This window comes from Nitrososphaera sp. (assembly GCA_039938515.1).
GTDB lineage: Archaea > Thermoproteota > Nitrososphaeria > Nitrososphaerales > Nitrososphaeraceae > Nitrososphaera.
In genome coordinates this window covers 113,504-228,846 of the sequence record JBDUUL010000010.1, presented here as the reverse complement: position 1 = coordinate 228,846, position 115,343 = coordinate 113,504, and the positions used below count along the sequence as shown (strand labels likewise).

Genomic DNA, 115,343 nt, shown 5'->3' with positions numbered 1-115,343 from the left:
ATCGCACGGAGGAGGGATTGTACTCGCAATATTGAGATTCCTCTCAATCTATCATCCACTTTCATTCTATGGCTTGCCAGGTATTGGTTTCTTGAGCGTAGCTGGATATTTTGCTGTTCAGGCACTCGATATTTTTTCTGCAACACGCTATGTTTCGACTCCGATGATCATAATTTCCGTTGGCACCGCGGTCATAGGGTCTATGTTGCTTGTAACGGCGATTATACTGTATTCTCTGTCTGCACTGATTCGAGAAAGGATTCGCATATAACAGCCCTAATTGAACAGTTGCAGAGATGTAGCCTCGTAACAGTCGGGCTTATAATTTAGTGAGATTCAAGCTTCAAAAGCGGCGCGTTTCTTTCGGATCAGACACTAATGAGTTTACCAATAGATGCCAATCACCGTTGCCGCATAATCAGATCTGTTCGATTCAGGTTTGATTTCATCTACGCCTCGCATAGTATACTAGATAGCAGAAAACGTCACAAGTTCCAGATAACATAATCTGCCATTGGTGGACTGGCTATCTGAACGTGCAATTGCGACGAGCTGCAGGACCCTAAGGCCCTAGTATACCGGCCTAGTATGGCTGTCAGATTGCCAGGCCAGTTTTCCACACAGTTTTGCGGCCTTGACAGCCTGCCATGCGCCAAGCCCATAGCACTATTACCCGTGGTCCTATCGAAAATACAGCGTGTTCTCTAGCAGAAGAAGTGGTCTGCTACCCTGCCGTATTGAGCACGGGGGGCGGGGCAATATGCCGCAAAGCCGCAGTTTGTGTGGAAAACCCTAGGTATATGGTGATAGAATCACCCTTTCTCAATCTCCTTGTATATATACTAGCCATTAAAGTGAGGCGAGGCTTTGACCGCTAAGGCCTGTCTGTGGACAAGACTGTAGGCTTTGGTGATAAAGTAGCCATGCCAGCAGCTGAAAGTCTAAGGGAGGCCTAGGGCGTCGGCAGTCTGCAAAGTGCCAGCAAAGTGCCAAGTGACACTTTGGTCGCCTTGGAAGGCCTAGGGCCTCAGGCATAGGGCCATAGCCAGCTCTTCAAGGCCTAGGCCTTAGGGTACACTAGCAGGCTCGTCAGCTAACGGGCAAAGCGGAGCCACAAAGGCTATTCGTAATAGGCATTTCAGATATTGCTATGTGTTCTTATGTTCTGAAAGCGCGAAGCAGCTGATTTTGTTCAGACCTGCATGCCATGGGAATACACCATAGCCGATCTATTGACTAAAGTAGACGTAGTGGGTGTAGTATCATGTACTCATTTTGTCCGGAGATGGCGGCATCGTGAAAAAATCAGTATACATAGAACAAGAATTTGAACTGACAGAAACAAAGTTCAAATTTAATCGCAAACGGCTTCGAGGCCCATATTTGTTCAGTTAAAATCCTATAATAAAGACTGTCTAGATTGGTAAAATTGGTTGTTTGGCGAGAATTGTAATGCCTGAAGTAATTATGCAGGTGAAATACCTAGGTGTTTGTTTTCACGATGGTAACGCCATATTTGTTGTCTTCAAGTCGGTTAATTCATCGCCTTTAATACAAATAGAAAGAAAGCTGCAGTTCTCATCTGATCTCAGAAAAAACTGAAAACATATACGAATCCCAATCCAATGCAAATACGTCATTAACTTCATCTGATTTATAGAATCTTATGCGCTTGCTCCTTTGTTCTGGAGTCTCCGAAAGGAGTTCCACTAATTGCACATTCGAATTCCTACCAACGAACGCGTCTATTACCAGAGTTCTCAATTTGCGTTTGTATTCTTCCCTTGTAGACTCGCCGGGATTATCTATGTGGCTTATTATTTTTTCTACCTCGTGTCTATGCTTCTTCAATATCTCCAATTCATCATTCGTAAAGAATGATCTCAATCCCATGACCGCTTTTTCAAGCAGTTCGAGTATCACATAAGCGTCTTTATCAAGGGATTCTTTCTTCTTTCTGAATTGCTCGAGTTTGCGGCAAATTATTGCCGCAAATTCTGGCTGCTTCGTTCGAGCCATTTTCTTATTCTTCAAGCTGCTTGGAAGGTAGAATCGGATACTTCTATCCTTAAGGCCATTCGCTCGTAAGTTTGATACTATAATTTGTCGAGCTTGTTTTGCAGTGATTCCGTGCTTCTCGCACTCTTGAACGAATGTCTCGATAGCCTTCTTGCTTTTGTCAGCTGAACGAACAAAGTCTACACACGATTTGACTGCATCATCAAGTAAAACCTGAAGCTCAGGTGGCAGGTGCTCGACTGATCTAATCTTGACGGGTAGAGATTTTTGAGTCATATCTCAACAGGCGAGCGCAACTCCCATCAATTTAAAATGCTAGACCTACTTCTTTTGCCAGAATATTTAAAAAGTTATATCCCTCGTCTCATTAAAGTATACTTATCAGATTCGATCTGCGAATGCTGCATCTCATTCACCCTAGGGCATTAGAAACGGCTCGTCGAGAGTGGTATACTGGGGTGCAATGAGGTAAAAGTTCGCCATGGCGCGCAGGGCATAAACCGTCATCGATAAGGCGGCAGCTGCTACTACGATTCCAAAAGTGGTTTTATCTGTTCGCTTCAACAAGCCCAGCGATAAGGCTGCAGGAATAAACAACGGAACGACATAAATGATTCTCGCTTGTATGACATTACTGCCAAAGAGGAGAGGAACAGTAAGCACGAAAATCATTGATAGGATAAATCGATCAAGGCCTCTAAAATAATTTGATTGAAGTAACCATAGCAAGCAAAGTATCAAGATAACGGGACTTAGCAGAAACCCACCAAGGTACGAGGTTGATGTGAAATTAATTGTGTCCCATCTCGAAAAGAAATTTCCAAGATCTACTGAATTAGTTGTCAAAATCGCGTCTCGCGATAGACCTGAGCGGACAGAGAAGTACGACGACTTTGCAAAGTCAGAGACAACCGTTGCACCAATGACGATGGCAACAAACGTTACAACGACCAGGATGTCTTTTGCATTTTCACGATGAGATCGCAGGAGCGTAAAGGTCGTAATTAAGGTGAAAACTATTGAAGTGATAACCAGAAAACCCCATGTATAGACGTGAAGCAACATGGTGAGTGACAATGTTCCAAATAGCCCCAAAGAATAGAGTGCAATGCGTATCCAGTCAATTTGCCTAGCCTTGGATTTTATGGAAAGATCTAGGGTCTTTATAATAAGCACGATAGAAAGAGTGGCAGGAATTAGAGCAAGCCAATTTGCGAAAATACCTGCGTAAATTCCAACGACCAGCTGCGGAGACACGGCCGCCAGGATTGCGGCTATGGAAGCAAATTTTCTTGATTCCAGCTTGCTTTCCCGTGCGTCGGAACCCTGAAAGGTGTAGCGTACCAGCAAATACACGCTAGCGACTGATGCTGGAGCAAGGATTAGTGGCAAATACCTTATCACAAGAGGGTCGGGGACCTTTGTGATGTCCCCAAGCCACATCATAAAAGCCAGGCTTAGTGGTCTGTCGCCACCACTAATCTTGAATAACTGTTTAACTTGATCTTGGCCATTAAGGTTCCTCAATTGCTTCAGAGAGTCGACATAATATTTCTCGTCTGTGCTCACGCCTGAACCCACGGGGTTGACTCCCGGCAAATGCGGATAGATAGTCATCAGCGGAGCCACAATTAACGCACACAACAATATTGGCCAATATTGTTTTCTTGAACCAAATGGGAGTTCAAACTTTTTTTCAATTACAGTTCTGGCCTGCAATTGATACGGGTTTGAGCCGATTCTGGCAGGCAGATTCTCATCATTATTAGGACCTTCTGCGCCGCCATTACTAACGACGGATTTATTTCCGTTCAATGACTTAGAATGATGAATGCCTTTTATTCGTGCAGGTATATCCTGAATTTGATTTCTGAAGAGGAAAGAGAATGCTAAAAGGACGATAATGAATGAAGATAATAATCCAAAAGAGTGATAGAGAGCAGATTCAATATTTGCAAACTTCCATGATGGGTCAGAGTACATCTCTGTCGGGAAGATAGGATATGTCAACCATCTTGCTAAAGCGCCAATTTCAATTACGATCATCACTAATAGAAATGCGATAGCGACAGTGCGTGCATCCGGCAATCTCATGCAAAACGCACTCTGACCTCGGATCCCAGAGTATTGCCGAAGATTTTCTGACCCGAATTGACGTAGCTTTTCCGTTGGTGCAATCCCACGCTGATCATTCCACTTGCCTTTTGTCCACGATAGGGTTGCAAGTACAAGTATTGCGGGCAAAGTTGCCAGAGCAGCAAATGTTATTCCAGTGGCTGCATCGACAAATACACCAGCAATCAATATTGTTGCATAGACAGCAATTGTTGAAACAATGACTTTCCTCTTGTTAAAGGCCAAGTTGACAAACAAAAGGAATAGTCCTATTGCTATCACAGAATCAGTAGAAGAGGAACCAAAAAGGTCTTGCTTGAAAACCTTGTCGATAGATATCCGGTGAACGGTATCAAGGTAATGTACCTGAGCTATTGATAGCGCTAGCAGCAGATAAAGAAGAGATAGCAGGGCGAGGCACGCCGCCATTATGTTTTGGGCAGTAAGGAAATACGAAATGGCTCCTTTGGCCATCTAAGTCACCACAGCATATACAATCGAACGATCCATGAGCAGAAAAAGGCATTGGATAGAGTTAGTCGTTCTCACAACTGTGCAGGAGGTGAATTAAGGGACTCGACTATTTTGCTTTTTTTGTGTTTTTTTATCAACTGTAACTTTAGCGAAGGTGGGCCATTTTCAAAGCGTTGGACCCGTCAGCCAAGTTGCCGACGGGGTTAGGTTGTCTCAGCAGTCGAGCTCAGGACATCATCTAGGATATCCAACGCTCTGTTAACGTAATCCGGAGTAATAAGCGACGGTATCTCGAGCCTCTTTCTGGTAGGAAGCCCTGCATTTAATTCCTTTAGCTTTTTTATTCGCTCTTCAAGATAAGGTTCGGACCTGCATTTGTAAATCAATGCCAATAGCAAGTCTGCATTCTCAACAACCATATCGGCATGGATAGACCGTTCGTCACAATAAATCCATGTTAGCGTCCATCCCAACAAACATGATTATCCAAGAAAACTGACAACCCCACGGTTCAAGGACGATAAATTGGCCTGGGACCATTCCTAATTCCTTGTTTGAGGGACTGCCCCCACGCATGAAGACTTGTTCATAGAGAGATTCTCTGTTGTATGGACTTCCCCCGACCTAGTTGTTAATAGCTGTGGATCATTTACAGAGGACGAAATGGCTACTAATGAAACAGGCCATAAGCACTACCACAGAAAATACGCAATCGTCGCAGCGCTCGCGCTGGTAATCGCGGCATCAACGTTTACTTACCTGCCGGCGGCCAGTGCGTCTTCAGCGGCCATTTCGGCCAATCCGAAGGTGTCACAGCACGACTCAGGAAAGAGTATTTTCCTGTTCGTGAGGTTCATGTCGGATACTGCAAACCCAGTCCAGACAATCTCTGTTGACGTACAGAACGACACATCGCAGCACCTGGTCCTACAGTTCACTCCAGACGGACACATAATCAGTGGTGACCCGTCAGTCTTCCTGTCAGTCCAAGGCAACACCAAGTTTGTTGACAAGGATGGCTATGGAGGACATGGTAAAGTCATTGGCAACTTCCACATCCGTGTTGCCAAGAAGCCATTGAGCTATGGTGACCACCCAACTTCGCTTAATGTAGCACTGCAAGGCGCTCCGTCGCTTACTGCAGACACTACATTTACCCTGAAGGGTCATCCAAAGACACCAGCTGACATCGTCGCCAACTATGTCTTTGCCAGCGAAAACATAGGCAAGAATCACAAGGTCCACGCAGTTGCCATACTGAGCAACACTGGTGGTTCAGCGACAGGTCCATTCCAGACAACACTGTACCTCTCGACAGATGCTACGCTTGGTGGCTCTGATACTGCAATCGGAATGAAGAACGTCGGCAGCATGACTGCAGGCTCGTTCAGAATAGTAGAACTTGAGGGAACCATTCCGTCAGGAACCCACGGTCCATACTACCTGATTGCAAACGGAGACAGCGGAAACGTAGTACCAGAGAGCAACGAGAACAACAACTGGGTTGCGACAACAGGCGCAATCACGGTTCCATAATGGACAACGCTCCTTCCCCCTTTTTTGGAGAAATGAAAAATGAAAAAAGAACCCTCTGACATTCCGCCAAAAGACTTTGACAATGATTCTGATGTTTCCGTTTCTGAAAAATCAACTGAATCCAATTTGCCAGCCAAGCCGCGGTCCGGTTCCAAAAAGGCAACGCAGATTGCGGCTATTGTAGGCGCTGTGGCGCTCCTTGCAATCGTCATGTATCCCGGCTCGATAATTCCCCAAAAGGCCGCATCGCAAGCAGCTGCAAATAACACTTCCGACGTAGCTTCCATCAAGTCATATCCCCCGCTTACTTCTGAGCAACAGACAATGTGCAGCTCTGTCCACGACGACCTTGTAACGGTAGTTGCAGCAGCCGGCTCCAACAGCAGCCAGGACGCGGCAGTCGACATGCTTGACGGAGTATACTGCAACAGGGCGGAGCTTGTCAATGCAATAGGCCCTACCAGCTATCCTGCGACTGGGCTGGCAGCATACGCCTGTGAAGTGTCGCAGGGAAGCATCCAAGACCAGGACGCGGCAGACGCGCTTCAGCCTTATGGTGCGCTCTATTGCGGTGGCTCGACAACCTCTCTCAAATCCGAAATAACCGACTTACAGTCTGCGGTAGGCGCAATCAGCAGCGATCCAAAGTACGCGGATTCAGCAAAGCAGATCTCGCAAGATATCGCACAGGCACAGAGCTTGGCAGGAGAAAAACCGTATGCAGCGTACCAGCATCTTGAACTTGCATCAAAGGCGTTTACCAACCTGCCAGCAGGTTAATCCGTAATGGCTACCAGTAGGTGGCCTTTATCTTTTCAATTACCCGCTCGTGCTCTGACCCTTTCTTCCTTGCATACTTTTCCATCGCGCCAAGCGGTACGCCGCCCAAGGTGCTTGCAAGTGTCGTGAAGAAGAAGTTCTTTATCGGGTTTTCCCTGCCTATCTTGCCCATGAACTTTTGGATGCCGTATTTGAAGTTGTGCTGCCAGGTCTTGTACATGACACCCAGCTTAGCAGGGTCCATTGTGTTGCCAATGTCGTAAAAGTCAGACTTTTCCAAAAGGCCAATTGGCACAAACGTCAGAGGAGTTGCAGTGAACATCGAGTCCGGCTGCTCCTGCTCTATTTCATGAATGAGCCTGATTGTCTCCCAGCTGTCCTCGGGAGTCTCGTCATTGTCAAGGCCCATGATAAGCGTAAACGCCGGCACCCAGTGATGCTCGTTAAGAACCCTGATGCCGTTCTTGACCACCCAGTGCCATTCCTCCGGTTTGTATGGAGCCAGCTTGCGGTCTGCATACTTGCCAATCAGCCGGATGCTTCCTGTCTCAAAGCCGCATTGGATGCCAATGTGGTTGTTCGGCCCCGACTTGATTATCTTGGAGAGGTTTGGAATCAGCCTCTCGTCGGCAATTGCGCCGGCCAGCGTTCCATGTGTCGGGTTGGTGTGCTCGATGCCTGTAGCCATGATGCCCTTGAACAGTTCTTCGATGGCCTCGCGGTTTGGCTGCATGTTCTTGGTTGTCCTCGGATTCAGGCCGTAAACGAAAATGTCGTCGCTGTGTATCCAGGCATTTTTCAGCCCGCCGTACTTCATGTTTACCTCTATTTCCTTCTGCACTTTCTCTATAGGATAATAACGCAATGGCCTCAGCGTGACATCGCAGAACTTGCAGCCGCGGCCGCAGCCCCGCATCACTTCAACCATGCCGTGCATGCTGGGGTTGATGATGTTTGGAATTTCGTCTACAGGAGGCTCGTTCCAGTAGTGGATGAACCTGCCATGCAATTTCTTGCCGTTCCGGGCAAACTCCTTTATCTCTACTTTGAACTGGCTCTTTTTGAACGGGTTTGCAGTCTCCATCTCGCCTCCTATCAGGGCGTCAAAGAACTGGCCAGCGGCGCCGTCGATTTCCGGGCCGATGCCTCCGAGCTCGCCCTCGAGGATGCCATATAGTCCGTATTCCTCTATCTTGGCCGGATCATAGTTGTATTGCCAGGTGCCGGATGCCCCTACTACCACCTTGGCCTTGCTGCCGGTGCGCTCCTTTGCAGCGTTGATTCTGTGATGAAGGTCGCGATTGTAAAGTTCGTCATAAGACATGTGCTTGCGGCCATAGGTAAATGTCATGGTCACAGGGCCCATGCCGAGCGGGTCCATTTCATAAGTCCCGACGACCTCGGTGCCGGGGCCGATGAACTGCTCGATGTGGTCAGGGTGCGCGACTACAACGTCCTCTCGCGCATAGCCGTCGCGGATAAGGGCCGCCTCCACTTTTCGCAGGCCATACGGTGCGTAATTTGCATACCCGTTGGTGTGCTCTATCGGGTTGCAGATAAAGTCGAAAAGCACGCGCGGGGTGACCTGGTTGCCAAGCACGCGATACCAGAAAGAGTTGTGATCACGGTTAAAGTCAAGCGCTGGTGCGCATCCAAAGAATGAAGCGAGCGAGATTCCCCGATATGGGGACATCAACGTTCGATCCGCGGTAAGCACTACCTTAGGATACCTTGCCAATCGAGTCCCTTTTCGTAAGCAATACTTGTGGATGGATTAAAAGGTTTCCTGATTCAAGTTCCATGATTTGGTGGCATTGACTTTTTTGTCAAAATTTCGGTTCTACTTGCGTTTGTGAAGAAATTCCTGCAATGTCTTGCCGCCCAGCTTACGCCTTATACCATCCTGAATTTCCCTGACTGCACCAAAGCCATTGAATGTCAGGGCCGTGTAAAGTTCCACGCAGGACGCCCCAGCTTCAAGAGCCTTCCAGGCATCTTCCGCATTAAAGATTCCGCCGCAAGCAATTATGGGAAGCTCCGGAAACTTTTCGTGGACATCGCGGACGAGTCGGAGCATGTAGGGAAACAGTGGCCTGCCGCTCTCGCCGGCCACTGGCCTTGAAAAGGTGCGAGATTTTTTGTTGGAGCTGGTAGGAATAGGCCGGGTGTTTCCGATCGTTACTGCGTCGCCCCCGTTCTCGTAAAAGACCTTGATTGATTTTATCTTCTCTTCCATTTCGGCAGTGCCGGGTTCAAGGCTGCTGTACGGTGAGACCTTGGATACTTTTAGCAATCCGGAGGGAATATGCGAATTCATAAGGTCTATTATTTTTCTAGTAAACTCGGCTGACTGCAGCACCTTGTTAAAATCGGTGTTCGGTGAAGTTCTATTTTCCTCAAATCCAAGGTCCACGTATGGCGATGTACGGGAAATGATTTCCTTGCAGGCGTCAAGTACCGCGTCCTCGGTATAGTCTTCGGTGATGCCCGAGAAATTGAGGAGAACCTTGGCCTTACCGCGGTTGCTGTCGGTCGCAAATGTGCGCAAATTCGCAAGCGAGTACTCCAGGCCCTTGTGTGGATACCCCTGCGCGTTGATAATGGCCTGCCTCTCGTCGTCAATCGCAAGGCGGGTGGTCCCGCCGGACTTGGGGGACTGAGGATTTCCTGCGCGGGGCTTCAAAAGTACGCTTCCGGGCGTGACAAATCCAAAGACGTGTGAAGTGGGCAGCAATAGATCGCAGTTCTTGTCAAAGCCGGCAGCCAATCCCACCGGGCTTGCAAGCAGGTGCCCGCCAATTCTGACGGCAAGTTCCGGCCCGCCGTCGAACATTCCTGAGTGCTCCCTGAACATTGGGGCCATTGAGACAAGTTTCTCTTTGGCCTTCTCGTGCACGACCTCTCCCTGCGAGAGCTCGTCTGTTTGCTTGTAGCGCGAGTACAGATATCTCCTGTAGAGCCGGAATACCGAAGGGTCAAGACTTGCCTTGAATGTATCAACTATCAAGCGAAGCTACCGGGCCTGCCCTCGGCAAACTGAAAATGTCTGGCAGTATATAGTCAGTGCTGCCTGTCCTTGACAAACTCCCAGATGTTCGCCCACAGCTCGTCAAAGCCTGCCTTGTCGAGAGCATAGGTGACAGAATTGCCGTACTCGTTTGTTAATTCCATCTTTGCGGCCTTGGCCTTGTCCTCCTTTATGACGATGATCTTCTTGCCCTCGGAGACAGAGAAGCCCCTGCCTTCCTTTGCCGCCTTTACGTCAACCATGGACGCAGCTGCTATGGCCAGCTATATCAAAGTACTAGGCGGCATCGCTGTGAGCAAGCGCGGAACTTGCCAGCGGGTTGAGAGCAGGAGTGAGCCTGCTGTAATCGTCTTCTACGCGCACGATGTCGCTTTCGCTGAACCTGCCGTAGGCAATTTCCATGACGATGCACGGTTCAGTGCCAGCCGAGAGCCTGTGCCGGGCTAGTTTTGGAATCGAGACCATCTCACCCCTCTTCAAACTGAATTTCTTGCCGTCAAGCTCCACAATGGCCGTTCCGTCTATTACCTTCCAGAACTCGGATCTTTCCTTGTGAAACTGGAGGCTGAGTCTCGAATTGGCGTTTACATAGATTAGCTTGACCGTGCAAGGCTTGTTCTCGTGGAACTTTTCAAACCTTCCCCACGGGCGGTCCTCGCAATATATCATGAAAAAATTAGCCAAAACAACGATTTAATGATTTCACCTCATTGTACTATTCACAAGTAGACTTCCCGTTTCATCCTGCCTAAATCCTCCGAAAGCTGTCATGGGATCCTTTCAGGAGACTTTCTAACATCCACTCCGTCAAAAGTTCCACGTCGAATACTGGACGTTTAACATGTCACTTTATGATGTGCTTTGTTTGCAATAAGGTGGCCCCATAATTTCAGCCCAGGCACTCGGTGAATACTTTAAGACACCGGCCTGTCAGGTTGGGAGAGCAGTACTGACTGCAATAAGAGAAAGATGGATCTACTATTGCTGCCACCCAAATGCTTTGCATGTACTACTAGGCGATTGACACCTTGTCTGGTCCTCGCGTAAATGGCAGTTGCTGTAAGACAGCCGGCCCTGATTGAAACACTATCCCTTCTTTCGCAGATTTTCTAAAATGCCGGTTGCCTCTTCTTCACCTCTCACTAACAGTGACTTTACCAGCGCCCTCTGCACATTTAGGTCCAACCGGTGGTGCCAAAGACTCGACGGTGAACTATTGTGTTTGGATTAAAATCGATGGTACTTGTACAGAAAGCACCAAGACGAGGGTTCATAGCACCATTTCTAGAACTTTTGGGATACATTTCCTTTGCAAACACAATGGCACTGGTTTTGGAAAACATTGGGGCGGCGATTGTAGCTTATGAGGAAAGCATGGGAATACCGCCTGGCGTGGCCAAGATTGGAATAACGTGATGCTCTCCTGGCTGATGCATGTGTCAGAAGGATTTAACCAAAAGGTCGTCTAGTGAAAGTCTCGTCAGCACGAAGCGGTTCAAGAGTGAGCGATATAAGGATCTGAGGGACAGCGTTAGGCGAGGGCAACTCAATCATAAATGAATGTCGAACAAGAAGGATAATCAAATTGGATTAGCCGAAAAAGAGTCTCAGGTTGATTTACGCGGTGTGAGTAAGCATTAGTTTGCTGTCGGGCCCGTCCTTGGTGATGGCTTGTCAAATTTGCGATGTATTTCGTTCGTAACCCGTCGATAAATTGTTAAATAGCCGCCCGATTGACGAGATTGTGTATATGATGAACCGAACGTCGACGTTGGCCATAATCGCCACGGTACTTGCAATCGGCTTTCCAGTAGTTGGCGCGTATGCGCAGGCGCCACCCGGAATGCAGCAGATAAGCGGAAAATATCAAGACGTGTCTAATGGACTTGAAATAACGCTGCCGGACGGCTGGACGGGATTTGCAATTCCGTCACCATCTGGAGTTTCAACGGCCGTGGCTGGACCAAACGGACCCAGCATGAATGGCGATTTGAGTAACCCCATGATGATCATTTCCGTCAGTGATAAACAGCCGATTAATGCAACTAGATTCCAACCACCGTCTACGGGGTCAAATAACCAACAGTCAGAATGCAGTGTTGCCTCGTCACAAAAGACCACCGTAAATGGCATGAGTGCGTTTACAGTATCAGGTGAGTGTACTAAACCCACCGCAATAAAGGCCAAGGGATACACCTTCCAGACAGATACCAAGAATATTTCCATCCTGTACGCATCAAGTTCCAGCGCCAACTTTGACAAGTACGTAAGCCAGTTTGACGGTGCCGTGGGGACCCTGAAAATCTCCAATGCCGTTGATGTAAACGTGGTACCAGAGTTCCCAGTTGCTGCGATAGCAGGAATTGCCTCTGTGATCGGAGTAATCGCAGTTCTTGGCAGGACCAAGTTCATTCGCTCGCCATAGGCCGAGCGTACTAGTGCGGTAAGCGGGAGAGGGCGGCCATGCAGGGAGTGCGATAATCTCCCCTTCCCGACTTGCATTTTACCAGCAGAGTCACCTTGATCTCTGATTAACATGTCCATGGGAGGCAGGCCATAAGGCAAGCAAGTGCGGGCTTGTCAGTGATTGGGCGCCTGATTTGCACGCATCATAGGATAAGGAATTTTGGAAAGAACATGTCGGGGCCGGACAAGAAAACATCTCGTTAATGCAGCTACAACGTCTATGTTTGCTGTCCTCACAGGCAAGGAGAGCCGGAGTATGGTTCCTTGTATGTTCAGCTAGAATAGATTGCTGCTTTCTCACAACTTAGATTGTTTATTGTGAGCTTACATGATTTTTGGCTCTTTACATATAGAGCAGTATTGGCCGAACAATTATGATGCTCAATAAATCCGCTAATTTGCAGCGTCTCTCTCCACTTTTCGCGTTGCCAGTACATCCATCGATCGTTTGGCATGATCTATAGTTTTCTGCAAATTTGCTCTTTGGATTGCATCTGTTGATTTTTCTATGCGTGCTTCGAGCATTGCAATGGTTTTGGACAGTGTGCTCATTTCATGCATGTCGTCTTTCCAATCCATCCTTTTTCGTGGCACTATTCAGAATGTAACTCAATGAGGGCTATAAAGAATAGCTAGTTGAATTTGAGCATGGGGTGGTTATTAGGCTGATCTGCGGCAGGGTCGGCCAGCGAGCAAGCGCGTATATGCAAGTAATTTGCGACACTGGCTTTGAACCAGTCGATATGGTGCAATTAATGGTCAAAGACATTCGGTTTGACGAAACATCGGTTCGAATGGCCAATATCGAGCGTGAAAAACTGGTTGCATGCTTGAAGGGTTTCTTAACGCCGAAACCGTTGATATTCTAAAAACCGTTATTCGCACGCATAACTTGCAGCCTAGCAGTTACATTTTCGTTGACCAAGTTCAACAATGGCAGCACCGAACGACTAAGAAGACGTTACAATATCGCACTTGCAAAGGCTGGCTTTGGCGAAAATGTGACCAAGCACCACAACCACTATTATGCAAGGGTAAGCCACATTCACAGTCACAAGTTGGGCAAGTTTCACCTTAAAGTTTACGAAAAGCGATTTTACTCGCTGGCTATTGGCTCGGGCGTGCCTGATGAAATAGTGCAAGCAATGTTAGGTCGCAAGCAATACCTTGACCAATACTTGCGAATGCCAGTTGTAAAAAAGCAAGAATTTGCAGCTAAAATATTGCGTGCTGTTAGCATTTACCGCGACAAAGCAAACAAAGTCGAAATGAAAGACAAGGTTAAAGAAATACTTGGCATGACCGACTTGGCCGACGAACAATTCGAAAAGGTTATGCAAACTTTGAGGTTTCAAGATTTGACCCTTGATGTCAATCGCAACTGGTAAATTAAATTCGTAAATAATTGATAGAACGTGCACCAGACTTGAGGGTTTGCACTTACTAGAAACTTTATTTGAAATCGTGTGTGGCTATTTTGCATTTGCATGTCCAGGATAAGCTGGTGTGACCATGTGCCTTTGCGCAATGTCAAACCTATCAGTTAATGCGGGCGGGCTATGCGATCACAAATCAGTTGATGAGTTCAGTTGCTCCCTTTCAGAGTTTTACCGCCCAGAATAATTGTATTTTGGCATTGACAATGTGTCTTTGATTATTGAACTAGCCTTGGACGCGGTATTACTTTCATCATTGCTGTAATTACCAGCGGTTGTATTGGAATCCGTGATATTGGCCACCAACTTTCCAATAGAACCTCCCCCACCTTGATGCGAATCAGCGGTGCTATTATACAAGTTGGGATGTGCTTCAGTAGCATTTGAATCTGCACTAATTGATGTGTTTGAATAAAGACCATTCACAGCAGCAGGCAAACTTGACTTGCTACTATGCATGCTTACTAGGCCAAATATTACCATGCCGGCAATCCACAAAATAACACCGCCCAAAGCATAATTTATCCCGCTGGTCAACTCCATTCCTCCTGTTAAACTATACTCTCGCCAAGCGGTCTCCGCATCTTGCATCCATCTTGATGCCCATCTTTGCTAATTCAGTACACTGGAATTGGAATCTTGACGTATGCTCATTTACTCCCATCCGATGTTCCAAGGCAAATGTCGATAACAAAAGATTTGCTTAAGGACTAGCCAGTAAGTTTGACTACAAAACATAGAGGTATTCTGGGCATCATGACAAAAAGCAGGTGTTCTATGTACCGAGTTGTACTGCCAAGCATTTACTTGCTGATTACTTGAACCTGCTGTACTGCTATTGCCTGGCCTGACAGGACCTGCAACGAGTAGGTATTGCCAGCATCGATTGTGCCGATGTTGCCTGCGCCGGTCATGTATACAATCTGTGCCTGACCCTGTGTCAGAGATACTGGGCCGGTCTGCATTGCATAGTTTACGCTGTTAATGGGCACGCCTGTCGATGGATGGTACTGGGTTGGCAGATCAGTGTTAATGTTGGTCGATGTCGCACATGCTGTCGGGTTTACGCATGAATACCAATTTGTCTGCGGAATTGGCAGACCCCTAAGCGAGATAGAGTTGATGGCGCTAGCCTTGCTGCCAGTATTCTGGACTGCAAATGCCGTTACTGTTGTGCCGTTGACATTTACCCAAGTGTGCACGTTTGACACCTTGATGGATTCAGTCTGCGTGTTGGTCTGGAACATGCTGCCACCAAAGAATATCACACCTGCGCCCAGGACGACTGAGGCGATGAGAATAATCAGGGTCGTAATTACGTTGCCAATGCCCCTTCTTGCCTTAACTGTCATCTGCTGCATTGCCGCAGAAGTTTGGATAATAGCAAGTGGATGTTTTTTTGGCTACACGCCTGCACTGATTCTATTTAAAGTCGGGCAATAACGCCTCGATTTGGTAGGACTCAGGGAAAACCTCCACTTTTTATTGAGAAGCGAATCGAAGATCCATGTAGAAATCTATCTTTCATTGCATCTTTGCCCTCATGTGTCATAAGGGCTGGGGCTCGCGGGTTGGCACAAGGTAGTCAAGAACATGAGAGACTGAGGGATTTGTGGCTCGCAACTTGCTTTGGATTGGGATGCAGAGAATTTCGCAAAATGATGTATCGGAAAGACCAGCAACCTTCGCATTGGAACCGCCTAAGTGAGTGGGCAATCTTTTCTCGAAGGGCGGGTGATGATGCAACGGTGAACTATTGCTCCAGTGCAAGAATGAAGTGGCTGTATAACATCCTGTGGCCGTAGAATGTTTTCGTCAGAGCTAAAAGGCTGCTTAGCATGATAGCGTCTCGCTCCTCAAGGTTAGAGCCCACTCGATTATTCGGTCCTGCAGCCCCTCCATCTGGTTCATCGCGTCAGGTTGAAACACCTTGAATCCGTAAGCAGAGGCGAGTTTCGAAGCATTATTGCTCAAGCCTTTGCTGGATATTATCATCATGCGCCTGATCTTTGTGTCCATGCATTTTGCAAACAGAGACAGGATGCGAGTCTCGTCGGAGTCTGTCTGGTCAATAAAATCGCCTGCTGCAAGTGGCCGGGTCTGATCGCCGCTCCCGTAAATGACTATTGAGAATTTCTGTGGAATGCCGCATTCTCCCACGACCGGGCATGGGCAGACAGCCTTCAAACCCTTGTCCGCAAGTGCAGAAGGCAGTGATTGAAAAATGTCGATGCTAGTCTGAGCATATTTGTCAATCATTTCGGCATTGATAGAATAGATGGGAAGTCGCAGAACTGCAAGCCGGTCTTCCAGAGACTCCTTGCCGCAGCCAAGACATGCGTAAACTTTGGTAGCAGTCGGCAAAAGCGCTTTGCAGGTTAGGCATCGATAAAACGCGCCGGGTCTAGCGTAGTCAACTCCGAGCGAATTAAGGCGCTTATTGCATTTCCTGCATACAAATCGACCAGAGTCATCAAGATACCGCTCGTCAAAGTCTGTGTTGCCGCATGGAATATGCTCAATGACGCTTCCTTTATCCAGATCGCCGGACTTGCAGGACTGGCATCTGAGCTTGAATGACAGAGCATACGACAAACAGTCAGGACACTTTAGTGCGATGACCGAACCCTCTTGGGATGCTACGCCAAAATGCTTCAAGTGCTCCAGCACCTCCCGCTGACTCTCAAAGCTGGCTATACCTAGATCAGGATAAGAATAGCCATATCTTGGCTGCAAAACTGGCTGGAGCTTTCTAATCCCCTGGCGCTTTATATGCTGAATAATTAAATCAAGAGATCTTGCCTGTGGGCTTGATTCTGGTAAGACTGTAATGTCTGACCCGGCCACCAGTTTCCCAGTGTCCCTTTGTTCAGTCATGCGACTATATTCGTTTAGCAAGCATCCACTGCCAAAGGTAACTGAGCATTGCAAATTGATGAAAGACATGGTGTGACGTATATGACATACATGGTGCTTTGGAACGATGGCATTGGTAAATCATGCGATTAATGTCAGCCAAGCGGAAGAGTTTGAATTACCTTGCCTTTAGCAGGCTCGTGGTCATTTCTGTCTGTCTATAAACGCGGCGCGACCTAGTTCATTATTTGAGACGTTAGAAATAGTGATGCTCAAGTTGGTCGCATCTTCTTACCATTGTCTTCATAGACGTAAGCAATCCCCTTTACACCCGGAAGAAACGTTTTGCGCCTGCGAATATCTGAGAGGATTAGTCCGTATCGGTCCGAATTTACCCTGTAGGATTATGTATTTTGGCCTAGTCCAACAACATCTCATTTGCCAACCGCCATTAGCTTGCAGCGTACCGTCAAATTCCGTCAGAGATCGGTGAAAAAATTATTAATGACAATCTTCAAGAACTTCTATCCAAGCATTCAAGCCTGCGGCAATTGCATTACCGATTATTACCATCCTTAGCCTTTTCTCTGTTCTTGTTGCTATCCCTTCGGCTACAAAAGCTCTCGCGGACGTCGGTGGCAGCACGGTAGCTGGTCAAGGCGTCCAGTGCACGAGAGACAACATGGGCATGTCAAGCGATTCCGGCCCAATGTCGTCGCATAATGGTTACAGGCTTGACTACAAGGCAGGATCGGGACCGCAGTCGGGCAGCTTGGCCTTGAGGCTGTCACTTGTTACTTCCGACGCTGGGACGAACCAGAGCATCAGATCCACCTCCTATCTTGTCAAAATTGACAGGGTAAACCAAACCGCACAGTCAAATGCTACGGGCACTGACCACCCGCAGGTCAAAGTCGTTGATACTGTCTTTGGAGACAACGTGTTCCTGACAAATAACGGCAACCTGACCTTGAACTTGAGGTCATCTCCCTCTGCACAGCCTGGCTCGCAACCGGTTATCCATGCTGACGTCGATCCTATACTGAACGCCTGGTTGACTGACCCCAGCAACACGATAGCTATTGACAACCTGCGCATGGTTCCTGGCTCTTATCATGCAAGCGTCCAGCTCTATGGTGTGGACACTCCCCAGTGTCAGTTCTCAAACGCTGACTCGCCAAAATACGACGTTTACTGGAATGTTGACTCGAATGGTTCGGTCAGTGCGCTGAGCTCAACGGCCGTCCCCGAGTTTGGAATGAGCCAGATTATTCTCGTGCTATCGTTGTCCGGAGTCATTGGCTTGGTAGCTTTGCTGCGCACGCGGCTCTTGGCAAGATAAATCTAGAAGCTAACCGCGATGGATGATTGTTTGCTTTTAACGGTTAATACCAGTATTTGTACACCAGTTGCCAATTAAAGCCGTGCCAAAGCCTGCAAAGGTAATTCCCATAAAGCCCGACCCCAGGCGGCCTTCAAGCTCTTGTTGTCTGTGTGGAGAGTATGCGACAATAGAAGCATATTATGAAATAGATGGAGTGACTGTAGCAAGAAAGTATTGTAATGCCTGTTCAAAGGCTGTTGGCAAAAGCGACTAGGCCGGGTCGCTGTTAGGATGTAAGGCCGGTCGCACCAGCCGACGCAAGGATCACTGGAGCGTCAGGTTAGCCCGATATTCAATTGTTATCTAACGGTTATAGCCTATGCGCTGCACTTGTAGCCAAGAAAGGCATTGAGCAAAATGACTGACGATGGCCAGAACAAGCCTTTAACACCCCTGCAAGAAAGCAGTAAAGATTCTGAGTATCAGTTTGATAAGAGCATCCCGGTGATGGGTGAGAGCTATTCGATATCTAAAAAGACAACGCGGCAGGAATTTGTTATCGAGAAGAGGTGGGTCACCGCAGTAAAGACCGTGCAGATCCCAATAAGATATGAAGAAATCTATGTCAACGGGAAGAAATTTGGTGAAAAAGGCGGGCTCGACTCGATACTTTCGTTTATTGACAAGGCAACAAAATCAGCTGACAAGAGTGATAGGAATGCACGGCAGGACGCACAAGCCCTAGACGACAGGCAACTAGTTCCACTTGTCGAGGAGGATACTGCACTGCAAAAGATAATCCCCCTCTATAGCGAACAGGTCAGGATAAGCAAGAGGATGGTGAAATACAAGGACGCAGTAATTACAAAAGCAAAGGTTACCGAGAATCAAAAGATTTCAATCGAGCTAGCCGGCGAGAAAATCAAAATACGGTATCCCGATGGGACAGAGCGAACGCTCGAGTCAACTGTCACTGCACCGGCAGAGTCCACGCGTTCAGATCTGCACACAACGGCAGCCTGATAGACCGGCAACAGCAGCAGGCCGGGAGACCGACTTTAGATCATATTTTGTTCTGCAATCACTAAATAGAAATAGCAACCCCGAAGGCATATTGTGCTATTGTTGAAGCCACTATCCGTCGATTTATTTCAGCTAATTCTTTAGTGTCTTGTGTTTAGAATCTCCTTATCGAGAGCTGTACGACAGATACTAAATATCATTTGGTGCGCGGGGAGGCATGGCATCTAATACAAACTCGATTGCATGGGAAGATGTAATCAAGAAGGAAGCACGAGGAACCGACGACTCCGACTTTGGAGAAGTGCAGGAAGTTGGCAGAAATTATGTCTTGACAAAGAGAGGCCTGATCAGCAAAGACAAGTTCTATGTCCCAAAATACCTGGTAGAAGGATTTGACGGCCACACACTATGGTTCAACTCATCAGGAAACCAGCTGGAATCATTCAGACGAGATTCTGCGCCAGATTACACCGAGTATACCCGGTATAGAGAGACGAACGCCCCTGCAGACATTGAAACCAGGATTCCGGTCATTGAAGAGCGGTTGAACGTCTCAAAGAGAGTATCAACTAGCGAGGCAACGATTACCAAAGAACCGGTGACAGAAACAAAGACAGTCGAAGTGCCTGTCACGCATGAAGAGATAAGCGTAGAGAGGAGGCCTCCATCAAGTTCGACTACCGCTTCAAGGCCGGTACAGGAAAAGACAGAAATCAATATTCCAGTCAGCAGCGAAGAAGTATCCGTAACCAAAGAGCCCTATGTCAAGGAAGAGGTAGCAATAAAGAAGGAGCCCGTAACTGAGACTAAAACCGTCAGCGACACGGTGACCAAAGAGAAGGTCAGTGTAAAGCGCTCAGGTGACTGAGGGAGCAAGTATGTCGTATACACCACAACCAACTGGCGAAAGTGGGATGCAGAATATTTCTTCTGCTTCTCCCGTAGCGGACTGGGAAAGGATTATTCACAAAAACGTCAGGACAAGCGATAATGTAGCCCACGGCAAGATTATCGCGATACCAGATAATACCGACACTGTGATTATCACAAGCCAAGGCTCGAGAGGAGAATACGAGATACCAAAGTCCGCAGTAACGGGATTTAATGGAGCAGAAGTATTTTTGAATATGAATACAGAGGAGCTTCGCAACTGCAGGATAAGGGGCGCAGACGCTTACGAGGCAGCGCACGACGAAGTTATTGAAGACACGGCTTCAGGTCCGCAAAAAGCAAAAACTACCGAAGTTGTGGGTGCTCCGGCAACGACTATTCCTGTGGTGGAAGAGCGGCTTAAAGTGTCAAAGCAAACGCGCCAAGACGAGGCAGCTATCATAAAAGAGCCGGTAGTTGAAACCAGGACAGTTGAAGTGCCAGTCACACATGAGGAACTCCGAATTGAGAAAAGGCCATCGACTGACGTCAGCACAGAATCGGCCCCTGTCAGTGACACGACACGGTACAAAGTACATGTCAGCAGGGAAGACGTCGAGGTCCGCAAGGAGCCATACGTGAAGGAAGAAGTCGTGGTAAAGAAAAAGCCAGTCACCGAAACAAGAACCGTGACGGATACTGTCACCAAGGAAAAGGTCGGAATTTCCGGTTCTGAGAAACTGTAGCAGCAAAAATTCAAACCGTAATTGTTTTTTTCGGGGCTCGTCCACGAGCCCGCAATTGCGGACAGGAATAACGATGACAACGACTTGAAGGAAACTGCAAAAGGTCAAAAGACGTGGTGTCTGCAGATCTCGAAAGACAGGCTAGTAATGACTACAACAGTTGAAATAGGCACCAAGCAATTACAAGAGTATGCGCAAATCGGACAACTGCCTGCAGAATAACCACGGCACATGCGAAGGAATTGTCAGGTGGACTGCGCAGGATGATACCATGACTGCAATGTGCTCTTGTGAATGTCACAACAGCATGTACCAGCTTATCAAAAACACCGTTGCCGTGGCAAACCAGAATCAGCGCAACAACCCCTACGCGTTCACGCACGACGGCGAACTCTAGACTGACGTCTTTTTTTGCTGTATCCTGCAGTACGAGAACTTTAGGTAAAGGAGCGTCGTGTTAAAGCCGCTTGACACCGCGTTTGCCGCTATTATGACTGGGTCGGCCTTGAAGACGCCATAGAGCATCCAGAGAAAGGTGCCGGAAGCGAACATGACCATCAGGTAGCTAGAGAGGTCCCCCAAGCTCTTTGTCCTGTAGGCTTTGATTAGTTGTGGAACAAAACTAGAGGTCGTAAGTATTGCCGCTGCAACTCCGAGAATCGTCAGGAAGGTGCCTGAAGAAAAGTCTGCACCGAGAGTCGTGGCGTTCAACTGTATGAAAAAATGTCAGGCAGGATTAAAATGTGCTGTAGAAAGTTTTTAAACGCCCTTTCAGGCCTTGTGTGCTTTGAGATCCGCAAGGTACATGCCTATCTTTTCGACCAGTTCCTCGTGGACGTAGCCGTGCTTTGCAAATACTGCTAGCCGGAACTGCCTGCCGTTAAGAATGACTGAGAACATCATCACATCTGCGCTGTTGTAGTGCACTACTAGGTGCTGCATGACGCCAAACAGGGCTTCGCTCTCGCGGAAAAATGCAGACCCGCGCCAGAACTGGGCCATTATTGTGTCAAGCCTCTGTTGTTCTAGTTGCTCGCCTGATCTAATTCGGATCGCTCGAATTACCCCTTCCTCAAGCAACGCGGAAGCAAAGATTGACTCGTGAAGGCCTACTATTCGTTGGCAAACCTCATAAAAGTCCATCAAGACTGGCTCCCATAATTAGCAATAATTCTTGAATTCTTCCAGAAGCCATGCACCGTGAAGTAATGAGCGCAATGGTAGTTAAGCTGTGCGGCTAATCTTCAGACAATAGAGAGTTATATTGTTCCCATGCAGATCCGCGGCGTGCAGTTAAAGGATCTCGTTGATGGCATTGTCGTAGGCTCGGGGTCAGACTTTATCGTGATACAGAAGGGCAAGAAGCGGCTACTTGTTGACTTCGCCTCATGGAGCATCAAGGAACTAAAGCACGCAGGTACTCCTTATGGCTCACAGATCGACTAGACGCTCCTTGTCGCTAAAGATTCTGCTCGGCTCAGAGCCATTCTGACTGTACTGGATGGTACACCTTCTTGCGCGCGTCGTCGAGGCTCGTCCGCTCAATTATCAAGCCCTGGTCGCGCAGCTCGTCAATAGCGTTCTGAACTGTGCGCCTTGGCAGGTGCGTCATCTGTATAAGTTCAGCCTGCTCAATGGGATTTCGGGTGCGGATGATAAAGTAAACGAATTTGGTCGCGGGCCCGCCCTCGGGATCCCGCCTTGTATACGACGCGGTAAACGACGATTTCGCCAAAAAGCCGCGCCTCTGCGATTCGATTGAAGTCACCGCGTCGAGCCTCACCTCGGCAAGGTTAACCCTCTGCCCAAACTCGGCAATCAGGGCCGATTGCTGGAACTCCATCGGCGCCTCAAAGATAAACGTGCTAGGCGGGAACTTTGAGGTCAGCGCGCCGAGCATCGCCCATCTGACAAAACCCTTCTCGTCGTATATGCCGACGTTTACGCCTTCGTTTGCCTCCAAGACTATCTTGTCAGAGCCCAGCTTTATTCCCTCCTCGACTTTCTGAAGCAACTTGTCGGCGTCCAGCTGATGCCTCGGGTCTTTCTTGCCCACCTTCCACTGGACCTCAAGGTTCTTTGCACTTGCAGTGTCAGTCACCTTGCGCTTTTGCTCAAAATTCAGATCCGAGGTGTTCTCGGCGATCTCTACCATGTCAAACCCCACGCGGCTTGCAATCCCGACAAACTTGTCAAAGGAGTTTTCGGCAATCATGTACTCTGATATCGTAGAACCGGTAGAGACCCTGACGCCGTGGTCATGATAGAACTTGATCCTCTTCTCCACCGCGGCTTCATCTAGCAGCAGCGGAATCACGCCGTAAATCTTGACGACGTCGATAAAAGGCGCGATTAGTGCAAAGCCGTCCCTGTCAAGACCCTCGAGCTTGTCGATGATGTACGTACGGCCCTCCTCGCGTGGCTTGGAGGTGTCTATGCGGTTCTTGGCAAGGTCTTCAAGCATGCCTCGTACATAGCTCGGCGTGCTGCTATTTTGAATTTGTCCTGCCAGTCTCCCGCGCAGGCAACTCTATCGCATGGTAGTTGTTTGATTGTACTCCCGAGTGGTATTAATGCGGGTCGGCATGGATGCAAGCACACTATACGATGCAAAACGCAATCAAGTTCTCGATAGCAGGCGCAATAGTTGCTGCTGTTATCCTGACTTCTCTTCCGCTCTCAAAGGGCATTGGCGCGGGCAATGCCTTCGCTCCGGCGGGCCCGGAGCAGAAAACCATAAGGATTGGATACTTTGCGAGCCTGGGACATGCGCCGGCGGTAATCGGTCTTGGAAACGGCGACTACAAGAAGCACTTTCAGGGAGATGTCGAGGTTAAAGGGCAGGTTTTCGACTCTGGCCCCTCGGCGATCGAGGCGCTTTTTGCAAACCAGATTGACGTCGCCTACGTTGGTCCAAATCCCACCATCAACGGCTACATGCAGTCCCATGGCGATGCATTCAGAGTGATTGCAGGGGCTGCAAGCGGCGGAGTGCTGTTTGTCGTGCGAAATGATTCCGGCATCCAGTCGGTGCACGATTTTGCAGGCAAGACATTTGCGTCGCCTCAGCTCGGCAATACTCAGGACGTTGCCCTTCGGTCCTATCTTGTTGCCAACGGATACAGACCCGACGGAGATGTCAGGGTGCTTCCTGCAACCAATTCCGACATCATGACTTTGATGCAAAAAAAGAGCATTGATGGCGCCTGGGTTCCGGAACCGTGGGGTACGAGGCTTGTCCACGAGGCAAACACCCATGTTTTTCTTGACGAAAGGTCACTCTGGAAGGGCGGTCAGTTCGTGACTACTAACTTGATTGCCAGGACTGACTTTTTGGAGCGAAATCCGACGCTGATAAAGAACCTTCTAGAGGCCACAGTCGACGAGACAAACTGGATTAACTCGCACCCGGACGACGCGCGGGCCGACTTTAACGCGCAACTAAAGATTCTCACGGGCAAGTCTCTGCCCGACAGCGAATTGCGAGAGGCATTCTCTCATGTCCAGTTCACCTTCGACCCGCTCAAGGCAACTCTTTTAAAGTCGGCAAATGACGCATACACCATCGGCTTTCTAAAGCAAGAACCCCAGCTTGGCGGCCTTTATGACCTTTCGGCGCTTGCCGAAGTGCTTCGTTCCAAGGGGCTCCCGCCGATTTCTCAATAGACCTGTCCACTGGGAGGGATGGCGTAGTAATTATGCCAAAATTGGAGACGGCACCTTAAATTATATGCAAAAACTGCACATATCGTGTTGGCGATGCGCCTTTGCCGGGGCTTATATTGGCACGCACAATCCAATGCAGGAGAGTAAGTAAATGGACTCGTTTTCCAAGAGTTTTCAGTCTATCGAGGTCAGCACTCCAATTCTCCGGGTTTCCAATATATCCAAGTCTTATCCTCTAAGCCAGCAGACCTCCGAGGAGACTGCTCACTTTGTGTTTGAGGGCCTAAGCGTCGATATTAGCGAGGGCGAGTTTGTGACAGTCCTTGGGCCATCGGGCTGCGGCAAGAGCACCTTTCTCAACGTAATTGCTGGCCTTGAAAAGCCGGATTCCGGCCAAATTCTTGTCCGCGGCGAGGAAAGGCACGGCACCGACCCGCACAGGCTTGTTATCTTTCAGGAAGGCGCGCTATACCCCTGGCTCACCGTAAGGCAGAACATCGAGTTTGGCCTCAAGGTAGCAGGGATTGACCACCAGAGGCGCAAGAATACCGTCGATAGCCTGATTGAGACCGTGAACCTTTCGCAGTTTGCAGATTCGTATGTCCACCAGCTTTCAGGCGGCATGAAGCAGCGCGCCGCGATCGCGCGGGCGCTGGCTCTCAATCCAGACATATTGCTGATGGACGAGCCCTTTGCAGCGCTTGACATGAACACGAGAAGGATGCTTTATGCCGAGCTCCTGCGAATACACGAGACTACAAGAAAGACAATAGTCTTTGTCACCCATGACATCAACGAGGCGGTCCTCCTTGGGACCCGGGTCCTCGTCTTTTCGTCACATCCTTCCAGCAAGGGGATAAGGGAGGACGTCAAGGTAGACCTGCCGCAGCCGCGCGACCCAAACAGCAAGGAGGTTCTTCAGGTAAAGAGCCAGATTTTAAGGAGCCTTGAACATGACTTTCAGATTGCACGCGAGCGCATGAAGCTTGCAACGCGCGGGGGACTGCAGTAAGACCTTGATTGAAGAAGAGGCGCCAAAGCAGCAGAGCAGGAACATCCTGCGAGACAAGGGCAAGCAGTTGTCGCGGCGGTTCGACCTGACCGATGCCGCAAACGCGGCGCTGTTTCTTGCAGCCTTTATCGGCATATGGCAGCTAGTAACCCTAAGCGGTATTTATCCGAAAACCCTGCTTCCCGCTCCTGCGCAGGTTGCAGGAACGATAATGGATCTTGTCGCAAACTATTCCCTTGTTACAGGATTTGCCATGACGATGGCCCGCCTTCTTGCAGGCTTTACGATATCAGTAATCCTTGGCGGCTCTATCGGCCTTGTCATGATGAGGTTCCCCGGCTTTGGCAGGACCATGAGCTCATTTGGCGTCGGTTTGCTGACCTTCCCCAGCATCGCATGGGTGCCGTTTGCGATACTGCTAATGGGCTTTAACGACTTTGCAATCCTGTTTGTGGTCGTCATGGCTTCGGTGTTTTCGATAATGATTTCCACATACAGCGCAATGAGAAACATCCCTCCACTTTACATCAGGTCAGCAAAGAACATGGGCGCGACCGGGTTTGCGCTGTTCCGGCACGTCATGATACCTGCCGCAACTCCATCTCTGATAATTGCACTCCGGCAGGGCTGGTCGTTTGCCTGGCACGCGCTCATTGGGGCAGAGATGCTCATTGCAACCCTTTACGGCCTGGGTCACGTGCTTGCCGTCGGTCGGGACTTTAACGACATGGGCCAGATAATCGCCACAATGATTACCATCTTTGCAATCGGCATAGTCTTTGACAGGCTTATCTTTCTGAAAATAGAAGAGAAGGTCAGGAGCAGGTGGGGCCTGACCCAGCATGCATGAGAAAACACGCATGAGGTCAGATTTTCTTCATAAAAGACTAAATTAGGATTTCGAAAGAATTTCCCCACGAGTATTGAAAAGAGAAACTTCTGTCGCGGTCGAGGCTGCCGCGGCCAAGCCGCCATCTTTGCCGGCTGGCAGTGATCCATCAGCCACCCGCCCTCAGAAGGGCAGGGTAAGATATGACAAAAAGGCGGAATCAGAGTTCTTTGTCGATAATTCCGCGCTGGCGGGTTTTACGACAGAGCGCATACTCTACATGGCCGTAAGGGAACTCATAGAAAACTCGCTTGACTCCTGCGAAACCGGCCACGTTCTTCCAAGGATATTCCTGTCACTCAAGACGCTTGACCAGGCAAACGACCTCTGGACGATTACCTGCGAGGACAATGGCATCGGGGTGCCTCATGAGAAGGTGCCGGTGGCCGTCTGCTCCTTTCTGACTTCCGGCAAGTACGTAGAGAAGCAGCAGAGGGGGCTGTTTGGCGTAGGACTGAAAATGATTGCCGCATTTTCCACCAAGGACACCATCCATCCCCTGAAGGTCTGGTCCAAGTCCGGAGAGGAAAAGTCCGAGTACTACTTTGAGCTGCGCACGGACATTAGCACCAACAGGCCAATCGAGCTTGCAAGGAAGGCGCTCCGGGAAAGCGAAGGAGTGATTGCCGGCGCGTCGGGGTTCAGGGTCGAGGCGGTCCTCCGGGCAAAGCTCTCGCCGATATCAAAGAACCTGATGAAGGGCAAGATTAACGAGTACATCAGCCAGACGAGTGTTGTAAACCCTTACGCAGTAATAGAATATGAGACAGACGAGGGCAAGGTCACCTTCGAGCGGCGTACTGAGACCATGCCGCAGCCGGCCAGAGAAGTTCTCCCCCATCCTGCCGACATGGACCTTCAGACGCTCAAGAAGGCCATCCTGAATTTCATGAACCAAAAGACCACTCTTCAGGGAGTGCTGTCCGAGTCTTTTCAGAAAATGTCGTCCGAGAAGGCCAAGGAGATTATTGCAAAGGCGGAGCTTGAGCACAAGCCTGCGGACAAGTACACCGAGCACGAGCTTATCAGGGTCGTAAACATTTGCAAGCAGACCATATTCCAGCAGCCAAATACCGATCACTTGAGCCCGATAGGCGAGGAGATCCTGACGGCCGGCATGACGTCGCAGTATACCATCGTTACAAACAGGGAGACCGTCACAGTCTCGGCTGCGCAAGACGGGACGACGCATGAGGTTTCAAAACCCCAGATTTCGGTAAAGGTGCTCAAGCCTTCGCTGACCGCCTACGCGTCTAGGACGTGCGTTGTCAACAACAGGCCCACCATTGTAGAATGTGGTATCGCCTATGGGGGCAACATAGAGTCGTTCAAGCTGTACAGGTTCGCAAACAAAATCCCCCTGCTTTACGACGAGGGCTCGGACGTTGCCAGGGAAGTCGTTTCGGAAGTGGAGATAAACAAGATGGGCGTTACGAAAAAAGAAGTCAAGGAGCAGTTTGCAAACGCGGAAGTCAAGTCCGACAGGGCAGTCGAGCTTTTACCGCTACACATCTTTTTCCATATCTGCTCGACTAAAATCCCGTACAAAACCGCGGGCAAGGAGAGCATTGCATCCGAGGGCGACCTTAAAAAGTACATGAAGTCTTGCCTTTCGGAGCTTTATCGGAAGGTCAGCACCCAGATTAGAAAGGAGCTTCGCATGAAGGACGCGGCAAACAGGCTCAACCTGTACAAGTACTATATCCCGCTTATCGTTGATGCAATAAGTGAGTCCATACAGGTGGACGCAAAGCAGCTACATAGTGCCTTCACAACGCTTGCCGAAAAGCACGTCACCGGCGAAATAACCGGCACTCAGGTCGAAGAAAAGGAGGACCAGATCACCGAGAGCAGGCTTGAGGAAGAGGCAACCGAGGAAAGTGACGAGCAGGTGGAAAAGGCCGAGATCAAGCCGGCCAACGAGCAAGCTGCAATCGATGCCGCAAGAAAGAAGGGCAGGTCAAAGGAAACGGATACCAAAAGGCCCAAGTCTACCCGCAAGCAAGGCAGAGGCGGCAAGCCCGGCTCTTCTGAAATTCCAGAGACTGCCCGAATTGAAAAACAGAAACGCCCGCCGGCAGCCGGTGCCAGCAACCAGCAGATGACATTTGACGAGATTATTGGCGATAAAGATCCTGGAGCCAAACCAAAGACAAAGGGGAGGTCCAAGTAATGCCGATTTCTGACAAGAGGCACCAGGAAGTTGTAAAGAAGATAAAGCTCATAATGAAGGACGTCAGCGAGGACCTGATGGCCGGAAAGGCCATGCCAGTCCTAGATGTTCCAAAGGTGGGCTACGACAACACGGTCTGGTCGCAGGAGAAAAGGATGCTTACAATCGGCGAAAAGACGGTCAACGTGAGCCCAGACAGCACAAAGAAAATTCCCACCTTCGCGCAGTACCTCGTAATGGCAAACGCGGTTAGAAGACTGCTCGACGAGGAGATGGAGAGCACCATCAGAGGCATGTACTATGCCACGTTGAGCACGGTCGGAGACGAGAAGAACAAGCAGAAATTCTGGAGCGGCCAGGAAGACTCGGACGACGCCATAAAGGCTGTAGAACTCCTGACAGGAGTGCCAAGAGAAGAATTCTCTGTCACCTCAAAGCCGAAGGGAATGATCTCCGGGCCGATAACGCTTCGCGTCGGAGGCGACATCATTGACTGCAACCTGGGAAGCAGGGCGACCTCGCAATTGATCCCGACAAACATCCGCGACGTCGAGATTGTCAAGGTAAAGGCAAATTTTGTAATGGTCGTTGAAAAGGACACGGTGCTAAACAACATTCGCAAGTCCGGCTTTATCCAGAAGTATAACGCAATCCTGATGACTGGCTCCGGCGAGCCGGACAGGGCAACTAGAATGATGGCAAAGGCGCTAAACGAGGAATGGAAGATGCCGCTAGTGGTATTTGCAGACGCGGATCCGTGGGGGCTTGGAATCGCCCTGCGCTACAAGATTGGAAGCGAGTCTTTAAGCTACGACAGCGACAGGCTGGTTACACCAGACGCAAAGGTGCTAGGGATGATGTTCTCAGACATTTACGAATACAACATACCGGAGGTTGCAAGGCTTGCGGCGTCTGACGAGGACATCAACAGGGCAAACGACATGAAAAAGAAGCCGTGGTTCCAGGACAAAAAGTGGCAGAAGGAGCTTGATCTGTTTCTGAAAAAGAAGGAAAAGTGCGAGCTTGACGCGTTCTTCAAGCATGGATTCAAATATTTGGCAGAAACCTATCTCCCGCGAAAGCTGCGCGAGGCAGGAGTAATCTAGTACGCCCAAAAAGTAATTTTGCTTTCGGGCAATGTGCTCATGATTATCTTGCGGACCTCCGCAAGGTCAAATGTGTAGAAAAAATCATCGACGTGCTGGATTACGTATTCGCCCGACGCGCGGCGGTTGATAAACAGCTTGTCCACTTTGCCGGCGGAAGCAGCTTCAACCCTGATGCCTTCGTCAATATCCAAGATTTTGAGTTTATACTCAAGCTCTCCAGGCTGAAAGGCTGTGCCCCTAGACATGCGGGAAGTACATGCTCGCTTGATGGATAAAATTCTATGAGGTTTACCAGGACAGCAAAGCCATTGAGCCCATTGGAGATGGAGTCACCTGGCGCCTAACTTGCCGCATGGATAGCTGCGCCCGTGCGGCCCTCATCAAATGCCTCGTCCAGATATGGCACAATGCTTCGCATCAGTATACTGTCAAAGTTATCGATGTCGGTATCAAAGCACACCATGACCATCACCTGCGCCGAGGTCATTGGTATGATAGTCCTTATTGCCCTTTCATATCTGGTCAGAATATACCTTGTAGAGCCCAGGTTCTTTTCCCAGGATTGAGGGTGTGACATTCTGATGGCCCATGTAATTGCATGGCGCTCAGTTTCCCGGTCATCTAGCAGCGGTTTAAAATCTGCCCTGTACTTTGAAGCAATGACGTTGCCGAGTCTGTCAACGATACCGCAAGAACGGACGGATTTATCAAGATCCAGCACGTGCTGGGCCAGAGCGGACATGGCTGCGCACACTAGTCTGCTCACATGGAACTAGTATTTAGATATACAACACTCGCTGATTGGTCTGCCAGTCCGGGCATTGTGAGATTGTCGATTTTTTTAAACTAGCGGTCATTTGCATCTGAACATTTGCGCTCCACGCGTACCAAAACTCTTGCAGTCATGTTCACCGTTATTGGCGAATACTTTTGATTCAAAAGCACGAGAAAATTCTTTAGCCGGCGCCTTAATCTTGAACCGGCTTTTGCTTGCCCTTCCAATTCAGCTCGATTTTCCCGATGGCACAAAGATACCAATTGCTGTCCGGACAAGTACCCGCTCGAGGCGTTTGCGAATAGTTTGCAGCATCTCGGGAGTACAGCTGGTTCTTCCTACAGGCAACAGAAGGGGCACGGTTACTCCCGCCGAAGTGGAAGCATTCATCCAAGAGAGAAAAAGTTGGATTCTCCGCAACTACAAATACTATGAAAAGATCGTGCAAAAGTGCGGGCCGCATGAGCCGGGCACGCTGTACTACTCTGGCGAAAGATACAGGATCAGCCTTGTCAGAGACCGGCAGCACTTTGTCACGGTCTCAGAGTCTATGCGACAGATAACTTTTCACGTCCGCGACCTCCGCGATGCAAAAAAAGCCGTCAAGGAATGGTACCGTGCCGAGACTAGAAGGCTTGTAACGGCAAGGCTGCCCGAGCTTGCAGCAAAGCACGGACTGCAGTACAACCGCGTGCTTGTCAAAGACTTAAGCTCAAGGTGGGGAAGCTGCTCGCGGCAAGGCAACCTGAACTTTAGCCTTCTGCTGTGCGCCGCGCCTAGAGAGGTTGCAGAGTACGTGTTGATTCACGAGCTCATGCATCTTGTAAGGCTGGACCATTCGAGAAAATTCTGGGAGCTGGTAGCGGCGGCAGATCCGGAATACAAAAAACACAGAGCGTGGCTTGTCGACCACGCCCCCGTGATAAAAATAGATTCGCTGACGCGATAGAGCCTATTCTTCGAATGTGGTTGCGTCAGGTTCGACCTTGTCCAGCTCGACTTCATGCTCCACTACGACGGTGCTCGGCTCGCCGGATATCCTCTGCGAGGGCGCCTCGCTAGCCATTGCGCTTGCAGGAGAAGCATACACTTTGGCCCTTCTGTACCGCGGCGCTTCCCTTGCCATGGCCCTGAGCTCTTCTGCTGCCGGCTCCCTTTCTAGCTCGAACTTGGACCTCACGAGGCCACTTGGAGCGTCTATCCACAGCTGGGCGCCGTCATACTCTTTAATGTAGGTCTTGGGCACGTAATAGATGTGAACGTCGGCGACCCCTTCCCGCACCACGATGAATTCGTTGCCTATGCGCTCGACGTAGCCCACCTCCACATTGTCCGTCGTGCGAACATGTTTGTGTATTAGCTGGTCCCATGGAACATTGTAGGTGGTTCCGGAATAATCAACGTTCACCGGGGTGTCCGGCTCCTTTGCCATCCAAGGAACTCCGTGCACTGTCGGGATCTGCTCTGACGTTTCCACCCCGTAGAACTTGGGGCTTGCAATTTCTTCCGGACTTGGCGGAGACTCTCGCTCATACCGGGACTTGATGTCGTCTTTGGGAAGCGCGACGTACAGTTTGTGGCCGTCGTAGCCCTGCACTAGGTTCTTTGGAATAAAATAGTGCTTTTTGTTAGTGACGCCATGTTCGACCTCGATGTAGTGCGGAGCAATGGATTTGACTTCGCCAAGATCGCGGTCGTCACTTGACTTGACATCTTTGTCAATTACCTTGTCCCATGCCATCGGCACGCCTTCGTCAAGCCTTGATGGCGCCGCCGGAACCCGAGTCCCAGGAGGCGTGTATAGGGGAATGTTGGATTCAAAGTCCGGGTTGTTTCTCATGACAAGCGTCCTTCTCTCGATGTAGGTTGGCGTGTCCCATGAGGTGATGTTGGGGGCGTTTTCGCCTTCAAACTCGGCCTTTGCCTGGTCTTTGGTTATGGACACCCAGATATGGTCACCGTCATAGCCGCTGATGTAGTACTTTGGTATGTAGTAATATTTCTTGGAGACCGTTCCATCCTTGGTCTGAATGTACTCCTTGGTAATTGATTGAATTTTCCCGAGGTCGTGGTCGTCGCTTGATCTGACTTTTTTCCCTATTGCCTTGTCCCACGATATAATATCTGTCATGGTTATGTGCCCTGAACATGCGATATATCGGTTTCAAGAAAATGTTAGGGTAGAGGAGCGCCCGTTCCTCTCTTCAGCCTGTATGTCGCGATGATGGCAATCAGCATTATGCCTGCCGCAACTGACACCGTTCCAATCGGGAACTCGGGAGCGACTGTGGCAGAGAACTTGACCGAGTCTGTGGTCTGCTGGCCTCCGCTTGATGTGGTGCTGTTAGATGCAGTAGTAGTGCCCAGAGCGTTAGCAGCAGCCTTGATGTTAGAGATGTCCAGGGTTACAGGCCCGGTATAGTTTCCAAGTGTCACGGTCACGCCGCTTGCGCTAGCCGCGCCTGGCTGGTGGGCCTTTTGGAAAAGCACCTTTCCCTGCGTGTCATAGATTGTAAGGTCATACGAGTCCACGGCGATAGGCCTGTCGATAATTCCCGGCACTGTCATGGCGGTCTTGTTGGTGCCAGGGCCGTAGCCTGAATAGTTTGACTCTTTCTGCGGGAAATTGGTCGAGTTTGTGTGGGGTGATACAGGGTTGAGGAAGAGAACCTGCATGTCAAATGCCCCCTGCGGGTTGACGGTGGTCGAGTCCCACTTGAGCTGCACTCGGTATAACCCCTTGTCGCTTGTTTTTTCAAGGACAGGAATGCCGGTTTGATTGCCTTTGAGTGTCGTGTTATTGCTGTATATCGGGGCACTTGCCTTGTTCGAGTTCGGATTTGACTGCGCAAAAGAGCTGGCAACCGGTATTACAGAGAGCGAAACCAGTCCTGCCACGAGCAGAAGCGTCACTAGCTTGGGAACCAATCTGGTTGAAGTACTGGTCCAAATCCGATTTAAGGAACTCAGAAGAGTGTTTTAGAAACTGCTAGTTGAACTGACAATATTATTTATACCGCCACAGAGGGCAGTTTTCTGAGAGCGATGGACGTAGAGGAGAGGATGCGACTTATCACCCGCGACCCTACAGAAGAAGTCATCACGAATGACGAGCTTAGGGTTCTGTTAGAAACAAAGGAGCACCCCCGCCACTACATCGGCCTAGAGATTTCCGGTATCCTGCACCTCGGAAGCCTGGTGCTGACCGGTTTTAAGATTAACGACTGTATCAAGGCAGGCGTGCATGCCACGGTCTTTCTCGCGGACTGGCACACATACATCAACGACAAGCTTGGGGGCGACTGGCAGACAATCAAGGAATTTGCAAAGTACTACTCTGAGGCGTTCCGTTTCTTTTGCCCAGGCGTCAACATCGTCATGGGCTCAGACCTTTACAAGGAGACGCCAAACTACTGGGAAGACTTTGTCCGGTTTTCAAAGCACATGACGCTTGCAAGGACGATGCGGTCACTTACTATAATGGGCAGGTCGGAGACCAGCGCGGTTGACCTCGGCCAGCTGCTGTACCCACCAATGCAATCCGTTGACATCAAGGCGCTCGGGCTTGACATTGTCCACGCGGGGATGGACCAGCGCAAGATCCACATGCTTGTAAGGGAAGTATTCCCAAAGATGGGCTGGAAGCCGCCGGTATGCATCCACCATCACCTTCTTCCAGGGCTTTCCGAGCCGGCAAAACTCGGGCTTGATGAGGATGCCGAGCAGGATGCAAGGATATCAAGCAAAATGAGCAAGAGCAAGCCGGCGAGCGGAATACTAATTCACGACGACGAAAAGACCATCAGGGAAAAGATAGGCAAGGCATTCTGCCCTATCGGCGTGGCGGAGGGAAATCCGATTCTGGAACTTGTCCGCTACGTCATCTTTCACCAATTCAACGACTTTACGATTGATAGGCCGGCAAAGTACGGCGGCAGCGTGACCTACGGGAGCTACAGGGAAGTCGAGGTCGAGTTTAGGGAGAAGAAGATTCATCCGATGGACCTGAAAAGCGCAACAGCCACTTATGTCAATAAAGTCATCGAGCCGGTGCAAAAGCACTTCAGGGGCCGCGAGCCAAAACTTCCGTCAGGCAGTTAGCAGATTCTGTTGCCAGCGATGAAGGGACTAATTTTGCCGCCTTGTATGCTTTTTAATACCGTTATTTTGACAGAGTGAAGATTGAGCGGCGCCAGCTTTTGCAGCAGGTACCGCGCTGCTATTCTTTTCAACAAAAATCTCATCATCTCTGGAATCGCAGGTTTTATAGCAAGCGCTTCTGTCTCCCAGCTCTCGTACAACCAGGTCGGCAAAAATGACATCGAGATATCCTTTGCCGCGCTAGGGACAGAATACGCGGCTTATCTTCCCCTCTTTGGGATTTTGTTTTACCTTGACAACCGGAAAAAGTATATCGACAGCGAGACTGGAAAGCGAGACATCAGGCAGGTAAAGAGTGACCTGAAAAAGCTCTTTGCATCATTTTCTGTCTCCGAGGCAGTCTACGCCATTGTCAGGTTCTTCATACAGTTTGAGCTGCTTGGACTCAACTTTGAAGCGTACCAGGCTTCGATGATAGGTTCCGCGACTGCCTGGGGGCTATTTTTCGTTTGTATTAATGTCATGGCACAGGCGACCAGGCTGCACGAGCGCAGTACAGGCTAGGGCCTTCGGTTTCCGCAAGAACAGCTAGGGTCTAGAGAGAATTTAGCAGGGGTGCGAGCATTTGACAGACTGTTGCAGTGCGACGCATACCCAAGACTTGCAAGATTTACTGGCGCTTTTGACTTTTTGATGAAAGTTGAAGAACCGAAAGGGGAGCGACCAAACTCCCCCTCCGAGTCAATGTCTGAACGTTTCTATGGTAAACACACACAGTGAGATGCGATTGATATCGAGTATGACCATAAAATGGCTGAAAAGCGGCTAGTTTTTCCAGAATTGAACTGTCGCCGCGGCTACTGGGTTTTTAGCGCAAAACAATCTTCACACAAGACTTGCCTGTAGTAATAATGCATTACACACAACCGCCCCGGATGGGCTGAACTAATCTGGAAAATCGTATTTTTCTAGTTGACATGCAGCATGCGAATCGCCTTTGGAGGCGCGATTGCCTGGATCGGGTGTGATGATGTTCGGACTGCCCGGCGTGCATGATAGCAAGCAGAGCATCCCAAGGCCTCGGTTTGATTGTGGCAATTGACACGACGAGTAACGCAGTTTTAACCACAGAGAAAACATCTACAATGCGGCTTGTAGGGACGGACATCCGGGCGCTGGAGGGCCTATAGGAAAGATTTGGCAGGTTTTCGCAAGCACGATTTGCTATTCGGCGGCAGAATTGCGTCTATCTTCCTGCATTGAATGCTGTAATGGATAAATACTTGTACCGGAAAAATCTTAGGTCACTAAAGTTGCCTTTGGCCATAGGTCGCAATCACAGGGTAAGCGGAGAATAGAATGGGAACCAGAGACACTCGCAAAGTAAGTTCCAGGTGCCTGAGATGGGTTCTTGCGTTCGCGCTTGCAGCGGCGGCATTTGTTCCAATTATTCCAGTAACACCTGTCCATGCAGCTTCGGCCTACAATTACAGTTTCACCATGGGATCGCGGGGCAATGCTACGGGCCAGCTTGGCAGCACGCAGGCCCTTGCCTTTGACCAGACAAGAAACATCACATACGTATCTGATACAGGCAATAACCGCGTCGAAAAATTCATCACAAACGGGACGTTTGCAGGAGAGTGGAATATTACCGGACCAAAAGGCATTGCTGTTGACGCGTTAAGAAACGTCGTTTACGTTGTCCGGAACGACGATACACTAATCAAGTTTGATTCCAACGGCACCCAGCTTGCATCTACACACGCCAACATCACGATGGCAAGCGGAGTTGCTGTTGGCTACTCGGGCGATGTGTTAGTTGCAGATCCTGTTAGCCACCATATTGCAAGGTTTGACTCCAATCTGAACCTGCTGGGTTCATTCGAGTCGCCCGCAAGCCCGACAGGAATGGCATTTGACGGCACCGGCAACTTGTTTGTGGCAGACCAAGCAACAGGGAGCATATTTGAGTTCAACAGCACGTATCAATCGGTCAATCACTTTGCGGGTAATGGCAGCGGCGTTGGCCAGCTCAGTGCTCCGGGAGGCATTGCAGTCGACCTGACCGGAGCAGTCCTTGTTGCAGATTCCGGCAACAACAGGGTCGAGGTATTCTTTGAAAACGGGAGCGCGGCTGCAAGCTTCGGCTCGGGGCTAGGAAACTCTACAGGACAATTCAACCAGCCGCTCGGGATTGCCGTCGACGGTTCTGGAAATGCCTTTGTCCTTGACTCTGGCAATGGCAGGATCCAGGTTTATTCCCCGTCGCCCCCCATTGACGTGAGCTCATACCTCAAGTCGCAAATTTACGCCGGCGACATGAAATTCAGCAGAGCCTGGGGCTCGTTTGGAGTCGGTGACGGTCAGTTCCTCGGGCCATACCACGTCGCTGTCGACCAGGCTCACGGGTTGGCGTACGTTACCGACAGCGTTGGCGGATTTGTCGATAGCTTTTACACCAACGGCACTTTCATTGCAAGATGGGCCCTTGCAGGCGCAAAGGGGATTGCTGTCGATCCGGCAAGAGACACGGTCTTTGCAATCAGGGGCGATGACACGCTCGTCAAGTTTTATGGCAATGGCACAATTATCGGAACGACTCACGCCAACATTACAACCGCAGACGGCCTGGCGATAGACAATGCTGGCAACGTCTATGTTGCTGATCCGACCGCGCGCCGTGTTGCAAAATTTGATACCAACCTGATTCCCATCGGCACGCTTGGAAGTGGCTCCCTGTCATCCCCTACAGCTGTTGCCATCGACCGGCATGGCATCGTCCTCGTGGTCGACACGGGCGCAAACAGCATAGTTCGCTTCAACTCCACCGGCGCTGAAATCAGCCGGTTCGGCGGGACTGGCACCGCAAACGGCAGGCTGCTGGGTCCAACGGGCATTGGTGTCGATCCGTTTGGATTTGCCTATGTGGCAGACAATGGCAACAACAGGATAGAGGGCTTCAATTCCACTACAGGGACGTATTCAACCAGTTTTGGCTCCCACAGCTTCGGCAGCCTTGACGGCATGTTCTCAAGCCCCGCGGATATTGCATTTGACGCAGCTGCAAACGCCTACGTCACAGACTTTAACAACCACCGCGTACAGGTGTTCGCACCCCAGACGCCCGCTAACGTGACGGCCAATGATCTGGGCCAGACTTTTCCGGGGCAATTCAAGTTTGTAAATAAATGGGGTTCGTATGGTACTTCAAACGGATCCTTCAGCGAGCCCTACCATGTTGCTGTCGACGCGGCGCGCGGCTTTGTTTACGTAACAGATAGCGGCAGTGGCGCTATACAAAAGTTCTACACCAACGGAACCTTCGTCACGAGCTGGCCCTTTGCAGGTCCAAGGGGCATCGCCTTTGACCCGATAAGAAACGTGCTTTACGCGATAAGAAACGACAGCTATCTTTTCAAGTTCGACAGCCTTGGCAACCAGCACGGAAACACGCATACGAATATCGGAACCGCAAACGGTGTTGCCGTCGATAATGCCGGCGACATTTATGTTGCCAACCCTACCAATCACTATCTAGCCAAGTTTGGAAGCGACCTCCGTGCGCTAGGGAACATCGGCAACTCGTCGTACTTTTCGTCGCCAGCTGGAATAGCGATTGACGGCCGCGGAAATGTATTCGTTTCAGACCAAGGAAGGGGTTCGGTAATCGAGTTCAATAACACCGGCGGTTTTGTAAGGCAGTTCGGCTCTCTGGGTCATTCTGACGGCCAGCTTTACCTTCCCGGACAGGTTGCAGTTGACCCCTTTGGCTCTGTCTACGTTGCTGACTATGGCAACAACAGGATTGACAAGTTCAACGGGACTACTGGCGCGTTTGTTTCCAAGTTTGGGTCGTACATCTACGGCGACCGCAACGGGATGTTCTCAAACCCGCAGGGAATTTCTTTTGACGGCACAGGCAGTGCATACGTGGCCGACCTTAACAACCACAGGATACAGGTGTTCGCCCCCAGCGTTTTCGCCAACTCCACAGCATACGCAGAGGGCAAAATATTTCAAAACGGCTTTGCATTCAAGTCCGCATGGGGCTCGTTTGGCAGCGGCAACGGCCAACTTGTCTCCGCACAAGGTATCGCTGTCGATTCGGCAAGAAATATCGTCTATGTTGCAGACACGGGAAACAATCGAATTCAGAAATTCTTTACGAACGGCACCTTTGCCGGCGAGTGGAGCTTTAGCGGTCCAAAGGCCATTGCGGCGGACTCGGCTAACAGCTTCGTTTATGCCGTCCGAGATGACAACATGCTTTTCAAGTTCGATTTCAATGGCTCACAGCTTGCCTCCACTCACACCAGCATCGGAGATGCGAGCTCACTGGCTGTTGACGGCAATGGCAATGTATTCGTAGGTGATCAGGTATTCCACTATGTTGCCGAGTTTGACTCAAGCCTTAACCCCCTTTCGGTATTTGAAACCGGCTTGCTTGAATCGCCCTCTGGCGTCGCCATCGACCGCATCGGCAACTTGTTTGTATCAGACAACGCTACAAACAGCGTATTTGAGTTCAATGCATCAGGCGCGCTTGTCAGGCAGTTTGGCTCCAAAGGGATGTCGAATGGTCAGCTGCTTGGCCCGACTGGTTTAGCCGCAGACAAGTTTGGCTCCATCTACGTTGCTGACTATGGCAACAACAGGATTGACAAGTTCAACGGGACTACTGGCGCGTTTGTCTCAAGTTTTGGTTCATTGATATTCGGCAGTCTGGACGGCATGTTTTCAAATCCCCGCGGGATCTCGTTTGATGCTGCCGGCAATGCGTACGTTCTCGACTACAACAACGAGCGCGTACAATCGTTTTCACCCAGCGCGACAATTGCCATCACTTCTGCAAGCCCGCCGACGGTCAGGTGGGGGATTGATGCCGTTAGCATATCTGGCATTGCGGCGTCCGGAAGCTCTGACGACACTGTTACGGTCTTGTGGGGCGACAGGACGAATTCCTCGGGAATTCCGATCTCCGCTGCCAGCGGGCGCTGGAATTCTTCGCATGTGTACAGTTCCGCAGCTGCAGGCTCCGTCTCTGTAACGGCTGAAGTGGTCGGACATTCAGGCGCCGTGAAGGCCACGAGTTCGATGGTGGTACTTACTGTTGCAAAACACGCCACTTCAATTTCGCTTAATTCTCTGCCCGCGGTCCAAGCGGGGAGTTCCTTGTCTATATCCGGCCAACTTTTAGACACCGATGCAGCAGGCGCGGGAGTGGCAGGACAGGCTATTTCCATAAGCCTGACCGGCGGAGCTGCTGCAACCGGCCATACCGACAGCTCGGGCAAATTCAGCGTAACTGCGATCGCGCCGGGGGGAGCAGGCACCTTTACGGCTGCTGCAAACTTTGCCAGCACCGCGCAGTATCAGGCTGCAACCAGATCACTGTCTTTTACCACATTTGCAATAACCGTTCCGCCTGTGAGTTCAGGCGGCGGAGGTGGTGGGGGCGGAGGAGGGGGCGGAGGGAGCGCACTTCCCAGCCCGCCAAAGGTAGCAGACTTTACAATTCAGGCTCCCCCTGATGTGACAATAGAAGCGCAAGGCGAATTGCCCAGCAAGGTCGACCTTGGCTCGCCCATAGTCAGCTACGTTGGGAGCCCGCCTGTCGTGACCAACAACGCGCCGGCCAACTTTCCACTTGGATTAACCATCGTGACCTGGACCGCGACAGACTCTAGCGGAGCAGCATCTACCGCTGTTCAGAGGGTCATGGTGTTGGACGGCATATCGATAGACAGGGCAAGCACACCATCGCCCGTCTGGGGCCAAGATTCCATAACTGTATCGGGGCATGTAGCCGCCGCGGCTTCTGGATTTACAGTCTCTGTCGACTGGGGTGACGGGAGCACGCAATCCGCCCAGCTTGCAGTTGATTCCGCTGGAAGGTGGACGTCCGATCAGCACAGGTACGAGACGGTTACCAGTGCAGACCATATTTCGAACGTTACAGCCGCCCTGTACGATGGCTCGGGAAACATTCTCTCGACAAGCAAGCCGTTTCCAATCATTGTGCAGAGTCAGGCAACCACTCTTTCGATGAACTTTACAACCGCGAGCGATAATACGGTAAATATCTTTGGGACCCTTGCAACGAGGAGCGGGGTCCCCGTCCCCGGAGGGCAGATTTACTTTTACGGGCTCCAGGCCGGTCCTGTGACGGCTGGACGAGACGGGCACTATTCGCTCTCTGCGAGAGTGCAGAATACCAGTGAGCTCGCCGGCGTCCACGCCCACTTTGGAGGCAACTTGCTCTACTCTCCTTCAGACAGCCTGCAAGGCTACTCTGCCGTCGAGTCCAACGGCGGGCCTGCAACTGGAGGTATCGGAAAGCCGCTCTACTATGCGCCCATAGCTACCGCCGGCCCTGGCTTGGAGATTTCCGATGCGCTTGCGCCAAACGTCATTCTGCTCAACGGTTCAGCCGTGGCAAACTCAGCAGGTCCGCTGACCTATCTCTGGGAGCAGATTGACGGGCCCAAAGTCACGCTGCTAAATGCCACCTCGCCAAAGGCTGCGTTTGTCGTGCCAAGGGGGCTGGCTGGCGACAGCACCCTCAAGTTCAGGTTCACGGTCTTTGACGGCGACCAGCGAAGCGAGAATACCACGTATATCAGACTGCTCGCGGACTCGACAGCTGCCAACGCCGCAACCAGTACGCCGCCGGTTTCATCTGAAACGATTATTATTGCAGCGGTTGGGGGTGTCATAGCGGCCGTGGGCCTTGTTGCCGCCAAGGGGCAGGCGCTGTTAAAGAGGGCCAAAAGGGGAGGCGATGCTCCCGATGCCTGATAGTCCGATAGCAGCTGATCAGCCGAATTGATTCTCCGCAAATCGTCACTCATCAGTCGGCAGGCATTTTGAAAAGCAGGAACAACAGGTCTTTGCAGCGAGCAGGCAATCAAGCTTCACTGTCCAGACGAGCAAGACGCGTGGCCTTTCAGAAGTAAAAAAAGGTAGAGCGGCTGGCCGCCCCGGCATAGTGGGTTTAGGAAGTCCCTCTAAAGCCCTTGAACCTTCCCATCACCGCGATGACTCCTACGACCGCGGCTATTCCAAACACTGCAGAAATTGGAAACTCTGGTACTGGCACGCTCACGTCGACGGTGTTTGCTATCTTCAATGTGTTTACAGAGCTGTCAAACTGGCTTACGTATTTGTCAAAGTTTGGAGCTGAAGCTGAGCCAAAGAGCACCATTATGTTCTTGGCGTCGGTCTGAAAGATGTATCCCTTGCCCTTGAACGGCGAAGTTCCCGTGCACTGGACAGTGATTACAGCGGCATTCATGCCGTTTACCGTTGTCTTGCTGTAGGAGGCTTGGCTGCAGTCAGACTGCTGTGTGCCACTCGAGCTACTGGAGCGCATGCTCGCGGGGTTCTGGAAGGTCGCGTTGATTGGCTTTTTGTCAGTTACGGAAATGTACATGCCGGTCCCGTTTGACTGATCCATTGAACTGAATCCGCCCGGTGCCGCCATTGCCATCGAAACGCCCGAGGTTGCAGGAAGCTGGATGCCGCTCCACCCATCGGGCAGAGTGATTTCAAGTCCCACTGAGGAGTCGGTGTATTTGCCGCTTACCTGCTGCATGCCCGGTGGGGCGCCGGTTACCGGCTGTGCGTATGCTTTTGATGCGAAACCAGTATTGGCTGCCAGCGCTACAACTCCAAGGGCCAACAGGCCGAGGACTGCAATGCTTGCTTTTTGTTGAATCTTCACACTCAGCCTGAGAGAATGCACGGTAATAAGATTATCTTATAGACGTGGATTCTATAGAATATTGTCATAGAGCTCTAGAAAAAACGTCTAAAACTCCACTTCATCGTCTTTAAAACAATCCTGTACACAAATACGCTTGTTAGAGACCGAAGGGGAAGGCTACGCGCGCCACCGCCAGTCTGCACCTGTACGTCTGTTTACTTCCCCTTTTTATTCGACTTATTAGACCCTGTTTCATCCGCAGTTATCTGACCAGCCCGCTTTCAGCGATAATCCCTCCGCTCACAGTCAACAAGCCCAGCTAACCTCGGAGCGGGACTCCGGCAGCTATCAGCTGCTTGATGACCGTTGTTACCTCGCTTGCAGACACCCTGCTTATTGTAGGCGGGTCCGGCGGCTGACTCTGGGACCTAATCATCGAGTTTATGAGCTGAGAAATCATGTCTGAATCGTAAAAAGCGACAGTGTCGAGCAGCATTTCTACCACTTTGTCCGGCTCGGTGATACCGCTAAGCCTGCCAGATGTTATGAGATTTCCAAATTTTTGAACAGATTCGTATACCCCGATGTTGTAGGCAATAAACGCTATTTTTTCTGGCGGCAGCAGATCTATCGGTTGCGAATCCATTGCAGGATATGCTTTGAATCAATCTAATAATTTCTATGGTAATCCAACAAACCCAAAAGAATAAAGGAATGGCTCATCCAGGGCAGGTGGTTCAAAGCCAATTTTGTAAAAGGATAAGCAGATTGCCAGAGGTGGGGTGATTTGCCGATACTAACTTGCGGAGCCAGAGCTTATCACAGAAGTATCCTGAAATGCGCTACTGCATCTCGTGCGCTCAACATAATCCAGAAGGATAATATATTTATGTGCCGCAAGGTCTCCGCAGGCTGATGGCCGCAGACGCAATCGCCAACTATGACATGTACGGATGGGTAGCTATTGGGCTCTTTATCGTCGGCCTATTCGGAATAATGGTATATGAAAGATCAAATTCAAGGTCAAGACAAAGACAGGAACCGAGAGCGGCCACAGGCGCTGCCTCCTCAACAGGCCAAGCTGGCGATCGAAACAAGTAGCATAGAGCATTACGAAGCGCTTGCCCTTGAAAAGTTCAAGAAAGAAGGTTTTACCTCTCTAACCACCATACAGCAAAAGGCCCTGCCTGTTATCCTGCGGGGCGTAAACTCGCTTCTGGTCGCTCCGACCGGTTCTGGCAAGACAGAGGCAGCCGTGATGCCGATTTTCTCAATGCTGGCCGCAAGGCCGCTGAACTCTGAGCAGGGCAAGATCAGGGCCGTCTATGTGACTCCTCTCCGCGCACTTAACAACGATGTGTTGCGCAGGATTGTAAAATACGCCGAGTCAGACGGACTGAGGGTCGAGATCCGCCACGGCGACACCTCGACAAAAGCTCGGCGCAAGATAGTCGAAAACCCGCCTGATGTGCTTATCACAACTCCAGAGTCGCTTGCAGTGGTGCTTACTAGCGAAAAAATGCTTGCGGCACTAAGCGCGCTAGAGTGGGTTGTAATTGACGAGGTGCACGAGCTCGTCTCAAACGAAAGGGGCGCCCACCTGTCGATAGGGCTCGAGAGACTGGAGGCGGCATCGCAGAGCAGGGTGACGAGAGTCGGGCTGTCCGCGACGGTCGGCAACCTTGAAGAGGCGGCCAGGTTTGTTTCAGGGTCCACCCGCAGGCACGCGACACTGGTTGACACCAGCATGAGGAGGTACGACATCGACCTGAAATACGTCCAGGGCTCGCTCAACAATGTCGCCCACTATGTCACATCGTATGTCAAGGACAGCAAGATCGAAGGCTCGGTGCTTCTGTTTACCAACACCCGTGACGAGGCCGAGTACCTTGGCACGATACTGAAGAACAATTCCGAGATACGAGTCGACGTCCATCATGGTTCTCTTTCAAGGGAAATGCGTGAAGAGACAGAGGACACTCTGCGATCCGGCGGCGCGGGGATTGTCGTGTGCACGAGTTCTCTCGAACTGGGGCTTGACATCGGTTCAGTCGACCTTGTCATTCATTACGGCTCGCCGAGGCAGGTCTCCAAACTTATGCAGCGAATCGGCCGGAGCAGGCACAAGCAGCGCAGTTTTGCAAAGGGACTCGTGGTTACCAATAATCCGGATGACGAAGTAGAGGCCATCGCGATAACGCGGCGGATGAAGAAAGGATCCATAGAGGAGCAAAAGATGCACGAAGGCGCGCTCGATGTCGTCGCCCACCACCTTGTGGGGCTTGCCATGCAGACGAGGGAGCCGGTAGACGTTGAAAGCGCGCACGAGCTGGTGACGCGCGCCTACCCCTTTCGGCGAATAACGCTGTTTGACGTGCAGAGCTGCATCGAACTTCTTTCAAGCCACAACGTAGTCAGATACGATCGCGAGGCAGGCAAGTATTCCCGGAGGATAAAGGCGTACAAGTATTACTTTGAGAATTTATCCATGATACCCCACGTGCTCAAGTTCGAGGTGATAGACTCGATTAGCAAGCGCAGGATAGGCACGCTGGACCAGCAGTTCGTGGGCGACTACGGCGAGCGGGGAAACGTCTTTGTGCTCAAGGGCTCGCAGTGGAGGGTTCTCGCCGTCGACGAGGGGAGGCTCGTGGTAAACGTGGAGCCGCTAAGAGGCGCAGCGATAAATGTCCCTTACTGGGTCGGCGAAATGATTCCCGTCGATGTCAAGACCGCTGACGAGGTCGGCAGGATCCGAAACGAGGCCGCAAACGGCCAGCTGAAACTGTCAACAGATGTCGCGCAGGCTGCTGCAAAAGAGCTTGGCGTCGTGCCGGACTCGCAGAACATTGTGGTCGAGAGCCTGGCTGCAAGAAATACTATAGTCATTCATTCAGCGTTTGGGAGCAAGATAAACAACACAATTTCCTCGCTGCTCTCGACGATACTTTCATCGCAGCTGGGCTACGTGGTCGAGTCGAGGTCTGACCCCTACAGGATAATGCTCACTTCGAGTGCCAGAATGAGCCAAGGCAAAATCGAGGCCGCGCTTACGGACACGTATGACCTGGAGCCCGTGATAATTGCCGCGCTCACAGGGACCCATAACATCAACTGGAAGGTCTGGACGGTAGCCAAGAGGTTTGGCATGATTAGCCGCGAGGCAGTCTATGACAAAAAGGTGGCCCGCATGATATACGACAGGTATGCCAAGACCCCGCTAAGCGCCGAGTCGATACGCGAGCTGGTTCACGACAAGTACGACATGGCTCAGACTCAGAGGGTTCTTGACGCCATCAAGGCTGGAGAAGTCAGGATGCACTGGCGAGAAGTCTCTGACTTTACAGTCCTTGCCAAGACAATAATCGAGCACTCCAACAAGTCGGCTGCTGCAAGCCCGCTTTCCATCGAAAAGGGTGTCATTGAACTTGTCAAGGAAAGGCTTGAAAAGACAAAGCACAGGCTCATTTGCATCAGGTGTGCGGAATGGGAGCGCGTCATGGAGACAAGGGAGATTCCTGACGAGCTTGTGTGTCCGAAATGCCATTCAAGGCTGGTCACGGTGACTTTCTGGTCCGACGGCGAGCTTCCAAGGATTATCAAGACCAGGCTTGCAGGCGGCAAAATGAAGGAAGATGAGAACCACAGGTTTGAGCGCGCCTGGAAGGTCGCGTCGCTCGTAAACAATTTTGGCAAGAAGGCGATAATCGTGCTTTCAGGCCACGGCGTCGGCGCGGACACCGCCGCAAGGATACTGCGAAACTACGTTGACGACGAGCAGGTCTTTAGGAGCATTTACGAGGCCGAGAGGCAATATGTCATGACCCGGGGATTCTGGGGCGACTGAACCGAAGCAGGACAGCAACTATTTTGAATTTCGACCCGGATGGCCGGGATAACATGATTTTTACAAAAACAGGACAGGTCGGGAAGTCGGAAACCGGCCAAGTGAGCTCATCTAAAGATGGCAAACTATGTCCTTGAAACAGTGAAACTGTCCGCTGACAGCGGACCCGGAGACGCCAGCATTTTTCCAGTTGATGTTCCGGTGCTTGTAATAGACATCCTGTAAACGCTCTGCAATTTCGAAAGGCCTCCGTGATCTGTGATGCAGTTTGAAAACGTTATCGGTTTGAAATCAGCTAGCGGAAGCAGTTCGCTCTGGCGGCCGGATACCGCAGAGGGGGCCTCTACAATAAACTCTGCTGAGCTTCTCGAAGATGCACTGGCCCTTACCTGGACATCACCGCTGAAAAGAACCGAGGAAATACCTTGGGACGACTTTGAGAGGCTGACGTGCCATGTCGAGGCAGAGTTCTGCAACTTGCTGATGCTTACGCTTATCGAATCGCCGGGCGCTACCGTGCCAAGGTTTACCGGAGGCCTCGGAAGCGCTTCAAACCATGCATAATATTGCGTAGAGCCGTCGCTCTGGATATCCTGCTCGGTTCCGGCCTGGATAAGCCTGTTGCTGCTGCCAATACCTCCGATGCCAACCCAAACTGAGGAATAACCGGCGCCGGACAGCTGGGAGACAGAGGGAACGGTCCATCTGGATGAAACAAAGCTAAACGGCGAGTCTGACGTCGCCAGATATCCGCTCCAGTTGTTTGAGTAAAGGTCTCCAGACCCGCCGGAAGACCGCCAGGATAACAAGCCGAACGATGAAACCGCGAGGTAGCCCGCCACCGCGATAACAACAACTATGATGAAAGCTATCGCGATTTTGCTAGCCACTGCCGGTACCGCAACAAAAAGTCAGGTTAATAGTTTTGGCATGAGAAAAAAAGGCCGAACATACAGGAAGGATAATCAGAAATACTTGAGTCAGGGCGAAGAAGGTACTTGCCAATGATATATACAGAGCTTTGCAAGTAAATTAATCCAAGCCTGAGCCTATGAACCATCTGAACTATTTTGCCCTCATCGGAGGCATGATAGTAACGATTCTTGTCTTTGCCTACTACATTGTACCGGAGGTAATATGCACTCCAGTAGTGGAGAGGTATAACGGAACAGGCAGTGCTTCGCAGGCCGACCCAGTCCTGCAGGTCTGCTTGGTCGAGAAGGGGCGCTAAAGCATCAATCCGGATCCGCAGATTTTGCAGTGCTCTATTCCAGGTGCATGATGGAGGAATACGGCCTGAAAGTTAGCTCTGGCTTGCCTTCCCGGCCAAGGCCGGTGGTAGTTCCAACAAGCTTTATCCGCTCGCCGACTGCGAGCTTGGCAAGGCTTGGGCTCTGAGCGCGCCATCCGACCAGGCGGATTTCGCCGGTATCGTCGCCCACGAGCACTGAGGTCACGCTGACCGTCTCGCCCGACTTTGTCCCCACTTCGGATGTCTCGGGTAGCTGGAGCACAATAACTTCAACAATCATTGGGTTCTGCTCGGCAGAGACCTTGATGTCCTTGACCTTGACCTCGAATTTTGACAAAAGTGGAAAGCTTGAATCTTCTTCCGTGACCTTGATGTAGGCGTCGTCCTTGCCCAGGATTATCGAGCTTCCAAAAAGGCGGCTTGGCACGCACTCGATAAGCGATCCCGAATCAAGCTGTTCCGGGCTGACAAGTGACTTGTCAATGGTTAGCGTAAATGACCTGCCGGCCCTGTCCGCCGCAAGACAGACGAAGCTGCCCCTGCCCGTTTCGCTTCCCACGGAAATTATCCGCAGCGGCATGACCTCGACATCCTCAAATGGGCCAGGGAATTCAAGCACTGTCCCTTCGTCGCCATGGATTTCCAGGTCGCCGTTTCCGTACTGCGGGTTGCCCTGCTTTATGCGGACGCCTATGAGCCGAACCCTGCTTCCGGTACGGAACACTTTGGGAATTTTCGATTCGTCAATGTTCCAGATAACAGCGCGCAGCGAGCGCAGTGAAGACGCGGCCGCCGTGACTGAGCTCGCGTCAGAAACAATGTCCTTTTCCGATGATATCTGCAGTTGAAGCGACCGGCTTGCCTCCCCGCGCTGGTTGACAAAATCAGAGATGCGCGGGTTCGCGTTGATAACGCCGGCGACTACGGCGTTATCGACAGGACTGCTCACCTGCCCGACATCAAGCTCAAGCGAGCCGATTGACGGGATAGAGCCGTCGTCCTGCGCGTGCTCCAGGGCAGAGTAGCTGCCAAGGTTGATAATCGGCTTGCCGTCGAGTCCTGCCTTGGCGTAGCCCTTGCTTATCCTCACAACGTCGCCTGGGCGCAGTCCAAGCTCGTCGGGAATCATTACGTGCTTGTCCCAGAGTTTTACCTTTATTCGCGACTCCCTGTCGTAGAGCGTCAGCGTCCTTGTGGAGCTCTGCTCGTTGCTGTCGCGCTTTGTAAACGTGTGAACAGGATATACAGTCATGATTCTCGCGGTTATGTTGACGTCCTTGGCGCCGACGTAGACGTCCTTTATCGACGACTGCACCTGCGGGGCTGCGTCAAATGATACTCCGATATCCGCGGCAACAAGATACAGCGCCCCCTGGTCAGTCAAATACCCCGCGCCGACCTTGCGCTTTTTCTCGTCAATCATGTCCCGCACCGTCTCCGCGGTCAGTTCCGGTCGCTGGCGAAGAATGCTCTCAATCATGGTCTTGAAATCCTGAGGCAACGCTCTGAAAACCCCTCTTGGCATGTAAGATTAACAGGTTTATATCTTGAGCTGAAAAACCCGCCATAGCCTTATCAGAACCCTCCGTCAACATTACGCTGCTTGAACTACGACCTGGTCGTGATTGGCAGCGGCGCGGGGCTGGATGTTGCCAGCGCGGCAGCGCAGTACGGGATGAAAGTCGCAATCGTCGAAAAGGACAGGATGGGAGGCACCTGCCTGAACAGGGGCTGCATCCCGTCAAAACTGCTAATTCACAGCGCTGACGTGATGGACGTGATAAAGACCGCGTCGCAGTTTGGAATCAAGGTTGAAAAATACTCTGTCGACTTTGCCGCAATCGTCGGGCGCGTGTCGTCGATTACTGACTCCGACTCCGAGGGAATCCGCCGGGCGCTTGAGGATTCTGAAAATCCCAAGCTGTTTACCGGCGAGGCGAGATTTGTTTCGGAAAGGACGCTAAATGTTGAGGGACACGGGGCTGTCTCCGGCGACCGCATCCTGATTGCCACCGGGACACGGCCGTCCATTCCAAGCATCAGAGGCCTTGATGGCAGCGGGTTTATCACAAGCGACCAGGCGCTTAGGCTTGACAGACTGCCAAGGGTGTTGACAATTCTGGGCGGCGGCTTTATCGCCGCAGAGCTGGCCCACTTTTTCGGCTCACTTGGCAGCAGCATAAACATCATACAACGCTCGGCAAGGCTCGTGCCCCAAGAGGACGAGGAAGTATCGCAAAAATTCACCGAGATAATGTCGTCCAAGTACTCCGTCTACCTGTCGACCGAGCCGGAGCTGGTTGAAAAGTCAGGCGAGACCTTTCGGGTTTCGGTAAAGGACCGCACAGGCTCCAGAGTAATAGAATCTGACCAGCTGCTAATAGCAACAGGCCGCATCCCAAATTCGGACATCCTTGACGTATCGAAAGCCGGCGTAAAAACCGACGAGCGCGGCTTTGTTGTGACAAACGGGTATCTGGAGACAAACGTGGAGGGCATCTACGCGCTTGGCGACGCAGTCGGGCGCTATCAATACAGGCACAGCGCCAACCACGAGGCAAGGTACGCATTTTACAATATTGCAAATTCGTTTGGTGCAAAGAACGGTCGAGCGGAAAAGGTTGCTGTCGACTATGCTGCAATGCCCCATGCGATTTTCAGCTCGCCCCAGGTGGCCGGCGCAGGCAGCACAGAGCAGGAGCTCAGGTCCAAGGAAATTCCATACAGAAAAAGCGTCTACAGATACCTGCACACTGCTATGGGCCATGCGCTTGAAGACAAGGACGGCTTTGTCAAGTTGCTGGTCCAGGACGGGCAGGGCCGCGGAAAGATACTGGGCTGCCACATCCTTGGCTCAGATGCCTCAACTCTCATTCACGAGGTCCTAGTTGCGATGAGGTCCGGACTCGGCGTAGAGGCACTGCGCGATACGGTCCACATTCATCCTGCACTGTCAGAGGTAGTTGCAAGGGCCGCCGGCCAGCTATAGCGCGCATAGCTGAAATACCGCCCTCCGAATCGACAAGTACCTCCCTTGTCCGACGAATGCATCATTGTTTCTGACCTTCGAAAAAGCTACGGCAGGACGGAAGCAGTTGCAGGCGTATCGTTTGAAGTCGGCTACAAGAGCATTTTTGGCTTCCTGGGCCCCAACGGGGCAGGCAAGACAACCACCATCAAGGTGTTAACGACGCTCGTGCCCCCGACGTCTGGAAGTGTCCAGATTTTCGGCCTTGACAGCGTGAGGCATTCCAAGGAAATCAGAAGACGAATAGGGGCCGTTCTGCAGGAGCCAAGCTATGAAGCCAACCTTACCGTCGAGCGCGCGCTGGACCTCTACGGCAGGCTGTGGAAGATGCCGGCGGAGCGGCGCAAAGACCGCGCAAGGGAGCTTATCGAAAGATTTGACCTTTCAGAAATCAGGGGGACAAAAAACGACGAGCTTTCCATAGGCCAGCGAAGGCGAGTGCAGGTGGCCAGGGAGTTCATGCACGAAATGGACTTGCTGTTCTTGGACGAGCCGACGGTGGGCCTTGATCCTGCAGCAAGGAGAACACTCCTTGACTATGTCAAAAAGCGCGTCGCCGCAGGTCTCACGGTGTTTTTCACCACGCACATCATGGAGGAAGCCGAATACATCTGCGACGAGATTGCAATCATTAACCAGGGCAGGATTATCGCCACGGACACTCCTGCGGGGCTGAAGCAAAAGTATGGCGGCCTCAACACGATTGAGATAAGGATTAAGGAAGGCTATGTTGAGCGGGCGCCCAAGGTGCTTGACGGAATACTTGCAGGGCAAAAGATGGAAATAGATAACAACACTATCGTCATCCATTCTGCCGGCGCTCAGGAGCTTTTGGTGCGAGCAATTGACGTGCTGTCCGCTAACTCTATTCCCATCGAAAGCGCCACTGTAAATCCGCCCAGTCTCGAAGATGTCTTTATCAGAATAGTGCAAAACAAGTAATCAGATTTTCAGCTTCAGCATCGACAGCGTCGCGATTGCAAATGCAACGGCGCTTGCCACCACGATAAGTCCGGCCTCAATTATCGTAAAGGGCTGGATCTGGTCGAACATTCCCGCCCGTGTAATGTCGACGATGTAGGTGAGCGGGTTGAGGTAAAAGGCGATGTTTAACGGCGGCGGGACCCCCTGTGCAGGATAGAACGCAGTGCTTACAAAGGAGAAAAAAAGAAACACGCTGTTGACAATGACGTTAAAACCCTCGCTGCTCTTCAGGCGGGTTGAAATGATTATGGTTATGGAGCCGAAGAATATCGCCCCTGCAATAAGGGCAAGCAGGACAAAGAGCGCGCTCAGAACTGAAGGATGAGCTGCTCCCAGTAAAGTCGGGCTGCCCGCGACAAGGATCAGGCCGGCGCTTGCAAGTCCCATCAGCATTATCGTGACGGTATTTCCGAAAATGTATTCCACCCTTGCAAAAGGCATGACGAGCAGCTGCTGAAACATGCCGTTTCGCTTGTCGTTCCAGATTATGCTGCCTGCCACGGTGCTGCTGTTCATGACGTTAAAGCCGATCATACCTGCGGCAAGAAACGCGGGGTAGGGAACCGATATGCTTCCTATCTCGACTCCCTTGCCCTGAAGAAGCGAGGAGTACGAGTAGCCGGCGATAAAGATGTAGATTAGCGGAAAAACCACCTGCCAGATGAGGTAAACCTTGTCGATGGAAGCAACAAGGTTGCGGTATACTAGCAGCGTTACAGAGTTCATGCAACCTGAGGATGGCCATGACGTATTAATCAATCTAATTTTGAGGGCCTCCTCGCATGATTCCCGGCCAGTACTGCAGGATTACTCCAAGTGCGGGGTTTTATCAGGCCCTGACTTTTGAGCATGCAACGAGCGCTGTCGAACGGGGTAGCTTCGATTCGTTTTGCGCCCCTCTTAAAATTCCCGCCAGACGGATTACTAAAATAGTACGGTCATGCTGAACAAAGTGTGCTGAGCCTTGATTGGCTTTTCCTGCAGCAGCATGTGTTAAGATACGTTGCAATAGGCGTTGGAATTGCGGCTGCGGCAGGTATTGGAGGATATCTTGCTTATAGGAACAAGAAGACAAAGAAGGCAGTAAAATCAAAGTAGGTTGTACTGACATCCATTCAACGGCAATTTGGCAGCTGTTCTTGAAACCTGCATCGATGCAAGCGCATGGATGCAACTTGCAGACAAGAGCTGAGTTTTAGCGCATCAGAATCTTGTGACTCGGCAGACGCGCGATATCCTATAGAGACTAAGCCTAGTTCCTTGTTACGGTAAAGCGTACGAGAAAATAACACCATCATAGACTATGTCATACTGGGCAACTTGCCAGCATGCAATCGTAGAAGCACGTAGTGGGAGAACATGTATCAGTAATTATCTGTCACTGCATTATTTCGTATTGGCTACCCATTTATTTTTCCGCAGCACGTGTTCGGGCGTGACAAACCCTCAGAAGCTAAAGAACAAGGGATTGGCCATACTTTTGTCCACGCTCATTGTTGCCGTCGTCTTCTCTGGCACGGTGACGAGGGCTGGGGTATTGCCGTCCGCATTTGCGGCTGATTCCAGCTGCAACCTGCATTCCGCAAAGGATGCAATCAAGCACGTAATTTACATCCAGTTTGATAACACGCACTTCGTGCGGGACAATCCAAACTTCCCCTCGGACCTCGAACAGATGCCTCACCTTCTCAACTTTATTACTGGCCAGGGCACTCTTGACAGCAACCACCACACCCCGCTTATCTCGCACACAGCCACCGACATTCTGACTTCGCTCACCGGCCTTTATGGCGACAGGATGGGCGTCCCTGTTGCAAACAGCTTCCGCTACTTCAACCCAGACGGCACTTCTAACGTTGGGGTTTCGTTTGCATACTGGACCGACCCTCTCTACGACCCGACTACAACGACTCCTACTGACACCAAGTACAACATGATAACCCCAGAGGGCAAGAATACGCCAGCTCCATGGGTGGCCTACACCCGTGCAGGCTGCAATTTTGGCGCAGTAGCTACAGCCAACACGGTTCTTGAAAACATTGCAACCGACATCCCGACTGTATTTGGGGCAAACTCCACCCAGGCAGCCGAGGTCAAGACGAACTCGAGCCAGGCATTCGCGGACTTTGTTGGAATCGCTGTTCACTGCGCGCAGAACAGCACCATGTGCTCAAGCGCAAACGGAGGTAGACCTGACATTCTCCCTGACGAGCAGGGCGGGTATTCCGGCTTTAACGGCCTCTTCGGCCACAAGTACGTGGCTCCGCAGATAAACAATGGAAGCACGGCCATGCGCGACCTTAATGGAAGCGTAATCAAAGACTCGACGGGCCACATCGGCTTCCCGGGATTTGACGGCATGTCTGCATACGTGTCGCTTTCATATGTAGCGGCATTGCAGGAGAATGGCGTCCCGGTGACTTATGCATACATATCCGATGCTCACGACGCTCATCCCAGTGGCCCGGCATTCGGACCGGGGCAGGCTGGATACGTCGCCGCGCTCAGGTCGTATGACGACGCCTTTGCCAAGTTCTTTGCCCGGCTTGAAAGCGATGGGATAAACAAGAGCAACACGCTGTTTGTGTTCACGGCTGACGAAGGAGACCATTTTGTCGGAGGCAAGCCCACGCCTGCCAACTGTGACGGGGTGAATATTGCCTGCACTTACAGCCAGATCGGAGAAATAAACACCAACTTTGCGGGACTGCTTGCGACACAACAGAACGTGACAACACCATTCAAGGTTCACTCTGATGACGCACCGACTGTCTATATCACAGGAAACCCCGCTAGAGGCAACACAACAGCGCGCACATTTGAGAAGGCCACGGCTCAGCTGGACGCATACAACCCGATTACAAACAGGACTGAAACCATCACAAGAGCCCTTGCAGACCCCGTCGAGATGAAATTGCTCCACATGGTCACTTCCGACGCTGCAAGAACGCCGACGTTTACCCTGTTTGCAGACCCGGACTACTATCTGTATGCGGGAAGCGATAACTGCTCGTCTCCATGCGTTGTTGAAAACCCGTCGTTCGCGTGGAATCACGGAAACTTCCAGAAGCAGATTACGACCACCTGGCTCGGAATGGTCGGACCCGGAGTCGCGCACAAGGGCGTCAACGGCAGTACATGGTCTGACCACACAGACATCAGGCCTACAATGATGCTACTGCTCGGTCTCAGGGACGATTACGGCTACGACGGCCGCGCGCTTGTCGAGTTCCTCGACCCGTCCGCGCTCCCAAGCTCAATAAGCTCGCACATGCCGGAATTTGTTGCAGTAGCAAAGGCATACAAGGAGGTCAACGCTCCTGTCGGCGTCTTTTCTCTATTGAGCCTCAAGGCCTCCACACACGCGCTTGCAAGCAACAGCCAGAATGACACGACATACAACCAAATTGAAAACTCGCTTTCCAGCCTTACCTCGCAGCGAAATGACCTCAAGACAACCATGATCGGCCTGCTGCAGGACTCGGAACGGGGGGCAAGCTCAATCAATCCGGCCCAGGCAGCGGCCCTTACGAACAATGCAAACGACCTGATCGCAGACATGGCAGAACTCGCATACTCGTAGAATAATGCGCGCATGTTGCGCATTCCCTTTTTTTTAATCACAGGATTTTGCCCGATGGTTCGCCAGATTTAAATAACTTTGTCGGAAAAACAAGCCGGATCGGGCATTGATGGCGGAGGACATGGCGGAAAAGAAGCTGCGGGGCTCCGGAGGCTATGCTATCGCAAAGATAACCGACGATGAGCAAAAGCGTGGAAACCTGGGCGGTCCGGAACTTTTTCTTGCAGGAATAGGGAGGCTTGACGAGGACAGGTTCCAGAAATACTATTGCAACAAGTGTGAAAAAGAGTACGAGGGCGCCCCTTCACTATCATACGAGAATCCCAACGAAGAGCTAGGCGAGGGAGTTACTCTCGCTGAAAAGGGCGAGTACAAGTGCCCAGCATGCAGCTCCACAATCGCGCAGTACCGCAAGTTCGAGACTTCTGCCGTCCAGGAGGTCAAGCCGCAGCCGGCACCGCGCGCCGCCGAACAGGTTCAGGCAGCGCCGGCGACAATGCAGGCACGACCCAAACAGGACGAATGGGTGCCCATGTCCGTTGAAAGCACGCCGGCTTCGCCAAGTGCCGGCTTCATTTCATTGCAGTCGCTGGTAGGCATGACTGCATATGACAGCGAGGCGATGCACATCGGCAAGATAGAGGACGCAGGTATCAGAAAGACCGCTGACGGAATGCAGGTGACATTCAAGGTCGGCGGAAAAGAAGTGGGCTGGGACAAGGTCTCAAAGATAGGCGACATCATACTGCTCAGGTCCGCTTCGTTTTCCGAGGTGCCAGCCTCGCCGGCCGCGGCGGCAAAGTGTCCCTCGTGCGGATTTCAGAATGATGCGGGAGCTGTCTTTTGCGCCGACTGCGGCTCGAAACTCTAGTGATTTTTCCTTTCCCCGCGGAGCACTATTCTTGCGTCGACGAGCCTGGCGCCCTTGCCTTCCTCTAGCACCAATAGCGGGTTGATGTCGACTTCGGCTATTTCGGGAAAGTCTACTATCAATTGCGACAGGCGCTGGAGGCACTCAACTATCGCGGCCTCGTCTGCAGGCTTTTCGCCCCTTACCCCCTTTAGCAGCTTCGCAGTCTTGATTGAATTTACCATCCTAGAAGCCTGGCGCGCATCAACTGGGGCCACTCTGAACACCACGTCCTTTAGAACCTCGACGTAAATTCCGCCAAGCCCGAACATGAGCACGGGTCCAAATGTCGGGTCCTGCGTGGCTCCGAGAATCGTCTCCTTTGCTCCCTTGACCATCTCCTGGACAAGCACGCCCTTTATCGCCGCGTCGGGCTTGTACCTTTTCGCGCTATCTATTATCGCTGAAAATCCGGCGCGTAGTTCGTCGTCGCTCTTGATGCCGACCTTTACTCCTCCGGCATCCGACTTGTGAAGAATGTCACGAGACGCTATCTTCATTACGACAGGATAGCCGATGGTTTTTGCAGCCGAAAGGCACTCCTCGACGGTGGCTCCCAGAATGCTCTTTGGAGTCGGAAAGCCGTATGCCTTGAAGACCTCGTAGCCTTCCTCTTCCAGCAGGTTTGCCCTGCCCTGGCCCCTGACATCGGCAAAAATTGAACTGACTTTTTGAGTGTCCTTTGCAAAATGGAGTTTCTTTTCCGGCTGGGAAAGCTCCGAAATAGAATCCCTGAAATCATACATCGCCTTGAGTGTCCTGATAGCCGGCTCTGCGTACAGGTAGTAGGGGATTCCGCCTTCTGACATTATCGCCCTGTTTTCTACGCCCTCTGCAAGGCCCATCAAAGATGCGAGGATCGTCTTGTTTGGAAACTTCTCCGACATCCTTACAAGGACGCGGGCAAGGTCGTCGTAGTTAAGCGTAGCAGACGGCGTGCACATCGTAACGACGGAGCCGACATTTGGGTGTGAAAGCACCTCAAGAAGCACCTTTTCAAAGCGCACATAGTCTGCATCGCCTACAATGTCGACAGGGTTTCTTGGCGAGCCGTAGGGGGGTATGACTGCCGCAATCGCGTCGCGAATCGAAGAGATATCGGCCATTTTGAGCCCGTACCTGGAGCATGCGTCGGTGGAAATTATCGCTGGGCCCCCGGCGTTTGACACAATGACCACTCCCCCTTCAGGCAGCGGCTGCTTGGAGAAGGCCGTTGCGAGATCAAACAGCTCGCCCATGGTGTCGACGCGGATAACACCGGACTGGCTAAAAGCAGCCTCGTAATTGGCGTCAGAGCCCCCAAGGGCTCCCGTGTGTGAGGCGGCTGCCTTGGCGCCCTCGGCAGTCCTGCCCGACTTTAGCACAATAACGGGTTTTTTCTTTTCGGCCGTTATCCTGCGGGCAATGTCCATGAACCGGCGAGCATTGCGAATGTCCTCAAGGTACATGACGATTACGCGTGTGTCCTCGTCGTCTGCAAGGAGTTCAAGCACGTCGCTCTCGTCCATGTCAACCTTATTGCCCATGCTTATGACTTTGGAAAAGCCAATGTTCTGAGCCTCGGCGTCCTCGACAGTCGCGGCGCAAATGGCGCCGCTCTGCGACACCAGCGCGATTCCGCCGTACTTGGGAGTCACCTTCAGAAACGTCGAGTTCATCATGTTATCCTTTGAAAGGCTCATGATGCCAAGGCAGTTTGGGCCTATGACCTTGATGCCGTACTTTTTGGCAATCTCGCCTACCTCGAATTCCAGTTTGGCGCCGGCCTCGTCCACCTCGCGAAAGCCCGCAGAAACAATGATCGCTCCCTTGATGCCCTTTTTTCCCACTTCCTCCATCACGGCAGGGGTGAACCTGCTCGGAGCCGCCACGACCGCCAAATCTACGTTGCCGGGAATATCCAGCACGCTCTTGTATGCAGTAAGGCCTCCGACAGTCGGGTTTGAAGGAGTAACGGGATATATCTTGCCCCTGAAGTGCTTGGCAATGTTGGTAAATATGGTCTTGCCGACGCCGGGCTTTTCCGATGCGCCGACCACCGCTATCGACTCGGGTGAGAAGAAGATAGATGACGAGCTGGACACGATTGGACAGCGTATAATGGTGGTTTTGAACCTTACTGTCGTTCGCACATGACTTTTATGGCCTAGGATAGCACTGGGTTAACCATGGCAGGAGGGCTATGGATTATCATCGTTATCCCGGCGGTACTGGCCTTTCTATTCGCCTTATGGGTGACTGCCAGCATGGTAAACGACGTCTCGCACAGGGACGAGTCAGGATTTACCATTATCGGCCCCGACGGCGTCAGGCAGCAGGTTGTTCCGGGTTAGCAAAATTTAATTCTAGTCGCGGCTCTGCGTTAGCCGTTTGAGCCGAATAGCCGACCTCGTCGATTCTGAAATGCCGCAAATGATTTCCGACCTCCAGACGCTTATCAGGCAAAAGAGCGTCTCTGCAAAAAAGCAGGGCCTAACAGAATGCGCAAACCTAGTCTCGGCCATGATGCAGAGGGCAGGCATAACCTCCGAGGTCCTGGGCCTTGAGGACGCTAGCGTTCCTCCGGTCGTTTATGGCGAGGTGAAATCCAGGTCAAACCCGGACAGAACGATTCTGTTTTACAACCATTATGATGTACAGCCTGAAGAGCCACTGGAGCTGTGGAACGACGACCCGTTTAGTGGCAGAGTGGAAGGCAACAATATTTTCGGCAGGGGCGCGGCCGACGACAAGGGCGAGCTCATTACACGCATCAAGGCAGTGGAGTATTTCCTGAAAAAGACCGGCGACGTGCCTTGCAACGTCAAGTTTCTGGTTGAAGGCGAAGAGGAGGTCGGGAGCGTCCATGTTGAGCAGTACCTGAAGAAATACAGAGAGAAGCTGAGGTGTGACGGGGTGATATGGGAATTCGGATATGTCGACTCCCGGGGCACGCCCATTATCAGCCTTGGAATGAAGGGCCTGCTGTATGTCGAATTGATTGCAAGGGGACCTTCGAGGGACGCGCACTCTAGCCTTGCGGTTCTGATAGAAAATCCGGCATGGAGGCTTGTCCGCGCGCTTGGTAGCATGCGCGATGAAAAGACTGGCAAGGTGCTAATAAAGGACTGGTACAAGGAAGTGCGCGGTTATACAAAGCAAGAGCTAGCGGTTATTGCCAGGGAGCCTTTTGACGAACGCGGCTTCAAGGCAGAGTACGGGATAAAGAAATTTGTCAACAACGCCAAGGGCAACGAAGTCAAAAAGGCCCTCGTGGGCATGCCCACGTGCAACATTGCTGGTTTTGATTCCGGCTACATCGGCGAAGGCGCCAAGACTGTGCTGCCTTCAAGCGCGAGGGTAAAGATCGACTTTAGACTCGTTCCGGAGATGGACCCTGACATCCAGCTTGGCCGTCTCAGAAGGCACCTCAAAGCCAAGGGCTTTGGCGACGTTGAGGTTGTCCACATTCATGGTGAAGCGGCTGCAAGGACGCCAGTCTCCTCACCATTTGTCAGAGTCGTCGACAGGGCCGCAAAGGAAGCATTTGGAAGCGCCATCCTGAGCGTCTCTTCAGCCGGCACGGGTCCGATGTACTCTTTTGTCAAGGTTCTAAAAGCCCCGTGCATCTCCGTCGGAAGCACGTTCATGTTTGCGCGCATCCACTCGCCAAACGAGTTTGCCCGGATTGACCTCCTCAACAAGGCTACCAAGTGCATCGGGGGTATCATGGAGGGCTTTTCCGCAAGTGAGAGAGCTGAAAAAGAGACTTAATGTATAAGGTTGTTCGTAGTCTGGCTCAAGGATAGCTAGCCTGTTTGGTTCACGAGTACCGTGATAGGGTCTACATCAGAAAAGACATTATACTGAAATTATCAGAGTACGGCGAACTCAACCAGAGCAAGCTAATGAGCTACTGCGGCCTGAATAACTCGAAGCATAAAGGAATTCTAGACGACATGGTCGGCAAGGGATTCGTCACCAAAATAGAGGAGCCGTGGGGCACCAAGACCATTATCAAGTACAGGGTGTCGGAGAAGGGAAGGTTGGTCCTAAAAGAGATACTCGAGCCGTACGAGGCCTTGTTTCCAAGGGGAGAAAAGGAAAGCGAATGAGTTCCAAAGTGTTAAAATCGGGTGACGGCATAACAAAGTTACTACATTTCTTAATAAAAGGAGAGGTGAATAAAGAAGCATAACTGCATCGGGGGGAGACGGCACGGACAAGGACCGGGCGGGAGCACGCGAGAACCCGTTTCAGATAATGGACGGGATCATACTGCAGCTTAACCGGACAAAGAAACTGTTCATCATAATGGTACTGACTACGATGGTAATTTCGCCACTCTCCGCGTTTATCACTTTCCTGCTTTTCCAGCCGCCCTTTGAAGGCGGTCCGGGATTCCACGAGCGCGGACCGATGTTCTTTTATGCCCGCCTAATCCCGCTTGGCGCAACAATCGTGTGGCTTGGAATCGGCATCCGACAATGGTTCGTGCTTTCCAAATGGACTAAAAAGTACGAGACATACAAGGAACTGCAGAGGAAAATCGACGAAAAGCTGGATTTTGAGGGTGGCGCCTAGTAAACTCAGATATAGCATTTAGGATAGCGACGTGATGTGGCCGAGGCCCTGAACAGATACCGGTTTCCACTGCCAAAGGAGGCAGTTTCTCGTGTTACGACAGATTCGCCGGCGCATGTCGGCAGGCTCAGATATGCCGTAGACCTGATCGCGCCGGAAGAAACGCCCGTGCTCGCGGCTGCGGATGGCACAGTGACTTTTGTGAGAGACGACTCCGGCAGGGGCGGCCCGACGGTAGCCTACTGGAACGACACCAACTTTATCGTGATTGCCCATGCAAACAACGAATTTACGCGCTACGACCACCTGGCGAAATGGAGCTCAGAAGTAGTTGTCGGCCAGCCCGTCAGGGCGGGTGAGCAGATTGCCAGAGTTGGAATGACCGGCTTTACGCTCCTCGCACACCTTCACTTCCAAGTCTTTGTCTTTACGGGCATCAATGTCTGGACGGACTTTCAGACGCTCGAGCTGCCTAGTTTTGTGGCCTAGGTTCTCTGCATTGCGTCGATTGGCTGGAGCCTCGAACCCCTGTATGCGGGATAGATGGCAGCTGCAGTTCCAAGAAGTATCGACGTAAGCGAAGAGGTCAGCGTGAACATGGCATCGTAGCGGATGTCAAGCCTGAGACCTGCGCCAAACGAGATGTCAGTAGTCTGCAGATAAAGGCCTGCAAGGGTCCCAAGCGCAAAGCCGGCTACAGCGGAGACGCAGCCGATTATGACGCCCTGAAGAATAAAGATGTAGAGTATGTCTTTTTTCTTGGCGCCCATCGACTTCATTATGCCGATATCCCTTGTCTTTGACGACACAAAGAGCATCATTATGGTAACAATTGCAAACGAAGCCGAGAGGAGCCCGAAGTAGCCTACAAGGTTGATAAAGCCAATCCCGGAGCGGACACCGGCCAGTATGTCCCTGCCGGCCTCCTCTATGGTCTGGACCTTTATCTTGTGCTGCGCGTACGCCGAGACCAGGTGGTTCTTCATGTCCGTCTGGTACGAGCTGTCCGTGAGCTTGATTAGGATCTGGTCAATCTGGTTCGGCCTGCCTGTCATGGTACGCACGTCGTCGATGTTCATGATGGCCGAGTTGTCAAAGGCGAGGCCGCCTGCAGACTTGGAAATGCCTACAACCGTAAATTTCTTGATTGTGTCATTCCCGGTAGCTGAAACCGTTCTAACATCGATCCTATCGCCAAGGCCGGCCTTCAGATCCGACGCCTCCCCGGCCCCGAGGATTATCTGTCCGGACTGGACGTTGAAGGTGCCCTGCTTGACTGTATCAAAAAGCGTGGATGCCTCAGGGTCGCGCTTGGGGTCGATTCCTATTATTGGGATTTTGTATACCTGGTTTATCGCGCCATCCTTTGTAGAGTTCATCCAAGCTATAGTTGAGAGCCGCGGCGCAGCTCCCTTGACATAAGGATAGTGCTTTACATAGTCTATTATCTGGAGTCCGTCGGCGCCAAAGTTGCCCTCAGTCTTGGTCACTACAACGTCACCAAACCTGTAGTTGATAATGTCGCGCAGGATGCCCTGCGCGACGCCATTAAAGATAAGCGAGTTGAACAGGATTACCATCACTCCTATTACAAGCGCAGCTACCGACGCGACAAAGTTGCCTTTTCTTCTTGCCAAAAACCTGATGGCGAGGTACACTCTAAAGTCCATGAGTGGCCGCCTGCGCAAAGTGCCCCGCTATCATATACCCCTCTCGATCCGTTCTATCTTGCCGTCTTTTAGCGTAATTACTCTGTCGACGTCACCGAACATTTCCCGTGCATGTGTCACAATCACAAAAGTCTGATGAAGTTCCCTGTTCAGCTGCTTCATGAGAGCTACCACGTCCATCGAGTTCTTTGAGTCGAGGTTGCCCGTAGGCTCGTCTCCTAGAACCAGTGCGGGGTGGTTTACAAGCGCGCGTGCGACTGCCACACGCTGCATCTGGCCGCCCGAAAGGTGGTTTGCCAGCTTTTTATAGTGCGCCGCAATGCCGACTCTGTCGAGTATCTCAAGTGCTGCCTCTTCCCTTGGGATGCCTTGGTCGGCACCGGCCATCATGAGCGGGAGCATTACGTTATCTATCACTGTCAGGTCGGTCAGCAGGTTGTACGACTGGAAAATAAAGCCGATGCGGTACCTCCGCAGCTCCGCCTTTTCCGAGTCGGAAAGCCCCACGGTCTCTATGCCGTCGATCGCGATGCGGCCAGACGTGGGATGGTCCAGCAGCCCCAGCATGTTGAGAAGCGTCGACTTGCCGGAACCTGACTGACCGACTATTAGGACAAACTCGCCTTTTTTTATCTCAAAGGATATCGAGTCGAGGGCCACCGTCGAAGTCTCCTCGCGGCCGTAGACCTTGCCAAGGTCGTGGACCTCGACGATGTTTTCGCCGGAGCCAAAAGCCATGTCAGGTCCACCAGTCCTGCCGGTATCGCTAGTCAACCCGGGTCGCCTCCGACGGCTCCAGCTTGGTCGTGCGCCACGCGGGATAAAGCGAGGCGACGATCCCCATTACCATGCCTGTAATCGCGGTCTGGGCAACAAAAACCGGGTCATATTGTATTGCAAGCGCTATGCCGCCTCCGATGCTGAGTCTGGAGTATGAGGAGTAGAGCGTATAGCCCGAAGCAAGCACAAATCCGAGCAGCCCTCCCAGAGAACCAATGATGGTGCCCTGTATGAAGAACACGAGCATGATATCTGACTTGTTTGAGCCGATAGCCCTCAATATTCCGATTTCACGCGTCTTGCTTGAGACTATCATCATCATGATGGTGATGATCCCAAAGGCCGAAGAAAGCATGCCAAAGTACCCGACAAGATTGATAAAGGCGTTGACCGAGGCGATGCCCTCAAGGATATTTTTCGCGGCTTCTTGTACGGTCTGCACCTGAAAATGCTCATTTGGAAAATGAGCAAAAAACTGTCTCTCAAGTTCGCCGGCCTGATGAATATCATAAAGTCTCACAAGCACTTCGTCGCTCTGGTCCGCCCGGTCAGTCATGTCCCGTAACGTCTTGATGTCTACAAGCGCTGCCGAGTCAAATGCCAGGCCGCCGGGAGACTGAGTGATGCCGACGACAGAGAACCTCTTGACGACATCGTGTCCTGTGCGATCCGTGACCTTGACATCAAGCGGGTCGCCGAGCCTGGCTGACAGGTCGTTTGCTGCGTTGCTGCCAAGTACTATTGAATCGCGGGTCGTAAGAAACGTGCCAGCCACTACTGCGTCCTTTATCTTTGAAGCCTTGGCCTCACCTACAGGGTCCATGCCGATTAGCTCGACTCCGTATGTCCGCACAGGAACGGCCGTACGGGTGTTGTTGATGGAAGCAGAGGTGATGAGACGGACCGTGGCGCCCTTCACAAGGCCGGTGTTCTGAAGGTATCCGAGTATTTCAGAGTCAGGCTTGTTGATGTTGCCGTTCTTGTCGGTAATTAGCAGGTTGCCAAACTGGTAATCGGTCAGGTCTCTCACGATACCGTTTGAGGCTCCTTGAAACGTCACGTTGTTAACGACTATGACAAGGACTGCGATCGCGACTGCAATCGTGGCAGCAAGCATGCTTCCTTTTCTCTTGAAAAGCATGCTAGTCGCGACCTTGACTCTGTAATCCAACGGTTATCTCCCGATTACAGTACGGATGACGCAATCTCACTATAATAAGGATCTCTGCGAGAGTTTCAAAAGTGGGCGGCGAGTGATTTGAACACTCGACCACCGCTGTGTAAGAGCGGTATCATAACCAGTCTAGACCAGCCGCCCAGTGTGCGATGAGGGTACGCGTTGCCCTATAAATTCCTGCAGGACGCAAACCCGGCGGCCAATCAACAAAGCGTATTAAGGCGCGGCGGCCATAATTTTTGCACACATGCACGAGGATCAATCCGGCGACGACAGCTACCGCAAGCTGGATCAAAGCGAGATTTCTGAGCAGGTTGCGCTGCTGGACGGCTGGAGGGTTATCAGCGGCAAGATTACCAAGACATTTGAATTTGAAGACTTTGTTCAAGCTTTTGGGTTCATGACGCGCGTTGCGCTAGAGGCTGAAAAAATGAACCATCACCCCGAATGGTTCAACGTCTACGGCACCGTCAAGATTGAACTTGTAACCCATGATGTGTCCGGCATCAGCAATTATGACATCAAGCTGGCGCAGGTTATCGACAGGCTGGCCGGCGGGAAATAAACACCGCGTGATGGTTACGCGGTGGTCTGGCGAATTCTTCTACGCTGTGATTCTCCTACAACCATTAAGAGTGCGGAGTGCGGAAAATTGGTTGCAATGCTCGAAATCCACATGCTAGAGTTAGCTCAGGGCATCAGGGACTACCTGATAAGCTCAGGTCTGACGGTGGAATCAATACTAAATTCAACTCCCTCAGAGCTTGCCTCGATACTTGGCATAGAGCTGTACGTTGCCAAATTGATTTTTGGCTCGGCGAAAAAAGCCGCGGGCCAGTCGGAGATTAGCGAGCGAACGCTGCAGATGCTCTCCGAGTGAGCTAGCGAATAGTTTTTGCAAACGCAAACAGGGCCGCTATGGTCTTGCAGTCTATTATTTCCCCTGACATGCACATCCTGAGCGCCGACTTGAAAGAAAGCCTCTTGATTGAAATGTTTTCATCCTCGTCCAGCTGACCCCTTGGAACCTTGCCTAGCGAGCGCGCGACAAAAATGGTCATAAACTCAGTGTCATATCCCGGCGCCAGATAGCAACGCAGGAGCGGCCTGAGAATTGAGGGTTTGCAGCCGACCTCCTCTGCGAGTTCCCTGACGGCGGCCTGCCTTGGAGTCTCTCCCGGCTCGATTTTGCCTGCTGGAATCTCAAGAAGCATGGCATCAGCCGCACGCCGGTACTGGCTGACAAGGGTCACCACAAGCCCGCCGCTTCGCTGCTCAATAGGCAGAATGCCTACCGAGTCGCGGTGTACCACAATCTCTTTTTTTATTTGCTTGCCGGCAAGCACAAAGCGGTCTATGCGAAGAGATACCTCGCCGGAATACCTGCTGGAACTCTCGATTGTCTTGATTCCTCGCATTTTTGTTCCTTAGGGGCTTGCTGTGCAATTAAGGCTGCGGTAATTTTATATTGATTTTAGCGCGTTTGGAGTTTGTTGGATTTTGTTAATCCCGACGGGAGCATCACTGTCCCCAAGTCGGTAAGGCCGCTGGTTGACTTGCCAGAGTCGCTTCTTGGAAACAAGAAAGGGGCCCTTAGGCAATTCAGGCAGGGAAGGCTGCATATTTTAGAGTATGAAGACAGGTATTCTGTACACATGGACAGAGTGAACCCCGAGCAAAGCCCTCTGGGGCACCTTGCCCTTGACGCGCCTGAATACCTTGCCGGCGCGTACTTTGGATGGGAGGTTGGCAAGCGAGTGGGGGCTTCGGTCTACGATCACCAAAAGCGTCGCGGCAAGTCAGCCGCAGATGCTCTCATTTCTGGAGTAGTCGCGGGCTGTCTCACTGGTGCCTGCGCAGGCGGCGTTGCACACGCCGTCGCCAATCGCCTGAAGAAGGATGTCGTCAGGTAGTGGAAACCCCGGCAAAGGCAGGAAGGTGGGACAAAAATAGCGCAAATATCGAGGGCAGGCTCCAGGTGCCTGCCGAAGACTATTCAAGAACAACCCAGCATCCCAAGGAGAATGCGAGCAATAAGAGGCCGTCAAATGTCCACGTTGCGCGAGTTCTTTTCAAGCTATTGCCGGTAGTCCTGAATTTTCGACGCGACAGGCGCGAATGGGTAAAGCGGGAGGGGCGAAACGTTGATGAAAGAAAATACGGTAGGCATGCAGAAAAGGCCCTGAATGCGTTCATAGAACTCGGTCCCTCATACATAAAGCTCGGACAGTGGCTTTCCACCAGGGCAGACATCCTGCCGCAGCCTTACCTTGAAGTGCTGGCCCGCCTGCAGGACGATGTCCCCCCTGCGCCCTTTTCCCAGGTAAAGCCGATAATTGAATCGGAACTTGGAAGGCTGGAAGATGCGTTTGAGCAGTTCAACCAGGAAGCGCTGTCCGGCGCGAGTCTTGGCCAAGTTTACCTTGCGACCTATCTCGGCAGGCAAGTAATAGTAAAAGTCAGCCGGCCCAACATCGAGCAGATAATCGATAAGGACGTTCATGTGCTCGGCAAGATCTTGCCGCTTGCCACCCGATTTATCGATCCGAATTTGCGTTTCTCAGCTGAAGGAATGTTTGCCCAGTTTGTAGAGTCGATTCACGAAGAAATGGACTACAGGATAGAGGCCGAAAACCTGCGAACGATAAAGCAGAACCTGAAGGACGATGATGCCATAGTGATCCCGTCCCTTGTACCTGAAAGATCTACAAGACACGTGCTCACCATGGAATACATTCCTGGAATCAAGATTACCGATGTCAAGGCGCTCGACGCGGCAGGAATTAACAGGGAAATGCTTGTCGTGACGGTGCACAGGCTTTTTTTCAAGATGCTCCTCCGGCATAGCATCTTTCATGCGGACCCGCATCCCGGCAATATATCGGTCGACCCGACCGGACGTATCGTCCTCTATGACTTTGGCATGGTAGGCAGGCTTGACAACGAGACGCGCATCAGGCTAATACGGCTCTATCTCGGGCTGCTGGACAAAGACCCGGAAAGGACTGTCAACGTCCTTATCGAGCTTGGCACACTTGAGCCAACCGTCAATCGCTACATAGTCGAACGCGGAATTGCGATGAGCATCGAGAGCCTATACGGAAAAAAGGTTGACAGGATGGAAGTAAGGGCTCTGATGGACCTGGCAAACAAGACACTGAGTAGGTTTCCGTTCAGGCTGCCAAAAAACCTCGCCCTTTACATGCGCATGGCGTCAATATTGGAGGGAATCTACCAGCACCATAAGGTGAGGTTCATGTTCGTAAAGGTCCTCGCCGACCTGCTCGAGGAGGAGGGGCTGGTAAAGGAAGCGTACATTGAGGAGCTGAAGGTAACGGCAAAAAGGTTTGCAAAGGGTATTGAGGCGTCAATCACGCTCGCACCGGTGCTGAGGACTTATCTTGAAAGCAGGTGGCCTTCGGAGCAAAAGAACCAGGGTTATTCGGTCATATCTGCAAGCGTCCTTGCCGCGGCCTTTTTTGTAGGTTCGTCATTCGTGCTTTCATCATTCCCGGTGATTGCCTACGGGGGCTTTGCGGCGGCTGCCGCCGCGGCGTTCGTGGCGATAAAAAAAGCGATGTAGGTTGTTGAAGTGCGGTCAGCTGATAGGTATGCTTGTAGACTGGGGAATCGGAATTCTCAGCCGAACTACTCCGTGCTCATAGGTTGCATTTCCAACCACAGTTTCGTCGTCTCGTACAGAGATTGGAAGCTCGATTCTTTTTGATATCCTCGTCGGCCTGTGCCTGTAGTAAACTGTGCCCACCTTCTCAGGCTCTTCCCTGCGAGCGTTAATTGAGAGAATCCGTCCGGTCACTTTTAGATTGATGTCCTGTTTGGCAAAGCCCGGCAAGTCAATTACCACCACAAGGTCGTTCTTTTCCTCGTACATGTCAATCGCTGGTAGCACAAACTCGTAAAACTCGCGAGCTCTGTAGTCGAGTTCCTTGATCATGCCCTTTGCGACGATTCCTGCTAAACCCATGTACATTAGTACAGCAAAAAATGGTATAAATCCTTTGTTTCGTCGCGGCGCTCTGCCCCGACTAATCAACTTTCAGCCAACAAAGCTACAAATACTCGGCGAAGGAACCTGAAACAAAAATGTACTCCGGTTCGTACGACATGCCCAAGTGCAACGCCTGCGGCAAGGACGTAAGGCCCGGCGAGCTTTCGGAAAGCTTTTCCTGCCCAAAATGTAAGAACGCAAGGATATGGCGCTGCGAGGGCTGCAAAGGCAAGTCGAAAAAGTACAAATGCTCTTCATGCGGCTACGAGGGGCGTTAGGACAGGACCTTGAAAAACCCCCTTACGGTCTCCTGCTGATCTTGGGACATTTTGACGAACGCCTCGATTAATTCCCTCTCAACCGATATTTCCTCCGAGACGACCTGCCGCAGCCTGGCAAGGTCTATCGGCTCTATCCGGTCGATAATCCCCGTGCTGTAGGCGTGGATGTACTCGCTGATAATCTTGGTGACAAAGTGAGGAGCGCTTGAGATTAGAATCAGCATTCCCTTCTTTACGGTCCCGGCATTAGGGTCTGTTGAGGGGATAGAATCGATATAAGTTCTCAGCATCTTCATGCGCCTGTCTCCTAGTTCTTCTATAGCAGAGGCGACGAGCTTGCCGGAATCGGTGAGCTCGTAATAAGGCACCCCCTCAAGCTGCAGTGCCTTTGGACCCCTGCGGAGAGGAAGCCTGCCGCCCTCCCGAACGACGCCTGCAGGAATCAGCACCTCGTCTAGATCCCTGAAGATGCCCGAGTAGATGTTCTGCCACAGGATTCCATGCTGCTTAGCGATGGCGTGTGCGATGGATGTCCTGGTCCGGAGCTCTGGCGATTCCTCAACTGCGAGATGCGCCATTATGCCCCGCTGACGTTTGGCTTCGCCTGTAAACTTGTTATTTCTAGTCTTGAAAGTATCGAAAATTGCGATTTTTGACTTGTCATCCTTCAAAGCCCTCGCTCCCGCCCCATCCTTACAACGGCGGATAATATTTTAATTTGTTGGTGATTCGCATAAAATTCTAACTTTACCCACAGGGTTATTTGTCATAAACTTGCTCTCGATGCAAATACTCAACATCTTTTTATCGATCTGCCCTTGAAGTCTAGTCGGTGGCGAGGGGAAAGATAATTGTGCTTGAGGGCACAGACAAGGCGGGCAAGACTACACAATCACGCATGTTGCAAGAGTCGCTAAAGATAGCAGGAAAGGTGAGCGTGGTTCTCGACTTTCCGGACTACCTTACGCCGATAGGCGGCGAAATAAGGGCATTTCTTGACGGAAAGCGTGACTATCAGAATCAGGTAAAGCACCTTCTCTTTTCAGCCAACAGGTGGGAGAAAAAGGAGGAGATTGAGAGCATGGTTGAGAACGGAACGCTCGTCATCATGAACAGGTACTGGCAGTCGAACTTGGTGTATGGGGTGTCAAATGGGCTGGACGAAAAGTGGCTCCTCGCACTCGACAAGGGTCTGCCCAAGGAGGACATTGTTCTTGCGCTGCTCGTGAGTCCGACGATCTCGAGCTCTCGCGCAGAGACGCAGGACGTATTTGAGAAAGATCCAAAGCTGACAGCGTTGGCCCACAAGAACTACATGAAATATGCAAAGCAATTTGGCTGGAAAGTCATAGATGGGTCCAAAGGGAAGGAACAGGTCCACCAGGAAATACTTAAGACCGTTAAAAAGAACCTGAAGATCTAGGCAATTGTCATTGGCGTATTTTTCTTGCTTTTGGGGCAGGGGGAACCGGATTGGACTTTGTAGGTGAAATCGCAGACCCCATCCACCGCTACGTAAAGTTCTCCGAAACCGAGAGGCACATCATTGATTCAAGAGTCTTTCAGCGCCTGCGGAGGATACGGCAGTTGGCTGGGGCCCATCTGGTTTATCCCGGAGCGCAGCATTCGCGCTTTGAGCACTCGCTTGGGGCAATGCACGTCGCGGGAATGGCAGGCGAGGCGCTGCTGGCCAAGGGGCATATTGACGATGCCGAAATTGTGGAAGAGCTGAGGCTTGGTGCGCTGCTCCACGACGTTGGGCATGGCCCTTTCTCGCACCTCTTTGAGGAAGTGCTTGAACTGCATTGCAAGACGACGCACGAGGAGATTGGCCGCAAAATAATTCTCCAGACTGAGATTTCTGATGTATTGAAGCGTGACGGCAGGTCGCCGGAAAGGATTTGCAGGCTGTCGTTCGGGCAGACCGGCGAGACCTTCCTAAACGAAATTATCTCGGGCAGCCTCTCGGCCGACATAATGGACTATCTGCCCCGTGACGCATACTTCACAGGCGCAGAGTACGGCAAAATTGACCTGGCAAGGCTAGTTGGTTCCCTTGAGGTCAACAGAGGCAAGCTTGCCATAGACCAGTCTTCATACAATTCACTCGAGTCGATGCTAATTTCGAGGTACGAGATGTTCAAGGCAGTCTATTTTCACAAAACCGTAAGATCCGCCGAGGTCATGCTGCTTCATTCAATGATCGGTGCAGATCCCGAGCTGGGACTGACCGATACCTCGCTTGATAACTATCTTTCTCTGACAGACGAAGCTACCCTTGAGAGGCTATGCAGCGTACAAAATAACCTTGCTTCCAAGCTTGCGTCAGATTACCGCGATAGGCGGCTGCTCAAGTGCGTTTATGAGAAGATGCTCCTCAAACGCGATAGGTACAAGAAAATGGATAGAAAATCCCTGCTCAATCTTGCAGGATCGATTGCGTCGGCTGCGGGGGTAGACCCGGCGCTAGTTTTTGTTGACGCATCTAAGGCTCCTTCGATGCCTCTTACTCCAAGCAAGGAGGAAATGCGCTCCATAAGGCTGGCAGGCAAGAACGAAGCTGCGAAAGAGATCCCGGTTGCATCTATGCCTCTTATCGATTCTCTGTCAGGATTCCTCGACATGCTTCGGGTCTACACGACGGCTGAAAACCGTCAGGCTGTTGAGCGATCTGTTAAAAAAGTGCTTGGTGAGCAGAGACCATTGTACATTGGTGCGAACAACTAGCAGAGGGTCAAATTCAATGAGAAGCGCAGCAAGACAACATGATGCCGGCGTGGGGCAGTCAAAAACCAAGCGCAGAATTGTCGTGAAACTTAGCGGAAGGATCTTTTCTGAAGAAGAACCGACTGAGCTGGCCAAGTTCGCGGATCTGCTTTTTGAGCTGAGTGAAAATGACGTCCAGCCCATTGCTATTGCTGGCGGAGGCAAGTTCGCACGCCACTACATCCAGCTGGCCCGAAAGTTTGGTCAGGACGAGGCAAGCCTCGACATGCTGGGCATCGAGGTTTCCCGGCTAAACGCAAAACTCCTTTCCGCCGCTATCGAGAGCCGCGATTTCGATAACCCTCGCGTTTACCATACGGTCCCCACTGACCTTGAGCAAGTTTTTGCAGCAGCATCAAGTGGGAAAATTGTTGTCACAGGCGGCCTTCATCCAGGTCAGAGCACCAATGCCACTGCCGCGCTTATTGCTGAAAAAGTCCGGGCCGCAGAGTTTCTAAACGCCACGGATGTTGATGGAATATACGATTCGGACCCCAGGAAAAACCGAAACGCCAAGATGTTTAAGGAGATTTCCGTCAGCAGGTGCATGGAGCTGCTTTCGTCTGAAAACGCCTCTGCAGGCTCGTACGATCTGATGGACATTGTGGCTCTCAAAGTTATTGAGAGAAGCAAGATCCCCACGCTGGTTCTAAAATCCGATACCAGCCTGTTAAGAAATGCCGTACTTTTGGGCAACAACCAGAGTTCAGGAACGCGGATAGTTCCCTAGGAAACGGTCTTTATCTGGCCGGAGAATTCCGGTATCCCATCAGAAAGCATTTTGCCGAATATCTCGTTCCCCTTTTCCAAGGGAAGCGGTCTTGACTGGGCCTTTGCGTATCCATCGCTGTCGCAGAGGAATAGCATAACTTCCTGTCCGCGGGCTAACCTTGCAGCAAAATCTTCCTCGCCAACCGGCTCAAAGCCCTGGCTCCCCTGCTTTATCGTAAAAGTCAGCATCGCAAACCCGGTATAATCGAAGAGGCGCATTTGAGACTTGGCTGCCCGTTCTTTTCCCATGTACGCGGCCTTGTGATACTGCATCAATCCTCAACCGGATCTCTGCTCACTGAAGGGTCGGCGTTTCCAAGAAGGACAGCGGATGTCAAAGTGAGCCAGCGCATGAGGCACCTGCGACACTAATATTTTTTCCTGAAAAACATGACTTTCAGATGCTTTCAAGTATTTTTGCAATTATATTCTGACAGTTGCTGACCGGTTCTATCGAGCAGCAGAGATACCGGTCGTTTCTGTCAGTAAGCGGTATCGTGACAAGTTTCAAGTTAGCATAGTCGGTAAGCTGGTAATTTAGCTGTCCAAAGACAGACTCGAAGTGACGCCTAAGAGAATTAAGCGACATAAAGCTGGCGCGGAAGGAATTGCGATCATCAGACTGCCTCAAAGGGCTTGAACTTAGCATAGGGGACTGGATATCGGTGCGGTATTCTCCCACAAGCAGCTTTCCTTCGCCGTCAATTACACCCGCAAACCGGATATCCCTGTCCACAGCCAGGACAGTAAAGCACAGCTGCTGAAGAAATACCCGTTCTTCCAAACTGGCGTTCGCTGTGAGAGCGCGGGGGCTGCACCATATAATAATCTACCAGAGTTCGTCATTCGCCTTTTGTTGAAATAGAACAAGAATGCAAAGCATTAAGATACTACCAGGCTGCTGTTTAGACGACGCATCATGGGGATAGTGACTTGGATCATAGTTGCAGTTGTCGTTCTAGCTATACTCGGTCTTGGGATTGGGACTTTTTTTAGCGGCGTCTTCAAAGGAGCACAGACGGTAGGCCAGAATCCAGTCGTCAAGAACGCCACACAGGAAGCAAAGCAGTTTGTCACCAACAATATCACCGGTTCTATCAGCAAACAAATAGCAAACAGGACACCATAATAGCATCATAAACGCCCCGGCTCTCGGTTGCGGCAGGTGTCCCATTAGGCTGGCTGGAGTACGGAATTTACATTCAGCGAGTACCACAATATTTTAGGCGGGCCTGACTTTTGTTTTTGCAACCTTTGGCCAAGATTGGCAATGTTGCTATAGATATGTCAGGCGCCGTAAAGGTTATGGGAATAATCAACGCAAGCCCCGAATCGTTTTACAAGCGGTCCGTGAAAAAAACTAAAGGTGAAATTGCAGAGGCTGCCCTTCAGATGGAATCCGCCGGCGCTGCTCTAATCGACATTGGCGGGATGTCTACTGCGCCCTATCTTGAAACTGTTGTTTCTGCCGCGGATGAGGCCAGCCGCATCAAGACCGCGGTGAGTGCGGCGATAGAGAGCGGATGTTCGCTTCCTATCAGCGCAGACACGCCTAGAGCTAGCGTAGCGCAGTCTGCCATAGACGCGGGGGCCTTGGCGATTAACGACGTTACTGGATTGAAATTTGACACCAAAATGGCGGACGTAGTCGCCAGCGCAGGCGTGTCCGTAATTGTTGGAGCATACGAGCCTCTTGGTTATACGTGCGGCGGAAAGTATTCTTCCACCCTGGCCGCAATTCGTAGAAGCATTACGATCGCAAAGGCAGCCGGTATCAGGCGGAGCAGGATAGTTGTAGATCCGTCAATCGGCTTTTTCAGAAGCGAAGGCAAGAACCCCTTCTTTACAAGAATGGTTGAGATGCCATGGTACCTGCGTGACATCGACGTACTTTCAAACCTTGAAAAACTCGCAGCCATCGCACCTGTCTGCGTTTCCGTCTCTGCCAAGTCATTCCTCGGTCACCTGCTTGGCATCGACAGGGCAGACGACAGACTGATTCCTTCGCTTGCTTGCGAATTTTATGCCGCGATGAAGGGCGCGAGAATAATCCGAACACACAATGTCAAAGAATCGGTACAAGCTCTCTCAATGTTTGAAGTTCTAGAGGGCTGATGTCTGGGCGCTGGAGCCGTGTGGCAAACGCTTATAATCCTTCATCCGACTATGCAGTGAGGGAATCGTTGGACATTCGCGAAGGTCTGACATTTGACGACGTTCTTTTGGTTCCCAAAAGATCGCCTATAGTCTCAAGGATGCAGACTGATCTGCGGACCAGGCTTTCTCGCAAGATTTCACTGAATATACCGATAGTTAGCGCGAACATGGACACCGTAACGGAATCTGGCATGGCAATTGCACTTGCCAGAGAGGGCGGGATAGGGATCATACATCGCTTCATGACCATCCAAGATCAGGTGGATGAAATTCTCAAGGTAAAGCGCTCTGAATCCGTAATCATCGAGCAGCCGTATACCATCAAGCCGGATGCAAGTGTTCAGGATGCGCGGAACATGATGCTTGAGCACGGCGTGTCAGGCCTTTTGGTGGAGGAAGGCGGAAGACTTGTAGGCATAATTACAAGGCGGGATATCACCTTTGAAAAGAACATGAAGCGCAGGACTTCCGACCTTATGACCAAGGACGTTGTGACAGCCAAGGCAGGAACGACAATAGAGCAGGCAAAGGAAATTCTCCATGAGAATAGGGTGGAGAAACTGCCGGTGATTGACGACAAGAGAAAGATCGTCGGGTTGATAACCAGCAAGGACATCCTGAAAATGGACCAATACCCTTATTCCTCAAAAGACAAGAAAGGGAGGCTGCTGGTCGGCGCTGCGGTCGGGGTGAAAGGCGATTATCTTGACAGGGCCGAAGCTCTCCTTGAAGCGGGGGCCGATGTCCTGGTGGTAGATATCGCGCACGGCCATAGCGAGAACGCGATAAACACCGTCAGGATGATAAAGAAGGCATTTCCCCAGTCAGAGCTAATCGCCGGAAACGTTGCGACAGGCGAAGGAGCGCAGGACTTGATTAGGGCGGGCGTAGACGCAGTCAAGGTTGGGGTCGGCTCGGGTTCGATTTGCATCACACGGGTTGTCACAGGTTCTGGAGTGCCCCAGCTTACTGCCGTGATAGACAGCGTCAAGGTGGCTCGCGACTCAGATGTTCCAGTTATTTCCGATGGCGGAGTAAGAACTTCAGGAGACATGACCAAGGCCCTTGCCGCAGGAGCATCCTCAGTGATGGTCGGAAGCCTATTTGGTGGCACTGACGAAAGCCCCGGCAAAACGCTTGTCAAGAACGGCAAGAAATTCAAGATGTACAGAGGCATGGCTTCGTTCTATGCCTCGCTTGGCAGGAGGTACCGCGAGGAGGGTGCGCAGGTAATCGATGCGGACGACCTCAACGACTATGTACCGGAGGGCGTAGAAGCGATGGTGCCATACAAGGGAAGCGTGGTGGAAATTGTCAGGCAGCTTGTCGGCGGACTGCGGTCTGGGCTGAGCTACTGCGGAGCAAAATCGATTCCCGAAATGCAGAAAAACGCCGAATTTATCAAGATGACATCCGCAGGGTACATCGAAAGTCAGCCTCATGATGTTGACTTGATGTAAGACTGTAAGCTGCCTCCGAGGAACCCGGTTGCCTATGTTTATTAGTACATGCGTTTCTTGCCTACTCTAGTCAGGCTTGGCATCGCGGCGTACGTTCTATGCAATGATAGCTGCTGGCGCCGCGTTTATCGTAATTGGTATCGCATCGGCTGTCAACGCAAACATTCCGGTGAGCGTTTCAGTCGATGGCCAGGTTTCCCCGGGAAAAATAGATTTGCTCAAGCCGGACATGAACGTGAAAAGTACTGCTAACGTGTCCTGGCAGGGGCAAGCATTCACGGTCAAGGTAACCGACCCCGACAACGTGGTAATCGAGTCGCGAAATGCAACCTCAAGCTATCACTACAACCTCGTGGCTCAAAAGCAGGGGGTATACCTCATAGAAACTCGCAATACGGGCAACGAAACGGTCAATATCTCCGGAACTGCCGAAACAAAGTCTAGTCCCCTTGGATTCGCCGCGCCACTACTGCTGGCCGTCACTGGGATCATAATGGTAGGGTTGAGCCTGAGGTTCAGGCAGTCCAGTTAAACTCTGCTTGCCTGTACGAGCCCACTACCTTCACAAATCTTGTCTTGCTCGAAATGGCCCGGAGTGATTCTGCAACAAGCTTGTCGTCGGGCTTTCCCTCGATATCCATGTAAAAGTTGTACTCCCACGGCGTTTCCTTCGTAGGACGCGACTCTATCTTGGTCAGGTTAATCCCCCTTGTGGAGAACTCGCCGAGAATCTCGTAGAGGGCTCCGGGAACGTGCGACACCGAGAAAACTATGGAAGTCTTGAACTTGCCCGAAGATTCCCCCGAGTGCTTGGGAACTGCGGATGCAGATCCCTTCTGTGCGTTTTCGCTCGTGCACATTACAAGAAAGCGCGTAAAGTTGTTTTGTCTGTCTTCAATGCCTTCCTCAAGAATCTGCATCCCGTACAATTCCGCTGCATTACGGCTCGCAATCGCGGCTGCATCCACGAGGTTCCTCTCTTTTACAAATTTCACAGCTCCTGCGGTGTCGTATGCAGCAACCGGCTCGATTTTCATTCTTTGAAGATATCCTCTGCATTGCGCGAGAGCTTGTGGATGAGAGTGGGCAAACTTGACATCAGAGAACGACACGCCGCTGTTTGCAATCAGGCAATGATGAATTCGCTGGTACACTTCACCCGTGGCCACGAGTTTGCGCGAATCTAGGATAAGATCGTATACTTCGTTCACGCTCCCCTCGATCGAATTTTCGACCGGGACAACGGCAAAAGCGACCTTCCCATCCTCCACGGATGCAAAAACGTCATGAAAGGACTTGAGTGGAACAAGCTCGGGGTTTGCAAAGTAGCTGAGCGCAGCCATTTCCCCGTATGCACCCCGTTCACCCTGAAAAGCAACGCGGGTTTTCATTGGAGCAGTCTTCACCGGCGCGTCCAAGGGCGCAATATCAGGTGCTAGGTGCCCGCCTTGTGGATGAGCCTGAAAGTTTCCTTTCCGTAGTCATGCGTGAGCTTGCGCTCCTCGTATGCACCACATTCTATGCACTTGATAGAGTCGTTAATCCTGACAGTGTCACCGCCGCATAGGAAGCAGAGCGCATAAAGGACTCCAAACTCTCTTTCAGAAATTGTCAGGTGTATCGTAGAATTCAGGAGGCTCACAACGCGGCCTCTCACAATATCGCCAGTCCTAAAGATAATCCTGCCGCGTCTGTCTCGTCCGCCGCCCACTCGGGTGGAGGCTATCGCGGAAAATCCGGCCTCGGACTTTTTGTCGTTGACGTAGAGCACTTTGACAGAAATCATGCTGCTAAACAGCATTTCTATGTAACCGACGATTACATCGCCCACCTTTGGAAGCATTGGTGAATTTTTTTGCTCTACCTTGACGATCCTCCTTTTCAGATCGTAGACCTTTGTTCCAATAGCTGCAGACCTGACAATGCCATCGCGGGCCAAATAGGTGCCCTTGCCGCCCTCAAATTCCTCAATCGAAGCGACTTGCTCGCCAGGAAGTATTGGCTTTTGCTCTTCCATGCTGACCAATAGAGAACAGCTCTGTAAGCAAGTTATAACTGTTCTCTGAAATTCGTGCAGCAGCAAAATCGGGTGTTGCAGCTTTAACAGCATAGATTTGATATATCCAGGCAACCAGAGCGTTACTGGAAGAGGGCACAGAAGCTATAGGGAAGATGATTAAGCTATCAGACTTTTCCAGTCATGATTTGTCTTTTTGAAAATGCTAACGTGTAGAATTTGTGTATAAGCGAAGGATAATAAAGGTATAAAGACAAGTTATGCCAAGGTGTTAACGTGAGCCAGAATACCCTGTCCTTAAAGGTACTTGAAGCATATACCAGAGATGTTGGCCGCGGCGTTGCTCGTATAGATTATGATTCCATGGATTCACTTGGCGCATCAACCGGCGACGTTATTGAAATCAGAGGAAAACGCAGGACAGTCGCAAAATGTTTACCGCTTTATCCGTCAGACGAAGGAAAGGGGATTATCAGGGTTGACGGCCTTGTCAGAAACAATGCAGGAATTGCCATCGGCGATACCGTCATTGTCAAGAAGATAAAAGCCGTTCCTGCCGAGAAAGTAATAGTTGCCCCGCTTGAAGCAATTCCACCTATTGACGAGCGTTACCTTGCCGATGCGCTTGAAAGCGTGCCGCTAATCAAAGGTGACAACGTAATGGTGCCTTACTTTGGTGGCAGGCTGACTTTTCAGGTAATAGGAGTCACACCGGCAGCCGATGCAGTACTTGTCACTCAAAAGACCATATTCCATATCGCAGAAAAAGGCGAGACCCTAAGAGGAGTACCGCAGGTCACGTACGAAGACATTGGCGGACTGAAGGAAGAAATCCAAAAAGTCCGAGAAATGATAGAGCTTCCTTTAAGGCATCCTGAAATTTTCGAAAAGCTGGGCATCGAAGCTCCGAAGGGTGTTCTTCTCTACGGTCCACCAGGAACCGGCAAGACACTGTTGGCCAAGGCGGTTGCAAACGAGAGCAACGCACACTTTATCAGCATATCAGGGCCGGAAATCATGAGCAAGTTTTACGGAGAATCCGAGGCAAGGCTCAGGGAAATCTTCAAGGAAGCGAAGGAAAAGGCTCCATCAATTATATTCATTGACGAAATTGACTCCATTGCACCAAAGAGGGAAGAAGTTACCGGCGAGGTAGAGCGAAGGGTCGTCTCCCAGTTGCTATCGCTCATGGATGGCCTTGAGGCAAGGGGCAAGGTAATCGTAATTGCCGCCACCAACAGGCCTAATGCCATAGACCCGGCGCTCAGAAGGCCCGGCAGGTTTGACAGGGAAATAGAGATCAAGGTGCCAGACAAGCGCGGTAGGCTTGAAATCTTGCAGATTCACACGCGCAACATGCCTCTTGACACAGACGTTGATCAGGACAAGGTTGCGGCTGTGACTCACGGCTTTGTCGGCGCAGATTTGGAGTACCTTTGCAAGGAGGCAGCAATGAAATGCCTCCGCAGACTGCTCCCAGAGCTCAACTTGGAAGACGAAAAGCTTTCGCCAGAGGTGTTAAACAAACTGATCGTAACAATGTCAGACTTTGAGAATGCTGTCAAGGAAGTAATGCCATCGGCGATGCGTGAGGTTTACCTCGAGTCTCCAGACATTCCATGGTCAGCTATCGGCGGACTGGAAGAAGTAAAGCGCGAATTGCAGGAGGCAGTCGAGTGGCCACTCAGGTACCCCGACCTTTACACAAAGCTGGGTCACACCATGCCAAAGGGCTTGCTCATGCACGGTCCGTCAGGCACTGGCAAGACCCTGCTTGCAAAGGCAGTCGCCACGGAGTCTGAAGCGAACTTTATCAGTGTGAGGGGACCGGAGCTTTTGAGCAAGTGGGTAGGCGAATCCGAGCGCGGTATTAGGGAAATATTCAGGCGTGCAAGGCAGGCTGCTCCCTGCGTCGTGTTCTTTGACGAGATTGACTCTATCGCTCCGACAAGAGGCATGGGAGGCGACAGCATGGTTACAGAGCGCGTCGTGTCTCAGCTTCTCACAGAGCTGGACGGCATCCAAGCACTGTCTGGCGTCGTGGTAATCGCAGCGACTAACAGGGCTGATATGATAGACCCGGCGCTTCTCAGGCCAGGAAGATTTGACAAGATAGTGTTTGTTCCAATGCCAGACAAGGCTGCAAGGCAAAAGATCCTCGAAATCCACGCAAAGGGCAAGCCTGTCGGTCCGGACGTGGACTTGGCCAAGATTGCAGAAATGACAGAGGGCTTTAGCGGTGCAGACACCAGTTCTGTCGCAAACACTGCTGTCTCACTGGTCCTTCATGAGTACCTTGCGAAATATCCAACTCCAGAAGAGGCTGCAAAACACGCGTCCGAAGCCCGCGTCTCACTGCGCCACTTTGAAGAGGCCGTCAGGAAGATAAAGACGCAGCGTGAAGGCAAGCCTGCAGAAAAGGCTGTTCCGTACTACAGATAGAAGCCAGAGCTTCGTCTGCACTCCTTTCTTTTTGATTATTCTTTTTTTGCAACAACATTCGTCGTCTGAATTTTTCAAGCTAAAGAAATTGTCATCATCCATTCCAGTACTGACTTGTATGTAACAAAAAATTTCCTACAGCTTCCAGTTTTTCCGGCGTGCGAAAAATTTTCGCGCGCGTAAAAGAATTCCGGGAGGGCAATGTTTTTAAGTTATATGTTTTATGATAAAACCAACAAAAAGAAATTGGTGGAAAATTCACAAGTCCAGTGCGTCCAAAAAACAAATGTTTCCCTGAACCGTTTTGCAACAGCTCTTGAAATCAGCAGCCTAGTTGAAAAGCACGGCTCGCCGTTATATCTTATTGACGAAGAAACTCTCCACGCCAAGGCGCGCGAGCTTCACCGAGCATACGCTTCTGGCTTCAAGGGACCGGTGAAGGTCGCATATTCTATCAAGGCCAACTTTACTCCGGCAGTGCTGCGCGCATTTATGAAAGACGGCCTGACGTTTGACCTGACATCGCTTGGAGAGCTTTACTTTGTCAAGCAATGCAAGGCTGACCCTGAAAATGTAATTTACACGAGCGTCACAGAGGAACCTGAGGAATATCTCGAGGTTCTAAACTCCGGGGTGCGCAGAGTAGTCGTAAGCTCATTTAATGGCATGACGAACCTGGCAAAGGCCGCTGCAAGGACGGGGACAAGACCTCTCACTATGATTCGCGTCAACCCGGAGGTTGGAGTCAAGGCTGAGGTTCGCGCGTCGTACCGCAATGGCAAGTTTGGTGTGCCGTTCAACGGAGGCACCCTTGACAGCGCCACAAAAATGGTAAAGCACCTGATGGGCAATGACCTTCTGAAGTTCGAGGGATTCCACTTCCACCTAGGTTCGCAGATAACGGACTTTTCATGCTACATACACGCCCTTGACAAGATGGACGCGTTTATCACCAAAATGAAGAAGGAGCACCCTTCATTTCAGGTAAACACGTTTGATATCGGCGGTGGCACTCCGGTGTTCTACAATGACCCTGTGCCCAGCCCGGCCCAAATGGCCCAGAACCATGTCGGGAAGCTTAACCAGCTGGCGGAGACCCACGGTCAGTTCACCCTCATGATAGAAAGCGGCAGGTTCTTGGTTGCCGAGTCGTCGATACTTGTCTCTCGCATCGTAAACACCAAAGAGTACAACGATCACAAGATCGTGATCGTCGACGCCGGTTACCACATCCTTCTTGATGCTGCTCTTCTGAAGCAAGAGTATCCTCAGGAAGTTGTGCCGGTGATTGACGCTGAAGGCAAGACGACCGCTGTTGGCCATGTTCCAAGAAACACGCATCTGGCAGGCAGGCTGTGCGACACATACGACGTGTTCCCCCTCTCAAAGGCATCAGACCTCACGGACTCGCAGGTCGGCCGCCACGTGGCTTTCTACAATGTCGGAGCGTACTCAGTCGTCTTTAACATGCCATTTCACTGCCAGACAAAGCCTGCTATCGTCATGAAAGAGAGCAATGGCAGGTTCGGTATGGTGCGAAAGGCAACCTCTTATGAGCAGCTCTTCAGCGAAGAAGGCGGCCACCTCTAGCCCGCCATCTGGCAAGCTCTGGCTGCTGTCGTGCATGAAAGGCATGCACGACGCAAAGGATTTATTGTATTTTCTGTAACCTGTCAAGCGCAAAGATGGCCTCAACCGACGGCAAAGCACGCCCAAATGCCAAGATGCGCGCGCACGTCTATGTCATGGGAACTGTGCAAGGGGTGTACTTTAGGCAAAACACAAAGGAGGTCGCGACGAGGCACGGCGTGAGAGGCTGGGTTCGCAATCTCGACGACGGGAGGGTTGAAGCCGTATTTGAGGGCGACGAAGCCAGCGTCAACGAGGTCATAGAGTGGTGTCGCGTCGGCCCGCAAAAAGCAAAGGTCGAAGACGTAAGTGTCGCATTTGAAAAATACGTCGGCGAGTTTTCCCAGTTTGATGTGAGCTATTGACCTATAGCCGGATGGCTACGCCACTTCGCTTCAGATAGCGCTTGACCTTGGCCACCGTAGACTTGTCATAGTGAAAGATTGATGCCGCAAGGGCCGCGTCCACGTCAGCCTCTCTAAAGACATCGAGCATGTGCTTTGCCCTGCCGCAGCCACCTGATGCAATGACGGGAATGCGCACGGACTGGCAGATGGCCTTTGTAAGCATTATGTCGTAGCCGTTCTCAGTCCCGTCAGCGTCAATGCTTGTCAAGAGTATCTCGCCGGCGCCTAGCCTTTCGCATTCTTTGGCCCAGTTGACCGCGTCTATACCTGTTGCCTTGCCTCCGCCAAATATACGCACCTCAAACCAGAACCGGCGGCCATCGCTTTCGGCAAAATAATGTCTTTTCTTTCTTGCAAGTTCAAAGTCGATGGCGTCGGACTTGCCCGTATCATAATTTCTTTTCACGTCCATCGCAACGACGGTGCATTGCCTGCCGAAAATTTCCATTATGCTGGTTATCAACGACGGATTGCTCACCGCCGAGGTGTTTATCGATACCTTGTCAGCGCCGGAAAGCAAGATTTCCCGGGCGTCCTCAAGCTTCCTGATTCCCCCTCCAACTGTAAAGGGTATGTCAATGACCTTGGCGACATTGCTCACCACTTCCTTCATGGTGCCGCGGCCTTGGTTTGAAGCGGTGATATCCAGAAAGACAAGTTCGTCTGCACCCTGCTGGCTGTAGCGCTGGGCCAGGGCCACGGGGTCTCCGGCGTCGTGGATTCCCTCAAACTTTACCCCCTTTACCACTCTGCCGTTATCCACGTCAAGACAGGGAATCACCCGTTTTGCCAGGGCCATCAGGCTACCGCCTTTGCCCCTTGAATGGTTAGCTTGCCGTCGTAGAGGGCCTTGCCAAGGATTACGGATGCGCAGCCGACGCACCTCACCCTCAAAACATCCTCAATGCTCGATATGCCGCCCGAAGCTATTATCTTTGCTGATCCACTGCATGCTTTGGAGAGCCAGGTAAGGTCAGGCCCGGCGAGTGTGCCGTCGCGGTCAATGCTTGTAATCAGAAATTCGCTGGCTCCAGCGGATGAAAGCATGGAAATCGCCTCTTCAACGCCGGTGCCTGTCGACTCTTGCCAGCCCTTTACCATTACTACTCCCTCTCTGTGGTCAATTGAGACGACAATCTTGCCGGGATATTTCTTGCCCAGCTTTCTAAGCGCTGTTACGTCGGTGAACGCCAGAGTGCCAATGACAACCTTTGACGCCCCGCCCTCAAGCCATTTTTCGGCCGCCTCGATGCTCCTAATCCCGCCGGCCACCTGAACGGGAATGTTTCCGGCCTCTCTCGCTTTTGAGATAATGGACATGATTGCAGACGAGTTGTAATCGCCTGCTTGGGCGGAGCCCAGGGTAGCATCGAGATCCACAACGTGTAGCATGTCTGCCCCCTCGCTTGCCCACCTGGCTGCGGTCTTGACCGGGTCGTCGCTGTAAATCGTCTTGTCTTCAGCCTTACCCTTGACCAGGCGGACAACGTTACCTGCCATCAGGTCTATGGCAACAATGACGATCACTTTCTCGGCTTCTCACACATCCGGATAAAATTGCGCAGCATTATGCCGCCCACCTCGCCCGATTTCTCAGGGTGAAACTGAACTCCGATAAGGTTTTCCTTTTCAATGACCGCTGGAACCTTGGTGCCATAGTCTGAGGTGGCAACCACTACATCCCTTTTGTGGGGAGACGCCATGTATGAGTGAACGAAATATACCCAGGATCCGTCGTCCACGCCATCCAGGAATTCGCTGCGCGCTTTTTTGCTAATGTCAAGGGTGTTCCAGCCCATGTGGGGGATCTTGACCTTTCGCTTGGGAAGAAGGATCACCTCGCCGTCGAGGAACTTGAGTCCCTCTGATTTTCCTTCCTCGCTTCTGTCAAAAAGCATTTCCATCCCAAGACATATCCCCAGAACCGGCATCCCTGCCTTTACTGCAGACTTTAGCTCGGAAGAATTTTTCGACACTGACGACATTGCAGGATCAAAGTTACCGACTCCAGGCAGTACGAGCCCATCGTATTTTTTTTCCAGGTCCTTCATGGTGGTTATTACCTCAACCTGCTTTGCCCCGTGGCGCTCAAGAGCAGACTTTAGGCTGAACAGGTTCCCTGCGCCATAGTCGAAAATGGCTATTTTGGCCAGTTACATCGACCCCTTGGTGCTTGGTATCCCTTTCTGCCTTGGGTCTATCCCGGCGGCCGCTCGAAGGGCAACTGCAAATGCTTTGAGTGCTGCCTCTACCTTGTGGTGATCGTTTTCGCCGTAGAGAACTGTAATGTGCACGCATGCGTTGACGTTTTCTGCAAGCGACCTGACGAAATGTTCAATGTCCTCCCTTGGCACCCCCTCTATGCTATCCCGTTTCAGCAAAAGCTGCACATTATCAAACGGGCGCTTTACAAGATCAATTGAGGCGGCTGCAAGCGACTCGTCCATTGGGACAGAAGCACTACCGAACCTGAAAATTCTCGCCCTGTCCCCGAGCGCCTTGTCTATCGACTGCGCAAGAGCTATTGCGACGTCTTCAGCAAGGTGGTGCAGTATGCCATCATTAGATTTTGCCGCCAGCGTCACGTCAAAGAGGGCATGCTTGCATATCGAGGTGACAAGGTGATCGATAAATGAAATGCCAGTGTCTATCCTGGCCTTTCCAGAACCGTCGATATCAATATCTACCGAGATGCTTGTTTCTTTTGTCACCCTCTCATAGCGCGTTCGCCTTTTAGCAGAGCGCGACTGACGAGTGTGGCTGGAAACAACCAACAAGTTAGACAATCAAACGACTTTATTTAAAAGTGGCGCATGCGTATTTTTTGGCCAGCAACACATCTTCTGACCGTTTCAGAGGACTTTCAGCTTCCGGATAATTGAAGGCAGGCTGTTGACGCTCCGCGCAGTCAAGACACCGCCATTTCTGAATTTGACTGCGGTGGTCTTTGGCTGGGGGCTCAGCCCGTAAATGCCGACAAACGAAATCAGGAACCCCGACTGCATCTCGGCCCTCCGTGCCATCAGCAGGTCCTCCTGGGAATCGCCGGCATAGACTGCTCTTTTGGCCTTCATCCTTTTCATTGCGCGCAATGCGCCGTAGGGGTTTGGCTTCGAGTATTCGCGCGGCTCGTCCTCAAGAAAGGCACAGGCATCGATATCAAAATAATTGATCAGCCTGCCGAGCGAATGTTCAGCAGCAAGCCGGCTCCTTCCGGTTACCATTGCGAGGTTTCCGCCGACGAGGCTCGTCAGCTCCTTTAGGGTTTTTTCCGTTATTACCGTCCTATCATTTTCTATCATCGGTTTTGGTGCGGGCCGCCTTGCACCATTGTCTTTCACATATTCAGGCTCGATCCCGTTCTGCTTTTGAAACAGCTTTGCGCCGTAAAACAACTCGTCGAAGAGGCGCGCAATTGGGCTGTCGGCCACCTTCTTTGGAGGGTATGAAAGCATCTCCTTTATCTTGTCAGTATCCGCATTGCGGGTTCTGAGGAATGATTCTGCTGATTCTATTCCTGTCTCGTCGAGGCATCTTACCATCTCGCTGAGGCGCCTGGTGATCGCGCCGTCCGTGCCGGCGGGGTTGGTCAAAAGCGCTAGCGTGATCGCATAGGCCGTGTCCGTGTCATTGTTAAAACCGCCGGTCTGGCGGAACCTCAGAATCAGCCTGTCCGTGACAATGCCATAGACGCCCTTCCTGCGGACAAGCGGAGCAAGCGCGTCTGCTCTTGTTCGGGACAGGCCGGCCAGTTTGCCGGACGCAATGAGCTCGATTATGCCGTGTACTGTTGCCCTGATTGCCTCGTTGTACGACTTTCTGATATCCACAAGAACGCCATCTACGTCAAATAGCGCGCAGTCAACCGGGGGCATATTGCTTATTAGGCTCGCAGTATGCATCGGAGAACGCTGTCGTTGATGTCAGGAGTAGCTATTGTTATTCTAAGGCAGCCCCGATAGCCTGCAACATCGCCAAGCGACTTGACCACGATGTTTTCGGATGTAAGATCGCTTATGATGGCGCCAGCGTTCCTGCCGGCAGCAATGAACAGAAAGTTAGAGTCCGATGCGAACAATTTGACTCTAGAGGCGCCGGAAAGCCTTTCAAGCATTCTTGCCCTTTCGCTCTTGACCAACCTGACGGAATCAAGAACCTTGTCTGCCTTGGCAAGCACTGCAGTCGCCGTCAAAAGCGATATGGTGCTAATTGGGTATGGAGACTGGATAGTCGACCTAAAGATTTCGGCCGCGCGCGAGTTTGTCAGCATGTACCCGACTCTTGCGCCTGCCAGGCCAAAGGCCTTTGACAGCGTTCTGAGGACAAAGAGGTTGCCGCGCTTCACTGCCTCCGAGGAAAGCGAGTAATCGGCAAACTCCACGTATGCCTCGTCCAAAAGCACGATAGTGTTCACTGGGACGGAATCGAGAACGGAGAGAACGTCCTGGCGGTCGATTTGGTTGCCTGTAGGGTTGTTAGGCGAGCAGATGTAAACAAGGTCAGAGTTCTTGGCGCTTGACACGAATTTTTTGGTCTCAAGGGCAAAATCGTCCTTCTTCAGCGGTACGCTCTCTATCTTGATGTCATGCAGCCTGCACCTGCTGACGAAGTAAGAAAACGTGGGCGAAAAGACGGTCGCCTTGCTGCCGCGGCCGCCAAGCGACGACAGCACGAGTTCGATTATCTGGTCTGACCCGCTGCCAGCACAGATGTACTTTCTGTCAAGCCCGGTATAGCGCTCAAGGCCGGCGTAAAGGCTGTCAAGCTCTTCAAGAGGGTATTCCCTCAGATCTGCCGCCCGGGCTGCCTCGGCAAGCGCGCCGGCTACGATGCTTCTTTCAAGAGCCATGTTTTCATTGGAATCAAGTTTAATCGCGTTTGCCACCTTTGCCGGCCGCACGTACGCCTCGATTCCCTTGACTCGTGCAAAGCTGTCTGGCAGGACAGGGCCGGATTGTTTAGTTGGCATGCCTAACCCTCCGTCGCTGCACTTCGACGCGGGTTTTTCCGCCTGGCCTTTCCCCTCTGGACCAGCCGCTCTCTTACTGCCGAGTAGTGGTTGGGAAGACCCTCCGCGCTGGTCAGCTCTGCAATCGCCCCCTCAACGGAGAGCAGGCCTGCCCTTGTAGCGGTTGCGACATTAATTATTTTCAAAAAGTCAAGGACCGACAGGGATCCGCGCGACCGGGCAAAGCCCAGCGTAGGCAGCACATGGTTTGAGCCCAGGCAATAGTCGCTTGCAGAAGACGCCGAGTCCGGCCCGACAAGAATGAGTCCTGCCGAATCGACCTTCGACGCTAGCGGACCGGGTTTTGACGAAAGGATCTCCAAGTGTTCGGGGGCAAACTCGTTGATAAATTCAGCAGCGGCCTTCACGTCCTTGCACACGGCCGCAAAACCGTTTTCTGAAATGCTCTTGCTAACAATGTCTGGCCGCTCTATGCCGCTTGACGTGATTGAGGTCAGCTGATCGATAACATTTCTCGCAACACCTTCTGATGTAGTGACGATTCCGCATACGGTGTCCGGGCTGTGCTCGGCCTGCGAGATTAGGTCAAGCGACGCAATACGGGGGTCAGTGGTCTTGTCGCAGTATACCAGGAGTTCCGTTGGTCCGGCCACCAGGTCCGTCGACACGCGGCTAGACGCTAAAAGTTTGGCGGCAGTGACAAACAGTCCTCCGGGGCCGACTATTTTACTGACAGGTCTTATCGACTCTGTCCCGGCTGCGACGGCGGCTATGCCTTGTGCTCCGCCGACCTTGTAAAACTCGTCGACGCCGCAAATGTCGGCTGCAACCATAGTGAGGGGATCTATCGAGCCGCTTTTCATAGGCGGAGAAATGGCTACCACTCTTTTTACGCCGGCAATCTTGGCCGGTACCGCGCACATGACAAGGGTGCTTGGATATCTCGCCCTGCCGCCGGGGACATAGCATGCGACGCTCTGTACCGGTCTTACTGTGCGGCTTATCCTTATCCCATCATGGCTGACGCTGATGCCTTGAAGCCTCTTGTAAAGGGCCAGCTCGACCCGCGAGAGGCGATCTTTCATGAGCCTTATCGCCTTTACCTGCGAAGGCTTTACCTGATCGTAGCTTTGTCGAATTTCCTCCGGCGAGACGGACAGCCTTTCAAGGACAGGTCCGTCGAACTTGGCGGTGAATTCGCGGACGGCAGAGTCACCTCGCGCGACCACATCGTCATAGATTTCTCGCGCCCTCTGCATAACAGAGTCGACTGCCAAAAATGAGGCCCTGCGGAGCTGCATGGCATCCTGGGCGGGGTTTTCTACTCGTAAAAGCTTCACGAAAATCCGTCCAAGTTTATCTCTTCAAGCGGCAGGATCTGCCTCGGCTCAAGGACGACAAGTCCCTGCGCCAGCTTTCTAAGCTTTGGCACTATTCTGATAAACTCGGTCTTGTCGATTACGGTATTTACGCCGAACCATCCCTCCTCGCTAAGCGGGCTTACAGTCGGGCGCTTTAGTGCAGGAAGGGCTTCCAGCAGCTTTGAGAGGTTCTCCTTCTTTACATTGACAAACACGTGGAGCTTTTTTCTGCCCTCGACAACGCCTCTGAGCAGGGCAATCATGTCGGCTATTTTTTCGCGTTTTGTCGGGTCCTTGAGGGATTTTTTGTTTGCGACAAGAACGGCCGTCGACTCTGCGACGGTTTCTATTATCTTCAGGTTGTTCTGGAAAAGGGTCGTCCCGGTCTCGGTGATGTCAAATATCGCGTCAACGTCTTCTGGCGGCTTGGCTTCTGTTGCGCCAAATGACAGGAAAACCTCGACCTTGCTGTTGCTGCCGACGCGCAGCCATGGGGTGATTATCATCGGGTCGGCATTTCCAAAGTGCTTCTTGTAGGCAGGGTTTGACTTGAAATATGACGACGTCGTAGTCAGGTACTCTGAGGAAACGCGGAGTGTTCTCTTGTCCTTGGCAAAGTCTGAAATCATCTCGCTCAGGTTGCTGTAGGGAAAGCTGTTTGGCACGGCGATGACCTGTTTGACGCGGCCTATCTCAAGGTCGAGCAATATCTGGACGTCAGCTTTTGCCTCCAAAATCCAGTCCCTGCCCGTAATACCAACGTCATAAAAGCCCTCTTGCACATAAGTCGGGATCTCCTGAGGGCGAAGAATCTTGACCTCGATTTCCGGGTCGCCGAGTTTTACTCGATAAGTACGGCCCCTTCCGCTCACGCTCTGCCACGCCTGTTCTAGCAGCTTGAACGTTACCTCTTCAATGCTTCCTTTAGGAACGGCGAATTTCAGCGTCGGCATTTGCCAGTATTGCTCTGCAATGCTTTTACTGGATATATACCTACTACTGCGATGTCTGGCCAGACCTACGCCGAGCGAAGCGATTCCAATGCCTTCTTTGCAGCATCAAGTGTAATGTTGCCCGCGTCAGAAATCCTGTCCGCTACGGCCTCAACCTCCTTGCCCTTTGCGCCAGCGGCCATCGCAATGTTTCTCGCATGTAGTCTCATGTGGCCCTTCTGGATGCCCTCGGAAGCAAGGGCGCGGATGGCAGCCAGGTTTTGCGCAAGCCCTGCGCAGGCCATGCAAACCGCTAGGTCCTTTGAGGACTTTGCACCTGTTACTTTAATCGCAGCCCTTGCAGTAGCGCTGACCGCGGTAACGCCGCCCGTTATGCCGACCGCAAGAGGAAGCTCGAGTTCGCCCTGCAAATCTCCGTCGCCTGTCTTTGACCAGTGGGTGAGCGAGCGGTAGCTTCCGTCCTTGCACGCAAATGCGTGTGCTGCAGCCTCGATGGCTCTAAAGTCCTGGCCCGTCGCCAGCGCAACGGCATCTATCCCGTTCATTATGCCCTTGTTATGCGTCACTGCCCTGTAGATGTCAGAATATGCCAGGGCGTATGCGTAGAGTATCCTCTCCACCACGTCCGGGCCTCCCAGCTCGTCCTTGTCGAAAATGGCGCTGCACTTTACCATACGCTTTGTAGAATAGTTTGAAAGAATTCTGAGAACAACATGCCCGCCCGATATTTCAGCGATGGCTTCAGCGGCCGACTCGCACATGGTGTTGACGGCGTTGGCGCCCATGGCGTCCCGGGCGTCTGCCGTGATTTCCACCACCAGCATGTTTCCCATATCATTTGGGCTCTCGTCTTGAACCTGCCTTATCAGCAGATCATGAGCCTTAATGGAGCGGGTCTTGGAGTTTGAGGCATCGAGTATCTGCTGCCTGTTGCTTTCAAGGTCTTGCCTTGCCCGTTCGATGTCACCAAGCGAGACCACCTGTATCTGCCCTATCATGTGCGACTCGGTCGCGCTGGCGGTAAACCCGCCCTTGGCCCGGGCGATTTTAGCTGCCTTGCTAGCAGCCGCGATTACGGACGGTTCCTCTATCGCCATAGGGATAAGGCGCTCCTGGCCGTTGATGAGAAAATTCATCGCGATTCCCACGGGTATTGAAATTGCCCCTACGGCGTTTTCTATCATTCTGTCTGCAATTTCAAATGGCAAGAGATGCCCAAATGCCGCCTTTTCTTCGTCAGTCAGGCCCGCCTGCTCCTGCAGAAACTTGAGCCTCTCGCCCAGGTTCATTTCATAAAATTTCTTTTTTTCACTCAATTGCCTTTCGCCTGCGGGGCTGGAATGACTACGGCCGGGTCAACCTTATAATCTTGTCATCACCGGGGCTGGGAATTGCCCTGCCGTCGCGGTCGCTTGTCAGCACATAGAGAGAACCGTCCGGCGCTTCGGCGACGTCGCGCAGCCTGCCAAAGCCGGTAAGGATGTTGCTCTGGACGCCGCTTGCCAGGTCGATCTGCCGCAGGTGCTCTCCTCTGAGTGTCGCAAGTATGATGCTGCCTTTGTAGCCAAGGGCGTTTGACGAGGGTATGACCATGCCCGCAGGGGCGATGGCAGGGTTGAAGCAGAGTATCGGTTTTTCAAAACGCGTTGCGTCGCACTGCTCAATTGGCCAGCCATAGTTCTTGCCGGGTTTGATTACGTTTATCTCGTCGTTGTCAACATCTCCGTGCTCGCTTGCATACATGGCCTTGGTGACTGGATCCCATGCCATTCCTTCGATGTTCCTGTGGCCGTACGAATATACCGGCGAACCCTCAAACGGGTTGTCTGGAGGTATGCTCCCGTCAGAGTTAATCCTGAGAATCTTGCCTGCAAGCGACTTGGCGTTTTGTGCAAGCTCTGGTTGCCGTGCGTCGCCGGTGGAAATGTAAAGCTTGCCGTCAGGACCGAACTTTAAGATCCCGCCGTCATTTCTGTCCGCGGCAGGAATCTTGTCTATGAGGACCTTTGACGAGATAATCTTGTTGTCCTGCTCTTTTAGGGCAAGAACCTTGTTGAAAACGGCGGTGCCGTTAGAATAGGTGTGGTAAACGTACATCATGTGGTTTGAGGTGAAATTAGGATCCAGTGCAAGTCCGAGCAGACCGGCCTCGCCGTTTGCCTCGGCGTTTATGTAAGCGACAGGCTCTTTGACAAGAGTGCCATTTGGCTCTATCATCCTGATTCTGCCAGGGCGCTCGGTAAAGTAGGCTGTCCCATCCGCTGCAAAGTCGATTGCCCATGGGACTTCAAGGTTTTGCGCGACAATCTGCACGCCAGACCCGGTCCCGTTGGTGCTTCGGCTGCTGGGGGCCGGGAGTGGAACGGATGTTTCTGTAGGCTGCCAGACGACTGTCGCAACCGCCGCGGCAATTACAACCGCTGTAACTAGAAGAACCATCCTCCGTTCCTTTTTCATAAAGGAATCCTTTGGCCAAATCCATCACGTTGGATCATTATAACGTAACTTGAAACAACAACATTTTAATTGATAGCAAGGGGTGGTTTAGCCAATTTGCAAGTTTCGGAGGCAATGTCGCGAAATGTTGTTTCGCTGTCCGAGGACGACACCGTTGCAAGAGCATTCAATCTAATGAACGACAAGTCGATAAACCAGATTCCTGTCTTAGACGCAAAGAGCGAATATGTCGGCATGATATTTGCCAAGAGCCTTCTTTCATCGTCTGCGCAGCCTTCGTCAAAACTCAAGGGTTACGTGACAAACACGGCGACGCTGAGCCCAGGCGAGGACGTGGAAAAGGCTGCCCAGATGATCATAAGCTCCGGCAACAGGGCGCTTCCGGTGGTTGAGAACCGCAAGCTGGTCGGCATCGTCAGCGAAACGGACCTCACGCTGACTTCGGATTTTGGCCACGCAACGGTTGACCAGATAATGTCGGGGGCCATTGTAATAGACGAAAAGACCACGCTTTCAGACGCGGTTTCCAAGCTGAGGAGGTACAACATTTCCCGGCTTCCTGTGATAAATTCAAAAGGTATACTGGTAGGAACCGTCGGCATCTTGGATATCGGTGCCATCATGATGACAACTCCCCGCGAGCGCACCAGCAAATCCGCGGCAATCTCCGGTGGAACCGCGTCGATTAGCAGTGTCAAGGCAAGGGACATCATGAGAAGAGCCGCGTCAGCCGAACGCGGAACCCAGCTGAACAGCCTGGTGGAGCACTTTAGGAAAAACGAGGAGGTCATAATAGTCGGCGAAGGCGGCAGACCTATGGGCATCGTGACTCCCAAGGATGCTCTGGAATACGTGCTTCCGAAAAAAGGCGGGCCGACGATACACATAGCGCACCTTCCAGACGAGGCCGACCGCGCCGAGATTAACGACCAGATGACCAAGTTTATCAAAAAGATTCAGGGCAGGCTTGGAGACATAACCTCGGTCATTGTTTATGCCGACAAGCACAAGACGCGGAAGTACTCTCTTCGCACCCGCGTAATCACATCGCGCGGTGTCATTGATGCAAAGGCCGTCGGCTATGATCCCATAAGCGCCTCAAAGGAGCTAGTGACGAGGCTCGACCGTCGCATCAAACAGCAGCACGGTCAGAAGGTTGACGATAGAAAGCACCGCGAGACCGCGCGTCGGGCTGTGGGAAGTCCAGGCGAGGCGTCTCAGGACGTAGCGGCCGGCTCTGAGGAAGAATAGATGGCGCGGATGAGGAGATTCGAACTCCTGATCGCCCGAAGGCGAATCGGCTTACCGGCCGGCTTGACTCAAGGCCGACGCATTATTGTGTTCAGAGGCTGAACGCCAGAGAAGACCACTCTGCCACATCCGCCCAGTTGATGCTCTCGGCAACCTACTTTTATACGTTATAGCGTTTCCGGCTCAGGCTTTATCTGCAGAATTCCCTGCCAGCAGGCAGCGCGCAGAACATAATCGAGAGCCGGCAACCGATTTTTATATCTGAAAAACCAAAGATTGTTGTTGCAACAGGACAGGCAGCAACTAAAATCTATATCGGTGCTCATCTCGCTTGAAACCGTACAGAGCAGCCTGTTAGATATCGGCTTTGCCCTGCAGGATTCAGCGACCGTGGTCGCCGACGGCAAGTTCTGGAAGAAACTCCTGTACACCAAGGGAGAGGAGTCGATTTCCGTTTCCGAGGAGCTTGGCGAAAGCTATCCCAGGGACCCCGTGATTACAATCTGCGGCTCAAAGGATACCATAACCCACGTTGTTTCGGATCTGGGCGGCTAGCGCGAACCGAGAGGCGTGAATCGAATGCCGCTTTACGAGTGCAACGAGCACCAGTTCGTGGAAAACGTGCGCAGGCTGTTAGAGTCCGGCGAGAGATTCATCGTAAACCGGCGGGTGAGCGCTCATGATGACGCCAGGTACGGCCCTGCCACTCTGCCTGACGATGAGTTCCTCCGTTTCGAGTCGCTCTGCCAGAGAAAGGCTGCCAAATCGACCGTGTATGCCCGCGTACCGTTCCTCGACCTGTACCATGGAGGAAGGCTTTACGACGCGGGCGAAAACCTGCATTCGTCCGGGGGTCTCTTGTTCCCGAGGATGTCAATTCCATACTACAGGGTGGAGTATTCGATGAATATCTGGGGCGGAACATACCTCCATACCTTCGACGCGCTGTTCGATCCCGAGATAAAAATAGAAAAGAGATCCACAAGCCGGCTTGGCCGGGGCGCACTTGTGCACGTTCTCCAGTACGGCCCGCCGAATGAGAGAATGCTCACCCTTAACCTTCCAAAACAGGTAATCGTGCTTGACGTCAAGCAGATGGTCCGTGTTGTTGACAATACGTCGATCTTTTGACCGGCAAAAATTACGGTCTTGACCGTGCCAGCCAGCGCACGAAAGGCTCAAGCGGGCTGCCTGAACTGACGGCAGACCGGTCCCGGACATTATATCCCAAGAGCACCATTCTCCGGTCGAGACTCTGCCTTCCTGCGCCTGCAAGGCCGCCGGACTTTATTGGTCCAAAGAGTTCAAAGAAAAACTCCTGCTTGTGGTAAGAAACGTGCTGTGCAAAGCAGTCTGCAAGTATTGCCGGATCTCCTGAAACGCGCCTGTCCACTTCGGAAAAGTCGCCCGCGTTATCCACGACAATCTGGAGGGATCTCTTTGTGTAGTTTTGTCGTGTAAATCCTGAATCAAGTTTGCCTGGTCTGGACCTGTATAGGCGTATGTCGGTGGCAATACGCTCCACGGCTGTCCGAGCTAGGCTGGACGCCTGCTCCACTTCCGACTCGGCCACTCCATGATCCTTTCCAAACAGGTAAAAGCACCCGACAAGTTCGTCGGCCTGGATAAATGGAAAGTCGCGTTTTGCGGCCATGAATTCCATTATTCTCTGCTGTATATCAGCGGGTGAAAAAACACCCATGTAGGAATCCGAAACGACCGGCATTGCTGCAGTGCGGTTGAGCGCTATGGGTATTTATATGAAGTCGGGAAAATATCCAAAAAGGTAAGGCGGACGCCTAGTGGGCGTGTGGCGGTGCCTGGCTGCTCTTTGAGAGCGATTCGTTAAACGTGCCAGAAGCTTTTTCGTGGAACTCTAGGTTTGACTGGTCGACCTTAATCGCCTGAGGTGGGCATACCGATACACAGGCCATGCACCAGATGCAATCGTGCTCCCTTATGGGGTCAGCCTTGTCAGTGTAGTCAGCCCTCTCTTCCTTGACATTCTTGCCTGTACCCTCCCAAGTCTGGTTAGTGGCATCTGCCGCAGGAACGTCATGCTCGGTTCTAAACCACTGGAATACTTGAACCGGGCATGCTTCAATGCAAGCTCCGTCTGCAACGCAGGAATCCCAGTCGACGGCTACCATTGTACCGCTCACACCGAGCGGGACCTGTTTTTCGCCCCTGTGCTCGTAAGCAGATTTTACCTCTTCATTTGAAAACGCTTCGCCGTCAGATCGGCCTGGACCCCATCTATAGTGAAAGTGTTCGCCGTCTGCAAGGGCTATCTTGCCGATTACTTTATGATTCCTTGGGAAGTCTGGATCGATTGGCATTTTACTCCGAGGGTATGAGAAATCTCAATATTATATAAACTCTTTTTTCAGTCGCATCCGCTGGCGGAAGCGGCCTGCAAGTCTTGAAGCGCTCTCTGTCTATGAGTTGGAAAAACTGCTGCCTGGGTGCGGAAAAATAAGGGCGAGTTGTGCTACCCAGGTATCAGACCGTCGTTCTTGAAAAGGTCCCTTGCTTCTTCCAGGGTGGTATCAGGAAAGGGCAGGATAACGTCAGACGCGACCAGCTCGCTTTCGCCAAGTTGTTCGCCACGGGATCGTACGATGGTTATCATTTCGTTGAGCCTCTTCTGGAACTCCTGCTGGGTTTGATGCGAATTGTCCGAGTGGTCTTCAACGTATTTTACTATCGAGTTGTCCACCCTGTTCAGTTCCGACAGGTCCGAAGCCGCAAGCCGGTACTGCCCTTCGCCCATTATGCGCACGATGGATTGAGCTCGGGCGATGCTCGGTTTACTTAGGGCGCGGGACTTTGTCGGTGTTTTCTTGCGGGCTGCCGTTTTCTTGCGCGACCGCGAGGCCGAGCGAGATTTTGCTGGCGTTGACTTTTTGCGGGCTTTGGCTTTTGAAGCCGAACTGGTCTTTTTCTTGCCTGCTGTTTTCTTTACCAATATGATTATTGCACCTGCGCTTCCTGCTCCGTCTGGGCGGAAGTATCAGTCGAACTGTCGCTAGCGTCGCTATTTTTCTTTTTGCCCTTCTTGGCCTGTTCAGCTTTTATCTTTGCCAGCTCTTCGTCGACCGAACTCTGAACTGACACCTTTTCAAGCTCTCGTTCTATCTCGTCCTTGTTTGAAGTATAATCTGTAAGGACTCCAGAATCAATCATATCGTCAAGTGCCTGAGACCTTGCCTTCATTTTCTCCGTCTTATCCTCGGCTCGGTTCATTGCCATCCCGACATCGTTCATCTGCTCGGATATGCCGGTAACGCTTTCCTTTATCTTGACCGAGGCTTCTGCGGCAGAGTACTGAGCCTTTATGACCTCTTTTTTCGTCCTAAATTCCTCGACTTTGAGGGCGGTCTGCTTCTCGGAGTTTTCCAGCTTTTGCTGCTCTGCCTGCATGTCAGTTATTTGCTTGTCCAGGCTCTGCATTTGGACCAGATTTGCATTCTTTCTTTCAAGCGCAAGCCTTGCCAGGTCCTCGCGGTTTGCATCCACCGCCCGCCTTGCCTGCTCGTCAAGGGTCCGGATATTATCAACAAGCTTGAGTTTCTGCATCTCGAGCCTCTTTTTTGCAGTGACAACCTCGGCAATGCTTCTTCGCAACTTGTTGAGCATTTCAAGCTGCTGAGTGTATGAATAGTCAAGCGCCTCGCGCGGATCTTCGTATTTATCAAGCAGGGCATTTACCTTTTGCTTTATGACAGAAGAGATTCTGTTTCCAAGGCCCAATCTTTTGATTCCCGGACTAGACTTAACTTAATCACTATATAAATAAATCAGACCAGCCTGATTCACGTGATTTTTTCAAAAAGAACGTCAAGGTTATGCTCGTGAAGTTTTGCCCGGGAGAGCTTCATGGCGGCAGTAGCCACCGGAAGCGGGACGATATTTACGATTTTTCCGGTTGCAGTCTTGACTGAGATGGTGAGGCGGTCGCCAAAGCGCTCAATGTCAAAATCGTCCTTTTCGCTGAACGGAACTTGTACGCTCATGTGAAGGGAAGAACCCTCGGTGGCAAACGTGTAGGGCTTGCCCCGGAAAAAGATCTGGTCGGGCGCGTCGTTTCCAAAGACTACCTCAGCATGCTTCACTAACATTTCGACGCCACGGAGTTCAGTGCCGTAAAGCTGGGCTTCTCTTATCGGAAGCGGGTAAAAGTTTGCCTTGGCCTCGTCCACCTTGCCTCTCTGAAAAGTGGCCCACTTTTCGTAATATTCGTCCGTGGATTCTGCCATGACCTTGTTGATGATTGCCATGTCCACGTTTATCCCGTAAAGGCTGGCGGACATCAGGGCCCTCTTGGCGTTCTCTATGCTAAACGTATCAGGATTTGTCACCAACCTGACGCTGGTAACGTCGTTGTCCCTGATTATGTCCGAAAGGAGGTCAAGCCTGTCGAGAAGTTCCATTTCGCTCTGGATGACGCTTTTTGACGGGGCTGGGATTTTGGAAACTGGCTGGAATACCTTTGCAAAGCCGGAGAAAAGGCCGGCAAGTCCGGTAAGCTTGCGGCCGATGCTACCGACGAGCTTTGGGAAATAGAGATAGCGTAGCGCCTCGCCAGAAGCCGGCATGTCGAGCACTATGGTGTCAAAAGACTTGTCTCTGTTAACCTCCTCGATTTTCAAAAGCGAGAACAGCTGCGTCATGCCGGGGAGCATGGCTATTTCATAAGCAAGCGTCTCGTCGATTCCCTTTGCAGAAAAGATGGCCGCCATGTAGGACAGGATGGTGTTGTACTGGCGGCTCATTTCCGAGACTGGGTCTATCTGAAGCGCAGTGAGGTTCGGGGCGACCTGCCTCGGCTCATTTGCGATTTCAGTCATCATGAACGCGTCACTGAGAGTATGAGCAGGATCCGCAGACATTACCATTGTATTGCGGCCTTTGCTGGCAATACGCAGGGCCGTCGCGCATGACGTTACAGTTTTGCCGGTGCCTCCCTTGCCAGTGTAGATAATGAGCCTCAACAGGGAAAAATCGACGCGCTGTCAATAAAAGAGTTTAGTCCTCCACCCGCACCGCCGCAACAGATTGATACATTACTGTTGGATGTGTGATTCGCAATCAAGGTTGGTTTTTCGGCAAAATGAAAAGCGCGGCAGCTGCGGCTCATGCGGCAGAACTGTCGCTCGCAGGCGTCCTTCCCCGCGGCGCAATTACCGCCTTGGCCATGTCGATAGACTTGAAGACAAGTAGGCGGAATGTGGAGTCGAGCGCGAACAAGATCCCAAAGTACACGGCCGAGCCCAGGGCAAGATATGCGGTAAGTTTGAGAACTAGGTCAATCGTTGACGAGTGCCTGATATTGGTCGCGCCCGTCGCTACAAGTGCCGCCACCATCACCGCAGAGGCGCCGCCGTAGATTGCGATGTTCTTCCAGGGGATGCTAAACGTTGTTTTTGAGCGCTTCATCATCCTCCACTTGATTATCAACCCGGGAGAGGAGATGCAGATTACGATTGCAGACCAGGCAACCGCCATGGTAACCGGAGAGGCGTGAAGTGAGTTCAGCCAGTATGTCACGACCGCAAGAGCGGCAAGGGAGATTATACTTCCAAAGAGCGTAATGCTGGGTACGGTGATAAGACGGCTCTTAGAGTAATCTCGAAATGATGACTTTTGAGAAACGTCGACCTTCTCATGCCCCATTAAAACTGCCTCGAAAATCTGGTGTGCAGAGCCAATCGCTGTGATTGGAATACCAATCCACAGGACCATGTATGCGCTGCCGTAGCTTGGGCCAAGAATAGAGAGCAAGGGTATCGAAAGCACGAAAATGCCTGCAGACATTGGAATGGTAAACATCATTGTCAGGGTCATCACGTACCGGGAAACCTCCGTCGCCGCGCCTCCGATTAGCTTTGGATATAGCGCAACTGCAAAGGCGCTAGCGTGTGAGACCATCGCCGCGATTACATTTGCCGCCCGATAGTTTGCAAGCACAAGCGTCGAAGCGGTGATTGCGGTGACAAGCAGGCTGTCCACCGTTCCTATGTAGCCGGCAAAGGTTGCAAATGCCGGCAGCCATGACATCTTGAGCCACCGGCTTACCGCCTCGCGGCTAAACGAGCGCTTGTACAAGTACCTCGGCTGCATTGCCAGGAGCACTATACACTGGGCGACAAGGGCCAGGAGTACAGCAGTGATTGCGACGTTCAGGTTGATTCCGAATACAAAAAACGAGAGAGCAGCTACCGCAACCTTGACAGACTCAAAGACCATGAACGCGACTCCGACAGACTGGGGCCTTGCAGCCTGGGAGACTGTCTGAAGGGTGATTGACAGGTACGAGAGCGGGACCTGCGCCATGGCTACGACAAAGAACAGGAACTGGCCGCCGACCCTTGGTGCCGAGAAAGTCGAGATAAGGATGTACATCGCAAGGCCCCCGGATGCTATTATGAGCGAAAACAGGAGTGCAGTTGTTGCCTCCCTCTGGCCCCGGGCAATATCGCGCAGGATCCAATAGTCAACAACGACGTTGGGCAGGACTGCATACGACACTATGGAAAGAATCAGCTGCCAGAGACCAAAATCATACTGGGTCAGGTTACGGGTGACAAGCGTGATAAAGATAAGCCCGGTAAACAGACTGAGGATCCGTGAGCCAAATGAGATAAAGCCCGAGTAGCCGATCCTGATGTTCTTGCTCATGGATCTACATCATACCAGGGGCCCGAGTAGGAAAAACTGCAAAAGGCGACAATACACTGGAAACGGTACTGACAATTTTTTTATGCCTTCGAGTTGATTCTTCTATCAGAGACAGCTGTTACTTTTGTCACAGGCCATGCAGCCGTTAATACGAATCACCCTGATTTGTACGATAGATGCTGCTTGGAGGTTGCCTGGACCTAGGAATATCCAAGCCTGAGTCCTACCGCGAGACTGCAGAAATGCTCTCCGGGTGCGGGATGGATTTTGTGGTAATGATGGAAGACAGGCAGCCTGACTTTTTTCTAAGTTATGACGGCTATAGGAGTGACGCCTATGTCCGGCTGAACAGGCACGGCCCCCATGACTCGTCAAGCTACCACCCCACGCAGTCAGATCTGCGGCGGTTTGTCCGGCTGCTAAACGACTCAGGCATAGAGGTCATGTACGGATTCTGGGTTCACGAAAACAGGTGGGTGGCCACGAGGCATCCCGAGCTACTATTAACAGACACGGGGGGGCACAAGTGGCACAGCTCAAATTTTTCTTATGACTTCAACCCGCTTCTGGAGTTCGGGCAGGACGACGAGTACTATGGTGTAAAGAGGGGGGATCCGTTCGACCACTATGTATGCAGGCAGTACAGGCGGTTGTCAGACGACTTTGGTTTCACCGGCCTGTTCGTCGGCGATGGCGGGATGGGCTTTAGGGTATTTGCAAATGAGACAGCCGGCGTCAATACCTTCGACTATTCCTCAGCCTCAATTTCCAAGTTCATAGGATCAAGGTTCTGCCAGACTGGAACGCACCGCAAGGGCGACGTCTGCCTGCTGGAAGAAGGACGGCGTGAACCGATGACTGACTGGACAGAGTCATTAGGTCAAAAGCTTGCTATGGAAATTGCAAATTCCCACATAGACGAGTTCGCTGAATGGAACTGCTCTGAGTGGGCAAGATTTTACCGAACCCTGTCCGTCGAAGTGCGACGAGAAGAGAGCAAGGGCCGCCTTGGCGCGTACACCTGCATGAACTACGGCCCCGCGATGGCCAGGCTGCACGGCGTCGACTATAAGGCAATAGCAGCGGCCGGACTTGATTACCTGGTGTTTCAGTCTTACAGCTATGCATGGGGAAAGCATTTCGGCCTGGCTGGCAAGGATACCAGAACGAATCTGGAGCAGCTGAGACTGCTAAGAGCCGATCTTGATGGTGAGACGAGAGCGAGTGCGACAAGCCTGTTAGTTACCGCCGAAACCGGCGACTCGGTCGAAAACTGGAGCTGCCCTGCAGAGCACACCCTCAGCGAGCTGAGGACGTATGTGGGCTCAGGACACGGCCACCGGCGAAGAGCCGACGGCGCATTCATCGTCTGGCTAAACGAGACGCCGGCAGGCTTAATCCGCGACATCGGAAATACAATGAAGTCTGGCTGAGTGCGCCGGAATGTTGCACAACCACCCTTCACTATGATTCTAAGGTGAAAAACAAACCGAACAAGATTAGATATTGTATTTAGCCTCTTAGGATCATTTTCGAGTGCGCGAGGCAATGGCAACGACTACAATACCGCCCGACTCTTCTGGCAGGGTTCCAGATTCAGATTCAACGGGCGCTGGCGGCGGGCTGGTGAAAAAGGGCGAAAGCACCTTACCGCATAGACCTGACGCAAAAGGACAGCAACACGAGCTTATAGACGTGGTCATGAGGACGCTAAATTCCGAGGAGTTTCTAAAGGAATGCATTGAATCGATTCTCCGGGAAATACCTGTGCGCCGGATAATTGTAGTGGATTCCGGATCCAAGGACAGAACGCTAGAGATCGCGTCCTCTTTTGACAAGGTAGAGACTTACGTCAAGCCGGAACTAAACCTCGGGCAGGCCACAAAATTTGGCTTTGAAAAGGCGATGACCAGATGGGTCGCCGTGATTGATTCAGACGTCATACTGCGCAGGGGATGGTTTGAGGAGATAAAGTCAAACATGCAGGATTCAGACGCGGTCGAAGGCTGCAGGATAGACCATTACCGGATCGATGTGCCGGTCGAGTGCGGCAGGCTGCGATACGGTGTTTTTGGCCAGACGCTTGTTAAGAGGGAGCCGGTCCTGGGCATCGACCTGAATCTGCCGCACGGAGAGGACGCGGCTATCAAGTACACATTTGAAAAGAACGGGCTGGTGTGGAAAAAGGTGGCAAACTATTCGGCCGACCACTACCCCAAGATCCAGAGCACGACGTACCGAAGAACCGGCGCGGTGTTCAGACCATACGCGATATACGTTCCAAAAAAGCAGCAGATCGAGGAAGGCCACATCTACAGGCAGTATAACATGATAACCAAGAAGCAGGCTATTGCAAGGCTCGTCATTCCGCCGTTTCGGGATGGAATCAGGGCGTTTCGTGCCAGGTTCTGGTTCTGCATGGCATATTTTCGACTCGTGTAAGAATGGCGGCAAACGGGATATTTGATAAGCCTAATGCTAGATTTTGCGGAACCCGTTATAAGGATTGTTTGAGGAAGCAGTGATCGGAATGAAAATCCTTGTGACTGGCGGCGCCGGCTTTATCGGCTCAAATATTGCTAATACTCTGAGAAGGGAGGGCAACGAGATAGTCGTGCTTGACGACCTGTCGCTCGGCACGACCTCAAACCTCGAAAAAGGGATAGAGTTTGTGCGCGGGAGCGTGATGGACTATGAAGCGGTAAAGAAGGCATCGTCTGGCTGCGACTATATCTTTCACGACGCGGCAAAGAGCTCCTCGCCAATGTTTGCAGAAGACCCCAGGGAAGGGATCGACGTGAACATCATGGGATTTATGAACGTCATGGAAGCAGCGCGGAGGTCGGGCAAGGTACGCAAGGTCATTTACGCTTCTTCGAGCTCCATCTACAATGGACTCCCGATGCCTTTTAACGAGGGACAGGTAATCTCGCCCAAGACCTTTTACGAGACTTCTTTTTACTGCAGGGAGATAGCCGCGCGGTCGTACTATCTGGAGTATGGGGTGCCATGCATCGGCCTGCGGTACTTTAGCGTTTACGGCCCAAACGAGCGGCACAAGGGCAAGTTTGCCAACAACATCTCCCAGTTTCTATGGGACATGGCGGAGGGCATCTCGCCGGTGATTTACGGCGACGGGAGCCAGTCGCGGGACTTTACATACGTGCAGGACGTGGTCAGCGCAAACCTGCTTGCAATGCGCTCGGGTAAAGAATTCGGGATATACAACGTCGGAACAGGAGTCGAGACGACCTTCAACCAGGTAATTGAGCTAATCAACGATAACCTCGGCACCGACATCACGCCAAAGTATGTCAACAACCCCATAAAGAACTACGTCCAGGACACCCTGGCAGACATTGCCCTGATAAAATCGGAGCTTGGGTATTCTCCCGCGCGCAGCGTGCGAGAGGGAGTAAAATCGCTTGTAGCAGTGCTTGATAAGGTATCTAAAACAAAGCTTTCTCAGGCGACTACGAGCGCCTGAGCTATTTCTCAGCCGATTTCAGAATTCGGCCTTTTTCATTTTCGAGCCGCAGCGAGGACATGATCCGCCGTTGTATTTCTGGCCACAGGCGAGGCAATAGTAGCTGACGCCCCTTGACTGGCCGCCGATGCCACCGCCAAGGAACGAGCCTCCCAGTCCGCCTCCCCCCATCCTCTGGAACATGCGCCTTCTGATATAGTAGTTGATTCCCAGAAATACCCCGATTATCACCACGATCGAAACCGGAAACGGCAGGAGGATTGAAATCGCAAAGCTGATGCCAAGCGATATGCCTATCCACATCAATTGGTTCGAAAGGAATGCTTTCGTGCTAGGGTTCAAGGCTGGTAGTCTATTGACATTCTAGGCGTAAAAACATTGTGTATGTTTTTAGACTGTCAACAATTACAGTTGAGACGCGGCGGCCCCCAAACCCGCCGCTCATGACAGACGACTCGAGAATTGAGAGCGTGAATTATCACATAACATAGCTCCTGGGTCTCTCAATGCCAGACCAATCCGAGAATGCTTCAGGCCGTCTCAACAGAGTATGCAAGACTGGCTTGAATTGCTTAACATAATGCTCTAGCAGCCGGGCAACGCTTCAAGGGAAGTTTGCAGGTGATGCAGGCCCAGCTCAATCATCCATCCTTACCCTGAAAACGATTGTGTTGTCCAGTATCTCAAACTCTGTCCCGCCGCGGCCGAGTTCTTCAAACTCCATCTTGAATAGCGCCGCCAGATACATTGACCATTTGCGACCAAGGTCATGCTGTATGACATAAGACTGAGTATTGCCCTTGAGTTCGCGCCTGTACTTGTAGCCGGAAATTTTGATCTTGTGCTCGATGACTTTGAGCGCAGAGGCGAGTGTGTATTCGTTTGTCAGAATCAGGTTTATGTCCCTTGATTCTTTGGCGGTAATTCTTGCGTACTCGAGAATCTGCTGCTCGGTAGAATTTTTCAGAATCTCTTCCAAAAGCGATCGCCTTACAGTCACGTAGCCGGCCTTGGGAGCGTTTGCATACCACTCAATGTACTCTCGAAAAATCTGGTTTGCAAGAGTGTTCAGGCTAATCTCTTTCTGCGCGGCCTCCTGCTGAAGTTCTTCAAGCAAGGTGTTGTCTATTCGAAAACTAGCCGTTTTCGATCCTGATTTGCCATCGTGAGAAGCAGGCATCGCTGTGCTGCCCTTTGGGAATTGACCACCTTTTAGCCTTTTTGCTTTGTACGAATTTTCGTACAGTGCACATAACCTGCCATGAACAGGGGATTTTCGGGCATATGCTTACTGCGTAAACCGGACTCCTTTATACTGCGCTCGAGCCTCAAGTATTGTGAATGTAGGAACCGCAAAGCAGGTGACTCGCGTTGAAAATCACCACGGGTTTTCAGTCCTTGTTATTGACGATGAGCGAGACACCGCAGCGACCCTGAAAAGGGGTCTCGAAAGCAAAGGCCCTTTCACTGTTAGCGCCTTTACCGAACCGCTCGACGCCCTGAAGAGCATTGAGCATGACAGCTATCATATACTGCTAATTGACGTCCTCATGCCCAAAATGAACGGCTTAGAGTTTTGCCAGAAGGCACTCGAGTCAGCGCAGGATGCCCTAGTCGTCTTCATTACCGCATCCGAGAACTATATTGACGAATACAGAAGAAGTTATCCGAAACTAAATGGACATACTTTTATCATCAAGCCCGTCTCCATTGCAAGACTGTCAAAATTTCTCTTGTCCGAGCTCGGGGTATTGCTCGAGAAAAATTCCGACTGATCGCTTTATCGGCCGGGCTTTCGCTCTGCCTTCAGAAATGCAAAAAGCTCGCGGTTTAGCTGATCAGCATGAGTCCAGTTCAGGCCGTGTGGGCCGCCCTCGATAACTGCTAGCCGGCTGCCCGTGACGAGCTCATGCGTCCTTTTGCCTGTGGCGCTAATTGGCAGGATTCTGTCTGCATCGCCATGCACAACCAGTGCTGGGACATTTATCTTTGATAGATCCTTTCTGAAGTCGCTCAGCCACGCAGACACACACTCCAGGCTTCCGATGGGCGATGCGCCCGCGCCAATTATCCAGCTCTGCCGAACCACCTCTTCGCTGACCAGCTTGCCGCCAAGGACATCCGTGTTGTAAAAGTTGGCAAAAAAGGCTGTGAGAAATGCGAGCCTGTCAGCTACTATCCCCGACTTTATTCCGTCAAAAACCTTGCCATCTATGCCCTCTGGATTGTCCGGCGCCTTTAGCAAGAATGGCGGGATTGCTGCAATAAAGGCCACCTTCTCGACGCGTTCGCCATATTTTCCCATATACCGTGCGACCTCTCCGCCCCCCATTGAAAAACCAACCAGTGCTGCCTGCTTGAGATCCAGTGTCTCTATCAGTTTGTCCAGATCGTCAGCTAGCGTGTCATAGTTGTAGCCGGAGGCCGGCCTGCTAGATTGACCAAAACCCCTCCTGTCGTATGTTATAACCCTAAAGCCTGACGACAAAAGAAATGAGACCTGTTTTTCCCATGAGCGGCCGCTGAGCGGCCATCCATGGATAAGGACTACAGGCTTGCCTGTGCCGTGGTCTTCATAGTACAGATCGATTGAACCAGAGTTCTCTTTGCCAACGCTAAAGAATGGCATCTGAATCCTCCCCGGTAAGTTGCCGGCCGATAATCGTGGCTGACACGCAGTACTACCTCTTTGCTCGCACTTAAGCATGTCTTTCTTGCAAAGCCCGCTACTGCCGCGGCGCGAGCTGAAGCTGGCTCAAAATCGGCAGCAACTTGGATGCGAATTCATGCTCTGGGTTGTTCAAGACAAAAACGCTTGAGCTCAGGGATCGGAGCACGTCATTGTAAAACGGAATCGCGGCAAACGGCGCTTCCGGAAACACAGTCTGAAGGCGTTCCTGCAATTTGTCGCTGTCAATTCCCGGAGGGATCATGTTTGCAACAAGGATTTCCGGCTTGTGCAGCGTCCTTGCAATCTCGCGGATAACGCTTGTCCCGAAAAGATCCTGAGAATCAAGCCTGGTGATCAGAAGGAGCACGTCGCACACTCCGATTGAAAGCAGTGTGGATTTTTCAATTCCCGGATGCGTGTCAACAATCAGATAGTCAAGGTTGTATGACTGCATTGCCGATTCCAGCATGGCTCTAAAGGAAGCGACTTCATAGCCCTCCGCCAGCACTTGGACAATGTCCTCGGCCTTGTAGCTGGCCGGGACGAAGAGCAGCTTGCCGTTTTTTATGCCGAGCTTTTTTGTCAGGTCAATTATCGGGTCAGTCGGCTTGCATCTCTTTAACAAAACGTCGTTTAGGGTGTATCGGATGTCGCGGTCGAGTTGGTAGATAACATGGAGACCTGGGCCGGCGAGATCAAGATCTACGACTCCGACGCTCCGGCCGGAAGAAGCGAGAAGCGCTGCGATGTTTGCAGTAATCGTGCTCTTGCCTGTCCCTCCCTTGAAAGAGTGCACGGCTATCTTGAAGGTCATTTTGCCTGCCCGCCACTGCTAACAAGAGTGGCATGTTCTTCCTGCTCTATGCCCAGCTGCTTTCGAAGAGACTTGAAAAACTCTGACTCGATTATCCGCTGCGCTTCAGCAGCAACAGTGTTTGAATAGGAAGTGTTCAGGACTAGCTTGTCCAAAGCCTCGTCGCCAGCCAGATCGCCTTTGAGGTTTTCAATGACCGTCGTGAGGCCTTCAAGTCCCCTCTCCACCCTTCTGTCAATTTCCCTGCGCATGGAATTGTAATTTATCTGCTCGTTCAAAAGCTCCTGTCTCACTCTTAGCAAGCCTCTTGATGCTTCCACTTTCTTCTGATATTCTTCAATTGCTGCGTCTCTTGTCTTGACCGCCCTGTCTCGTGCATCCATTAACTTGTCCTTCATGTCAGATATTTTTTGGAGTGCTGTGGTTCGAACTTGCGTGAGCGTGCTCCTCCTTTCCTCGATTTCCCTTTGGAGCATCGACAGCCGGTCTAGGCTTTCGGGCCTTTCAAAGCGAAGTACTGAAAACGGTGAAACTGGAATTGTGAAGGAAATTGTCGCCCCCCGACCGTCAATGTTGTTCTCCGCCGTGATGGTCCCACCGTGCGCCTCGACAATTCTCTTTGAAATGTAGAGGCCAAGGCCTGTCCCGCTCTCAGACTTGCTGGCAAAACGCTCAAAGATTCTGTCCATGATTGAAGCGTCGATGCCTGTTCCTCTGTCCTTGACTGAAATTCTGACCAGATTTCTGTCAACCATGTTTGCGGCGACAAAGATCTTGCCAGAGCCATTGAAATCAGTAAACTTTAGTGCGTTTGAAAAGAGGTTATGAAGAACCTGTTTTAGCTTCTTGTGGTCGCATCTTATCCAGAGTCCGCTGTCCTTGGTGCTGCTGAGACTTTCGTATCCGTTAGCTCTGCTTGGATAGCCAGAGCGCTGCGAGAAGATAATAATTTCATCTTTTGCAGGAGGGCTCGCTGCCCCACCGGTACCGATAATATCCATTATCATGGTGTAAAGGTTGCCGTTTGGACTTGCAGTTTGCGGCTGATTTTGAGCTCCACGGCTCGTATCGGAAATGGCTGTTTTCTTTTGCTCCGATTTTAGCTGCTGTCTTCGAGACCAATACGTGAAGCTGCCTTTTGCTTCTTGGATTGACTCTTCAATAATCGAGTAAATATCACATTCTGCAATTTCGAGTCTAAAGTTCCCGCTTTCTATCCTGCTTACGTTGAGTATATCCTCGGCCAGACCCTTCAACCTGTCGGCGTTTCTATAAATCACTTCGATGTCGTTGCGCAGGTCCTGCTGCGATGGATCGTTGAACCTGTCCATAAGAACTTCGACAATTCCGACGATCGGCATGATCGGAGTGCGGAGCTCATGTGCCGCGATATTGATGAATTCGTCTTTCAGCCTATCGGCTTGCTGCAACTTTTCGAAGGTGCCTGCATGAATCCAGTAGCTGTCAAAGAGCGAGGTATAAGATAAAACAGTAGACTTGACGGAAGAGAGGGTCGCATGACCGACGGCTTTGATAAAATCCTCCTCAAAGTCATCACGAATTTCAATTACCAGGGATAGTTTTCTGTCTACGACCAGAATTGTTGACCGCGTGTTAAGGTCGGTTTCGATAAAGTGAACCTTTACATTTTTCGAACCAGAAAATTGTTGCAACTGCTTGCGTACCCCGTCCCCGGAAGGAAGGAGTATCTTGACTTGGACGCCTTTAGAGCTCAGCCGCTTTAGCTGATCCAGCAAACCTATCGCGTGCTGTCGTTGGAACGCGCGTATCGATGGAAGCATCAACAGCACCTGAGAGTTTGCAGATTCGAGGCTCTTGGTGTAGGCGTCTTGAACCGAAACCGGATTTTGGATGAGCTCGTGCCTCCCTTTTGTTGTCCCGCTTTCTACCTCCTTCACGCGGACTGGAGCAGGAATTGCAATGTTCCACAGCTCGTTGAAAACTTTGTGCTGATGTGAGAGCACTTTTTCTGACTTGCTGACAATTAGCTGCCTGGCAGTGGTCAGGTCCTCAAACGCGACCGTTCCTACAAAGGTTTGAGCTCCTGCAATCATCAATCCTGCGACATCGCTTAGGTGTCGAAGTTGAACAGTGGGAAGCAGAGTTTTGCAATATTCGATATTGTGCACGTCTATCTCCGTAATCAGCCTAATCGATTTTCCCGCGGAAGCCGCCTCGGAGGCAAGCGCCTTGAAAAGACGCAGATCGATCGAGCTGAGAGGATTCTTCATGTCTACGCAGATTTCAAGGGAAGATTCGGTATCAAAGACGGTCCTGAGGGCATGGATAATCTCCTCTTCACTGCTGATTATGGCAGCGACACGATCAGAAAGCCCTGAGGATTCTTGACCCATAACGTTACGTCTGTTCGGAATGGAACTGCTCTATATAATCATGTAAGCAATAATGTTCTAGAACACGGCTCCGTAGAGCCTTTACGGAGAAAGGTTGAGCTCTTCGGTCGAAGAGCCGTCCCCGATTTCTTGCATTATCAGTGTTTTGAGGTCTGATGCGCTTATGGGTTTTTTCGCAAAGCATCTTATGTGCAACTTTGGAAAAACCCTCCTAAACTCGTCAAAGTAAACTTCAAACGCCGTCAAAAAGCATGCCTTGACGCGCGGATCAAGCTCCCTGATTTTCCTGAATAATTCAAATCCAGTCATTTTTGGCATGCGAATGTCAAGTAGTATTAGGTCATACTGGCCGGGCCTGTAACTTTCAAGGGCGTCTAACGGATCGTTGAAGGTTGTGACCTCAAATCCATGATATTCCAACCCCCTCTTGAGAACAAGCGTGATGTCGCGCTCGTCATCGACTACCATGAGTCGAGGTTTTCTGTGAGCGGGAGAAGCACTGCTATCATTTTGAACGCTATCCATTTTATGTAAGGCAGATTGAGAGGCGCGAATTCCATCCTATAACCTTTTTCAACCTAAGATTTGCGCCATGTCAGTATCTTTGTTGCACTCCACGTAGGACTAGAATTAACAAAGGAATAGTGAAAGTAAGTTCTAGAACTATATTTCAACAGGTTTATCTAGTAGCTTTCAGTCACGAATCTATTCATGTCTCAACAACAGGTATACAGACCAGTTCTTAGCTTGTTCGACCTTCTTGATCGAGTTCTGGACAAGGGACTTGTCATAGATGCCAACATTGCCATTTCGCTCGTAGGTATCGAAATTCTGGTAATCAGGGCGAGAATCGTCGTCTCTGGTGTAGACACCTTCTTGCGCTATGCATCTGCATTGGGTCTCGCAGGCCTGCCCGCAAGTACACCCCCATCCCCCACTACCAGATAAACTTGGTAGTGGAGCGGAATTGCCCCCGGCATTCTTTTATCTCGAGAGCGGAAATTTCAAAAGGCAGGTCAATCTTGCTCAGGAAAGGCAGGTAGTTTAGAGATGGCGGTTTGTCTAGTCTGCGGCAGATTTGAGAATCTTCCGATTAACGGTGCTATGGAGAGAGGCTGGGTGTTTCTCAGGTGCCCGGAGTGCCAGCGAGGAACCCCCTTTGATATTGTCGTTATCCACCTTCTAAAGACAATCCCCGAGCACTATATGGAGGGATTTTGTCCTGAGCACTGGTTCAAGGACAGCGGCGTTTGCTCGTATTGCAAAATGAAGCGCTCGGCTCTTGGCATCGTAAACCCGGGAGAAGACCTTGCCTAGGCCCTCATACATCCCGGCGCACTCGCTCGAACCTGGTCCGGCTCCTGCTTCCAGACAGCTGACGCTCCTCGACATTTTGGACAGGATTCTCGACAAAGGAGTTGTGATTAACGGCGACATCACTCTGTCGTTTGCAAGCATTGACCTCCTCTCACTGAAGATAAACCTGGTCATAGCGTCGCTTGAAACGGCAAAGCGCTATGGCATCGAGCTCCCCTGGGAAAAGTGGGAACGCGAGAAAAAGGAGATCAGGGAGAGGTCAGAGAGAAAGGAGCTGCCGTCAGGTGACATCAATGCTAAAGATGCAAAGGGTGGCGAGGCATAGTGAGCGCCGCAGACTCAAATGTCCTGACGCTTCTTGCAGGTAGGCGCGGACAGTCAGGCTCAGACGACATTACCAAGCAGGCAGATAACCTGCAGCACGGACTGGCTTCACTCGTCCTCAACCTAGTGGAGACCATCATAGAGGTACTCGAACGGCAGGCTTTTCGAAGGTTTAGTTCCGGCACGCTTACAGAAGGTGAAATCGAGCGTCTTGGAATCGCTTTCGCCCGCATGCGGGAGCGAATGGCAGAGATGGCCGCAAAATTCGATTACCAGCCAAAGGCGCTGGAGCTTTCACTTAATACCGGACATCAGGAAATACTCGGCTCGCAGGAAACGACTGGCATGCAATCAACGGCGATTTCACTGGCGGACATTGTGGACAAGCTCATCGACAAGGAAGCAGTGCTCGCAGGAGACATCAGGCTTGCCGTTGCAGGCGTTGACCTTGTCACGCTGAATCTGGTCGCTTCGATAAGCAGCGCTTTTGGCTCGGATGCCAAGTCGGAGGACAATCAAATTGTCAGATAGTGCTGCGTCCAAATCCTCCAGCGCGAGTTTTTCTCAGGTCGCGCCTGCTTCGACGGGCGGCGGCAGGTATGTCTACTGCATCCTTGAGGGACAAACAGCAGTGCAGCTTGGCAACATAGGAATCAACAGCAGCGCCGTCCGAACCGTAAGCGATTCTGGCGTAACGGCGGTTATCAGTGAAATCCCCTACAAGCAGATGGACTCGACAATCGATCATGTGATGGCCCACCAGCGCGTGGTCGAGGAGGCAAGGAAACTTGACGCGGTGGTACTGCCTGTACGGTTCGGCGTGATAATCAACGGAGAAGCTGGAGTAAGAAAGCTCCTGCAGACATCTGCTGAAAGGTACAAGCAAAAGATGCGCCAACTATACCAGAAGGACGAATTTGGAATAAAGGTGATCCTCAACAAGGAAGACGCTGCTAAATTCCGAAGCAGCGTCGAAGTAGAGTCGCCTGCCGTTCAAAAACTAAAGGACGAGATCTCGTCATCGGCAAACAAAGGCCGTGCATATTTTCTCAGCATGAAGCTTCAGGACGCAATAAAGACGGAGACGCTCAGAAAACTCGAAGACGTGTCAAATACCATCCACAGGGAATTGGCCTCAGTAGCCGAGGAAACTGCCAAGCTCAAGTCGGACGTCAGCCAGGTAATCCTCAACGCATCGTACCTTGTAAACAGGAACGAAATCCCATCTTTTGAGCAAAAAGCAGCCGAGCTATCGCACAGGTTTGCTGGTCGCGGTCTAACAATCCACAAGAGCGGGCCTTGGGCTCCCTATTCATTTTGCTAGGAAAAATCATGCCAGTTTCTTTCAAGGTGCAATGAAATGATAATAGAGTTCCTGACAATGAAAATCACCTTTGACGCCATCCTTGACCACGTGAACAGCATTGCTTATCAACAGGAACTGCAGGAGCGCGTCAGGATTCTCAAGAGCCGTCTGTTGAAATTGACCTCTGAATACAGCACGGGCGCGATTTCGAAAAAGGAGTTTGACACGCGTGAAGCAGAGATAATGAGTGAAATCAACTCCATGATGAAGCAGATTACAAGCGCGGGAGATGCGAGCAGAACCCAGACGTCGTCAGACCTTGGCGGCCTCGGTGGCCTGCTCTAACACCTCGTGACAGCCGCTTCAGCCATGTCAAACGCTTATTCAGCAAATCCAGAGTGAGTCGTTCAGGGGAAGGCAGTCTCGGCCATCACATTTTCAGTGCATCAGACTGCCCTGTTTGCCTGCTACTTTGTTCCCACCACGCAGACTGACTCGCCGTCCATGCTGACCCTTCCGTGGGAGTCAGCGTATGCGCTTGCCGCGTCCGTCACCGCATCCCAGACCTGTTTCTTTTTCTCGTCCGGGTAGCTTGCCAGCATCAGCTGTACCGGGGCGGCTATTTGCTGATGAAAGGCAGTAAAGGCAGAGGGCGATTCGAAGTTAAACGTGCAGATGACTGGATGGAGTTGTACGTCTTTGAACCCCGCATTGACAAATGACATCTTGAGCGCATCAGTATTAGCAAGCGAAAATGGACCGGGTGTCGAGGGCGGTGGACCCTTTGCACCAATCTGCTTGTTAACGGTGGAAAAGACAACGTCAAGCACTGGAACCTTGGGTGGAGCGGCCCATACTGCTGCAGCCAGCCTGCCTTGAGGAACAAGAATCTTCCTTATCCTAGCAAGAGCCGCCGGGAGGTTTGGCAGAAACATCAGTCCCCACCTTGAGAGAACTGCGTTAAAAGACGCTTCAGGAAAGTCCAGGTGTTCAGCATCGATTTCAACGAATTCTATAATGCCATCAAGCCCGACAGATTTTGCCCGGGACTTTGCAGTGGCAATCATTTGCGCCGAGAGGTCTGTGGCAACCACTTTGCCCTTCTGACCCACGCGCCTCGCAGCAGTTACGGCCGGCTCGCCTATTCCCGTAGCGACATCAAGCACCCGGTCGCCGGGCATTATGCCGGCAATTTCTACCAGTTTGTTGCTTACTACCTGTGCCCCGTGCTCGAACGTTTGCCACCATTCCTGCCAGCCCTTTGCTGCGTTGTCCCACATCTTGCGCTGCGAAATCTTGAATTGTTCCGGGTTAAACGACGGAGGACTACTCATCCTACAACCCGCTGTGCTCTGCGGATTATTGTATTTTTCCTCAGGTGATTGCCTCGAATCGACGGCGGGTTTCAATTCTCAGTATTGATTGGCGCCGGTCTGACTATAGGCCAAGTTGAACACGTTGCCAAGTTCCATTGACTTGCATCAACTAATATGTCGCACAAAACTCTGAGACTCGCTTGCAAGAATTCGTTGCGATGGCAGTCTTTGCTGTCGTTTATGCCCTCATAATTGGCCGGCGAATTTTTAGGGTTCCAATCTGGGCCGCCATGCTGATAGGTGCCGGGCTGATGATTGGGCTGCAGGTGGTCGGGGCGACTGCTGCCGTCAGGTCCATCAACCTCGACGTCATTGCGTTTCTCTTTGGCATGTTTAGCATAGTTGCTGCCATGGACAGAGCCGGCATTCTGCAGCGTGTCGCAGTAAAGATGCTCTCCGTGGCAAAAACCCCGGGCAGGCTTCTTTTTGTGTTCGTGGTCGGGATGGGGCTGCTGGCGGCATTTGCGGTAAATGATACGATAGCGCTGCTTGCGATACCGCTTGTAGTCTACATCGCCCGTCATTCAGGCATACGTCCCGCAGTCTTGTTCATCGCACTTGCCTTTGGCATCACCGTCGGGAGCACCATGACTCCCATAGGCAATCCGCAAAACCTCCTGGTTGCGGTCCAGAGTGGCATCAGGTCGCCTTTTGTCACTTTTTTGCAGTACCTTGCGATACCTACGCTCATCAACCTGCTTGTCACTTACGGCATACTGCGCCTGCTATACCGGAAGGAAATTCCGTCGAGCTTTGAGCTCAGCTCGCTGGAACTTCAGGAGAAGATGGATGCAAACTATGACCCGCGGCTTGCAAGAATTTCCGTCGGAGTGCTGATTGCAACCGTGGCAGGCTTTGTCGTATCGGAATTTTTCGAAATCCAAGGCGTCGCCTCGCTCAGCTTGAGCGCCATAGCCATGATAGGCGCTGCGGCAGTTTACGCGCTGAGCGGCAGACGGATCGAGATTATGAAGCGGGTTGACTACTCGGTGCTGATATTTTTTGCGGCAATGTTCGTGGTCACCGGCGCAATGTGGCAGTCAGGGGCGGTCTCAATTCTACTTGGATACCTGCCTCAGCCAGAACCCGGCGACCTTAGCCAGAGTGCCGCAGTTATATCGGCAGCCAGCATCGGCGTGAGCCAGATCCTGAGCAACGTGCCTTTTGTTGCGCTTTATAATCTAGTCCTGATTAACGCGGGTTTTGATGCGGGCCATGTATCCCAGTGGATGATGCTTGCCGCTGCAAGCACCATAGCCGGAAACCTCACCATACTTGGAGCGGCGAGCAACATCATTATCATCGAAGCCGCCGAATCCAGGGGCACAACCGCGTTCACCTTTGGCGAGTTTACCAAGGCGGGATGTCTCGTCACAGCTGCAAACATAGCAGTCTATTACGCATTCATTGTTTTTCGAGTTGCAGGCTAGAATAACGTAAGCGTCTTTGAAAGTTCGAGCAAAAGCTCCGACATATGAGGTGGTTTCAAAAAGAAATGAAGGCAACCCTCCGAGGGGCTACTTTCTGTAACTGAGGTCCTGCCAGCACTGAACGCAGTAGTCGCCGTTTATGCTAAAAATTTCGGCGTCGGAAACCTTGCACTTTGAACATGTAATGTGGGTTTGAGTAATGGCCGTAGACATCGTTACACCATTGAGCCGTATGCTTGATAACTTTTTTTTCATAATTTGATGGGTAGCCTGAAAGTATCATAAACGGTAAATCCTCTGATGAAATGGCTAGCCCCCGTCACGTGCGGTCCGGCCATGCAAGAATATCGGAACGATTGCACTTGAAGATCTGCAAGTTATTCTAGCAGTTTACCCTGAGGACAGCATTGTACTTTCGGCCAAGAAAAAAAGACTGGATAACCGGAATGTAAATACGAATGGAATATTCTGCCGGTTAATCTGTAATCTAGGGGGAGAAATTTACAGTACCGTCCTTCTACAGAGCCGGGCTCTAAAGTGGATAAAAGAAATACCGCCATCGAATCGGCATGAAACACCAAAACGGAGGGCCACCGAGCCCAAAAGAAGGCAAGAGTCAAGGCAGGTCGCACGGCAAAATATACTTTCTAGCTCTGTCGGCACTGCTTATTGCAGGCATTGCAATTCCCGCGCTGACTGCCAAATCATTTGCACAGTCTGAAAGCCAGTTTC

General features: G+C 51.5%; 120 protein-coding genes and 2 tRNA genes (2 of these 122 running past the window's edge). 63 read left to right on the top strand and 59 right to left on the bottom strand.

Going from position 1 to position 115,343, the window contains the following annotated elements:
* Positions 1 to 271, top strand: the 3' portion of a protein-coding gene (locus ABI361_06285; GenBank protein MEO9320263.1) for a glycosyltransferase family 2 protein. 653 nt of this gene lie to the left of the window's left edge; 271 of the gene's 924 nt are visible here — the last part of the coding sequence; the start codon falls outside the window, past its left edge; it ends in the stop codon at positions 269 to 271.
* A gap of 1,307 nt (positions 272 to 1,578) precedes the next feature.
* On the opposite strand, the gene ABI361_06280 is transcribed toward ABI361_06285, so the two are convergent.
* The 3 genes from ABI361_06280 to ABI361_06270 all read right to left on the bottom strand — a co-directional run bounded on the left by ABI361_06280 (position 1,579) and on the right by ABI361_06270 (position 5,027).
* Entirely contained in the window at positions 1,579 to 2,295 is a 717-nt protein-coding gene (locus ABI361_06280) for a hypothetical protein (GenBank protein ID MEO9320262.1), read from the bottom strand.
* Positions 2,296 to 2,436: 141 nt separating this feature from the next.
* Positions 2,437 to 4,380, bottom strand: coding sequence for a hypothetical protein (locus ABI361_06275; GenBank protein ID MEO9320261.1), 1,944 nt, complete (start codon positions 4,378 to 4,380; stop codon positions 2,437 to 2,439).
* 431 nt (positions 4,381 to 4,811) lie between these two features.
* Positions 4,812 to 5,027, bottom strand: a complete 216-nt coding sequence (locus ABI361_06270) for a hypothetical protein (GenBank protein ID MEO9320260.1) — start codon at positions 5,025 to 5,027, stop codon at positions 4,812 to 4,814.
* A gap of 244 nt (positions 5,028 to 5,271) precedes the next feature.
* Here ABI361_06270 and ABI361_06265 point away from each other — a divergent pair, with 244 nt between their 5' ends.
* Complete coding sequence (locus ABI361_06265) at positions 5,272 to 6,144, top strand: CARDB domain-containing protein (GenBank protein MEO9320259.1); 873 nt, start codon at positions 5,272 to 5,274, stop codon at positions 6,142 to 6,144.
* A gap of 39 nt (positions 6,145 to 6,183) precedes the next feature.
* Positions 6,184 to 6,924, top strand: a complete 741-nt coding sequence (locus tag ABI361_06260) for a hypothetical protein (GenBank protein MEO9320258.1) — start codon at positions 6,184 to 6,186, stop codon at positions 6,922 to 6,924.
* A 10-nt stretch (positions 6,925 to 6,934) separates the two neighbouring features.
* Here the strand turns inward: ABI361_06260 and ABI361_06255 are convergent, their stop codons facing one another.
* From ABI361_06255 to ABI361_06240, 4 genes are all read right to left on the bottom strand, one after another.
* Positions 6,935 to 8,617: a radical SAM protein gene (locus tag ABI361_06255; protein MEO9320257.1), complete on the bottom strand. Its 1,683-nt coding sequence runs from the start codon at positions 8,615 to 8,617 to the stop codon at positions 6,935 to 6,937.
* A 147-nt stretch (positions 8,618 to 8,764) separates the two neighbouring features.
* Entirely contained in the window at positions 8,765 to 9,931 is a 1,167-nt protein-coding gene (locus ABI361_06250) for a hypothetical protein (GenBank protein ID MEO9320256.1), read from the bottom strand.
* Positions 9,932 to 9,984: 53 nt separating this feature from the next.
* Positions 9,985 to 10,194 (bottom strand): hypothetical protein, encoded by a 210-nt coding sequence (locus ABI361_06245; protein ID MEO9320255.1) that lies wholly within the window; start codon positions 10,192 to 10,194, stop codon positions 9,985 to 9,987.
* A gap of 34 nt (positions 10,195 to 10,228) precedes the next feature.
* A complete protein-coding gene (locus tag ABI361_06240) occupies positions 10,229 to 10,621 on the bottom strand; it encodes a phosphomannose isomerase type II C-terminal cupin domain (GenBank protein ID MEO9320254.1) in 393 nt (130 codons plus the stop codon).
* A 549-nt stretch (positions 10,622 to 11,170) separates the two neighbouring features.
* Between ABI361_06240 and ABI361_06235 the strand changes: the two genes are divergently transcribed.
* From ABI361_06235 to ABI361_06225, 3 genes are all read left to right on the top strand, one after another.
* Positions 11,171 to 11,368, top strand: a complete 198-nt coding sequence (locus ABI361_06235; protein ID MEO9320253.1) for a hypothetical protein — start codon at positions 11,171 to 11,173, stop codon at positions 11,366 to 11,368.
* 334 nt (positions 11,369 to 11,702) lie between these two features.
* The gene (locus tag ABI361_06230; GenBank protein ID MEO9320252.1) at positions 11,703 to 12,377 is read left to right on the top strand and encodes a hypothetical protein; all 675 of its coding nucleotides are present in this window, start codon (positions 11,703 to 11,705) and stop codon (positions 12,375 to 12,377) included.
* 958 nt (positions 12,378 to 13,335) lie between these two features.
* Positions 13,336 to 13,806 carry a hypothetical protein gene (locus ABI361_06225; GenBank protein MEO9320251.1) on the top strand — a complete coding sequence of 157 codons (471 nt, stop codon included), beginning with the start codon at positions 13,336 to 13,338 and terminating at the stop codon, positions 13,804 to 13,806.
* Between the two features lie 219 nt (positions 13,807 to 14,025).
* Here ABI361_06225 and ABI361_06220 read toward each other — a convergent pair whose 3' ends face one another.
* The 3 genes from ABI361_06220 to ABI361_06210 form a co-directional block, all read right to left on the bottom strand.
* A complete protein-coding gene (locus tag ABI361_06220) occupies positions 14,026 to 14,445 on the bottom strand; it encodes a hypothetical protein (GenBank protein MEO9320250.1) in 420 nt (139 codons plus the stop codon).
* Positions 14,446 to 14,657: 212 nt separating this feature from the next.
* Positions 14,658 to 15,206 (bottom strand): hypothetical protein, encoded by a 549-nt coding sequence (locus ABI361_06215; GenBank protein MEO9320249.1) that lies wholly within the window; start codon positions 15,204 to 15,206, stop codon positions 14,658 to 14,660.
* 481 nt (positions 15,207 to 15,687) lie between these two features.
* Complete coding sequence (locus ABI361_06210) at positions 15,688 to 16,731, bottom strand: hypothetical protein (protein ID MEO9320248.1); 1,044 nt, start codon at positions 16,729 to 16,731, stop codon at positions 15,688 to 15,690.
* A gap of 667 nt (positions 16,732 to 17,398) precedes the next feature.
* Between ABI361_06210 and ABI361_06205 the strand changes: the two genes are divergently transcribed.
* The 5 genes from ABI361_06205 (at position 17,399) to ABI361_06185 (ending at position 21,070) form a co-directional block, all read left to right on the top strand.
* Complete coding sequence (locus tag ABI361_06205; protein ID MEO9320247.1) at positions 17,399 to 18,052, top strand: hypothetical protein; 654 nt, start codon at positions 17,399 to 17,401, stop codon at positions 18,050 to 18,052.
* A gap of 399 nt (positions 18,053 to 18,451) precedes the next feature.
* Entirely contained in the window at positions 18,452 to 19,057 is a 606-nt protein-coding gene (locus ABI361_06200) for a DUF2382 domain-containing protein (protein MEO9320246.1), read from the top strand.
* A 217-nt stretch (positions 19,058 to 19,274) separates the two neighbouring features.
* The gene (locus ABI361_06195; protein MEO9320245.1) at positions 19,275 to 19,925 is read left to right on the top strand and encodes a YsnF/AvaK domain-containing protein; all 651 of its coding nucleotides are present in this window, start codon (positions 19,275 to 19,277) and stop codon (positions 19,923 to 19,925) included.
* Between the two features lie 10 nt (positions 19,926 to 19,935).
* Positions 19,936 to 20,673: a YsnF/AvaK domain-containing protein gene (locus tag ABI361_06190; protein MEO9320244.1), complete on the top strand. Its 738-nt coding sequence runs from the start codon at positions 19,936 to 19,938 to the stop codon at positions 20,671 to 20,673.
* A 190-nt stretch (positions 20,674 to 20,863) separates the two neighbouring features.
* Entirely contained in the window at positions 20,864 to 21,070 is a 207-nt protein-coding gene (locus tag ABI361_06185) for a hypothetical protein (protein MEO9320243.1), read from the top strand.
* On the opposite strand, the gene ABI361_06180 is transcribed toward ABI361_06185, so the two are convergent.
* Together ABI361_06180 and ABI361_06175 are read right to left on the bottom strand one after the other, a co-directional pair.
* Positions 21,067 to 21,384, bottom strand: a complete 318-nt coding sequence (locus tag ABI361_06180) for a SemiSWEET transporter (GenBank protein MEO9320242.1) — start codon at positions 21,382 to 21,384, stop codon at positions 21,067 to 21,069. The genes ABI361_06185 and ABI361_06180 overlap by 4 nt on opposite strands.
* Positions 21,385 to 21,444: 60 nt before the next feature.
* Positions 21,445 to 21,816: a hypothetical protein gene (locus ABI361_06175; GenBank protein MEO9320241.1), complete on the bottom strand. Its 372-nt coding sequence runs from the start codon at positions 21,814 to 21,816 to the stop codon at positions 21,445 to 21,447.
* 144 nt (positions 21,817 to 21,960) lie between these two features.
* Between ABI361_06175 and ABI361_06170 the strand changes: the two genes are divergently transcribed.
* Positions 21,961 to 22,119 (top strand): hypothetical protein, encoded by a 159-nt coding sequence (locus ABI361_06170; protein MEO9320240.1) that lies wholly within the window; start codon positions 21,961 to 21,963, stop codon positions 22,117 to 22,119.
* A 31-nt stretch (positions 22,120 to 22,150) separates the two neighbouring features.
* Here the strand turns inward: ABI361_06170 and ABI361_06165 are convergent, their stop codons facing one another.
* Positions 22,151 to 23,137 (bottom strand): phosphosulfolactate synthase, encoded by a 987-nt coding sequence (locus ABI361_06165; GenBank protein MEO9320239.1) that lies wholly within the window; start codon positions 23,135 to 23,137, stop codon positions 22,151 to 22,153.
* A 143-nt stretch (positions 23,138 to 23,280) separates the two neighbouring features.
* On the opposite strand from ABI361_06165, the gene ABI361_06160 reads away from it, so the two are divergent.
* The 5 genes from ABI361_06160 to ABI361_06140 all read left to right on the top strand — a co-directional run bounded on the left by ABI361_06160 (position 23,281) and on the right by ABI361_06140 (position 29,519).
* The gene (locus ABI361_06160) at positions 23,281 to 24,339 is read left to right on the top strand and encodes an ABC transporter substrate-binding protein (GenBank protein MEO9320238.1); all 1,059 of its coding nucleotides are present in this window, start codon (positions 23,281 to 23,283) and stop codon (positions 24,337 to 24,339) included.
* A 151-nt stretch (positions 24,340 to 24,490) separates the two neighbouring features.
* On the top strand, positions 24,491 to 25,351 hold the full coding sequence (locus ABI361_06155) for an ABC transporter ATP-binding protein (protein ID MEO9320237.1): 861 nt from the start codon (positions 24,491 to 24,493) through the stop codon (positions 25,349 to 25,351).
* Positions 25,352 to 25,355: 4 nt separating this feature from the next.
* The gene (locus ABI361_06150) at positions 25,356 to 26,201 is read left to right on the top strand and encodes an ABC transporter permease (protein ID MEO9320236.1); all 846 of its coding nucleotides are present in this window, start codon (positions 25,356 to 25,358) and stop codon (positions 26,199 to 26,201) included.
* 73 nt (positions 26,202 to 26,274) lie between these two features.
* Positions 26,275 to 28,413, top strand: a complete 2,139-nt coding sequence (locus ABI361_06145; protein MEO9320235.1) for a DNA topoisomerase VI subunit B — start codon at positions 26,275 to 26,277, stop codon at positions 28,411 to 28,413.
* Positions 28,413 to 29,519, top strand: coding sequence for a hypothetical protein (locus ABI361_06140; protein ID MEO9320234.1), 1,107 nt, complete (start codon positions 28,413 to 28,415; stop codon positions 29,517 to 29,519). Before ABI361_06145 ends, ABI361_06140 begins: the two co-directional genes overlap by 1 nt.
* On the opposite strand, the gene ABI361_06135 is transcribed toward ABI361_06140, so the two are convergent.
* Both ABI361_06135 and ABI361_06130 read right to left on the bottom strand, forming a co-directional pair.
* Complete coding sequence (locus ABI361_06135; GenBank protein ID MEO9320233.1) at positions 29,516 to 29,767, bottom strand: hypothetical protein; 252 nt, start codon at positions 29,765 to 29,767, stop codon at positions 29,516 to 29,518. The two genes, ABI361_06140 and ABI361_06135, sit on opposite strands and share 4 nt — an antisense overlap.
* 95 nt (positions 29,768 to 29,862) lie before the next feature.
* Complete coding sequence (locus ABI361_06130; protein ID MEO9320232.1) at positions 29,863 to 30,276, bottom strand: hypothetical protein; 414 nt, start codon at positions 30,274 to 30,276, stop codon at positions 29,863 to 29,865.
* A gap of 220 nt (positions 30,277 to 30,496) precedes the next feature.
* Here ABI361_06130 and ABI361_06125 point away from each other — a divergent pair, with 220 nt between their 5' ends.
* A complete protein-coding gene (locus ABI361_06125; GenBank protein MEO9320231.1) occupies positions 30,497 to 31,246 on the top strand; it encodes a SprT family zinc-dependent metalloprotease in 750 nt (249 codons plus the stop codon).
* Between the two features lie 3 nt (positions 31,247 to 31,249).
* Here ABI361_06125 and ABI361_06120 read toward each other — a convergent pair whose 3' ends face one another.
* Together ABI361_06120 and ABI361_06115 are read right to left on the bottom strand one after the other, a co-directional pair.
* On the bottom strand, positions 31,250 to 32,428 hold the full coding sequence (locus ABI361_06120; protein MEO9320230.1) for a hypothetical protein: 1,179 nt from the start codon (positions 32,426 to 32,428) through the stop codon (positions 31,250 to 31,252).
* 44 nt (positions 32,429 to 32,472) lie between these two features.
* Positions 32,473 to 33,225 (bottom strand): hypothetical protein, encoded by a 753-nt coding sequence (locus tag ABI361_06115; GenBank protein ID MEO9320229.1) that lies wholly within the window; start codon positions 33,223 to 33,225, stop codon positions 32,473 to 32,475.
* 117 nt (positions 33,226 to 33,342) lie between these two features.
* On the opposite strand from ABI361_06115, the gene ABI361_06110 reads away from it, so the two are divergent.
* The 3 genes from ABI361_06110 (at position 33,343) to ABI361_06100 (ending at position 41,199) form a co-directional block, all read left to right on the top strand.
* Positions 33,343 to 34,398: a tyrosine--tRNA ligase gene (locus ABI361_06110; GenBank protein MEO9320228.1), complete on the top strand. Its 1,056-nt coding sequence runs from the start codon at positions 33,343 to 33,345 to the stop codon at positions 34,396 to 34,398.
* Positions 34,399 to 34,479: 81 nt separating this feature from the next.
* On the top strand, positions 34,480 to 34,962 hold the full coding sequence (locus tag ABI361_06105; GenBank protein ID MEO9320227.1) for a hypothetical protein: 483 nt from the start codon (positions 34,480 to 34,482) through the stop codon (positions 34,960 to 34,962).
* A 795-nt stretch (positions 34,963 to 35,757) separates the two neighbouring features.
* A complete protein-coding gene (locus tag ABI361_06100; GenBank protein MEO9320226.1) occupies positions 35,758 to 41,199 on the top strand; it encodes a hypothetical protein in 5,442 nt (1,813 codons plus the stop codon).
* Positions 41,200 to 41,395: 196 nt separating this feature from the next.
* Here ABI361_06100 and ABI361_06095 read toward each other — a convergent pair whose 3' ends face one another.
* Together ABI361_06095 and ABI361_06090 are read right to left on the bottom strand one after the other, a co-directional pair.
* Positions 41,396 to 42,124 carry a hypothetical protein gene (locus tag ABI361_06095; GenBank protein ID MEO9320225.1) on the bottom strand — a complete coding sequence of 243 codons (729 nt, stop codon included), beginning with the start codon at positions 42,122 to 42,124 and terminating at the stop codon, positions 41,396 to 41,398.
* Positions 42,125 to 42,425: 301 nt separating this feature from the next.
* A complete protein-coding gene (locus tag ABI361_06090) occupies positions 42,426 to 42,752 on the bottom strand; it encodes a hypothetical protein (protein MEO9320224.1) in 327 nt (108 codons plus the stop codon).
* A 357-nt stretch (positions 42,753 to 43,109) separates the two neighbouring features.
* On the opposite strand from ABI361_06090, the gene ABI361_06085 reads away from it, so the two are divergent.
* Complete coding sequence (locus ABI361_06085; protein ID MEO9320223.1) at positions 43,110 to 45,953, top strand: DEAD/DEAH box helicase; 2,844 nt, start codon at positions 43,110 to 43,112, stop codon at positions 45,951 to 45,953.
* A gap of 125 nt (positions 45,954 to 46,078) precedes the next feature.
* Here ABI361_06085 and ABI361_06080 read toward each other — a convergent pair whose 3' ends face one another.
* A complete protein-coding gene (locus tag ABI361_06080; GenBank protein ID MEO9320222.1) occupies positions 46,079 to 46,843 on the bottom strand; it encodes a G1 family glutamic endopeptidase in 765 nt (254 codons plus the stop codon).
* A gap of 161 nt (positions 46,844 to 47,004) precedes the next feature.
* Here ABI361_06080 and ABI361_06075 point away from each other — a divergent pair, with 161 nt between their 5' ends.
* Positions 47,005 to 47,184 (top strand): hypothetical protein, encoded by a 180-nt coding sequence (locus ABI361_06075; protein MEO9320221.1) that lies wholly within the window; start codon positions 47,005 to 47,007, stop codon positions 47,182 to 47,184.
* Between the two features lie 34 nt (positions 47,185 to 47,218).
* On the opposite strand, the gene ABI361_06070 is transcribed toward ABI361_06075, so the two are convergent.
* Positions 47,219 to 48,706: a hypothetical protein gene (locus ABI361_06070; protein ID MEO9320220.1), complete on the bottom strand. Its 1,488-nt coding sequence runs from the start codon at positions 48,704 to 48,706 to the stop codon at positions 47,219 to 47,221.
* Positions 48,707 to 48,808: 102 nt separating this feature from the next.
* Between ABI361_06070 and ABI361_06065 the strand changes: the two genes are divergently transcribed.
* Positions 48,809 to 50,194: a dihydrolipoyl dehydrogenase gene (locus ABI361_06065; protein MEO9320219.1), complete on the top strand. Its 1,386-nt coding sequence runs from the start codon at positions 48,809 to 48,811 to the stop codon at positions 50,192 to 50,194.
* Between the two features lie 45 nt (positions 50,195 to 50,239).
* Positions 50,240 to 51,175 carry an ABC transporter ATP-binding protein gene (locus ABI361_06060; GenBank protein ID MEO9320218.1) on the top strand — a complete coding sequence of 312 codons (936 nt, stop codon included), beginning with the start codon at positions 50,240 to 50,242 and terminating at the stop codon, positions 51,173 to 51,175.
* On the opposite strand, the gene ABI361_06055 is transcribed toward ABI361_06060, so the two are convergent.
* On the bottom strand, positions 51,176 to 51,943 hold the full coding sequence (locus ABI361_06055) for an ABC transporter permease (protein MEO9320217.1): 768 nt from the start codon (positions 51,941 to 51,943) through the stop codon (positions 51,176 to 51,178). It lies immediately after the preceding gene.
* Positions 51,944 to 52,171: 228 nt separating this feature from the next.
* Between ABI361_06055 and ABI361_06050 the strand changes: the two genes are divergently transcribed.
* From ABI361_06050 to ABI361_06040, 3 genes are all read left to right on the top strand, one after another.
* Positions 52,172 to 52,315, top strand: coding sequence for a hypothetical protein (locus ABI361_06050; GenBank protein MEO9320216.1), 144 nt, complete (start codon positions 52,172 to 52,174; stop codon positions 52,313 to 52,315).
* Between the two features lie 337 nt (positions 52,316 to 52,652).
* Entirely contained in the window at positions 52,653 to 54,800 is a 2,148-nt protein-coding gene (locus tag ABI361_06045) for a hypothetical protein (protein ID MEO9320215.1), read from the top strand.
* Between the two features lie 106 nt (positions 54,801 to 54,906).
* Positions 54,907 to 55,671: a zinc-ribbon domain-containing protein gene (locus ABI361_06040; GenBank protein MEO9320214.1), complete on the top strand. Its 765-nt coding sequence runs from the start codon at positions 54,907 to 54,909 to the stop codon at positions 55,669 to 55,671.
* Here the strand turns inward: ABI361_06040 and ABI361_06035 are convergent.
* Positions 55,668 to 57,794 carry an acetate--CoA ligase family protein gene (locus tag ABI361_06035; GenBank protein MEO9320213.1) on the bottom strand — a complete coding sequence of 709 codons (2,127 nt, stop codon included), beginning with the start codon at positions 57,792 to 57,794 and terminating at the stop codon, positions 55,668 to 55,670. The genes ABI361_06040 and ABI361_06035 overlap by 4 nt on opposite strands.
* An 84-nt stretch (positions 57,795 to 57,878) precedes the next feature.
* On the opposite strand from ABI361_06035, the gene ABI361_06030 reads away from it, so the two are divergent.
* From ABI361_06030 to ABI361_06010, 5 genes are all read left to right on the top strand, one after another.
* Complete coding sequence (locus ABI361_06030; protein ID MEO9320212.1) at positions 57,879 to 58,043, top strand: hypothetical protein; 165 nt, start codon at positions 57,879 to 57,881, stop codon at positions 58,041 to 58,043.
* 70 nt (positions 58,044 to 58,113) lie between these two features.
* Positions 58,114 to 59,463 (top strand): M20/M25/M40 family metallo-hydrolase, encoded by a 1,350-nt coding sequence (locus ABI361_06025; GenBank protein ID MEO9320211.1) that lies wholly within the window; start codon positions 58,114 to 58,116, stop codon positions 59,461 to 59,463.
* A gap of 44 nt (positions 59,464 to 59,507) precedes the next feature.
* On the top strand, positions 59,508 to 59,804 hold the full coding sequence (locus ABI361_06020; protein MEO9320210.1) for a winged helix-turn-helix domain-containing protein: 297 nt from the start codon (positions 59,508 to 59,510) through the stop codon (positions 59,802 to 59,804).
* A gap of 148 nt (positions 59,805 to 59,952) precedes the next feature.
* Entirely contained in the window at positions 59,953 to 60,273 is a 321-nt protein-coding gene (locus ABI361_06015) for a hypothetical protein (protein MEO9320209.1), read from the top strand.
* Between the two features lie 36 nt (positions 60,274 to 60,309).
* Positions 60,310 to 60,762, top strand: coding sequence for a M23 family metallopeptidase (locus ABI361_06010; GenBank protein MEO9320208.1), 453 nt, complete (start codon positions 60,310 to 60,312; stop codon positions 60,760 to 60,762).
* On the opposite strand, the gene ABI361_06005 is transcribed toward ABI361_06010, so the two are convergent.
* The 4 genes from ABI361_06005 to ABI361_05990 form a co-directional block, all read right to left on the bottom strand.
* Positions 60,759 to 61,943 (bottom strand): FtsX-like permease family protein, encoded by a 1,185-nt coding sequence (locus ABI361_06005; GenBank protein MEO9320207.1) that lies wholly within the window; start codon positions 61,941 to 61,943, stop codon positions 60,759 to 60,761. The two genes, ABI361_06010 and ABI361_06005, sit on opposite strands and share 4 nt — an antisense overlap.
* 30 nt (positions 61,944 to 61,973) lie before the next feature.
* The gene (locus ABI361_06000) at positions 61,974 to 62,717 is read right to left on the bottom strand and encodes an ABC transporter ATP-binding protein (GenBank protein ID MEO9320206.1); all 744 of its coding nucleotides are present in this window, start codon (positions 62,715 to 62,717) and stop codon (positions 61,974 to 61,976) included.
* Positions 62,710 to 63,894, bottom strand: a complete 1,185-nt coding sequence (locus tag ABI361_05995; protein ID MEO9320205.1) for an FtsX-like permease family protein — start codon at positions 63,892 to 63,894, stop codon at positions 62,710 to 62,712. The genes ABI361_06000 and ABI361_05995 overlap by 8 nt, the downstream gene beginning before the upstream one ends.
* 72 nt (positions 63,895 to 63,966) lie before the next feature.
* A tRNA-Val gene (locus ABI361_05990) sits at positions 63,967 to 64,041 on the bottom strand.
* Positions 64,042 to 64,147: 106 nt separating this feature from the next.
* On the opposite strand from ABI361_05990, the gene ABI361_05985 reads away from it, so the two are divergent.
* Entirely contained in the window at positions 64,148 to 64,465 is a 318-nt protein-coding gene (locus ABI361_05985; protein MEO9320204.1) for a 4a-hydroxytetrahydrobiopterin dehydratase, read from the top strand.
* Positions 64,466 to 64,552: 87 nt separating this feature from the next.
* Positions 64,553 to 64,780, top strand: coding sequence for a hypothetical protein (locus ABI361_05980; GenBank protein ID MEO9320203.1), 228 nt, complete (start codon positions 64,553 to 64,555; stop codon positions 64,778 to 64,780).
* A 1-nt stretch (position 64,781) separates the two neighbouring features.
* On the opposite strand, the gene ABI361_05975 is transcribed toward ABI361_05980, so the two are convergent.
* The gene (locus tag ABI361_05975) at positions 64,782 to 65,318 is read right to left on the bottom strand and encodes an NUDIX hydrolase (protein ID MEO9320202.1); all 537 of its coding nucleotides are present in this window, start codon (positions 65,316 to 65,318) and stop codon (positions 64,782 to 64,784) included.
* Positions 65,319 to 65,393: 75 nt separating this feature from the next.
* Here ABI361_05975 and ABI361_05970 point away from each other — a divergent pair, with 75 nt between their 5' ends.
* Positions 65,394 to 65,813 (top strand): hypothetical protein, encoded by a 420-nt coding sequence (locus ABI361_05970; GenBank protein MEO9320201.1) that lies wholly within the window; start codon positions 65,394 to 65,396, stop codon positions 65,811 to 65,813.
* Positions 65,813 to 67,483, top strand: coding sequence for an AarF/ABC1/UbiB kinase family protein (locus tag ABI361_05965; GenBank protein MEO9320200.1), 1,671 nt, complete (start codon positions 65,813 to 65,815; stop codon positions 67,481 to 67,483). The genes ABI361_05970 and ABI361_05965 overlap by 1 nt, the downstream gene beginning before the upstream one ends.
* A gap of 15 nt (positions 67,484 to 67,498) precedes the next feature.
* Here ABI361_05965 and hsp14 read toward each other — a convergent pair whose 3' ends face one another.
* On the bottom strand, positions 67,499 to 67,885 hold the full coding sequence (hsp14, locus tag ABI361_05960) for an archaeal heat shock protein Hsp14 (GenBank protein MEO9320199.1): 387 nt from the start codon (positions 67,883 to 67,885) through the stop codon (positions 67,499 to 67,501).
* A gap of 119 nt (positions 67,886 to 68,004) precedes the next feature.
* On the opposite strand from hsp14, the gene ABI361_05955 reads away from it, so the two are divergent.
* Positions 68,005 to 68,187, top strand: a complete 183-nt coding sequence (locus ABI361_05955) for a zinc finger domain-containing protein (protein MEO9320198.1) — start codon at positions 68,005 to 68,007, stop codon at positions 68,185 to 68,187.
* On the opposite strand, the gene ABI361_05950 is transcribed toward ABI361_05955, so the two are convergent.
* Entirely contained in the window at positions 68,184 to 68,861 is a 678-nt protein-coding gene (locus ABI361_05950) for a hypothetical protein (protein MEO9320197.1), read from the bottom strand. The two genes, ABI361_05955 and ABI361_05950, sit on opposite strands and share 4 nt — an antisense overlap.
* 161 nt (positions 68,862 to 69,022) lie before the next feature.
* Between ABI361_05950 and tmk the strand changes: the two genes are divergently transcribed.
* Genes tmk through pyrH form a run of 3 tightly spaced genes read left to right on the top strand, consistent with a single transcriptional unit; the run spans position 69,023 to position 71,686 of the window.
* A complete protein-coding gene (gene tmk / locus ABI361_05945; protein MEO9320196.1) occupies positions 69,023 to 69,613 on the top strand; it encodes a dTMP kinase in 591 nt (196 codons plus the stop codon).
* A gap of 50 nt (positions 69,614 to 69,663) precedes the next feature.
* Positions 69,664 to 70,917 (top strand): HD domain-containing protein, encoded by a 1,254-nt coding sequence (locus ABI361_05940; protein MEO9320195.1) that lies wholly within the window; start codon positions 69,664 to 69,666, stop codon positions 70,915 to 70,917.
* 16 nt (positions 70,918 to 70,933) lie between these two features.
* Complete coding sequence (gene pyrH, locus ABI361_05935; protein MEO9320194.1) at positions 70,934 to 71,686, top strand: UMP kinase; 753 nt, start codon at positions 70,934 to 70,936, stop codon at positions 71,684 to 71,686.
* On the opposite strand, the gene ABI361_05930 is transcribed toward pyrH, so the two are convergent.
* Together ABI361_05930 and ABI361_05925 are read right to left on the bottom strand one after the other, a co-directional pair.
* Positions 71,683 to 72,003, bottom strand: coding sequence for a hypothetical protein (locus ABI361_05930; protein ID MEO9320193.1), 321 nt, complete (start codon positions 72,001 to 72,003; stop codon positions 71,683 to 71,685). The genes pyrH and ABI361_05930 overlap by 4 nt on opposite strands.
* A 121-nt stretch (positions 72,004 to 72,124) precedes the next feature.
* Entirely contained in the window at positions 72,125 to 72,511 is a 387-nt protein-coding gene (locus ABI361_05925; GenBank protein ID MEO9320192.1) for a hypothetical protein, read from the bottom strand.
* Between the two features lie 135 nt (positions 72,512 to 72,646).
* Here ABI361_05925 and ABI361_05920 point away from each other — a divergent pair, with 135 nt between their 5' ends.
* From ABI361_05920 to ABI361_05905, 4 genes are all read left to right on the top strand, one after another.
* The gene (locus tag ABI361_05920; protein MEO9320191.1) at positions 72,647 to 72,856 is read left to right on the top strand and encodes a hypothetical protein; all 210 of its coding nucleotides are present in this window, start codon (positions 72,647 to 72,649) and stop codon (positions 72,854 to 72,856) included.
* Positions 72,857 to 72,981: 125 nt separating this feature from the next.
* Positions 72,982 to 73,842, top strand: coding sequence for a dihydropteroate synthase (gene folP / locus ABI361_05915; protein ID MEO9320190.1), 861 nt, complete (start codon positions 72,982 to 72,984; stop codon positions 73,840 to 73,842).
* Positions 73,843 to 73,910: 68 nt separating this feature from the next.
* Positions 73,911 to 75,344, top strand: coding sequence for an IMP dehydrogenase (gene guaB, locus ABI361_05910; GenBank protein MEO9320189.1), 1,434 nt, complete (start codon positions 73,911 to 73,913; stop codon positions 75,342 to 75,344).
* A gap of 76 nt (positions 75,345 to 75,420) precedes the next feature.
* Positions 75,421 to 75,876 carry a hypothetical protein gene (locus ABI361_05905; GenBank protein MEO9320188.1) on the top strand — a complete coding sequence of 152 codons (456 nt, stop codon included), beginning with the start codon at positions 75,421 to 75,423 and terminating at the stop codon, positions 75,874 to 75,876.
* Here ABI361_05905 and pheA read toward each other — a convergent pair.
* Positions 75,860 to 76,735 carry a prephenate dehydratase gene (pheA, locus tag ABI361_05900; GenBank protein ID MEO9320187.1) on the bottom strand — a complete coding sequence of 292 codons (876 nt, stop codon included), beginning with the start codon at positions 76,733 to 76,735 and terminating at the stop codon, positions 75,860 to 75,862. The genes ABI361_05905 and pheA overlap by 17 nt on opposite strands.
* A 44-nt stretch (positions 76,736 to 76,779) precedes the next feature.
* Positions 76,780 to 77,361: an exosome complex RNA-binding protein Csl4 gene (locus ABI361_05895; GenBank protein MEO9320186.1), complete on the bottom strand. Its 582-nt coding sequence runs from the start codon at positions 77,359 to 77,361 to the stop codon at positions 76,780 to 76,782.
* A 276-nt stretch (positions 77,362 to 77,637) separates the two neighbouring features.
* Here ABI361_05895 and ABI361_05890 point away from each other — a divergent pair, with 276 nt between their 5' ends.
* The 3 genes from ABI361_05890 (at position 77,638) to ABI361_05880 (ending at position 81,797) form a co-directional block, all read left to right on the top strand.
* Positions 77,638 to 79,803 carry a CDC48 family AAA ATPase gene (locus tag ABI361_05890; protein MEO9320185.1) on the top strand — a complete coding sequence of 722 codons (2,166 nt, stop codon included), beginning with the start codon at positions 77,638 to 77,640 and terminating at the stop codon, positions 79,801 to 79,803.
* 249 nt (positions 79,804 to 80,052) lie between these two features.
* The gene (locus ABI361_05885) at positions 80,053 to 81,393 is read left to right on the top strand and encodes a hypothetical protein (GenBank protein ID MEO9320184.1); all 1,341 of its coding nucleotides are present in this window, start codon (positions 80,053 to 80,055) and stop codon (positions 81,391 to 81,393) included.
* Between the two features lie 95 nt (positions 81,394 to 81,488).
* Positions 81,489 to 81,797, top strand: a complete 309-nt coding sequence (locus tag ABI361_05880; protein MEO9320183.1) for an acylphosphatase — start codon at positions 81,489 to 81,491, stop codon at positions 81,795 to 81,797.
* A 1-nt stretch (position 81,798) separates the two neighbouring features.
* Here ABI361_05880 and hisF read toward each other — a convergent pair whose 3' ends face one another.
* The 10 genes from hisF to ABI361_05830 form a co-directional block, all read right to left on the bottom strand.
* Positions 81,799 to 82,638, bottom strand: a complete 840-nt coding sequence (hisF, locus tag ABI361_05875; GenBank protein ID MEO9320182.1) for an imidazole glycerol phosphate synthase subunit HisF — start codon at positions 82,636 to 82,638, stop codon at positions 81,799 to 81,801.
* Entirely contained in the window at positions 82,638 to 83,366 is a 729-nt protein-coding gene (locus tag ABI361_05870) for a 1-(5-phosphoribosyl)-5-[(5-phosphoribosylamino)methylideneamino] imidazole-4-carboxamide isomerase (protein ID MEO9320181.1), read from the bottom strand. The genes hisF and ABI361_05870 overlap by 1 nt, the downstream gene beginning before the upstream one ends.
* Positions 83,363 to 83,992 carry an imidazole glycerol phosphate synthase subunit HisH gene (gene hisH / locus ABI361_05865; GenBank protein ID MEO9320180.1) on the bottom strand — a complete coding sequence of 210 codons (630 nt, stop codon included), beginning with the start codon at positions 83,990 to 83,992 and terminating at the stop codon, positions 83,363 to 83,365. The genes ABI361_05870 and hisH overlap by 4 nt, the downstream gene beginning before the upstream one ends.
* Positions 83,993 to 84,613 carry an imidazoleglycerol-phosphate dehydratase gene (locus tag ABI361_05860; protein MEO9320179.1) on the bottom strand — a complete coding sequence of 207 codons (621 nt, stop codon included), beginning with the start codon at positions 84,611 to 84,613 and terminating at the stop codon, positions 83,993 to 83,995. It lies immediately after the preceding gene.
* A 78-nt stretch (positions 84,614 to 84,691) separates the two neighbouring features.
* Positions 84,692 to 85,714 (bottom strand): HAD-IA family hydrolase, encoded by a 1,023-nt coding sequence (locus ABI361_05855; GenBank protein MEO9320178.1) that lies wholly within the window; start codon positions 85,712 to 85,714, stop codon positions 84,692 to 84,694.
* Between the two features lie 8 nt (positions 85,715 to 85,722).
* Positions 85,723 to 86,808 (bottom strand): histidinol-phosphate transaminase, encoded by a 1,086-nt coding sequence (locus ABI361_05850; GenBank protein ID MEO9320177.1) that lies wholly within the window; start codon positions 86,806 to 86,808, stop codon positions 85,723 to 85,725.
* A 2-nt stretch (positions 86,809 to 86,810) separates the two neighbouring features.
* Positions 86,811 to 88,085 carry a histidinol dehydrogenase gene (gene hisD, locus ABI361_05845; protein ID MEO9320176.1) on the bottom strand — a complete coding sequence of 425 codons (1,275 nt, stop codon included), beginning with the start codon at positions 88,083 to 88,085 and terminating at the stop codon, positions 86,811 to 86,813.
* 59 nt (positions 88,086 to 88,144) lie between these two features.
* On the bottom strand, positions 88,145 to 89,122 hold the full coding sequence (gene hisG / locus ABI361_05840; GenBank protein ID MEO9320175.1) for an ATP phosphoribosyltransferase: 978 nt from the start codon (positions 89,120 to 89,122) through the stop codon (positions 88,145 to 88,147).
* Between the two features lie 65 nt (positions 89,123 to 89,187).
* Positions 89,188 to 90,438: a hydroxymethylglutaryl-CoA reductase, degradative gene (locus ABI361_05835; protein ID MEO9320174.1), complete on the bottom strand. Its 1,251-nt coding sequence runs from the start codon at positions 90,436 to 90,438 to the stop codon at positions 89,188 to 89,190.
* 28 nt (positions 90,439 to 90,466) lie between these two features.
* Entirely contained in the window at positions 90,467 to 91,579 is a 1,113-nt protein-coding gene (locus tag ABI361_05830) for a PQQ-dependent sugar dehydrogenase (protein ID MEO9320173.1), read from the bottom strand.
* A 96-nt stretch (positions 91,580 to 91,675) separates the two neighbouring features.
* On the opposite strand from ABI361_05830, the gene ABI361_05825 reads away from it, so the two are divergent.
* Positions 91,676 to 92,830: a CBS domain-containing protein gene (locus ABI361_05825; GenBank protein ID MEO9320172.1), complete on the top strand. Its 1,155-nt coding sequence runs from the start codon at positions 91,676 to 91,678 to the stop codon at positions 92,828 to 92,830.
* 1 nt (position 92,831) lies between these two features.
* Here ABI361_05825 and ABI361_05820 read toward each other — a convergent pair.
* Positions 92,832 to 92,963: transfer RNA gene (locus ABI361_05820), tRNA-Ser, on the bottom strand.
* A 149-nt stretch (positions 92,964 to 93,112) separates the two neighbouring features.
* Here ABI361_05820 and ABI361_05815 point away from each other — a divergent pair.
* Both ABI361_05815 and ABI361_05810 read left to right on the top strand, forming a co-directional pair.
* The gene (locus tag ABI361_05815; GenBank protein ID MEO9320171.1) at positions 93,113 to 93,385 is read left to right on the top strand and encodes a hypothetical protein; all 273 of its coding nucleotides are present in this window, start codon (positions 93,113 to 93,115) and stop codon (positions 93,383 to 93,385) included.
* A gap of 24 nt (positions 93,386 to 93,409) precedes the next feature.
* Positions 93,410 to 93,961, top strand: a complete 552-nt coding sequence (locus ABI361_05810; GenBank protein ID MEO9320170.1) for a hypothetical protein — start codon at positions 93,410 to 93,412, stop codon at positions 93,959 to 93,961.
* A gap of 10 nt (positions 93,962 to 93,971) precedes the next feature.
* On the opposite strand, the gene ABI361_05805 is transcribed toward ABI361_05810, so the two are convergent.
* The 6 genes from ABI361_05805 to ABI361_05780 all read right to left on the bottom strand — a co-directional run bounded on the left by ABI361_05805 (position 93,972) and on the right by ABI361_05780 (position 99,511).
* Positions 93,972 to 94,556 carry a hypothetical protein gene (locus ABI361_05805; GenBank protein ID MEO9320169.1) on the bottom strand — a complete coding sequence of 195 codons (585 nt, stop codon included), beginning with the start codon at positions 94,554 to 94,556 and terminating at the stop codon, positions 93,972 to 93,974.
* A gap of 73 nt (positions 94,557 to 94,629) precedes the next feature.
* Positions 94,630 to 95,169, bottom strand: a complete 540-nt coding sequence (locus ABI361_05800) for a ferredoxin family protein (protein MEO9320168.1) — start codon at positions 95,167 to 95,169, stop codon at positions 94,630 to 94,632.
* A gap of 152 nt (positions 95,170 to 95,321) precedes the next feature.
* Positions 95,322 to 95,798 (bottom strand): hypothetical protein, encoded by a 477-nt coding sequence (locus ABI361_05795; GenBank protein ID MEO9320167.1) that lies wholly within the window; start codon positions 95,796 to 95,798, stop codon positions 95,322 to 95,324.
* A 5-nt stretch (positions 95,799 to 95,803) separates the two neighbouring features.
* A complete protein-coding gene (locus ABI361_05790) occupies positions 95,804 to 96,583 on the bottom strand; it encodes a PspA/IM30 family protein (protein ID MEO9320166.1) in 780 nt (259 codons plus the stop codon).
* Between the two features lie 62 nt (positions 96,584 to 96,645).
* Entirely contained in the window at positions 96,646 to 97,824 is a 1,179-nt protein-coding gene (locus ABI361_05785; GenBank protein ID MEO9320165.1) for a TRC40/GET3/ArsA family transport-energizing ATPase, read from the bottom strand.
* Positions 97,825 to 97,966: 142 nt separating this feature from the next.
* Positions 97,967 to 99,511: a hypothetical protein gene (locus ABI361_05780; protein ID MEO9320164.1), complete on the bottom strand. Its 1,545-nt coding sequence runs from the start codon at positions 99,509 to 99,511 to the stop codon at positions 97,967 to 97,969.
* 176 nt (positions 99,512 to 99,687) lie between these two features.
* On the opposite strand from ABI361_05780, the gene ABI361_05775 reads away from it, so the two are divergent.
* The 3 genes from ABI361_05775 (at position 99,688) to ABI361_05765 (ending at position 102,998) form a co-directional block, all read left to right on the top strand.
* On the top strand, positions 99,688 to 100,944 hold the full coding sequence (locus ABI361_05775) for a hypothetical protein (GenBank protein ID MEO9320163.1): 1,257 nt from the start codon (positions 99,688 to 99,690) through the stop codon (positions 100,942 to 100,944).
* 115 nt (positions 100,945 to 101,059) lie between these two features.
* A complete protein-coding gene (locus ABI361_05770) occupies positions 101,060 to 101,953 on the top strand; it encodes a glycosyltransferase family A protein (protein ID MEO9320162.1) in 894 nt (297 codons plus the stop codon).
* Between the two features lie 64 nt (positions 101,954 to 102,017).
* Entirely contained in the window at positions 102,018 to 102,998 is a 981-nt protein-coding gene (locus tag ABI361_05765; protein ID MEO9320161.1) for an NAD-dependent epimerase/dehydratase family protein, read from the top strand.
* 18 nt (positions 102,999 to 103,016) lie between these two features.
* On the opposite strand, the gene ABI361_05760 is transcribed toward ABI361_05765, so the two are convergent.
* Both ABI361_05760 and ABI361_05755 read right to left on the bottom strand, forming a co-directional pair.
* Complete coding sequence (locus tag ABI361_05760) at positions 103,017 to 103,340, bottom strand: hypothetical protein (GenBank protein MEO9320160.1); 324 nt, start codon at positions 103,338 to 103,340, stop codon at positions 103,017 to 103,019.
* 295 nt (positions 103,341 to 103,635) lie between these two features.
* Entirely contained in the window at positions 103,636 to 104,178 is a 543-nt protein-coding gene (locus ABI361_05755; protein ID MEO9320159.1) for a hypothetical protein, read from the bottom strand.
* 157 nt (positions 104,179 to 104,335) lie between these two features.
* Here ABI361_05755 and ABI361_05750 point away from each other — a divergent pair, with 157 nt between their 5' ends.
* Complete coding sequence (locus ABI361_05750; protein MEO9320158.1) at positions 104,336 to 104,773, top strand: response regulator; 438 nt, start codon at positions 104,336 to 104,338, stop codon at positions 104,771 to 104,773.
* Positions 104,774 to 104,778: 5 nt separating this feature from the next.
* Here ABI361_05750 and ABI361_05745 read toward each other — a convergent pair whose 3' ends face one another.
* From ABI361_05745 to ABI361_05730, 4 genes are all read right to left on the bottom strand, one after another.
* Positions 104,779 to 105,627: an alpha/beta hydrolase gene (locus ABI361_05745; GenBank protein MEO9320157.1), complete on the bottom strand. Its 849-nt coding sequence runs from the start codon at positions 105,625 to 105,627 to the stop codon at positions 104,779 to 104,781.
* Positions 105,628 to 105,724: 97 nt separating this feature from the next.
* Positions 105,725 to 106,483 (bottom strand): MinD/ParA family protein, encoded by a 759-nt coding sequence (locus ABI361_05740; GenBank protein MEO9320156.1) that lies wholly within the window; start codon positions 106,481 to 106,483, stop codon positions 105,725 to 105,727.
* Positions 106,480 to 108,858 (bottom strand): ATP-binding protein, encoded by a 2,379-nt coding sequence (locus ABI361_05735; protein ID MEO9320155.1) that lies wholly within the window; start codon positions 108,856 to 108,858, stop codon positions 106,480 to 106,482. Before ABI361_05735 ends, ABI361_05740 begins: the two co-directional genes overlap by 4 nt.
* Before the next feature lie 81 nt (positions 108,859 to 108,939).
* Positions 108,940 to 109,326: a response regulator gene (locus ABI361_05730; GenBank protein MEO9320154.1), complete on the bottom strand. Its 387-nt coding sequence runs from the start codon at positions 109,324 to 109,326 to the stop codon at positions 108,940 to 108,942.
* A gap of 243 nt (positions 109,327 to 109,569) precedes the next feature.
* On the opposite strand from ABI361_05730, the gene gvpJ reads away from it, so the two are divergent.
* The 6 genes from gvpJ to ABI361_05700 all read left to right on the top strand — a co-directional run bounded on the left by gvpJ (position 109,570) and on the right by ABI361_05700 (position 112,150).
* Positions 109,570 to 109,806, top strand: a complete 237-nt coding sequence (gene gvpJ, locus ABI361_05725; protein ID MEO9320153.1) for a gas vesicle protein GvpJ — start codon at positions 109,570 to 109,572, stop codon at positions 109,804 to 109,806.
* A gap of 102 nt (positions 109,807 to 109,908) precedes the next feature.
* Entirely contained in the window at positions 109,909 to 110,175 is a 267-nt protein-coding gene (locus ABI361_05720; GenBank protein MEO9320152.1) for a hypothetical protein, read from the top strand.
* Positions 110,168 to 110,500, top strand: a complete 333-nt coding sequence (locus ABI361_05715) for a gas vesicle protein (GenBank protein ID MEO9320151.1) — start codon at positions 110,168 to 110,170, stop codon at positions 110,498 to 110,500. The genes ABI361_05720 and ABI361_05715 overlap by 8 nt, the downstream gene beginning before the upstream one ends.
* The gene (locus ABI361_05710) at positions 110,500 to 111,030 is read left to right on the top strand and encodes a gas vesicle protein K (GenBank protein ID MEO9320150.1); all 531 of its coding nucleotides are present in this window, start codon (positions 110,500 to 110,502) and stop codon (positions 111,028 to 111,030) included. Before ABI361_05715 ends, ABI361_05710 begins: the two co-directional genes overlap by 1 nt.
* Complete coding sequence (locus ABI361_05705) at positions 111,020 to 111,823, top strand: GvpL/GvpF family gas vesicle protein (GenBank protein MEO9320149.1); 804 nt, start codon at positions 111,020 to 111,022, stop codon at positions 111,821 to 111,823. Before ABI361_05710 ends, ABI361_05705 begins: the two co-directional genes overlap by 11 nt.
* 36 nt (positions 111,824 to 111,859) lie before the next feature.
* On the top strand, positions 111,860 to 112,150 hold the full coding sequence (locus tag ABI361_05700) for a hypothetical protein (GenBank protein MEO9320148.1): 291 nt from the start codon (positions 111,860 to 111,862) through the stop codon (positions 112,148 to 112,150).
* A 122-nt stretch (positions 112,151 to 112,272) separates the two neighbouring features.
* Here the strand turns inward: ABI361_05700 and ABI361_05695 are convergent, their stop codons facing one another.
* The gene (locus tag ABI361_05695; protein ID MEO9320147.1) at positions 112,273 to 113,139 is read right to left on the bottom strand and encodes a methyltransferase domain-containing protein; all 867 of its coding nucleotides are present in this window, start codon (positions 113,137 to 113,139) and stop codon (positions 112,273 to 112,275) included.
* 182 nt (positions 113,140 to 113,321) lie between these two features.
* On the opposite strand from ABI361_05695, the gene ABI361_05690 reads away from it, so the two are divergent.
* Positions 113,322 to 114,611, top strand: a complete 1,290-nt coding sequence (locus tag ABI361_05690) for an SLC13 family permease (protein MEO9320146.1) — start codon at positions 113,322 to 113,324, stop codon at positions 114,609 to 114,611.
* Positions 114,612 to 114,698: 87 nt separating this feature from the next.
* Here the strand turns inward: ABI361_05690 and ABI361_05685 are convergent, their stop codons facing one another.
* Positions 114,699 to 114,866 carry a hypothetical protein gene (locus ABI361_05685; GenBank protein MEO9320145.1) on the bottom strand — a complete coding sequence of 56 codons (168 nt, stop codon included), beginning with the start codon at positions 114,864 to 114,866 and terminating at the stop codon, positions 114,699 to 114,701.
* A gap of 314 nt (positions 114,867 to 115,180) precedes the next feature.
* Here ABI361_05685 and ABI361_05680 point away from each other — a divergent pair, with 314 nt between their 5' ends.
* Positions 115,181 to 115,343: the beginning of a hypothetical protein gene (locus ABI361_05680; protein ID MEO9320144.1), read on the top strand. Its footprint extends 1,097 nt past the window's final position; the window shows 163 of its 1,260 coding nt (coding positions 1–163); it begins with the start codon at positions 115,181 to 115,183; its stop codon lies off the right edge, out of view.

Bases quoted from the DNA above. Each gene is read 5' to 3' on its own strand.
- ABI361_06015 (MEO9320209.1), top strand. From the start codon at position 59,953: ATGGACGGGATCATACTGCAGCTTAACCGGACAAAGAAACTGTTCATC.
- ABI361_06195 (MEO9320245.1), top strand. From the start codon at position 19,275: ATGGCATCTAATACAAACTCGATTGCATGGGAAGATGTAATCAAGAAG.
- ABI361_06155 (MEO9320237.1), top strand. From the start codon at position 24,491: ATGGACTCGTTTTCCAAGAGTTTTCAGTCTATCGAGGTCAGCACTCCA.
- ABI361_05755 (MEO9320159.1), bottom strand. From the start codon at position 104,178: ATGCCTGCTTCTCACGATGGCAAATCAGGATCGAAAACGGCTAGTTTT.
- ABI361_06280 (MEO9320262.1), bottom strand. From the start codon at position 2,295: ATGACTCAAAAATCTCTACCCGTCAAGATTAGATCAGTCGAGCACCTG.
- hisF (MEO9320182.1), bottom strand. From the start codon at position 82,638: ATGGCCCTGGCAAAACGGGTGATTCCCTGTCTTGACGTGGATAACGGC.
- ABI361_05850 (MEO9320177.1), bottom strand. From the start codon at position 86,808: ATGCCAACTAAACAATCCGGCCCTGTCCTGCCAGACAGCTTTGCACGA.
- ABI361_06215 (MEO9320249.1), bottom strand. From the start codon at position 15,206: ATGACAGTTAAGGCAAGAAGGGGCATTGGCAACGTAATTACGACCCTG.
- ABI361_06165 (MEO9320239.1), bottom strand. From the start codon at position 23,137: ATGCTTGAAGACCTTGCCAAGAACCGCATAGACACCTCCAAGCCACGC.
- ABI361_06240 (MEO9320254.1), bottom strand. From the start codon at position 10,621: ATGATATATTGCGAGGACCGCCCGTGGGGAAGGTTTGAAAAGTTCCAC.
- ABI361_05985 (MEO9320204.1), top strand. From the start codon at position 64,148: ATGCACGAGGATCAATCCGGCGACGACAGCTACCGCAAGCTGGATCAA.
- ABI361_05730 (MEO9320154.1), bottom strand. From the start codon at position 109,326: ATGGTAGTCGATGACGAGCGCGACATCACGCTTGTTCTCAAGAGGGGG.
- ABI361_06210 (MEO9320248.1), bottom strand. From the start codon at position 16,731: ATGACTGAACAAAGGGACACTGGGAAACTGGTGGCCGGGTCAGACATT.
- ABI361_06260 (MEO9320258.1), top strand. From the start codon at position 6,184: ATGAAAAAAGAACCCTCTGACATTCCGCCAAAAGACTTTGACAATGAT.
- ABI361_05975 (MEO9320202.1), bottom strand. From the start codon at position 65,318: ATGCGAGGAATCAAGACAATCGAGAGTTCCAGCAGGTATTCCGGCGAG.
- ABI361_06025 (MEO9320211.1), top strand. From the start codon at position 58,114: ATGCCGCAAATGATTTCCGACCTCCAGACGCTTATCAGGCAAAAGAGC.
- ABI361_06230 (MEO9320252.1), top strand. From the start codon at position 11,703: ATGATGAACCGAACGTCGACGTTGGCCATAATCGCCACGGTACTTGCA.
- ABI361_06205 (MEO9320247.1), top strand. From the start codon at position 17,399: ATGTCAAGCGATTCCGGCCCAATGTCGTCGCATAATGGTTACAGGCTT.
- ABI361_06110 (MEO9320228.1), top strand. From the start codon at position 33,343: ATGGACGTAGAGGAGAGGATGCGACTTATCACCCGCGACCCTACAGAA.
- ABI361_05700 (MEO9320148.1), top strand. From the start codon at position 111,860: ATGATAATAGAGTTCCTGACAATGAAAATCACCTTTGACGCCATCCTT.
- ABI361_06200 (MEO9320246.1), top strand. From the start codon at position 18,452: ATGACTGACGATGGCCAGAACAAGCCTTTAACACCCCTGCAAGAAAGC.
- ABI361_05685 (MEO9320145.1), bottom strand. From the start codon at position 114,866: ATGAAAAAAAAGTTATCAAGCATACGGCTCAATGGTGTAACGATGTCT.
- ABI361_06030 (MEO9320212.1), top strand. From the start codon at position 57,879: ATGGCAGGAGGGCTATGGATTATCATCGTTATCCCGGCGGTACTGGCC.
- ABI361_05810 (MEO9320170.1), top strand. From the start codon at position 93,410: ATGCCGCTTTACGAGTGCAACGAGCACCAGTTCGTGGAAAACGTGCGC.
- ABI361_06085 (MEO9320223.1), top strand. From the start codon at position 43,110: ATGAAAGATCAAATTCAAGGTCAAGACAAAGACAGGAACCGAGAGCGG.
- gvpJ (MEO9320153.1), top strand. From the start codon at position 109,570: ATGTCTCAACAACAGGTATACAGACCAGTTCTTAGCTTGTTCGACCTT.
- ABI361_06175 (MEO9320241.1), bottom strand. From the start codon at position 21,816: ATGGACTTTTATGAGGTTTGCCAACGAATAGTAGGCCTTCACGAGTCA.
- ABI361_06135 (MEO9320233.1), bottom strand. From the start codon at position 29,767: ATGTCTAGGGGCACAGCCTTTCAGCCTGGAGAGCTTGAGTATAAACTC.
- ABI361_05770 (MEO9320162.1), top strand. From the start codon at position 101,060: ATGGCAACGACTACAATACCGCCCGACTCTTCTGGCAGGGTTCCAGAT.
- ABI361_05805 (MEO9320169.1), bottom strand. From the start codon at position 94,556: ATGCCGGTCGTTTCGGATTCCTACATGGGTGTTTTTTCACCCGCTGAT.
- ABI361_06140 (MEO9320234.1), top strand. From the start codon at position 28,413: ATGCCGATTTCTGACAAGAGGCACCAGGAAGTTGTAAAGAAGATAAAG.
- ABI361_05720 (MEO9320152.1), top strand. From the start codon at position 109,909: ATGGCGGTTTGTCTAGTCTGCGGCAGATTTGAGAATCTTCCGATTAAC.
- hisG (MEO9320175.1), bottom strand. From the start codon at position 89,122: ATGCCGACGCTGAAATTCGCCGTTCCTAAAGGAAGCATTGAAGAGGTA.
- ABI361_05780 (MEO9320164.1), bottom strand. From the start codon at position 99,511: ATGAGCAAGAACATCAGGATCGGCTACTCGGGCTTTATCTCATTTGGC.
- pyrH (MEO9320194.1), top strand. From the start codon at position 70,934: ATGAGAAGCGCAGCAAGACAACATGATGCCGGCGTGGGGCAGTCAAAA.
- ABI361_06220 (MEO9320250.1), bottom strand. From the start codon at position 14,445: ATGCAAGATGCGGAGACCGCTTGGCGAGAGTATAGTTTAACAGGAGGA.
- ABI361_06120 (MEO9320230.1), bottom strand. From the start codon at position 32,428: ATGACAGATATTATATCGTGGGACAAGGCAATAGGGAAAAAAGTCAGA.
- ABI361_06245 (MEO9320255.1), bottom strand. From the start codon at position 10,194: ATGGTTGACGTAAAGGCGGCAAAGGAAGGCAGGGGCTTCTCTGTCTCC.
- ABI361_05855 (MEO9320178.1), bottom strand. From the start codon at position 85,714: ATGCCCCCGGTTGACTGCGCGCTATTTGACGTAGATGGCGTTCTTGTG.
- ABI361_05775 (MEO9320163.1), top strand. From the start codon at position 99,688: ATGCTGCTTGGAGGTTGCCTGGACCTAGGAATATCCAAGCCTGAGTCC.
- ABI361_05920 (MEO9320191.1), top strand. From the start codon at position 72,647: ATGGGGATAGTGACTTGGATCATAGTTGCAGTTGTCGTTCTAGCTATA.
- ABI361_05895 (MEO9320186.1), bottom strand. From the start codon at position 77,361: ATGGAAGAGCAAAAGCCAATACTTCCTGGCGAGCAAGTCGCTTCGATT.
- ABI361_05695 (MEO9320147.1), bottom strand. From the start codon at position 113,139: ATGAGTAGTCCTCCGTCGTTTAACCCGGAACAATTCAAGATTTCGCAG.
- ABI361_06090 (MEO9320224.1), bottom strand. From the start codon at position 42,752: ATGGATTCGCAACCGATAGATCTGCTGCCGCCAGAAAAAATAGCGTTT.
- ABI361_06265 (MEO9320259.1), top strand. From the start codon at position 5,272: ATGGCTACTAATGAAACAGGCCATAAGCACTACCACAGAAAATACGCA.
- ABI361_06075 (MEO9320221.1), top strand. From the start codon at position 47,005: ATGAACCATCTGAACTATTTTGCCCTCATCGGAGGCATGATAGTAACG.
- ABI361_05740 (MEO9320156.1), bottom strand. From the start codon at position 106,483: ATGACCTTCAAGATAGCCGTGCACTCTTTCAAGGGAGGGACAGGCAAG.
- ABI361_05745 (MEO9320157.1), bottom strand. From the start codon at position 105,627: ATGCCATTCTTTAGCGTTGGCAAAGAGAACTCTGGTTCAATCGATCTG.
- ABI361_06190 (MEO9320244.1), top strand. From the start codon at position 19,936: ATGTCGTATACACCACAACCAACTGGCGAAAGTGGGATGCAGAATATT.
- pheA (MEO9320187.1), bottom strand. From the start codon at position 76,735: ATGAAAACCCGCGTTGCTTTTCAGGGTGAACGGGGTGCATACGGGGAA.
- ABI361_05735 (MEO9320155.1), bottom strand. From the start codon at position 108,858: ATGGGTCAAGAATCCTCAGGGCTTTCTGATCGTGTCGCTGCCATAATC.
- ABI361_05880 (MEO9320183.1), top strand. From the start codon at position 81,489: ATGGCCTCAACCGACGGCAAAGCACGCCCAAATGCCAAGATGCGCGCG.
- ABI361_05830 (MEO9320173.1), bottom strand. From the start codon at position 91,579: ATGAAAAAGGAACGGAGGATGGTTCTTCTAGTTACAGCGGTTGTAATT.
- ABI361_05955 (MEO9320198.1), top strand. From the start codon at position 68,005: ATGTACTCCGGTTCGTACGACATGCCCAAGTGCAACGCCTGCGGCAAG.
- ABI361_05800 (MEO9320168.1), bottom strand. From the start codon at position 95,169: ATGCCAATCGATCCAGACTTCCCAAGGAATCATAAAGTAATCGGCAAG.
- ABI361_06270 (MEO9320260.1), bottom strand. From the start codon at position 5,027: ATGGTTGTTGAGAATGCAGACTTGCTATTGGCATTGATTTACAAATGC.
- ABI361_06160 (MEO9320238.1), top strand. From the start codon at position 23,281: ATGCAAAACGCAATCAAGTTCTCGATAGCAGGCGCAATAGTTGCTGCT.
- ABI361_06005 (MEO9320207.1), bottom strand. From the start codon at position 61,943: ATGGACTTTAGAGTGTACCTCGCCATCAGGTTTTTGGCAAGAAGAAAA.
- ABI361_06255 (MEO9320257.1), bottom strand. From the start codon at position 8,617: ATGTCCCCATATCGGGGAATCTCGCTCGCTTCATTCTTTGGATGCGCA.
- hsp14 (MEO9320199.1), bottom strand. From the start codon at position 67,885: ATGGGTTTAGCAGGAATCGTCGCAAAGGGCATGATCAAGGAACTCGAC.
- ABI361_06100 (MEO9320226.1), top strand. From the start codon at position 35,758: ATGGGAACCAGAGACACTCGCAAAGTAAGTTCCAGGTGCCTGAGATGG.
- ABI361_06055 (MEO9320217.1), bottom strand. From the start codon at position 51,943: ATGAACTCTGTAACGCTGCTAGTATACCGCAACCTTGTTGCTTCCATC.
- ABI361_06185 (MEO9320243.1), top strand. From the start codon at position 20,864: ATGCGCAAATCGGACAACTGCCTGCAGAATAACCACGGCACATGCGAA.